Annotated in this window: 103 protein-coding genes, 1 tRNA gene and 2 riboswitches (2 of these 106 running past the window's edge); of the genes, 66 read left to right on the top strand and 38 right to left on the bottom strand. The window is 71.8% G+C overall.

Features of this window, described 5'->3' with window-relative positions; all coding sequences use genetic code 11:
* From folE to folK, 4 genes are all read left to right on the top strand, one after another.
* Positions 1–516 carry the 3' portion of a GTP cyclohydrolase I FolE gene (gene folE, locus V1457_RS06025; protein ID WP_295142362.1) on the top strand. It extends 126 nt beyond the left edge of the window, so only the last 516 of its 642 coding nucleotides appear in the window; its start codon lies beyond the left edge, outside the window; its stop codon occupies positions 514–516.
* Positions 516–1,361 carry a dihydropteroate synthase gene (gene folP / locus V1457_RS06020; protein WP_200068276.1) on the top strand — a complete coding sequence of 282 codons (846 nt, stop codon included), beginning with the start codon at positions 516–518 and terminating at the stop codon, positions 1,359–1,361. Before folE ends, folP begins: the two co-directional genes overlap by 1 nt.
* Positions 1,354–1,740: a dihydroneopterin aldolase gene (gene folB, locus V1457_RS06015; protein WP_338601216.1), complete on the top strand. Its 387-nt coding sequence runs from the start codon at positions 1,354–1,356 to the stop codon at positions 1,738–1,740. Before folP ends, folB begins: the two co-directional genes overlap by 8 nt.
* Before the next feature lie 124 nt (positions 1,741–1,864).
* Positions 1,865–2,368 carry a 2-amino-4-hydroxy-6-hydroxymethyldihydropteridine diphosphokinase gene (folK, locus tag V1457_RS06010; protein WP_295142368.1) on the top strand — a complete coding sequence of 168 codons (504 nt, stop codon included), beginning with the start codon at positions 1,865–1,867 and terminating at the stop codon, positions 2,366–2,368.
* 224 nt (positions 2,369–2,592) lie between these two features.
* Here folK and V1457_RS06005 read toward each other — a convergent pair whose 3' ends face one another.
* The gene (locus V1457_RS06005; RefSeq protein WP_338601211.1) at positions 2,593–3,540 is read right to left on the bottom strand and encodes a MerR family transcriptional regulator; all 948 of its coding nucleotides are present in this window, start codon (positions 3,538–3,540) and stop codon (positions 2,593–2,595) included.
* A gap of 121 nt (positions 3,541–3,661) precedes the next feature.
* Between V1457_RS06005 and V1457_RS06000 the strand changes: the two genes are divergently transcribed.
* The 15 genes from V1457_RS06000 to V1457_RS05930 all read left to right on the top strand — a co-directional run bounded on the left by V1457_RS06000 (position 3,662) and on the right by V1457_RS05930 (position 19,566).
* Positions 3,662–4,123 (top strand): DUF3180 domain-containing protein, encoded by a 462-nt coding sequence (locus V1457_RS06000; RefSeq protein ID WP_200068280.1) that lies wholly within the window; start codon positions 3,662–3,664, stop codon positions 4,121–4,123.
* Positions 4,124–4,258: 135 nt separating this feature from the next.
* Positions 4,259–5,479: a DUF6779 domain-containing protein gene (locus tag V1457_RS05995; protein WP_338601206.1), complete on the top strand. Its 1,221-nt coding sequence runs from the start codon at positions 4,259–4,261 to the stop codon at positions 5,477–5,479.
* A 134-nt stretch (positions 5,480–5,613) separates the two neighbouring features.
* Entirely contained in the window at positions 5,614–7,149 is a 1,536-nt protein-coding gene (locus tag V1457_RS05990) for a PrsW family glutamic-type intramembrane protease (protein WP_338601201.1), read from the top strand.
* A 210-nt stretch (positions 7,150–7,359) separates the two neighbouring features.
* Entirely contained in the window at positions 7,360–8,274 is a 915-nt protein-coding gene (locus tag V1457_RS05985; protein ID WP_338604844.1) for a DUF2520 domain-containing protein, read from the top strand.
* On the top strand, positions 8,271–9,164 hold the full coding sequence (panC, locus tag V1457_RS05980) for a pantoate--beta-alanine ligase (RefSeq protein WP_338601198.1): 894 nt from the start codon (positions 8,271–8,273) through the stop codon (positions 9,162–9,164). The genes V1457_RS05985 and panC overlap by 4 nt, the downstream gene beginning before the upstream one ends.
* Before the next feature lie 53 nt (positions 9,165–9,217).
* Positions 9,218–9,703, top strand: coding sequence for an aspartate 1-decarboxylase (gene panD, locus V1457_RS05975; RefSeq protein WP_200068282.1), 486 nt, complete (start codon positions 9,218–9,220; stop codon positions 9,701–9,703).
* A gap of 57 nt (positions 9,704–9,760) precedes the next feature.
* On the top strand, positions 9,761–10,558 hold the full coding sequence (locus tag V1457_RS05970; protein ID WP_200068283.1) for a type III pantothenate kinase: 798 nt from the start codon (positions 9,761–9,763) through the stop codon (positions 10,556–10,558).
* Between the two features lie 716 nt (positions 10,559–11,274).
* Entirely contained in the window at positions 11,275–11,628 is a 354-nt protein-coding gene (locus V1457_RS05965) for an Lsr2 family protein (protein WP_200068690.1), read from the top strand.
* Positions 11,629–12,637: 1,009 nt separating this feature from the next.
* The gene (locus tag V1457_RS05960) at positions 12,638–13,618 is read left to right on the top strand and encodes an iron ABC transporter permease (RefSeq protein WP_338604840.1); all 981 of its coding nucleotides are present in this window, start codon (positions 12,638–12,640) and stop codon (positions 13,616–13,618) included.
* The gene (locus V1457_RS05955) at positions 13,615–14,691 is read left to right on the top strand and encodes an iron chelate uptake ABC transporter family permease subunit (RefSeq protein WP_200068284.1); all 1,077 of its coding nucleotides are present in this window, start codon (positions 13,615–13,617) and stop codon (positions 14,689–14,691) included. Before V1457_RS05960 ends, V1457_RS05955 begins: the two co-directional genes overlap by 4 nt.
* A complete protein-coding gene (locus V1457_RS05950) occupies positions 14,688–15,554 on the top strand; it encodes an ABC transporter ATP-binding protein (protein ID WP_200068285.1) in 867 nt (288 codons plus the stop codon). Before V1457_RS05955 ends, V1457_RS05950 begins: the two co-directional genes overlap by 4 nt.
* A 277-nt stretch (positions 15,555–15,831) precedes the next feature.
* A complete protein-coding gene (locus V1457_RS05945) occupies positions 15,832–18,396 on the top strand; it encodes an ATP-dependent Clp protease ATP-binding subunit (RefSeq protein WP_200068286.1) in 2,565 nt (854 codons plus the stop codon).
* Positions 18,397–18,491: 95 nt separating this feature from the next.
* Positions 18,492–19,154 carry a DUF5753 domain-containing protein gene (locus V1457_RS05940; protein WP_338601191.1) on the top strand — a complete coding sequence of 221 codons (663 nt, stop codon included), beginning with the start codon at positions 18,492–18,494 and terminating at the stop codon, positions 19,152–19,154.
* Entirely contained in the window at positions 19,154–19,342 is a 189-nt protein-coding gene (locus V1457_RS05935) for a DUF397 domain-containing protein (RefSeq protein WP_338604837.1), read from the top strand. The genes V1457_RS05940 and V1457_RS05935 overlap by 1 nt, the downstream gene beginning before the upstream one ends.
* A 29-nt stretch (positions 19,343–19,371) precedes the next feature.
* A complete protein-coding gene (locus V1457_RS05930; RefSeq protein WP_338601188.1) occupies positions 19,372–19,566 on the top strand; it encodes a DUF397 domain-containing protein in 195 nt (64 codons plus the stop codon).
* Between the two features lie 160 nt (positions 19,567–19,726).
* Here the strand turns inward: V1457_RS05930 and V1457_RS05925 are convergent, their stop codons facing one another.
* The gene (locus V1457_RS05925; protein ID WP_200068287.1) at positions 19,727–20,464 is read right to left on the bottom strand and encodes a DedA family protein; all 738 of its coding nucleotides are present in this window, start codon (positions 20,462–20,464) and stop codon (positions 19,727–19,729) included.
* A 330-nt stretch (positions 20,465–20,794) separates the two neighbouring features.
* Here V1457_RS05925 and V1457_RS05920 point away from each other — a divergent pair, with 330 nt between their 5' ends.
* Entirely contained in the window at positions 20,795–21,289 is a 495-nt protein-coding gene (locus V1457_RS05920) for a hypothetical protein (protein WP_338601184.1), read from the top strand.
* Between the two features lie 168 nt (positions 21,290–21,457).
* On the opposite strand, the gene V1457_RS05915 is transcribed toward V1457_RS05920, so the two are convergent.
* Positions 21,458–22,282 (bottom strand): ABC transporter permease, encoded by an 825-nt coding sequence (locus tag V1457_RS05915; protein WP_338601181.1) that lies wholly within the window; start codon positions 22,280–22,282, stop codon positions 21,458–21,460.
* Entirely contained in the window at positions 22,279–23,256 is a 978-nt protein-coding gene (locus V1457_RS05910; RefSeq protein ID WP_338601178.1) for an ATP-binding cassette domain-containing protein, read from the bottom strand. Before V1457_RS05910 ends, V1457_RS05915 begins: the two co-directional genes overlap by 4 nt.
* A 104-nt stretch (positions 23,257–23,360) precedes the next feature.
* Between V1457_RS05910 and V1457_RS05905 the strand changes: the two genes are divergently transcribed.
* Positions 23,361–24,359 (top strand): endonuclease/exonuclease/phosphatase family protein, encoded by a 999-nt coding sequence (locus V1457_RS05905; RefSeq protein ID WP_200068291.1) that lies wholly within the window; start codon positions 23,361–23,363, stop codon positions 24,357–24,359.
* Between the two features lies 1 nt (position 24,360).
* Here the strand turns inward: V1457_RS05905 and V1457_RS05900 are convergent, their stop codons facing one another.
* The 6 genes from V1457_RS05900 to V1457_RS05875 form a co-directional block, all read right to left on the bottom strand.
* The gene (locus V1457_RS05900) at positions 24,361–25,182 is read right to left on the bottom strand and encodes a Sir2 family NAD-dependent protein deacetylase (RefSeq protein ID WP_338601173.1); all 822 of its coding nucleotides are present in this window, start codon (positions 25,180–25,182) and stop codon (positions 24,361–24,363) included.
* Between the two features lie 73 nt (positions 25,183–25,255).
* Positions 25,256–25,558, bottom strand: coding sequence for an antibiotic biosynthesis monooxygenase (locus tag V1457_RS05895; protein ID WP_200068293.1), 303 nt, complete (start codon positions 25,556–25,558; stop codon positions 25,256–25,258).
* Between the two features lie 39 nt (positions 25,559–25,597).
* Entirely contained in the window at positions 25,598–27,538 is a 1,941-nt protein-coding gene (locus V1457_RS05890) for a YhgE/Pip domain-containing protein (RefSeq protein WP_338601169.1), read from the bottom strand.
* On the bottom strand, positions 27,535–28,230 hold the full coding sequence (locus V1457_RS05885; RefSeq protein WP_338601166.1) for an ATP-binding cassette domain-containing protein: 696 nt from the start codon (positions 28,228–28,230) through the stop codon (positions 27,535–27,537). Before V1457_RS05885 ends, V1457_RS05890 begins: the two co-directional genes overlap by 4 nt.
* Positions 28,231–28,412: 182 nt before the next feature.
* Positions 28,413–28,910, bottom strand: coding sequence for a 2'-5' RNA ligase family protein (locus V1457_RS05880; RefSeq protein ID WP_200068296.1), 498 nt, complete (start codon positions 28,908–28,910; stop codon positions 28,413–28,415).
* A 124-nt stretch (positions 28,911–29,034) separates the two neighbouring features.
* Positions 29,035–29,925, bottom strand: coding sequence for an A/G-specific adenine glycosylase (locus V1457_RS05875; RefSeq protein ID WP_200068297.1), 891 nt, complete (start codon positions 29,923–29,925; stop codon positions 29,035–29,037).
* Between the two features lie 180 nt (positions 29,926–30,105).
* Here V1457_RS05875 and V1457_RS05870 point away from each other — a divergent pair, with 180 nt between their 5' ends.
* Positions 30,106–30,714 (top strand): hypothetical protein, encoded by a 609-nt coding sequence (locus V1457_RS05870; protein WP_338601161.1) that lies wholly within the window; start codon positions 30,106–30,108, stop codon positions 30,712–30,714.
* Positions 30,715–30,805: 91 nt separating this feature from the next.
* Here V1457_RS05870 and radA read toward each other — a convergent pair whose 3' ends face one another.
* On the bottom strand, positions 30,806–32,182 hold the full coding sequence (gene radA, locus V1457_RS05865; protein ID WP_200068299.1) for a DNA repair protein RadA: 1,377 nt from the start codon (positions 32,180–32,182) through the stop codon (positions 30,806–30,808).
* A gap of 116 nt (positions 32,183–32,298) precedes the next feature.
* Complete coding sequence (locus V1457_RS05860; RefSeq protein WP_338601158.1) at positions 32,299–32,937, bottom strand: hypothetical protein; 639 nt, start codon at positions 32,935–32,937, stop codon at positions 32,299–32,301.
* Between the two features lie 276 nt (positions 32,938–33,213).
* Here V1457_RS05860 and V1457_RS05855 point away from each other — a divergent pair, with 276 nt between their 5' ends.
* The 4 genes from V1457_RS05855 to V1457_RS05840 all read left to right on the top strand — a co-directional run bounded on the left by V1457_RS05855 (position 33,214) and on the right by V1457_RS05840 (position 35,289).
* Positions 33,214–33,702, top strand: a complete 489-nt coding sequence (locus V1457_RS05855) for a CarD family transcriptional regulator (RefSeq protein WP_200068300.1) — start codon at positions 33,214–33,216, stop codon at positions 33,700–33,702.
* Positions 33,703–33,721: 19 nt separating this feature from the next.
* Positions 33,722–34,498 carry a 2-C-methyl-D-erythritol 4-phosphate cytidylyltransferase gene (gene ispD, locus V1457_RS05850; RefSeq protein ID WP_200068301.1) on the top strand — a complete coding sequence of 259 codons (777 nt, stop codon included), beginning with the start codon at positions 33,722–33,724 and terminating at the stop codon, positions 34,496–34,498.
* Complete coding sequence (ispF, locus tag V1457_RS05845) at positions 34,495–34,986, top strand: 2-C-methyl-D-erythritol 2,4-cyclodiphosphate synthase (RefSeq protein WP_295150762.1); 492 nt, start codon at positions 34,495–34,497, stop codon at positions 34,984–34,986. The genes ispD and ispF overlap by 4 nt, the downstream gene beginning before the upstream one ends.
* 102 nt (positions 34,987–35,088) lie before the next feature.
* Positions 35,089–35,289, top strand: coding sequence for a hypothetical protein (locus V1457_RS05840; protein WP_200068302.1), 201 nt, complete (start codon positions 35,089–35,091; stop codon positions 35,287–35,289).
* Positions 35,290–35,292: 3 nt separating this feature from the next.
* Here V1457_RS05840 and V1457_RS05835 read toward each other — a convergent pair whose 3' ends face one another.
* The gene (locus V1457_RS05835; protein ID WP_338601151.1) at positions 35,293–35,829 is read right to left on the bottom strand and encodes a hypothetical protein; all 537 of its coding nucleotides are present in this window, start codon (positions 35,827–35,829) and stop codon (positions 35,293–35,295) included.
* Entirely contained in the window at positions 35,787–37,214 is a 1,428-nt protein-coding gene (locus V1457_RS05830; protein WP_338601148.1) for an NACHT domain-containing protein, read from the bottom strand. Before V1457_RS05830 ends, V1457_RS05835 begins: the two co-directional genes overlap by 43 nt.
* A gap of 134 nt (positions 37,215–37,348) precedes the next feature.
* On the opposite strand from V1457_RS05830, the gene V1457_RS05825 reads away from it, so the two are divergent.
* The 6 genes from V1457_RS05825 (at position 37,349) to V1457_RS05800 (ending at position 44,073) form a co-directional block, all read left to right on the top strand.
* Positions 37,349–38,056: an HAD family hydrolase gene (locus tag V1457_RS05825; protein WP_200068304.1), complete on the top strand. Its 708-nt coding sequence runs from the start codon at positions 37,349–37,351 to the stop codon at positions 38,054–38,056.
* An 86-nt stretch (positions 38,057–38,142) separates the two neighbouring features.
* On the top strand, positions 38,143–39,537 hold the full coding sequence (gene cysS / locus V1457_RS05820) for a cysteine--tRNA ligase (RefSeq protein ID WP_200068305.1): 1,395 nt from the start codon (positions 38,143–38,145) through the stop codon (positions 39,535–39,537).
* 7 nt (positions 39,538–39,544) lie between these two features.
* Positions 39,545–40,501, top strand: a complete 957-nt coding sequence (gene rlmB, locus V1457_RS05815; protein ID WP_295150771.1) for a 23S rRNA (guanosine(2251)-2'-O)-methyltransferase RlmB — start codon at positions 39,545–39,547, stop codon at positions 40,499–40,501.
* 291 nt (positions 40,502–40,792) lie between these two features.
* Positions 40,793–42,226, top strand: coding sequence for an MBOAT family protein (locus V1457_RS05810; protein ID WP_200068307.1), 1,434 nt, complete (start codon positions 40,793–40,795; stop codon positions 42,224–42,226).
* Between the two features lie 44 nt (positions 42,227–42,270).
* Positions 42,271–42,738 (top strand): GNAT family N-acetyltransferase, encoded by a 468-nt coding sequence (locus V1457_RS05805; protein ID WP_200068308.1) that lies wholly within the window; start codon positions 42,271–42,273, stop codon positions 42,736–42,738.
* A gap of 87 nt (positions 42,739–42,825) precedes the next feature.
* Positions 42,826–44,073: an alginate O-acetyltransferase AlgX-related protein gene (locus tag V1457_RS05800; RefSeq protein ID WP_338601135.1), complete on the top strand. Its 1,248-nt coding sequence runs from the start codon at positions 42,826–42,828 to the stop codon at positions 44,071–44,073.
* Positions 44,074–44,078: 5 nt separating this feature from the next.
* Here V1457_RS05800 and V1457_RS05795 read toward each other — a convergent pair whose 3' ends face one another.
* The 5 genes from V1457_RS05795 to V1457_RS05775 form a co-directional block, all read right to left on the bottom strand.
* Entirely contained in the window at positions 44,079–44,567 is a 489-nt protein-coding gene (locus V1457_RS05795; RefSeq protein ID WP_200068310.1) for a two pore domain potassium channel family protein, read from the bottom strand.
* A gap of 52 nt (positions 44,568–44,619) precedes the next feature.
* Positions 44,620–45,498 (bottom strand): metal ABC transporter permease, encoded by an 879-nt coding sequence (locus V1457_RS05790; protein ID WP_200068311.1) that lies wholly within the window; start codon positions 45,496–45,498, stop codon positions 44,620–44,622.
* A complete protein-coding gene (locus V1457_RS05785; RefSeq protein WP_233626601.1) occupies positions 45,498–46,343 on the bottom strand; it encodes a metal ABC transporter ATP-binding protein in 846 nt (281 codons plus the stop codon). The genes V1457_RS05790 and V1457_RS05785 overlap by 1 nt, the downstream gene beginning before the upstream one ends.
* Positions 46,344–46,386: 43 nt before the next feature.
* Complete coding sequence (locus tag V1457_RS05780) at positions 46,387–47,400, bottom strand: metal ABC transporter solute-binding protein, Zn/Mn family (protein WP_200068312.1); 1,014 nt, start codon at positions 47,398–47,400, stop codon at positions 46,387–46,389.
* 470 nt (positions 47,401–47,870) lie between these two features.
* Positions 47,871–48,968 carry an ABC transporter ATP-binding protein gene (locus V1457_RS05775; protein WP_200068313.1) on the bottom strand — a complete coding sequence of 366 codons (1,098 nt, stop codon included), beginning with the start codon at positions 48,966–48,968 and terminating at the stop codon, positions 47,871–47,873.
* A gap of 187 nt (positions 48,969–49,155) precedes the next feature.
* On the opposite strand from V1457_RS05775, the gene V1457_RS05770 reads away from it, so the two are divergent.
* On the top strand, positions 49,156–50,256 hold the full coding sequence (locus V1457_RS05770; protein ID WP_200068314.1) for a LacI family DNA-binding transcriptional regulator: 1,101 nt from the start codon (positions 49,156–49,158) through the stop codon (positions 50,254–50,256).
* A 121-nt stretch (positions 50,257–50,377) separates the two neighbouring features.
* Here V1457_RS05770 and otsB read toward each other — a convergent pair whose 3' ends face one another.
* The 3 genes from otsB to V1457_RS05755 form a co-directional block, all read right to left on the bottom strand.
* Positions 50,378–52,927: a trehalose-phosphatase gene (gene otsB / locus V1457_RS05765; RefSeq protein ID WP_200068315.1), complete on the bottom strand. Its 2,550-nt coding sequence runs from the start codon at positions 52,925–52,927 to the stop codon at positions 50,378–50,380.
* Between the two features lie 157 nt (positions 52,928–53,084).
* Entirely contained in the window at positions 53,085–54,524 is a 1,440-nt protein-coding gene (locus V1457_RS05760; protein ID WP_200068316.1) for a trehalose-6-phosphate synthase, read from the bottom strand.
* A gap of 222 nt (positions 54,525–54,746) precedes the next feature.
* Positions 54,747–56,180: a threonine/serine exporter family protein gene (locus V1457_RS05755; RefSeq protein WP_338601121.1), complete on the bottom strand. Its 1,434-nt coding sequence runs from the start codon at positions 56,178–56,180 to the stop codon at positions 54,747–54,749.
* 231 nt (positions 56,181–56,411) lie between these two features.
* On the opposite strand from V1457_RS05755, the gene V1457_RS05750 reads away from it, so the two are divergent.
* Positions 56,412–56,484: transfer RNA gene (locus V1457_RS05750), tRNA-Thr, on the top strand.
* A gap of 87 nt (positions 56,485–56,571) precedes the next feature.
* On the opposite strand, the gene V1457_RS05745 is transcribed toward V1457_RS05750, so the two are convergent.
* Complete coding sequence (locus tag V1457_RS05745) at positions 56,572–57,354, bottom strand: VOC family protein (RefSeq protein ID WP_200068318.1); 783 nt, start codon at positions 57,352–57,354, stop codon at positions 56,572–56,574.
* Between the two features lie 244 nt (positions 57,355–57,598).
* On the opposite strand from V1457_RS05745, the gene V1457_RS05740 reads away from it, so the two are divergent.
* From V1457_RS05740 to thpD, 5 genes are all read left to right on the top strand, one after another.
* The gene (locus V1457_RS05740) at positions 57,599–58,339 is read left to right on the top strand and encodes a trypsin-like serine protease (RefSeq protein WP_307849861.1); all 741 of its coding nucleotides are present in this window, start codon (positions 57,599–57,601) and stop codon (positions 58,337–58,339) included.
* Between the two features lie 458 nt (positions 58,340–58,797).
* Positions 58,798–59,316, top strand: a complete 519-nt coding sequence (gene ectA / locus V1457_RS05735) for a diaminobutyrate acetyltransferase (RefSeq protein WP_295145769.1) — start codon at positions 58,798–58,800, stop codon at positions 59,314–59,316.
* Positions 59,317–59,556: 240 nt separating this feature from the next.
* A complete protein-coding gene (gene ectB, locus V1457_RS05730) occupies positions 59,557–60,804 on the top strand; it encodes a diaminobutyrate--2-oxoglutarate transaminase (protein WP_200068321.1) in 1,248 nt (415 codons plus the stop codon).
* A gap of 104 nt (positions 60,805–60,908) precedes the next feature.
* The gene (locus tag V1457_RS05725) at positions 60,909–61,298 is read left to right on the top strand and encodes an ectoine synthase (RefSeq protein WP_295145765.1); all 390 of its coding nucleotides are present in this window, start codon (positions 60,909–60,911) and stop codon (positions 61,296–61,298) included.
* A 301-nt stretch (positions 61,299–61,599) separates the two neighbouring features.
* Entirely contained in the window at positions 61,600–62,502 is a 903-nt protein-coding gene (thpD, locus tag V1457_RS05720; RefSeq protein ID WP_295145763.1) for an ectoine hydroxylase, read from the top strand.
* A gap of 51 nt (positions 62,503–62,553) precedes the next feature.
* Here thpD and V1457_RS05715 read toward each other — a convergent pair whose 3' ends face one another.
* Positions 62,554–63,591: an ADP-ribosylglycohydrolase family protein gene (locus V1457_RS05715; protein WP_200068324.1), complete on the bottom strand. Its 1,038-nt coding sequence runs from the start codon at positions 63,589–63,591 to the stop codon at positions 62,554–62,556.
* 359 nt (positions 63,592–63,950) lie between these two features.
* Here V1457_RS05715 and V1457_RS05710 point away from each other — a divergent pair, with 359 nt between their 5' ends.
* On the top strand, positions 63,951–66,797 hold the full coding sequence (locus V1457_RS05710; RefSeq protein ID WP_338601112.1) for a BTAD domain-containing putative transcriptional regulator: 2,847 nt from the start codon (positions 63,951–63,953) through the stop codon (positions 66,795–66,797).
* Between the two features lie 348 nt (positions 66,798–67,145).
* Here the strand turns inward: V1457_RS05710 and V1457_RS05705 are convergent, their stop codons facing one another.
* Entirely contained in the window at positions 67,146–67,991 is an 846-nt protein-coding gene (locus V1457_RS05705) for an SGNH/GDSL hydrolase family protein (RefSeq protein WP_338601109.1), read from the bottom strand.
* Positions 67,992–70,786: 2,795 nt separating this feature from the next.
* Between V1457_RS05705 and V1457_RS05700 the strand changes: the two genes are divergently transcribed.
* The 3 genes from V1457_RS05700 (at position 70,787) to V1457_RS05690 (ending at position 72,573) form a co-directional block, all read left to right on the top strand.
* Entirely contained in the window at positions 70,787–71,044 is a 258-nt protein-coding gene (locus V1457_RS05700) for a hypothetical protein (RefSeq protein WP_200068327.1), read from the top strand.
* 45 nt (positions 71,045–71,089) lie between these two features.
* Positions 71,090–71,770: an ESX secretion-associated protein EspG gene (locus V1457_RS05695; protein WP_338601104.1), complete on the top strand. Its 681-nt coding sequence runs from the start codon at positions 71,090–71,092 to the stop codon at positions 71,768–71,770.
* Between the two features lie 122 nt (positions 71,771–71,892).
* Positions 71,893–72,573 carry a DUF3159 domain-containing protein gene (locus V1457_RS05690; protein ID WP_295142230.1) on the top strand — a complete coding sequence of 227 codons (681 nt, stop codon included), beginning with the start codon at positions 71,893–71,895 and terminating at the stop codon, positions 72,571–72,573.
* Between the two features lie 230 nt (positions 72,574–72,803).
* Here the strand turns inward: V1457_RS05690 and V1457_RS05685 are convergent, their stop codons facing one another.
* Entirely contained in the window at positions 72,804–73,766 is a 963-nt protein-coding gene (locus V1457_RS05685) for a BadF/BadG/BcrA/BcrD ATPase family protein (protein ID WP_338601100.1), read from the bottom strand.
* A 112-nt stretch (positions 73,767–73,878) separates the two neighbouring features.
* Here V1457_RS05685 and V1457_RS05680 point away from each other — a divergent pair, with 112 nt between their 5' ends.
* Positions 73,879–74,721, top strand: coding sequence for an amidohydrolase (locus V1457_RS05680; RefSeq protein ID WP_200068330.1), 843 nt, complete (start codon positions 73,879–73,881; stop codon positions 74,719–74,721).
* A 112-nt stretch (positions 74,722–74,833) separates the two neighbouring features.
* Here the strand turns inward: V1457_RS05680 and V1457_RS05675 are convergent, their stop codons facing one another.
* Positions 74,834–75,868 (bottom strand): SIS domain-containing protein, encoded by a 1,035-nt coding sequence (locus tag V1457_RS05675; RefSeq protein WP_338601093.1) that lies wholly within the window; start codon positions 75,866–75,868, stop codon positions 74,834–74,836.
* A 271-nt stretch (positions 75,869–76,139) separates the two neighbouring features.
* Here V1457_RS05675 and V1457_RS05670 point away from each other — a divergent pair, with 271 nt between their 5' ends.
* Together V1457_RS05670 and V1457_RS05665 are read left to right on the top strand one after the other, a co-directional pair.
* Positions 76,140–76,898, top strand: a complete 759-nt coding sequence (locus tag V1457_RS05670) for a GntR family transcriptional regulator (protein WP_200068332.1) — start codon at positions 76,140–76,142, stop codon at positions 76,896–76,898.
* The gene (locus V1457_RS05665) at positions 76,829–77,650 is read left to right on the top strand and encodes an rRNA methyltransferase (RefSeq protein ID WP_338601089.1); all 822 of its coding nucleotides are present in this window, start codon (positions 76,829–76,831) and stop codon (positions 77,648–77,650) included. Before V1457_RS05670 ends, V1457_RS05665 begins: the two co-directional genes overlap by 70 nt.
* A gap of 1 nt (position 77,651) precedes the next feature.
* On the opposite strand, the gene V1457_RS05660 is transcribed toward V1457_RS05665, so the two are convergent.
* A complete protein-coding gene (locus V1457_RS05660) occupies positions 77,652–78,635 on the bottom strand; it encodes a threonine/serine dehydratase (protein ID WP_338601086.1) in 984 nt (327 codons plus the stop codon).
* Positions 78,636–78,789: 154 nt separating this feature from the next.
* On the opposite strand from V1457_RS05660, the gene V1457_RS05655 reads away from it, so the two are divergent.
* Both V1457_RS05655 and V1457_RS05650 read left to right on the top strand, forming a co-directional pair.
* The gene (locus V1457_RS05655; RefSeq protein ID WP_338601083.1) at positions 78,790–79,812 is read left to right on the top strand and encodes a hypothetical protein; all 1,023 of its coding nucleotides are present in this window, start codon (positions 78,790–78,792) and stop codon (positions 79,810–79,812) included.
* A 175-nt stretch (positions 79,813–79,987) separates the two neighbouring features.
* Positions 79,988–81,106 (top strand): S1 family peptidase, encoded by a 1,119-nt coding sequence (locus V1457_RS05650; RefSeq protein WP_200068335.1) that lies wholly within the window; start codon positions 79,988–79,990, stop codon positions 81,104–81,106.
* Between the two features lie 81 nt (positions 81,107–81,187).
* On the opposite strand, the gene thiE is transcribed toward V1457_RS05650, so the two are convergent.
* Positions 81,188–81,862, bottom strand: a complete 675-nt coding sequence (thiE, locus tag V1457_RS05645) for a thiamine phosphate synthase (RefSeq protein ID WP_338601080.1) — start codon at positions 81,860–81,862, stop codon at positions 81,188–81,190.
* A gap of 61 nt (positions 81,863–81,923) precedes the next feature.
* A riboswitch (TPP riboswitch) is annotated at positions 81,924–82,033 on the top strand.
* On the opposite strand from thiE, the gene thiO reads away from it, so the two are divergent.
* From thiO to V1457_RS05625, 4 genes are all read left to right on the top strand, one after another.
* A complete protein-coding gene (gene thiO / locus V1457_RS05640; protein ID WP_338601077.1) occupies positions 82,024–83,190 on the top strand; it encodes a glycine oxidase ThiO in 1,167 nt (388 codons plus the stop codon). It overlaps the preceding riboswitch by 10 nt.
* Positions 83,187–83,378: a sulfur carrier protein ThiS gene (gene thiS / locus V1457_RS05635; RefSeq protein ID WP_407074775.1), complete on the top strand. Its 192-nt coding sequence runs from the start codon at positions 83,187–83,189 to the stop codon at positions 83,376–83,378. The genes thiO and thiS overlap by 4 nt, the downstream gene beginning before the upstream one ends.
* A 1-nt stretch (position 83,379) precedes the next feature.
* Complete coding sequence (locus tag V1457_RS05630) at positions 83,380–84,138, top strand: thiazole synthase (protein WP_200068338.1); 759 nt, start codon at positions 83,380–83,382, stop codon at positions 84,136–84,138.
* 205 nt (positions 84,139–84,343) lie between these two features.
* Positions 84,344–86,557 (top strand): AAA family ATPase, encoded by a 2,214-nt coding sequence (locus V1457_RS05625; protein WP_200068339.1) that lies wholly within the window; start codon positions 84,344–84,346, stop codon positions 86,555–86,557.
* Positions 86,558–86,726: 169 nt separating this feature from the next.
* On the opposite strand, the gene V1457_RS05620 is transcribed toward V1457_RS05625, so the two are convergent.
* Both V1457_RS05620 and V1457_RS05615 read right to left on the bottom strand, forming a co-directional pair.
* The gene (locus tag V1457_RS05620; RefSeq protein WP_338601069.1) at positions 86,727–87,377 is read right to left on the bottom strand and encodes a LytR C-terminal domain-containing protein; all 651 of its coding nucleotides are present in this window, start codon (positions 87,375–87,377) and stop codon (positions 86,727–86,729) included.
* The gene (locus V1457_RS05615) at positions 87,377–87,625 is read right to left on the bottom strand and encodes a DUF3263 domain-containing protein (protein ID WP_233626759.1); all 249 of its coding nucleotides are present in this window, start codon (positions 87,623–87,625) and stop codon (positions 87,377–87,379) included. The genes V1457_RS05620 and V1457_RS05615 overlap by 1 nt, the downstream gene beginning before the upstream one ends.
* 585 nt (positions 87,626–88,210) lie before the next feature.
* Here V1457_RS05615 and V1457_RS05610 point away from each other — a divergent pair.
* Positions 88,211–88,786: a peptide deformylase gene (locus V1457_RS05610; protein ID WP_338601066.1), complete on the top strand. Its 576-nt coding sequence runs from the start codon at positions 88,211–88,213 to the stop codon at positions 88,784–88,786.
* Positions 88,787–88,795: 9 nt separating this feature from the next.
* On the opposite strand, the gene V1457_RS05605 is transcribed toward V1457_RS05610, so the two are convergent.
* A complete protein-coding gene (locus tag V1457_RS05605) occupies positions 88,796–89,407 on the bottom strand; it encodes a Uma2 family endonuclease (RefSeq protein WP_338601063.1) in 612 nt (203 codons plus the stop codon).
* A 126-nt stretch (positions 89,408–89,533) separates the two neighbouring features.
* Positions 89,534–89,657: riboswitch (TPP riboswitch) on the top strand.
* Between V1457_RS05605 and thiC the strand changes: the two genes are divergently transcribed.
* From thiC to V1457_RS05590, 3 genes are all read left to right on the top strand, one after another.
* Positions 89,653–91,350, top strand: a complete 1,698-nt coding sequence (gene thiC, locus V1457_RS05600) for a phosphomethylpyrimidine synthase ThiC (RefSeq protein ID WP_200068343.1) — start codon at positions 89,653–89,655, stop codon at positions 91,348–91,350. Its footprint overlaps the riboswitch before it by 5 nt.
* 235 nt (positions 91,351–91,585) lie before the next feature.
* Positions 91,586–92,446, top strand: a complete 861-nt coding sequence (thiD, locus tag V1457_RS05595) for a bifunctional hydroxymethylpyrimidine kinase/phosphomethylpyrimidine kinase (protein WP_200068344.1) — start codon at positions 91,586–91,588, stop codon at positions 92,444–92,446.
* 395 nt (positions 92,447–92,841) lie between these two features.
* Positions 92,842–94,800 (top strand): FUSC family protein, encoded by a 1,959-nt coding sequence (locus tag V1457_RS05590; protein WP_233626603.1) that lies wholly within the window; start codon positions 92,842–92,844, stop codon positions 94,798–94,800.
* 152 nt (positions 94,801–94,952) lie between these two features.
* Here the strand turns inward: V1457_RS05590 and pssA are convergent, their stop codons facing one another.
* The 4 genes from pssA to glp all read right to left on the bottom strand — a co-directional run bounded on the left by pssA (position 94,953) and on the right by glp (position 100,480).
* On the bottom strand, positions 94,953–95,891 hold the full coding sequence (pssA, locus tag V1457_RS05585; RefSeq protein WP_200068346.1) for a CDP-diacylglycerol--serine O-phosphatidyltransferase: 939 nt from the start codon (positions 95,889–95,891) through the stop codon (positions 94,953–94,955).
* Positions 95,888–96,637 (bottom strand): phosphatidylserine decarboxylase, encoded by a 750-nt coding sequence (locus V1457_RS05580; protein ID WP_338601053.1) that lies wholly within the window; start codon positions 96,635–96,637, stop codon positions 95,888–95,890. The genes pssA and V1457_RS05580 overlap by 4 nt, the downstream gene beginning before the upstream one ends.
* A 562-nt stretch (positions 96,638–97,199) precedes the next feature.
* On the bottom strand, positions 97,200–99,161 hold the full coding sequence (locus V1457_RS05575; RefSeq protein WP_338601050.1) for a M48 family metallopeptidase: 1,962 nt from the start codon (positions 99,159–99,161) through the stop codon (positions 97,200–97,202).
* A gap of 71 nt (positions 99,162–99,232) precedes the next feature.
* Positions 99,233–100,480: a gephyrin-like molybdotransferase Glp gene (glp, locus tag V1457_RS05570; protein WP_338601047.1), complete on the bottom strand. Its 1,248-nt coding sequence runs from the start codon at positions 100,478–100,480 to the stop codon at positions 99,233–99,235.
* A gap of 318 nt (positions 100,481–100,798) precedes the next feature.
* Between glp and V1457_RS05565 the strand changes: the two genes are divergently transcribed.
* The 5 genes from V1457_RS05565 (at position 100,799) to V1457_RS05545 (ending at position 107,871) form a co-directional block, all read left to right on the top strand.
* Positions 100,799–101,476, top strand: coding sequence for a TIGR00266 family protein (locus tag V1457_RS05565; protein ID WP_200068350.1), 678 nt, complete (start codon positions 100,799–100,801; stop codon positions 101,474–101,476).
* Positions 101,477–101,783: 307 nt separating this feature from the next.
* Positions 101,784–101,987: a cold-shock protein gene (locus V1457_RS05560; RefSeq protein ID WP_200068351.1), complete on the top strand. Its 204-nt coding sequence runs from the start codon at positions 101,784–101,786 to the stop codon at positions 101,985–101,987.
* A 231-nt stretch (positions 101,988–102,218) separates the two neighbouring features.
* Positions 102,219–103,607, top strand: coding sequence for a serine/threonine-protein kinase (locus tag V1457_RS05555; RefSeq protein ID WP_200068352.1), 1,389 nt, complete (start codon positions 102,219–102,221; stop codon positions 103,605–103,607).
* Between the two features lie 298 nt (positions 103,608–103,905).
* Positions 103,906–105,543 carry a chaperonin GroEL gene (gene groL, locus V1457_RS05550; RefSeq protein ID WP_200068698.1) on the top strand — a complete coding sequence of 546 codons (1,638 nt, stop codon included), beginning with the start codon at positions 103,906–103,908 and terminating at the stop codon, positions 105,541–105,543.
* A gap of 309 nt (positions 105,544–105,852) precedes the next feature.
* On the top strand, positions 105,853–107,871 hold the full coding sequence (locus tag V1457_RS05545) for a beta-N-acetylglucosaminidase domain-containing protein (RefSeq protein WP_338601042.1): 2,019 nt from the start codon (positions 105,853–105,855) through the stop codon (positions 107,869–107,871).
* A 7-nt stretch (positions 107,872–107,878) separates the two neighbouring features.
* Here the strand turns inward: V1457_RS05545 and V1457_RS05540 are convergent, their stop codons facing one another.
* Both V1457_RS05540 and V1457_RS05535 read right to left on the bottom strand, forming a co-directional pair.
* A complete protein-coding gene (locus V1457_RS05540) occupies positions 107,879–108,121 on the bottom strand; it encodes a PspC domain-containing protein (RefSeq protein WP_200068353.1) in 243 nt (80 codons plus the stop codon).
* Between the two features lie 121 nt (positions 108,122–108,242).
* Positions 108,243–108,800, bottom strand: coding sequence for a suppressor of fused domain protein (locus tag V1457_RS05535; protein WP_200068354.1), 558 nt, complete (start codon positions 108,798–108,800; stop codon positions 108,243–108,245).
* Between the two features lie 78 nt (positions 108,801–108,878).
* Here V1457_RS05535 and V1457_RS05530 point away from each other — a divergent pair, with 78 nt between their 5' ends.
* From V1457_RS05530 to V1457_RS05510, 5 genes are all read left to right on the top strand, one after another.
* The gene (locus tag V1457_RS05530) at positions 108,879–109,775 is read left to right on the top strand and encodes a MoxR family ATPase (RefSeq protein ID WP_338601037.1); all 897 of its coding nucleotides are present in this window, start codon (positions 108,879–108,881) and stop codon (positions 109,773–109,775) included.
* Between the two features lie 108 nt (positions 109,776–109,883).
* The gene (locus tag V1457_RS05525; protein WP_338601034.1) at positions 109,884–111,059 is read left to right on the top strand and encodes a VWA domain-containing protein; all 1,176 of its coding nucleotides are present in this window, start codon (positions 109,884–109,886) and stop codon (positions 111,057–111,059) included.
* Positions 111,052–112,164 carry an XdhC/CoxI family protein gene (locus V1457_RS05520; RefSeq protein WP_200068357.1) on the top strand — a complete coding sequence of 371 codons (1,113 nt, stop codon included), beginning with the start codon at positions 111,052–111,054 and terminating at the stop codon, positions 112,162–112,164. The genes V1457_RS05525 and V1457_RS05520 overlap by 8 nt, the downstream gene beginning before the upstream one ends.
* A gap of 273 nt (positions 112,165–112,437) precedes the next feature.
* Entirely contained in the window at positions 112,438–112,986 is a 549-nt protein-coding gene (locus tag V1457_RS05515; protein ID WP_200068358.1) for a (2Fe-2S)-binding protein, read from the top strand.
* Positions 112,983–113,960 carry the 5' portion of a xanthine dehydrogenase family protein molybdopterin-binding subunit gene (locus V1457_RS05510; protein ID WP_338601029.1) on the top strand. It continues 1,464 nt past the right edge of the window, so the window shows 978 of its 2,442 coding nt (coding positions 1–978); its start codon is at positions 112,983–112,985; its stop codon lies beyond the right edge, outside the window. The genes V1457_RS05515 and V1457_RS05510 overlap by 4 nt, the downstream gene beginning before the upstream one ends.

Here is a 113,960-nt window from a genome sequence, read left to right as displayed (position 1 = left end):
GCCGGTGAGGACCCGGACCGGGAGGGCCTGCGGGAAACCCCGTCCCGGGTGGCGCGGGCGTACCAGGAACTGTTCGCGGGCCTCTACACCGACCCGGACGAGGTGCTCGACCGCACCTTCGACGAAGCGCACGAGGAACTCGTGCTGGTGCGCGACATCCCGATGTACTCGCAGTGCGAGCACCACCTGCTGCCGTTCCACGGGGTCGCGCACATCGGCTACATCCCGAACGAGAAGGGCCGGGTGACCGGGCTGTCCAAGCTGGCCCGGCTGGTGGATCTGTACGCGAAGCGCCCGCAGGTGCAGGAGCGGCTGACTTCGCAGGTCGCCGACGCCCTGGTGCGCAAACTCGAACCGCGCGGCGTGATCGTGGTGGTCGACGCCGAGCACCTGTGCATGGGGATGCGCGGCGTGCGCAAGGCCGGGTCGACCACGACCACTTCGGCGGTGCGCGGCGTGTTCCGCACGTCGGCTTCGTCGCGGTCCGAGGCCCTGGCGTTGATCAGGGGGAACTGATGGTCGTCGAGCTGCCCCGCCCCGGCCGGTGCGCCGTGCTGGGCGTGTTGAACGTGACGCCGGATTCGTTCTCGGACGGCGGGCGCTACCTGGACCGCGCGGCCGCGATCGAGCACGGCATCGAGATGCACCGGGCGGGCGCGGACATCATCGACGTCGGTGGCGAGTCCACCCGGCCGGGATCGGCGCGGGTCGATCCCGGCACCGAGGCCGATCGGGTGCTTCCGGTGGTGACCGAGCTGGTCGCGGCCGGTGTGCCGGTGAGCGTGGACACCACGCGTGCGCAGGTCGCGGAGGCCACCGCGAAGGCCGGTGCCGCGATGATCAACGACGTTTCCGGCGGGCTGGCGGACCCGGACATGGCGCGGGTGGCCGCGGAGACCGGGTTGCCGTGGGTGCTGATGCACTGGCGCGGGCACAGCCGGGACATGAATTCGCTGGCGAACTACACCGACGTGGTCGCCGAGGTGCGTTCCGAACTGCTGCGGCAGGTGGACGCGGCGGTGCGGGCCGGTGTCCGGGAGGAGGCGATCGTGCTCGACCCGGGGCTCGGCTTCGCCAAGACCGGGGAGCACGACTGGGCGCTGCTGCACGACCTCGGCGAGTTCGTGCAGCTCGGGTTCCCGGTGCTGGTGGGCGCTGCCCGCAAGCGGTTCCTCGGCAAGCTGCTGGCCGATCCGGACGGCACGCCGCGCCCGCCCACCGGGCGGGAGACCGCGACGGCGGCGGTTTCGGCGCTGGCCGCGGACCGCGGCGCGTGGGCGGTCCGGGTGCACGACGTGGTGAGTTCGTTGGACGCGGTCGCGGTGGCCGCGGCGTGGCGAGCGGGGAGGACCGTTGGCTGACCGGATCACGTTGACCGGGCTGCGGGTGCACGGCAGGCACGGGGTCTACGACCAGGAGAAGCGCGACGGGCACGAGTTCTCCGTCGACATCACCGTGTGGGCCGACTTGGCGGGTGCCGCGGCGGACGACGACCTGGCGCAGACGCTGAACTACGGCGAGCTGGCGCAGCGCGCGGCGGACGTGGTGGGCGGTCCCTCGCGGGATCTGATCGAGACCGTGGCCGCGGAGATCGCCGACGGCATCATGGCTGCGCACGCCGCGCACGCCGCGGAGGTGACGATCCACAAGCCGTCCGCCCCGATCCCGTTGACGTTCGCGGACGTGGCGGTGACGATCCGCCGTTCGCGGCGCGGTGGCCGGGGCGGCAACTCGCCCTGAGCTGGTTCGCGGCGAGATGGTCTGCTTCGTGGGAGCGACCGCGGCTCTCTGCGATCGATCGAGCTGCACGACATCGGGGCGGCGTGACAGCGATCGGCGAGCTTGATCTGGCGGGAGGGTGCGGATGAGCAGGGCGGTGCTCTCGCTCGGGTCGAATCTGGGGGACCGGCTGGGTTTCCTGCAGCTGGCCGTGGACGGGTTCGCCGACGTCCTGGTGGCGGCCTCACCGGTGTTCGAGACCGAACCGTGGGGCGTGACCGATCAGCCGGACTTCCTCAACGCGGTGCTCGTGGTGCAGTCGTCCGATGTGGACGAATGGGGTTGGCTGCGGCGCGCTCAAGAGCTGGAACGGGCTGCGGAACGGATCCGTGAGCAGCGCTGGGGTCCGCGCACGCTGGACGTCGACGTCGTCGCCGTGGACGGGGTGCGCAGCGAGCACCCGGACCTGCTGCTGCCGCATCCCGGAACGCCGAGCCGGGCGACGGTGCTGATCCCGTGGCTCGCGGTCGAGCCGGAGGCGGTGCTGCCCGGGCGCGGTCCGGTCGCGGCGCTGCGCGATGCCTTGCCCGCTGCCGACCTCGAAGCAGTGCGTGCCCGCCCGGACCTCGCGCTGCGCATTCCGCGCTGAAGAACCGCCTGTTCGCTCCGATCCGAGCTCCGCGCTGCGCCGACACGCCCGGAAACCGGCGCTCTGCTGCGATTTCCGCAATGAGTGAACGGACCGTTCGCCCAGTCTTGTAGGGCGAAGAGGTCGTTCACTCCGGGTGGAAGTGCACCGTTCGGCGGGTGGGCGGGCGTGTCGGCGGGAGGGCGAGCGCGGATCAGGCTCAGCAGGGATCAGTCCAGAGTGGATCAATCCAGCGTGCCGCGCACCGCGGCGGCGAGCCAGTGCATCCCGGCCTGCCTGGTCGGGTGCGCGGGCCAGTCGTTGATGATCGCCAGCAGCTCCCAGTAGCGCGACATCCGCTCGTCGACCGGCTGCGCCAGGAACTCCGCCAGCTCGCCGCGGACCTGCGGCGAGTCGGCGGTGCCGAGCTGCTCGGCGTAGGTCCGGGCGGCCCGCTCGGCTAGCTCCCGGCCACGAGCCGAGTCCGGCGCCGTGCCCGCCTGCTCGGCCGCGTTGACGTCGTCGTGCAGCGACCACCACTGCGCCGCCTGGTCCGGGGTCTGCACGGGAACCTCGTCGCCCGCCGCCATCCGCTCGGCCTGCCGGCGCCACATCTCCCGCACCGCGGCGCGGAAGCTCTGGTCGTTGATCAGCTCGGCCAGTTCCACCCACGCTTCGACCTGCGCGGGATTCGGGTCGTCCGGCAACCGGGGTTTCGCCGAACGCATCCACTCGGCGAATTCCTCGTCGATGTCCAGCCCGCTGATCGTGTAGTCCCAGAACTCGTCGATCAGCCGGTCGCGCTCGCCGTCCGACATCTGCGCGAGCTTGTGCATGAGCCTCACCTCTTCGGTCGTCTTCTGCTCCCGGACGACCGCGCGCAGCACGGCCCGCCGCGTCCGCAGCCGCCGCAACTGCTCCTCCACCAGCTGAAGCTGCCGCTGCGCCAGCGACGGCAGATCCGTCTCGGCGGCCAGCACGCGGCGTACCTCGCCGAGACCGGCACCGAGGTCGCGCAACGTGCGCACCAGCTCGAGCCGGGCCATCGCGGTCACGTCGTAGCGGCGGTGGCCCGCGGAGGTGCGGTCGATGGGCGGGACCAGGCCCTCGTCGGAGTAGAACCGGATCGTCTTGGCGCTCAGGCCCGTGCGGCGGCTGAGCTCTCCGATGCTGTAGCGCTGGTCGTCGTCCACGCCGGTCACCTTCCGCCTTCCAGCCGCTGGAAGTGCAAGCCCGATTTCCGCTGCGGGGCGTGGCGGGCACGGGGCCGCGCGGTGGGATGCTGGTCCGGTGGCACCTCGGCAGCAAGAGCGGATGAGCTTCACCCAGATCCGGCACCTCGTCATCGCCGCCGTCGTGGCGGGTGCGCTGGCGTACCTGGGCTGCCGCGCAGCCTATGGCGGACTGCCGCGGCTGCCCGCGCTCGCGGGCGCGACGTTGCTGCTGGTCGCGATCGTCGACGTGATCCTGGCCAGCACCATGCGGCCGCGGATCCTGCGCAAGTCCGGTACCGAGCCGGTGGATTCGCTGACCGCGGCGCGCGCGGTCGCGCTGGCGAAGGCTTCCTCGATGGCCGGCGCGATCATGGGCGGGGTGTGGCTCGGCCTGCTCGGCTTCCTGCTGCCGATGCGCGGCGAAGTGCAGGCCGCGGCCTCGGACACCCCGGCGGCCGTCATCGGGCTGGTGAGCGCGGCGCTGCTGGTGGCGGCCGGGTTGTGGCTGGAGCACTGCCTGCGCAATCCGGACGACCCCGAAGAGCACGACGACGAGGAGTGACTCCGCGGGTTTCTCTCACGCGGAAAACAACGGCTCGGCCGTCCGGAGGTATGGCACTGGTGCGCGCCGCGGAACATGCCGAGCGGTCGGTTCCCTGCGGATCTCGAACAGGTAACCGCCGGGTACCGTGCGGACATGACCAGCTCCGGCCGCCCCGAACACGCGCCTCGACATACCTCGGCGCTGTGGATCGGCACGGTCGTGCTCGCCGCCGCGGCGGCCGCGGTGATGGTGCTCAGCGACGACTCGCGGGTGCTCAAACTGGGCTTGGTGGCGGCGCTGTGGGCGGCGCTGCTCGGCGCGTTCGCGGTGGCCAAGCTGCGCGCCAAGGTCGCGGCCGAGGCGGAGCGCTCCGACGAGCGGCAGCGGATCTACGAGCTGGAGCTGGAGCGCGAGATCGCCGCTCGCCGTGAGTTCGAGGCCGAGGCCGAAGCCGACGCCCGGCGCAAGGCCGCCGAGCAGTCCGACACCGAGATCCAGGCGTTGAAGGCGGAGCTGCAGTCGCTGCGGGAGAACCTGGAGAAGGTGCTCGGCGGCGACGTGCTGTTCGAGCGGGTCGCGCTGCGCGCGGAGTCCACCCGGCTGCGCTCGCTGGCCGAGCACGGCGGCACCGGGAACCAGCCGCGGGTGATCCAGCACGGCGACGGCCGCGGCAAGCTCTCCACCGGTGTGCAGGGCCAGGTGGATCCGCACGTGGGCGAGCAGCAACCGCCGCGCCAGCCGCGTCCGCGCAAGTCCCGTCCGCAGCAGGGCAGACCCGCTCCCCGGCAGCCGGAACCGCGGAAACCGCGCAACGTCGCGCAGGGCGCGTGGCCCGCGCAGCAGCCGCAACCGCCGATCCAGCGGCCGCGGGAGCACCCGGCGAGCCGGACCGGGGAGATCCCGGTGAACGGCGGCACCGATGTGCAGGAGGCTCTCGCGGGCAACCCCGCCGCGACCGGGCGCGCCGCCGCGCACCAGCCGGCGCCGGCCGCTGGTGCGCAGGGAACCGGCGGGCATCCCCAGCAGGCCGGGGTGGGCAATCCGGCCATGACGGCCGAACAACCTGCCGTGCAACCGAAAAGCGCTGCGGCACCAGAAAGTTCCCCGGCGTCGACGCAGGACCGCGCGGCGGCGCCGCAAAACTCCGCCCCGCCTGCGCAACACCACTCAGGGCCACCGGAAACCTCCGCAGCAGCACCGGGGAATCCCGCTGGAGCACCGGCGAAGCCGCAGCAACCGGCCGAGCCGCAAGCAGCGGAACCGTCGAACGCGGCCGGAGCGCACACCGAGGGCACTTCGGTCACCGACCTGCTCGCCGCCTACGGCGATTCGCGCGGCTCCGCGTCGAAGCGCCGCCGTCGCCGCAGCGACTGAGCCGCGCGGCCTGCCCACCCGCATCGCCCTGAACGCTTCGCCGAGGCGTTGCGACGATTTTGCCGGACCGGTCAGCGTGCAGATCGCCGCCCGGGCGGTCCCGGGCGGCCCGGCCGCGTTCTAAGGTTTCGGGCGTGTCCCATCCTGATCTTCCCGGTCCCGACCTCTCCGGTGCGCGCAGGCTGCAGACCCGCAAGCATTCCGCGGTCGGTCTGCCGGTGGCCGGTCTGCTGGTGCTCGGCGTGGTCGGTCTGGTGATGGTCGGCGTGGCCACCTCCCGGGTCGGTGCGCTGCCCGCGCTGGTCGGCGCGTTGGCGGCGTTGATCCCGGTGGGCGTCGTGTTCGCCGCCATCGTGTGGATCGACCGCTGGGAACCGGAGCCGCCGCTGCTCATGCTCGGCGCGTTCCTGTGGGGCGCGGGTGGTGCCACGGCGTGCTCGTTGCTGCTCAACGACTCGGTGGTCGGGCTCGGTGAGCTGCTGTTCGGCCCCAGCAGGCACGTCTTCTTCGAGCGCGCGCTGATGGCCCCGCTGGTGGAGGAGGGCGCCAAGGCGCTGTTCGTGGTGGCGCTGTGGTTCCGGCGGCGCTCGGAGTTCAACGGCCTGGTCGACGGCATCGTCTACGCGAGCCTGACCGCGGCGGGCTTCGCGTTCACCGAGAACATCCTGTACTTCGGCAAGGCGTTCGCGGAGGGCGGCCTGGGCAACGCCACGGGCGGGGTGGTCGCGGTGTTCATCCTGCGCGGCGTGCTCGCGCCGTTCTCGCACCCGCTGTTCAGCGCGATGGTCGGCATCGGCATCGGGCTGGCCTCGCGCACCGCCGACAACCGGCGGCGCGTGCTGTGGCCGTTGCTGGGCTACCTCGGCGCGGTGGTGCTGCACGCGGCTTGGAACGCTTCGACGCTGCTCAGCGGTACGGGCTTCCTGAACATGTACTTCCTGATCATGGTGCCGATCTTCGCGGGCACCGGCTGGCTGATCGTCTGGCAGCGCAAGCGGGAGCAGCGGATCGTCGTGGACCAGCTGCCGGTGCTGCAGCGGGCCGGGCTGATCGTGCGCAGCGAGGTGGAGATGCTGGCTTCGCTGGCGGGCCGACAGGGCTGGTTGCGCAAAGTGCGCCGCAGCGCGGGCGCGGATGCCGCGAAGGCGGTGCGGGACTACCAGATCGCGGTGACCGAGTTGGCGTTCCTGCAGCACCGCGCGGCCGAGGGGCGCACCACCAGTGCGGTGCGCCGCGCGCGGCGGGAGCAGCTGATCGAGGAGCTCAAGGCCGCCCGGCGGGAGGCCGTCGGGTCGCGGGAGGGGTTCCAGACCGCTCGGGTCAAGATCCACGAGTTGACGCAGAGCGTGCGGCGCCCGGCGGTGTGGCCGACGGTTCCGGACGACGCGCAGGAGGACGCGAATCAGGCGGGCCGGGCGGCCCGGCCGAATCAGCAGGGGCCGAATCAGCAAGCCCCGCACCAGCAAGCCCCGCACCAGCAGCCCCCGCCCCAGCCGGGCCCGCCCCCGGGCGCGCGGCCCGCACCCGGCCAGCCGGTGCGCAACCCGCACGATCCGCCGAACGCGCAGCCCCACGGTCCGCAGCACAGGCCTCCGCAATCCCCGCCGGGTCAGCACCCGCCGAACCGGCCGCACCCGAACCCGCCGCCGGATCAGCACCGCCCGGGCTAGTCCGTCCGGCAGCTCGGAGCGACCGCACCACCGGCACGACGCGGACGCGGCAACGCTCCCGCCCCGGCGGCCTGATCGCCCCGGCCCGGCCGAACCGCCCGCGTAATCCTGCCCACCCGCCTGTCCGCGCACCGCATCGCGCGGGCTACTCTCGCGCTGCTGTCCGGTACCCGGTTCGGGACTGGAACAGGTAGGGAGGACGACGTGGCGATGTCTGCCGGGCGTCCGGCCCGCCGGGGCGACGGCCCGCGGCTACGGGTCGGCGTGATCTCCGCGGGCCGAGTGGGCGCCGTGCTGGGAGCAGCGTTCCAGCGCGCCGGGCACGAGGTCGTCGCGGTCTCCGGTGTTTCCGCCGCGTCGCTGCGCCGCGCCGAGGAGCTGCTGCCGCAAGTTCCGGTGCGCCCGCCCGACGAGGTCGCGAACTCCGCCGATCTGGTGCTGCTCGCGGTGCCCGACGACGTGCTCGCCGGTCTGGTGCGCGGCCTGGTCGCCACCGGCTCGCTGCGCTCCGGGCAGATCTTGGTGCACACCTGCGGCGCGCACGGCGTCGCCGTGCTCGAACCCGCAGCGGAGGTCGGCGTGCTGCCGCTGGCGCTGCACCCGGCGATGACGTTCACCGGCCGACCCGAGGACGTCGAGCGGTTGGCGAGCGCCTGCGCGGCCGTCACCGCCGCCGGGGCGGACGAAGCCTCCTGGAACGTCGGCGAAGTGCTCGCGCTCGAACTCGGCGCGGAACCGGTGCGGGTGCCCGAGCAGGCCCGGCGGCTGTACCACACCGCGCTCTCGCACGGCGCGAACCACCTGATCACCCTGATCAACGAGTGCTCGGACCTGCTGCGCGGCGCGGGTGTCGAGATCCCGGAACGGGTGCTGGCGCCGATCCTGTCGGCCTCGCTGGACAACGCGCTGCGCTTCGGCGACAAGGGGCTGACCGGCCCGGTTTCGCGGGGCGACACCGGCACGGTCCGGGCGCACCTCGCCGAACTGCGCGAGTCCGCGCCGGAGGTCTCCGCCGGCTACGCGGAGCTGGCCCGCCGCACCGCGGCGCGCGCCGAGCAGGCCGGGTTGCTGGACCGGCACTCGGCTTCCGAAGTGACCGACGCGCTGGACGAGGAGCAGCGATGACCACAGCGAACAGCGTTGGTGCAGGCCCCGGTTTCACGCCGCGAGAGCTCACGGTGCACCGCATGCCCGCCGAGCTGGCGAAGGTCACGCGGGCGCTGCGCGCGACGGGGCGGCAGGTCGTGCTGGTGCCGACGATGGGCGCGCTGCACGCCGGGCACGTCGAGCTGATCCGCGCGGCGCGCAAGGTGCCGAACTCGGTGACCGTCGTGTCGATCTTCGTGAACCCGCTGCAGTTCGGGCCGGGCGAGGACTTCGACCGCTACCCGCGTTCGCAGGAAGCCGATCTGGAGGTCTGCCGCGCGGAAGGCGCCGAGCTCGTGCTGGCACCGGAACCGGCGCAGATGTACGGCCCGGACCCGCAGATCGGCGTCACCGCGGGATCCATCGGCGAACAGCTCGAAGGCGCCAGCAGGCCCGGGCACTTCGACGGGGTGCTGACCGTGGTCGCGAAGCTGCTCGGCATCGTGCGCCCGGACTACGCGCTGTTCGGCGAGAAGGACTACCAGCAGTTGGTGCTGATCCGCCGGATGGCCAGGGAGCTGAACTTCGACACCGGCGTCCAGGGCGTGCCGACCGTGCGCAACGCCGACGGGCTGGCCCTGTCCTCGCGCAACGGCTACTTGGACGAGCAGCAGCGCCGCGCCGCGCTCGCGCTGTCCGCGGCGATGGCCGCCGGTGCGCACGCGGGTCGTTCCGGGCCGTCGGCGGTGGTCGCCGCCGCGCGCGAGGTGCTCGACGCGGAACCGCTCGTGCAGCCGGACTACCTGGAGCTGCGGGACACCGAACTCGGGCCCGCACCGGAGTCCGGAGAAGCCCGGCTGCTGGTGGCGGCGAAGGTCGGCACCACCAGGTTGATCGACAACGCGCTCGTGGTGCTGGGCTCCCAGTGACGCCGCGGCCGGTGCCGGACCGCTGCGGCGGTGGATGAAGGGGAGCTGTCCCGATGTTCCGCACGATGCTCAAGTCGAAGATCCACCGGGCCACGGTGACCCGGTCGGACCTGCACTACGTCGGATCCGTCACGGTGGACGCGGACCTGATGGACGCCGCCGACCTGCTGGCGGGCGAGCAGGTCACGATCGTCGACGTGACCAACGGGGCGCGGCTGGAGACCTACGTGATCACCGGTGCGCGCGGGTCCGGAGTGCTCGGCATCAACGGCGCGGCCGCGCACCTGGTCGAGCCCGGTGACCTGGTCATCCTGATCGCCTACGGGGTGATGGACGAGGCGGAGGCGCGCAGCCGCGAGGCCAACGTGGTTTTCGTCGACGCGGACAACGCGGTGGTCGAACGCGGCGCCGATCCGGGTTCCGCCCCGGCAGGTTCCGGGCTCGCCACCAGCGCCGTCGAACCGGCGGATTCCGCGGCGCCCGCCGAGACCGACGACGCCACGCGCCTCGACGCGCTGCTGGCCCGTCCCGAAGCCTGACCGGCCGGACCCGCCCCGAAGCCCGCCCCGCGGCGAAATCTGGAAGGAAGGAAGCCGGTGCTGCTCGCCCTGGACGTCGGCAACACCAACATCACCCTCGGCCTCTACGACGAAGCGGACGGGGCGGATCGCGCGGACGGCGGGCTGGTGCGGGACTGGCGGATGCGGACCGAACCGCGGATGACGGCTGACGAGCTCGCGCTGACCGTGCGCGGTCTGCTCGGCTCGCACGCCGACGGGATAACCGGCATCTCCGCGTTGTCCACGGTTCCCGCGTTGCTGCGCGAACTGCGCGTGATGCTCGGCCGCTATTGGGACGAGGTGCCGCGAGTCGTGGTGGAACCGGGTGTGCGCACCGGGGTTCCGCTGCTGGTGGACAACCCGAAGGAGGTCGGCGCGGACCGGGTCATCAACACCTTGGCCGCGCACCACCTGCATTCCACGAACTGCGTGGTGGTGGATTTCGGTACGTCCACGAACGTCGATGTGATCTCGTCGAAAGGGGAGTTCCTCGGCGGCGCGTTCGCGCCCGGTGTGGAGATCTCGTTGGACGCGCTGGCCTCCCGCGCCGCGCAGCTGCGCAAGGTCGAACTCACCCGGCCCCGCTCGGTGATCGGCAAGAACACCGTGGAGTGCCTGCAATCCGGGATCCTGTTCGGTTTCGCGGGTCAGGTCGACGGGCTGGTGGAGCAGATCGTGGCGGAACTGGAATCCACCCACGGCGGCCCGACGACGGTGCTGGCCACCGGTGGTCTCGCGCCACTGGTCGTCGCCGAATCGCGAACGATCACCCAGCACGTGCCGGATCTGACGCTGCTCGGGCTGCGGTTGGTCTACGACCGCAACTTCCGCTGATCCGGCGCCGCTGCGAAATCGGTATCCCGCACCGCGCTCGTTACTCGTGAGGGATAGTCCGACGCTTGCCACGCGGAACCGGTGCGGTCATCGGGAAGTTCGGCTGCGGGCGAGGTCGCGGCCCGGTGAGTGCGTGCTTTCTGCTTGCCGCGGAGTGCGGAATGCCGTCGGCGGTGCAGGAATGGCAGTACCGGAGACCATGCGGTGCGACGAGTGGGTATCGGCTCGATCCGCTTCGGAGAGCTCGCCCGGAATGACCCGATCCGGGGAGTCCCCTAGGATTTTCCTCGGCGGGGTGAGTGCGTTTGCCGAGTCGCTGCGCTAACCTGACCGTGACAATGTTCGGTGACGGCTCCTATGACAGCTGCGACGGCAGCTTCGATACGGCCGATGACGGCTTCGGCGAACGCTCCAACCGGAAGGCGATTGTTCAACTCGGTTGTGCGCTGTCGAACTTCATCGCCGGCTCGGTGGCACCGCCCGAAGAAGGACCGCTTGCGAGTCACTTCCGGGCAACCGCCGCCGGAGTCCGGTGGCCCGGTCGGCGCACCCCGAGTGCGCCGGAACGGGAAGGTCGGGTGGAGCAGTTCGGCAATAGCGCCCAGCCAGCGGCTCGGTGGGAGAGTCCCGGTGCGGAGTCCGGGCCGCCTGTCCAGGTCACGGCGCCAGGTGTCGTCATCAGGTTTATCGCACAAACTCCGGGGAGGATTGCCACCATGGCGCAGAAGGTCACGGTCACGCTTGTCGACGATCTGGACGGCGGACAGGCCGATGAAACAGTCGAGTTCGCGCTGGACGGCGTCTCGTACCAGATCGACCTTTCCAACGACAATGCGAGCGAGTTGCGCGACGCGCTGTCCGGCTACGTCTCCAGCGCCCGGCGGGCCGGTGGGCGCAAGAAGCCCGGCCCGCGGCCGTCCTCGAGCGGGCGCTCCTCGAGCGGTTCCACCAGCGCGGACCGGGAGCAGAACCAGGCGATTCGGGAATGGGCGCGCAAGCGCGGCCTGAAGGTCTCGGACCGGGGCCGCATCCCCGCCGACATCGTCGACCAATACCACAAGGCGAACTGAAGCAGTCGCGATCAGGGGGCGCCGGGTGATCCCGGCGCCCCCTGATCGTTGTGCGCCGGTTGTTCGCGGATCGGGCGGATACCGATCACGACTCCGGCGCGTTGTTTCGCGGGCGCGCGGGATCGAGAAGTGACCGGGAGTGCTCGGCCGGTTCGCGCGAGCACCGCGGGATTGCCGGTCGGTGTCGAATCCGCGGGCGCCGCGCAGGCATCGGCCGTTGATCGGATTGTCACTTTCGGTGTTCGGGTGTGCGGTGCCGAGTGCTGTTCGGCTATCCGGATGTTCGGCGTTCCGCCGCTCGTTTGGTGCCTGCCGATGCGGGCGTGCGCCGAATGTTCTCGGCTCGCAACTTCTCACCGCGCGTCGCCGCGGCGTCGGTGGTCGTTTCGCATCCGAACTCGCCGGTTTCTTTCCGCGTCCGCCCGCGGGTCGCCCGCGGGTCGCGAAACGAGCGGTTCGGATGTTCACGCGCTGCGTTCCGGCTCGCGGGCGGCGGATTTTTTGCACCGCGCTGAGCTGTTCGCCGCAAGATTGCCGCAGCGGTCGCGCCTCGTTCTGCCGGACAGAGCAAACCGATATGCGGCAGCGAGCGCAGTGCGCGCGGTTCGCCGAACGGCGTCGCGCGCGGCGCATGAAACGGCACCGTGCGTGCTGAGTGGAAAAACAGCGCACCGCGCGGCGCGCGGAAACCGCGCCCGCTCCCCGCCGAGTGGCACGGTCGGTGCCGGGACCAGCGCCCGGTGTGACGTGTCCGGATGATCCGGCTCGAAGGAAAACGGTCGGCTTCGCCGGACCGGTCGGCTAGTCTTAGGACGGCCTAACCTAACTTGGGTGCCGGAACGAGCCGGACGAGCTGGGAGTGGACGCTTTGAGACCAAGCGGGAGCGGCGCGACCGCCGCGGGCACCGCCGACGGCCCACCCGACGGCCCGGACAACTCGGCAGGCGGCTCCGCCGAGCCGGGGTCCGCACCCGCGGCCGCGCGGCTCGGTTCCCGGCGCAGGAGGCGGCTGCTCGGGTTGGCGGTGCTGCTCGGCGTGCTCGTGGTGAGCTGCCTGCTCAGCGTCGCGGCCGGGGCGAAGTCCATCCCGCTCGGCGACGTGTGGCAGGCGCTGATCGCGCCCGCGGGCGCGGAGAACGATCTGATCGTGCAGCAGCTCCGGCTGCCCCGGACGCTGGTCGGCGTGCTGGCCGGTGCCGCGCTCGGCCTGGCCGGCGCGTTGATGCAGGGCCACACCCGCAATCCGATCGCCGACCCAGGCATCCTCGGCATCACCCAGGGCGCCGCGCTCGCGGTGGTGCTCGCGGTGTACTCGTTCGGCATCAGCAGCCTCTACGGCTACATCTGGTTCGCGTTCGTCGGCGCGCTGCTCGGTGCGATCGCCGTGTTCGCCATCGGCTCGATGGGCCGCGGCGGGTCGACACCCGTGACGCTCGCGCTGGCGGGCATGGCGATCAGCGCGCTGCTGCAGGCGTTGACCTCGGCGCTGGTGCTGACCGATCAGGAGAGCCTGGACACCTACCGGTTCTGGAAGGTCGGCTCGATCGCGATCACCGACCCCGGCGTGCTCTGGCAGGTGGCGCCGTTCCTGGTGGCCGGGATGGTGCTGGCGTTGGCGAACGCTTCCGGGCTCAACGCGCTGTCGCTGGGCGACGACGTGGCCCGCGGGCTGGGCCACCGCGTCGAGTGGACCCGCCGGCTCGGGCTGCTCGCGATCGCAGTGCTGGTCGGCGGTGCGGCGGCGGTGTGCGGGCCGATCAGCTTCGTCGGGCTCGTCGTGCCGCACATCGCGCGGTTCTTCACCGGTTCCGATCACCGCTGGCTGCTGCCGTTCTCCGCGTTGCTGGGCGCTTCCCTGGTGCTGCTCGCGGACGTGGTGGGCCGGCTGGTCGCGCGGCCCGCCGAGGTGCAGGTCGGAGTGATGCTCGCGATGGTCGGCGCCCCGTTCTTCATCGCGCTGGTGCGGCGCAGGAGGCTGGTGCGGCTGTGACTCAGCTACTCGAGAGCCCCAAGCGGGTACCCGGCCGCTCGCCGGTGCGGGTCGGTCCGCTGTCCGGAGTGCTGCGCGCCCGGCCGCTGCTGGTGCTGTTCGGCGGGCTCGTGGTGCTGCTCGCCGGGCTGGTGCTCGACGTCGCCATCGGGACGTACCCGATCAGCCCGGGTCAGGTGCTGGCGACGTTGTTCGGCGGCGGTGACCGCGCGGATCAGCTCATCGTGTTCACGCTGCGGATGCCGCGGGCGCTGACCGGCCTGCTGGTCGGCGCAGCGCTCGGGCTGGCGGGTGCGATCACCCAGGCGGTCGCGCGCAACCCGCTGGCCAGTCCGGACATGCTGGGCATCACCTCGGGCGCGGGGCTGGCGGCGACCACGATGATCGTGCTCGGCAGCGGGCTCGGCGCGGCTTCGGCGATCGGCCTGCCGGTGGTCGCGCTGATCGGCGGACTGCTCGCCGGGCTGGCGATCTACCTGCTGGCCTATCGCCAGGGCGTCGACTCCTACCGGATCGTGCTGGTCGGCGTGGGCGTCTCCGCGCTGGCCGGGAACGCCACGTACTGGCTGCTGACCGTCGGCGACGTCAACGACGCGGGGCGCGCGATGGTGTGGCTGACCGGCAGCCTCAACGCGCGCGGCTGGGAGCACGTGGTGCCGACGGCGATCGCGCTGGCGGTGCTGCTGCCGCTGGCGCTGCTCGGCGCGCACGTGCTCGGGGCGTTGCAGTTCGACGACGACACCGTCCGCGGGCTGGGCGTGCGGACCGACCTGGCGCGGGGCGCGCTGCTGCTGGCTTCGGTCGTGCTGGCCTCGGTCGCGACCGCAGCCGCGGGACCGGTGCAGTTCGTGGCGCTCGCAGCGCCGCAGATCGCGATGCGGATGGCGCGGGCGGCACGACCACCCCTGGTCGCATCGCTGGTGTTCGGCGCGGTGCTGGTGGTCGTGGCCGACCTGCTGTCCCGGACCGCCTTCGGCGCCATGGAACTCCCGGTCGGCATCGTGACCGCGATCCTGGGCGCCCCATACCTGATCTACCTGCTCGTCCGTCGGTACCGGGAGGACCACGCATGACCTCACCCGTGTCCACACCCACCCAGCCGCTCACCGGCTCCGCAGCCGACCAGCGGTTGCGCGGCCGCGGGCTGCGGCTGGCCTACGGCGAACGGGTCGTCGTGGACGGCCTCGACATCGACGTGCCGGACGGCACGATCTCGGCCGTGATCGGGCCGAACGGCTGCGGCAAGTCGACCCTGCTGCGCGCGCTGGCGCGGCTGCTGCCGCCGAAGAGCGGGCAGGTGCTGCTGGACGGCAAGCAGATCCACAAGATGCCGACCAAGGAGGTCGCCCGCGTGCTCGGCCTGCTGCCGCAGTCGCCGCAGGCGCCGGAGGGGCTGACGGTGGCCGATCTGGTCGCGCGCGGCAGGCACCCGCACCAGTCCTGGTACCGGCAGTGGTCCTCGGACGACGAGCGGGCGGTGGCCGAGTCGCTGGCGTTGACCGGCATCGGCGACCTGGCGGAGCGCGCGGTCGACGAGCTCTCCGGCGGCCAGCGGCAGCGCGCCTGGCTGTCCATGGCGCTGGCGCAGGGCACCGATCTGCTGCTGCTCGACGAGCCCACGACGTACCTGGACCTCTCGCATCAGGTGGAGGTGCTGGACCTGATCGGCAGGCTGCACGACGACAGCGGGCGGACCGTGGTCATGGTGCTGCACGACCTGAACCTGGCCGCCCGCTACGCGGACCGGCTGGTCGCGATGCGCGACGGGGCGATCGTGGCCGAGGGGGCGCCGGGCGAGGTGCTCACCGAGGAATTGCTGGCGGATGTCTTCGGGTTGAACGCCAAGGTGATTCCGGACCCGGTCGCGGGTACTCCGATGGTGGTGCCCGTAGGCGGCCGGCAAACGCCCAGCGTGCCGAACGAGACCGGTCGGTGACACCCGAACGAGTGCAATCGACCTGCGGAAAGCGGCCGTGTTCGCGGTGAGCGGACACCGCCCCCATTGCCCTGCCCCGGCGGAATGTCGCAGCACAGCGGCTCGTTGAACCGCACGGTAGAGGACGAAAGTGAACAGCGGGCTGCCAGCGGGCGCGGACCGTGGCGGGGTGGGGCTACTACAGTGGACCCCAGCGTGCTGAACCCATCGTGGGCATCGGCGAGGCAGGAGCCGTGTCCCGGTACAACACCGCCGGCGCAGCAGTCAGGGAGTGCGAATGTTCGAGAGGTTCACCGACCGCGCGAGGCGGGTGGTCGTCCTGGCCCAAGAAGAGGCCCGGATGCTCAACCACAACTACATCGGCACCGAGCACATTCTCCTGGGCTTGATCCACGAGGGTGAGGGTGTCGCCGCCAAGGCGCTGGAGTCGCTGGGCATCGCCCTGGAAGGCGTGCGCCAGCAGGTCGAGGAGATCATCGGCCAGGGCCAGCAGGCCCCGAGCGGTCACATCCCGTTCACCCCACGGGCGAAGAAGGTGCTGGAGCTGTCGCTGCGCGAGGCGCTGCAGCTCGGCCACAACTACATCGGCACCGAGCACATCCTGCTCGGGCTGATCCGCGAAGGCGAGGGCGTCGCCGCGCAGGTGCTGGTCAAGCTTGGCGCGGACCTGAACCGGGTGCGCCAGCAGGTGCTGCAGCTGCTGTCCGGCTACCAGGGCAAGGAACCGGCCGAGGCCGGTGGCCGCGGGGAGGGCACGCCGTCCTCGTCGCTGGTGCTCGACCAGTTCGGCCGCAACCTCACGCAGAGCGCGCGCGAGTCGAAGCTCGACCCGGTGATCGGCCGGGACAAGGAGATCGAGCGCATCATGCAGGTGCTCTCGCGCCGCACCAAGAACAACCCGGTGATGATCGGCGAGGCCGGTGTCGGCAAGACCGCCGTCGTCGAGGGCCTGGCGCAGAAGGTCGTCAAGGGCGAGGTGCCCGAGACGCTCAAGGAGAAGCAGCTCTACACCCTCGACCTGGGTTCGCTGGTCGCCGGCTCCCGCTACCGCGGTGACTTCGAGGAGCGCCTGAAGAAGGTGCTCAAGGAGATCAAGACCCGCGGCGACATCATCCTGTTCATCGACGAGATCCACACCCTCGTCGGCGCCGGAGCGGCAGAAGGCGCCATAGACGCCGCGAGCATCCTCAAGCCGATGCTGGCCCGCGGCGAGCTGCAGACGATCGGCGCCACCACGCTCGAGGAGTACCGCAAGTACGTCGAGAAGGACCCGGCGCTGGAGCGCCGCTTCCAGCCGATCCAGGTGGGCGAGCCCTCGCTGGAGCACACCGTGGAGATCCTCAAGGGCCTCCGCGACCGCTACGAGGCGCACCACCGGGTGTCCATCACCGACGGCGCGCTGGCCTCGGCGGCCAGCCTGGCGGACCGCTACATCAACGACCGCTACCTGCCGGACAAGGCGATCGACCTGATCGACGAGGCGGGCGCCCGGATGCGCATCCGGCGCATGACCGCGCCGCCGGACCTGCGCGAGTTCGACGAGAAGATCGCCGACGTGCGCCGCGACAAGGAGTCCGCGATCGACGCGCAGGACTTCGAGCGGGCCGCCCGCCTGCGGGACGAGGAGAAGCAGCTCCTCGGCCAGAAGGAGGAGCGGGAGAAGCAGTGGAAGGCCGGTGACCTGGACGTCGTCGCGGAGGTCGACGACGAGCAGATCGCCGAGGTGCTGGCGAACTGGACCGGCATCCCGGTGTTCAAGCTCACCGAGGAGGAGACCACGCGGCTGCTCCGCATGGAGGACGAGCTGCACAAGCGGATCATCGGCCAGGAGGACGCGGTCAAGGCCGTGTCGCAGGCGATCCGCCGCACTCGTGCCGGGCTGAAGGACCCCAAGCGCCCGTCCGGTTCGTTCATCTTCGCCGGCCCGTCCGGTGTGGGTAAGACCGAGCTGTCCAAGGCGCTGGCGGAGTTCCTGTTCGGCGACGACGACGCGCTCGTGCAGATCGACATGGGCGAGTTCCACGACCGCTACACGGCCTCCCGGCTGTTCGGCGCCCCTCCGGGCTACGTCGGTTACGAGGAAGGCGGGCAGCTGACCGAGAAGGTGCGGCGCAAGCCGTTCTCGGTGGTGCTGTTCGACGAGATCGAGAAGGCGCACCAGGAGATCTACAACACGCTGCTGCAGGTGTTGGAGGACGGCCGCCTGACCGACGGTCAGGGCCGCACGGTGGACTTCAAGAACACCGTGCTGATCTTCACCTCGAACTTGGGCACGGGCGACATCTCCAAGGCCGTGGGCCTGGGCTTCTCCGCGGGGAACTCGGCGGAGTCCAACTACGAGCGGATGAAGTCCAAGGTCAACGAGGAGATGAAGAAGCACTTCCGGCCGGAGTTCCTGAACCGCATCGACGACGTGATCGTGTTCCACCAGCTGACCGAGAACGAGATCGTGCAGATGGTGGACCTGCTCACCGGCCGGGTGGAGAAGGCGCTCAAGGGCAAGGACATGTCCTTGGAGCTGACCTCGACCGCGAAGAAGCTGCTGGCCAAGCGCGGGTTCGACCCGGTGTTGGGTGCGCGGCCGCTGCGCCGCACGATCCAGCGCGAGGTGGAGGACCGGCTGTCCGAGAAGATCCTGTTCGGCGAGGTCGAGGCCGGGCAGATCGTGATCGTGGACGTCGAGGGCTGGGACGGCGAAGGCTCCGACGACCAGGCGCAGTTCACCTTCCGCGGCGAGACGAAGCCGGGCCTGGTCCCGGACTCCCCGCCGGTGGACCTGGCCTCCTCGACCGGCCCGTCGGGCTCGTCGGAGGAGTCCGGCGAGAACCGCGAGTCGGAGTGACCTGACGAGCTCCGCTGACGAACGCGGCCCCCGCACCCTTCTCTGGGTGCGGGGGCCGCTTCGCGTTCGCTCCGTGCTTCGCCGTTGAGGGTGCCGTGCGGTCACTCCGCGGCTGTGTTGCTCGTTCAGCTACGGGCGTCGTCGACGGTCCGGCGCGCCGCGTTGACCAGTTGTGCCAGCGCTCGTTCGAGCGGCTCGCCGACCTGCAGGCCGATGCCACGGCGATCGGTTTCTACGACACCGGAATCGTGCCCGGCCTCGCGCAATCCGCTGAATACGCGCGAGCGGTGTTCGCTGCGTGCGACGGAGTCTGGTGGCCCTCCTCGGAAGAGGAGATCCGGCGGAGGTTGGACTTCCGGCTCGAGCAGCAGCGCCGTGTGCTGGAGGCGTCGGAGCCGAAGGACATCACGTTGGTGCTGACCGAAACGGCGCTTGACCAGGTCGTCGGCAGCCCGTCCGTGCTGGGCGGCCAACTTGAGCACTTGCTACGGCTCGCTGATCGTGACGACGTCACGGTCCAGATCATCCCGCGTAGTGTTCCGGACAATCCGGTGCTGGGTGAAGGGCTGATCACCCTGGACTTCGGTGCGTCGGCGCCGAGAATCGCTTTCAAAGGTAGTCACGCGCCCGCCACCTACTACGATCATGAGCAGGACACGACGCCGATGTTCCGGGCGATGGAACGACTTCGTGAACTGGCGTCGTCTCCCGAGGCGTCGGGCGAGCTCCTATCCGCGAAGTTGAGGGGCGTGCAGTGATGGGTTACGACACGGGCTGGTTAAAGAGCACCCGGAGCTCCGGAACCAGCAACATGTGCGTTGAGGTCAGGTTGACCCACCGCGGTGTGTTCGTGCGGGATTCGAAGGAGCCTGCGGGTGGGCATCTGGGTGTGAGCCATGCGGCTTGGCGCCGGTTCCTGGGTGAGATTGCGGACGACCGACCCTGACCCGCGGCCCGGCGGGTGGCGGGCGTGCAATGATCAACCACGACACCGGCTGGTTCAAGAGCAGTCGGAGCGCGGCGAACAGCGACGCTTGTGTCGAGGTGCGGTTAACCGAGCGCGGTGTGTCGGTGCGCGACTCGAAGGACCCTGCGGGCGGCCAGGTGCGTGTGGAGCACGCTTCGTGGGCGCGTTCCCTCGGCGAGGTGGCGGGGCGGGCACAGCACTGAGCAGCACCGACCCCGGTTCTACTGAGATTCCGGCCCTCGCATCTTCCGCGGTGCGGGGTCCGCTTCGCGTTCGCGGTTTTCGACCACCGACGGGGAGCGAACGGACCGCTGGCCCTGCTGGATGGGGCGAACAGGTCGTTCACTCCGGGAAAACGGGGCGTCAGCGGATGCGGGGGAGGCGTTCGGTGGGGCTTTCGGGGTGGGTGACGCGGGGGAACTGGTCGGTGGGGGCATCCGCATCGTCCGCCTCGTCGCGCTCGCGGCGGGTTTGCCGGACGCGGGAGATCACGAAGTAGGCGATGGCCAGTGCGACCACGGCCAGGACGACCTTGGAGAGGATGCCCGCGTACTGCTCGACGAGGTACCAGTTCTGCCCGAGCAGGTAGCCCGCCACCACGAACACGGTGTTCCAGATCAGGCTGCCGAGGCTGGTGAACAGCACGAACGTGGGCAGCGGCATCTTCTCCACCCCTGCGGGCAGCGAGATGAAGCTGCGGAACAGCGGGATCATCCGGCCGAAGAACACCGCCTTCACGCCGTGCTTGCCGAACCACGCCTCGGTGCGGTCCACGTCGGAGAGCTTGACCAGCGGCATCTTCGCCGCGATCCGGTGCATCCGCTCCCTGCCGAGCGCGTGGCCGAGCCAGTACAGCGCGAGCGCGCCGAGCAGCGATCCGGCCGTCGTCCACAGCACCGCCGCGAAGATGTTCATGTTGCCCTGGCTGGCGGTGAACCCGGCCAGCGGCAGGATGAGTTCGCTGGGGATCGGCGGGAACAGGTTCTCGATCGCGATGATCAGGCCGGCGCCGGGGCCGCCGAGAGTTTCCATCACGCCGATGACCCAGGCGGTGAACCCGGTCGGCTCGGCGGGCGCGGCGGCCAGTGCGGTCGAGTGCATCGGGAACTCCGGTGGCGTCGGCAGCAGAGGGGCTGTGCTGGTCGGTGCGGCTTCGCCCGGTCGCGGCGTCCCGTGGGGGCGGGCGCGGCCAGGTCCGCGGATCATCCGGAGATCGACCGGGTAGGGGCGAATGTCCGTTATTCCATGATTCCAGCGCGCTCGGGCGCTTCGCCGTGTGATCCTAATCGCGCCCGACTCGGCGCATTGATCCACAGAGCTGTGGATAACAAGCCTTCCTGTGGACCCCTCTTGTGGACAACTACGTGATCAATCCACAGGGCGCTGAAAAATCCCGCGCACCCGGCTCAAGCCCGCTGCGAAGCTGGAAGGGTGCGCGTGGCGATGCTGGGGCCGTTCCGCCTGCACTCGGCCGACGGAAAGCAGGGGGCGCAGGCGCACCGGCACCTGGCCGAGGCGGAAGAAGCGGCTTCGGACATGTCGCGCACCGGTCCCGCGCAGGTGGTGACGGCAATGGCCGCCGCACCGGTGCTGCTCGACGAGAACGAGCACGAGGCGGCGCGGGAACGGCTGGTCTTGGCGCTGGACAGCGGCATGGGCGTGCGGGAGATGCCCGCGGTGGCCGCGATCGCCGAGATCGCGGCGCGCTGGCGGCTGCGCATCGGTGATCCGCTGGGTGCCGAGCGGATGCTCGGGCTGGCGGTGCGGCTGCGCGGCGTGCCGGACGAGGGCGATCCGGACGTGCGCGGCGTGCTCGCGGAGCTCGCCGCGCACCCGGACCCGGAGACCCGGCGCAAGGCGTTCGACGCCGGCGCCGCGCTCAGCCGCGAAGAGGCTTTCGACGAGCTGCGCGCGACGCTGGCCTGACCCGGCCTGGTCAGCCCTGTTCTGATCGGCCCTGTTCTGATCGGACCTGGCCTGATCCGCACCGGCCTGATCGGCACCGGCCCGATCGACGCCGATCTGAGCGGCACCGGTCTGAACGGCTCGATCCGGTGCCGACCCGACCCGGCGGCGTGCTCCGGCGCAACCCGCTCACACCCGCCTGCTGTACGCCCACATCGCGAGCGGGAAGAACACCGCCACGATCACCGCCATCCAGATCACCGTCGCGGTCAGCGGACCGGCCACCGGCCCGCCGATCATCAGCCCGCGCGCGGTGTCCGCGAGCTGCGTGACCGGGTTGACCTTCACCCACGCCTGCAGCCACCCGGGCATCGTGTCGGTCGGCGCGAACACGTTGCTGCCCATGGTCAGCGGGAACATGACCGACATCGCCACCCCGGGCACCGCCTGCTCGCTGCGCACCAGCATCCCGATGAACACCGTGATCCAGCACATCGCCAGCGCGAACGCCAGCACCACCACGATCGCGGCCGCCAGCTGCACCGGCCCGGTCTGGATGCGGAAGCCCATCAGCGTCGCCACCACCAGCAGCACCGCCAGCGACACCATGTAGCGGACGATGTCGCCGAGCACGGCTCCGACCAGCGGCGCCGAGCGGGCGATCGGCAGGCTGCGGAACCGGTCGAACACGCCCTTGTTGATGTCGGTGTTGAGCTGCATGCCGGTGCCGAGGCTGCCGAAGACCATGTTCATCGCCATCACGCCGGGCAGCGTGATCTGCAGGTACGCGCCGGTGTCCGCGGCGATCGCGCCGCCGAGCAGGTAGACGAACATGACCAGGAACAGGACCGGCTGCAAGGTCACGTCCAGCAGCGCCGCCGGAGTCTTGCGGATCTTCAGGACGCTGCGTCCGGCCAGCACCAGGCCGTGCCGGGCCGCCCGCAGCGGACCGATGCGACCGTGCGCCACCGGCTGCGCCGCGGTGTCGGCGGAACGTTCGACGGTGGTGGTCATGCCACGTCCTCCTGTCCGGTCTCGGCGCTGCCGGGTTCCTCGGCCGGTTTGCCGGTCAGCGCCAGGAAAACCTCGTCCAGGCTGGGCAGCCGCAACGCCAGCTCGTCGGCGGTGATCCCGGCGTCGTCGAGCCTGCGCACCAGGGCGGACAGCAGCACGGGATCGTCCACCGGCGCGGTGATCAAGGCGCCTTCGTCGGCGGTCGCGGGCTGGGCCGCGGTGAGTTCGGCGACGATCCGCCGCACCTCGGCGGCGTCGGCGGGATCGCTCGGCCGCACCAGCAGGGTCTGGCTGCCGGTGCGGCGCTTGAGCTCGTCGGCGCGGCCCTCGGCGACGACCCGACCGTGGTCGATCACGCTGATGCGGTCCGCGAGGTGGTCGGCCTCCTCCAGGTATTGGGTGGTCAGCAGCACGGTGACGCCTTCTTCGGTGAGCGTGCGGACCATGTCCCACACCTGGTTGCGGCTGCGCGGGTCCAGCCCGGTGGTGGGTTCGTCGAGGTAGAGCAGTTCGGGCCTGCCGACCAGGCTGGCGGCCAGGTCGAGCCGCCTGCGCATCCCGCCGGAGTAGGTCTTCAGCGACCGGTGCGCCGCGTCGGACAGGCCGAAGCGCTCCAGCAGCTCGGCGGAGCGGGCGCGCGCCTCGCGGCGGGGCAGCTCGAGCAACCTGCCGATCAGCACCAGGTTCTCGGTGCCGGTCAGTTCCTCGTCCACCGAGGCGTACTGCCCGGTGAGCCCGATCTTGCTGCGCACCGCCACCGCTTCGCGGCGCAGGTCGTGCCCTGCGATGCGCGCTTCGCCCGCGTCCGGCCGCAGCAGCGTGGCCAGGATCCGCACGGCGGTGGTCTTGCCCGCGCCGTTCGGTCCGAGCACGCCGAGGATCGAGCCGGTGGGCGCGGCCAGGTCGATTCCGTCCAGCGCCGTGGTGCCGCCGAACCGTTTCACCAGACCTTCGGCCTGGATCGCGTGGGACATTCCCCCTCCTCGTTTCGCTATCCTCGCCATCATCGGGGGCACGGCTGACAGTCGGCGCACAGGTCGCTGGCAGCCGGTGCGGGAACGGGTGTCGGGGGGAGTGCATGGATCTGGCCGTGGCCGAACCGCAGGAGATCGAACCACCTCCCCGCAAGCGCAAGAGCGGCACCGTGACCGCGCTGGTCGCGCTCGCCGTGCTCGGCCTGCTGGCGTGGACGGCGCCGGTGCTGCTCGGTTTCGACACGCAGAACCGGTACACGATCGCACTGGTCGCGATCCTGCAGTACGCACTTCCGGTCGGCGTGGTGCTGGTCGTGCTCGGGCTGGCGTTGCGGCGGTGGATCAGCACGCTGGTCGCCGCGCTGCTGACGGTGCTGCTGGCGGTGCTGGTGCTACCCCGCGGAATCCCGGACTCGCCGACTCCCGTGCAGGGCACGCCGCTGCGGGTGCTGTCGGTCAACCTGTACTTCGGCCAAGCGCAGCCGGAGCGGGTGGTCGAGTTGGTGCGCAGCCGCCGGGTCGACGTGCTGAGCCTGCAGGAGGTCACGCCGGAGGCAGTCGCCGCGCTGGACCGCGCGGGCCTGCGCGAGCTGCTGCCGCACCGCGTCGTGCACGCCCGTCCCGGCGCGGACGGGACCGGGATCGCCTCCCGCTTCCCGATGCGCGAGTTGTCGCTGGTGCCGCCGACCTCGCTGGCGCAGCCCTCCGCGCGCATCGACCTGCCCGGCGGGCGGGACGTCGAGTTCGTCGGGGTGCACCCGCTGTACCCGATGGGCGCGGACACCGCCGGATCATGGCTGCGCGAGATCACCGCGCTGCCCGGACCGCCCGCGGAGGGCGGCCCGGCCCGGGTTCTCGCGGGTGACTTCAACGGGACGCTGGACCACACGCCGCTGCGCACGATGCTCGGGCGCGGCTATTCGGACGCGGCCGAGGTCACCGGCGGCGGGTTCACCCCGACCTGGGGCAGCGGCTGGGTGCCGCGGGTGACCATCGATCACGTGCTGACCAGCGCGGGCGTGGTTGCGCAGGCGTACTCGGTGCTGGACGTGCCGGGCAGCGATCACCGCGCGGTGTTCGCGCACCTGGTGGTCCCGAGCTGAGTCAGAGCCGCTCGTCGATCGCCCCGAGCGCCTCCAGCGCGCCCGCGGGAAGCGAGATGCCCCGCCCGTGCCGGACCTCCGGCTCGCGCGGGTTGATCCGGATGAGTGCGCCGGACCCGGCGCTGGCCAGCTCGGCGTGCCGCCGCACCGTCGGCACCGCGGTTCCCGCGCCCAGCTCGACCACGGCCAGGCGGGCCGAGCGCAACGACCGCCGCCACGCCTGCAACGAGTCCAGCGCTGGCTGCGCGTGCTCCGGGATCCAGCTGAAATCCCCGAACATCAGGATGTTCGGCCGCGCGGTGCCGCCGCAGTTGCGGCAGGCGGGCAGCGGCGGAACCGCCCGCATGGTCGCGGTGTCGACCTCGACGGAGACGTCGTCGGCGGACCACACGTCGTCCGTGCAGGGTTCCAGGCACTGCAGGTGGTGGATGCTGCCGTGGCATTCGGCGACCTGCTCGAACCCGGCCGCTTGGAAATGTCCGTCCACGTTGGACGTGAACACGCCGGAGCCGGACGGCATCGACGCACCCCAGCGGCGCAGGATCCGGAAACCCTCGTGCGGCGTGGTGCGCCGGTACATCGCCAGCCGGTGGCCGTAGAAGCCCCACGCCAGCTCGGGATCTTCGGCGAAGTGGACCGGATCGGCGACCTCGGCGAAGCTCAGGCCCAGCCGCTCGTACGGCGGATAGGCCCGCCAGAAACCGGTGTCGCCGCGGAAGTCGGGGAGGCCGGAGTCCACCCCGATCCCCGCGCCCGCGCACACCAGCAGCGCTTCGGCGTCGCGGATCAGCTCCGCGGCCGCGGACAGCGCATCGTCGCTCATGCCCGCGTGCCCGAGCGGCCGCGCGCCCGGCGGACGGGCGGCGCGGCGGCCGGGGCCGTTTCCGCGGCCGGGCTCACTTCTGCGTCTGCTGGACGATCTCGAACTCCAGCAGGCTCGCGCCGGTGGCGACCGGGTTCTCGTTCGCGTTCGCGTGCGCGGCCTTCGCCGGTCCCTGCGCCCAGTTCTGGAAGTCCTCTTCGGTCTCCCACTTGGTGTAGACGAAGTACCGCGACTCGCCGTTGACCGGGCGCAGCAGCTCGAAACCGAGGAAGCCCGGGGCGTCCTCGACCGACCCGTGCCTGCTGGCGAACCGCTTCTCCAACTCGGGCCCCTGGCCTTCCGGGACCTCGATCGCATTGATCTTCACAACCGCCATGTGCCCAGGCTACTGATGCGCGCGGGCCGCTGACGAGCGCTACACCTCGAACTGCGGGTGCAGCCGCGCGACCGTCCACATCCGGTGCCGCACCACCACCAGCGAGGTCAGCAGCAGGAAGCCGAGCAGCACGCTGCCCAGCACGACCGCGTCGTGCACCAGGTGCGTCACCTCGCCGCCGCTGATCGTCACCCGCAGCCCGTCCACGAGGTAGGTCATCGGCAGCAGGGCGTGCACCGCCTGGAACGGCTCCGGCGAGACCTCCAGCGGGTACAGCCCGCCGGAGCCCGCTATTTGCAGCACCAGCAGCGCCGCCGACACCAGGCCGCCGGTCGCCCCGAAAGCCGCGCGCAGGAAGTGATCGATCGCCACGAACGCGCCCGCGCCCAAGGTGATCAACCCGACCGTGCCCACCGGGTCCACCGGTGCCAGCCCCAGCGCCAGATCGAGCGCGCCCATCAGCACCAGCCCGCCGATCACACCGAGCGCTGCCGCGGGCAGCCAGCCGCCGATGGCGATCGAGAACGGGTTGGTGCGCCCGCCCAGCGCCCGCGGGTTCAGCGGCTTGAACAGCAGGTAAGCGAACAGCCCGAAGCTCCACAACGCGATGCCGAACAGCAGCGGAGCCATCCCTCGTCCGTAGGTGTCGGCCGAGTTCAGCGTCGTCGCCCGCACCACCGAGGGGGTGCCCAGCTCCGAGGACGCCTTCGCGACCTCGGTCGGCCCGGCGGGCGGCATCCGGTCCAGGCCGCCGCGCACGTTGTCCGCGAGCTTGCGCGCCCCGTCGTTGAGCTGCCCCGCGCTGGTCTCGGCGACGCCGATGTTCGCGACCAGCGCGTTGATCCCCTGCGTGAGCCCGGAGGAGGCGGCGCTGAGTTCGGCGGACGCCACCCGCAGCCGCTCGGCGGGCTCGTTGACGTCCTTGATCTCCTCCTGCAACGGCACCATGTCGTCGCGCAGCGCCAATGCCCGGTCGTGCGCATCCGCGGCGGATGTTCGCGCGTCCTGCGCGGCGCCGTCGATGGCCGCGGTGGTCGCGGCTACCTGGCGGGCGTCGCCCAGCGCGGATCGGTACGCCGGGTCCGCGGACAGCTCCGGGTGCCGGTTCGCGAGTCGCTGCAAGGCGCCCGCGCTCCGGGCCGCCTGACCGTTCGCCGCCGCGGTGCCGGAAGCGACGCCGTTGAGGTCGCTGACCGCTCGTCCGCCCGCGTCGACCAGCGCGTCCGCGGTGGCGGGCAGCCGCTGGGAGGAGAAGTCGTTGATCGAGGACAACCGCTGGTCCAGCTGCGCGGTGGCGTCCGAGATGTCCTGCGAGCCGCCGGAGACGCGGCCGGTCCCGTCCTGCACTCCGCCGAGCCCGCGCGCCAGCGCCCCGGTGCTCTGCCTGCTCAGCTGGGTGCCCTGCACCAGCTGCTCGGAGCCCTCGGCCGCGGAGGTGAGCTTGCCGCGCACCTCGCCGAGGTCGCCGTACAGCGCCCGCGCGTAGGCCGAGTAGGCGGCGGCGTTGATCTGGTTCTGCAGCTCGCCGCGCATCGTGTCGGCCATGATCCCTGCCAGGTGCCCGTTGGCGTCGTTCCTGGTCAGCATCAGCGCCGGGCGTTGCGGCGCGCTGCGGGTGGAACTCGCCAGCCGGCTGCTGAAGTCCTCCGGCACCTGGATGGTGAAGTAGTAGCGCCCGTCCTCGAGCCCGGCGCGCGCTTCCTGCGCGTCGACGAAGTTCCACTGGAACGTGTCCGTCGTGCGCAGCTGCTGCACGAACTGCTCACCGGCGTTGACCCGCTCCCCGTTGCGGTCGGCCGGGCGGTCGGAGTTGACCACCGCGACCGGCACCGCCGACATCCGCCCGTAGGGGTCCCAGTTCGACCACAGGAACACCGCCCCGTACAGCAGCGGGATCAGGATCAGCACCGCGGGCGCGAACCGGCGCCACGGCCCGCGGAACCGGCGCAGTTCCAGCCAAGCCAGGTACAGCGCCTTCATCGGGTGTCCTCGCGGGCCAAGGGCGTGCTGAACAGCGGGAGCCCGGTGGTGTCGTCGCCGAAGTCGACGATGTTGTACGGCAGCTTGATCTGCACGTCGGCTTCCGAAGGGTGTTCGGTGGCGCTGGCCAGCACGGTCATGCCGGTGTCGGCGAGCGTGCGCAACGCCGACCACACCCGGCTGCGCCCGGACGGCAGCAGTCCGAGGTCGACGTCGTCGACCAGCATCCCCGGCGGCTCACCGGCTGCGGCCAGCGCGATGGCCAGCAGCAGCTTGTCGTCCGGGTAGAGCTCGTCGATCAGCGCGTCCCGGTCCACGTCGGCGCCTACCAGGGCCAGCGCTTCCTCCACGGCCCGGGCGGAAACGCGGGTGGTGAGCCTGCGCTCCCGGATGGTCTCGGCGACCCGCAGCCGGCCTTCCAGCTCGAAACCGGGCCGCAGCCGGGCGGGCACCACGCTCCGCCGCACGTGCCGCGCGCGGCGGGGTGCTTCGTCGAACTCGATCCGCCCGGCGAGCACCCGCAGCCTGCCGGACAGCGCCAGCAGCAGCGAGGTGCGGCCGGTGCCGCCCTCACCGACGACCACCGCCAGTTCGCCCGGGTAGATCCGCGCGTCGACGTTCTCGAAGACGATGCCTTCCGGGCCGGTTGCGGTGATCCCGCGGGCGACGATGCTCACGCCTTCGACATCCATGTCGCTCCTCACGCCGCGTGGCAGGATGCCGATCCAAAGTGGGCCTGCAGGTGGGCGTGGGCAACTCGGGCGGGCACCCGGAGTAGTCCACTGTGGAGAGCTCGGGATCGCAGGTCGCAGGCTTGCGGGAGCTGTTTCGCGGTGCCGGTCGGAGCGGTGCGGAGATCACCCGACCGAGCGCGTCAGGCGAGCGTTTCGGCCCCGTTCGCGTCCTTGATCGCGATCTCGGAGACCGAGCCGCGGATCGAGCCCGCGGGTTGCAGCGCGGCGAACCCGGCCGCCAGCTGCTCGCGGTCCAATGCCGGAGTCAGCGGGCAGTGCGGGATCCAGGCGCCGGGGAAGTAGTACGCCGACGGGTGCGCGACCTTTCCCGCCAGCACGTCGTGCACGGCCGAATGCACCGCCAGCAGCTCGGTGTCCACCACCGCCGTCAGCAGCAGAACCGCGTCCTCGCCGGGGAAAGTGCCCAGCGTGTAGAACCACAGGTCCGGAATGGACAGCACGCGCAGCTCCGCGCGCAGCGCTTTGCGCGTCGCCGCCGGGATGTTGCCCGCGGCGGCCAGCGTCACGCCGGGACGTCCCGCGGTGACCGGAACTCCGGCCGCGGTGAGCCGGTCGCGCAGCGCGCGCAGCTCGCCGTCGGTGGAGTCGTCGAAGAAGACGGTCAGTTCCTGCGCCATCGGTCCAGCTCCCTCGATTTCCAATCGGCCGGATCGCTCGGCGCTCCGTTGGTGCTTGGGTCGGTGCTGCTGCGGGCCAGTGCTCTTCCGGCTCGCGGAGGAAGACGTCCGCGGCAAGCGTTGCCTAGGCCCCGTGCTCCCCGGGCAATGCGAACCTCCCGTCCTCGGTCTGCTCCATGAGCCCGTCCACCAGCAGCGAATCCAGGCAACGGTCCCGCTGACCGGCGTCCGACCAGACCGCGTCGAGCTGTTCCCGCCGCACCGGACCTTCCGCGCCGCGCAGCACGTCCAGCAGTTTGCCGCGCACCTGCCGGTCGGTTCCCGCGAAGCGCTGCACCTTCTTCGGCGGTCCCGCGTAGGCCGGGCGCCCGGCGTGCTGCCACGCGCAGTCGTGCGCGATCGGGCAGCGCTCGCAGGCGGGGGAGCGGACCGTGCACACCACCTGCCCGAGTTCCATCAACGCCGCCGACAGGCTCGCCGCGCTCGCGTCGTCGCCGGGCAGCAGCACCTCGACATCGGCGAGGTCGCGCTTCGGCGACGGCGGCCCGGCATCGCCCGCGCCGTGCACGGCCCGTGCCACGACCCTGCGGACGTTCGTGTCCACCACGGGAGCCCGCTTGCCGTAGGCGAACGCGGCGACCGCGCGGGCGGTGTAGGTCCCGATCCCCGGCAGCGCCAACAGGGTGTCCACATCGGACGGAACGAGGTCGTCGTGGTCGGCGGCGATCGCCCCGGCGGCCTGGTGCAGGCGCAGCGCGCGGCGCGGGTAGCCGAGCTTGCCCCAGGCCCGCAGCACTTCGGCCTGCGGGGCCGCGGCCAGGTCGGACGGGCGCGGCCAGCGCGCCATCCACTCCTGCCAGATCGGCAGCACGCGGTTCACCGGCGTCTGCTGCAGCATGGTTTCGCTGACCAGCACGCCCCAGCCGGTCGTGCCGGGCGCGCGCCACGGCAGCGGGCGGGCCTCGGCGGCGAACCAGTCGATCAGCTCGGTGGGGTCCCAGGCGGTCGTCGTCATCTCGGCACCGATCCTGCCAGGCGCGCGCCGGAGCTCCCGGGGCGCCCCGGAACCGGCCGCGTACCGGGGCAAGACCACACGAACGGACTGATCTTGCTGCCTGAACGGCGGTACAAATACGCCTGATCGGGTGATCATCGATTGGTCGGCTCAGCGGGATCACCGGGTTACTGTCGGACCGTGCTGGATCCCATCGGACCGCTTCGCCCCGAGGTGTACTGGCGCCGCCGAGCGGTGGCGTTCGGTGCGGTCCTGCTGGCGATCGCTCTCGCGGTGTGGGGCGTGATCGCGCTGGCCGGAGCGCTCGTCCCGGCAGCATCGCAGCAAGCCGGAACGCACGGGGGTGCCCCGCCGCCGCAGGCCGCCGCGCCACCCGCGGCTCCACCGGCGTGCGGCGACCGGGACCTGCGGATCACCGCGGAGCCGGTGCGCCCGGAGATCCCGGCAGGCGAACCGGTCGGGCTGCGCATGGTCATCACCAACACCGGCCCGGTGGACTGCGTCCGGGACACCGGCCGGATGCTGCGCGAGGTCGTGGTGTCCACTGCGGACGGCAAGCGCTTCTGGTCGAGCAACGACTGCCAGACCGAATCCAGCAACGAGATGCCGGTGCTGGCCCCCGGTGAATCCGTCCGCAACGAACTCGAATGGACCGGCGTCGCCTCCACCCCGGAAGCATCGCCCGAGCAGTGCGCCGCCAAGCGCGAGACCGCTCCCGCGGGCGACTACGTAGTCGGCGCCCGCCTGGGCGGCCTCATCAGCCAGCCAACCCCGTTCCGCCTCACCTGACCCCGTTCATCGTGGGTGAACGGACCGTTGGTCCGAATAGATTGGTCGAACGGTCCGTTCACCCGCTGAGGCTGGCGCGTGCGGGAGAGGCTCAGTTCGAGCGCAGCGACTTGAGGGCGGTTTGCAGGTCGGGCACGACGGTGGCCTTGATCCCGGAGGGGAGCCTGCCGGAATCCGGCGGCACCAGCGCGCGGTCGAAACCCAGCCGCTGCGCCTCCGCGAGCCGCCTGCCCACCGCGTTCACCCGGCGGATCTCCCCGGCCAGCCCGACCTCGCCGACCACCACCATGTTCGGCGGCAGCGGAACGTCCATGGCCGACGATGCGATGGCCAGCGCCACCGCCAGGTCCGCGGCGGGCTCGGTGACCTTCATGCCGCCGACGGTGGCCGCGAACACCTCCTTCTCGCCGGTGCGGACCCGGCCGCGCTTTTCCAGCACCGCCAGCGCCATCGACACCCGCGCCGAGTCCAGCCCGCTCACCGCCCGGCGCGGGATCTGCATCTGGGTCGGCGCGACCAGCGCCTGCACCTCCGCCAGCAGCGGGCGCTTGCCCTCGACCATGACCGTCACCGCGGTTCCCGGGACCGCAGCCTCCTGGCGGTTCAGGAACAACCCGGAGGGATCGGCCACCTCGGCGATCCCGTCGTCGCGCTGCTCGAAGCAGCCGACCTCGTCGGCCGGGCCAAAACGGTTCTTGATTCCGCGCAGCATCCGCAGCGACGAATGCCGGTCGCCCTCGAAGTTGAGCACCACGTCCACCAGGTGTTCCAGCGCGCGCGGTCCCGCCACCGCGCCGTCCTTGGTCACGTGCCCGACCAGCACCACCGGCAGCCCGCGTTCCTTGGCCAGCGCGACCAGGCCGGAGGTGACCGCGCGGACCTGGGTGACCCCGCCCGGCGTGCCGTCCACGTCCGGCGACTGCACGGTCTGCACCGAGTCGATGATCAGCAGTCCGGGGCGGATGGCGTCCACGTGCCCGAGCACGGCTCCGAGGTCGGCCTCCGAACCGAGGTAGAGCTCGGGGTGCAGCGAGTCGGTGCGCTCCGCGCGCAACCGCACCTGGCCCGCCGATTCCTCACCCGTGACGTACAGCGAAGGGCCGCCCGAACCGGCCGCCGCCCAGCGGTGCGCGACCTCCAGCAGCAGCGTCGACTTGCCCACTCCCGGCTCCCCGGCCAGCAGCATCACCGCGCCAGGCACGATCCCGCCGCCGAGCACCCGGTCCAGCTCGGCGATGCCGGTCGGCACCTGCCGGGCCGAGTCCAGGTCCACTTCGGCGATCGGGCGCGCGGAGGTCGCCGGTGCGGCGGCGGTGACCTTCGCGGCGGCGGGCCGGGCCGCGGCGGTCTCCTCGATGGTGTTCCAGGCGTGGCAGGAGGGGCAGCGGCCGAGCCACTTGGTGACCTCGTGGCCGCAGTCGGCGCAGCGGTAGGCGGGGCGGGCCGCGCGGGCGTTCTTGGCAGGCACGGCGGGAGGCTATCCGCCGGGCCCGACGACTCCACCGGCCGCAGTGCTCCGGCGAGTCGGCCCCGGACATGCCGAAGGGCCGCCCGCTGGCGGCCCTCCCGAAGCGAAACCGCTGGTCAGTGGTGGCTCGCCCCGCCGGAACCGTGTTCCGGGCGCGGGCTGGAGTCCTCGCCGATCGGCACCTGCACGGTGACCGGTCCGGCCTTGGCGAACACGAAGGTCACCGGAACCGTGACGCCCGGTGTGATCTGCTGCGTGAGGCCGTTCAGCGTGATCGACACCTGCCGCTCGTCGGTGGCGCTGCCCTGCGAGGGCGCCTGCTGCTGCGAAGGCTGGCCGCCCTGCGAAGGCTGGGCACCCTGCGAGGTCTGGCCGCTCTGCGCCGGCGCACCGTCGGCGTGCAGCGAGCTGTTCGACGGCAGCTCCGTCGTCTGCCCGACCTGCACCGAATTGGCGAAGCTGCTGGTGACCTGGACCAGCTTGTCGTCCTGCGCGCCGCTGTTGATCAAGACGGCCTGCAGCGGCGCCGAGGAGCCCGGGCCGTACCGGCCCTGGCCGGTCGGGAAGACCAGCGTCGCGTTGCGCACGCCGATGCCGTTGACATCGCCGCTGCCGCCGGGGACGGCGGCGACCTGGGTGTCGGTCTCGGTCACCTGGCCCGCGCTGCAGCCGGCGAGTGCGACGACGGCGCCCAGGCCCAGTGCGGCCGAGGTCAACCGCACGCGGAAAGCAGTGTGGTGCTGGGGGCGGCTCACGGTGGCAGTGTCCTTCCTGATAGCCGGACGACCGCGTGGCAGCTTAATCGCCCTTCCCGCAGGACCCGAGGCAGACCCCCGTCCGGCGGCGTGCGGCCCGCCCACCGGATGTCCACAATGGATCAATCGAGCCATCCGCGCGGACCTGGCGAAGCACGGCCAGTGGCTGTTTGTCAACCCCCGATCGCGTCCTGACCTGCGATGACGATGGTAGGGCGGTCGAGGCTCGGTTGTCGCTCGTGCTAGGCTGAGCTGAGCGAAAGGGGCAGAGGACACATGGTTTTCAAGGTCGGAGAGACCGTCGTCTACCCGCACCACGGTGCTGCGCTCATCGAAGCAATCGAGACCCGCGTGATCAAGGGCGAGGAAAAGCAGTACCTCGTCCTGCGAGTCGCCCAAGGCGACTTGACCGTGCGCGTTCCTGCGGACAACGCCGAGATCGTCGGTGTTCGGGACGTGGTCGGTCAAGAGGGTCTGGACCATGTCTTCGACGTGCTGCGCGCCCCGCACACCGAGGAACCGACGAACTGGTCCCGGCGGTACAAGGCCAACGTGGAGAAACTCGCCTCCGGCGATGTGAACAAGGTGGCCGAAGTGGTGCGCGACCTCTGGCGGCGCGAAAAGGACCGCGGATTGTCCGCGGGTGAGAAGCGAATGCTCGCGAAGGCCCGGCAAATACTGGTCAGCGAGCTCGCGCTGGCAGAGGGCACCGACGAGGGCAAGGCCGAGTCCCTGTTGGACGAAGTGCTCGCAACGGCCGTCTGATCGGCGGGTCCGGCGAAGCGTGAAAGTGGTGGCCCTGGTTCCGGCCGCCGGGCGCGGGGTGCGCCTGGGGGCCGGGACGCCGAAAGCACTGGTCCCGGTTTCGGGTGAGTCCTTGCTGGTCCGCGCCGTTCGCGGGCTGTTGGAGTCCGGCAGCGTGCACCACGTGGTGGTCGCTGCCCCGCCCGACCAGGTCGATGTCGTGCAGCGGGAGCTGGCGGTGCTCGGTGCCGTCGCGTCGTGGCGGCCGGATTCCGGTTTCGGCGCGAACGTTCCCGAATCACCTGCCGAGGTGTCCGATCCGGCTTCGCCGGTCGGCGTCGTTGCCGGTGGTGCGGACCGGACCGAGTCAGTGCGGCTGGCACTGGCGGCGGCCGAGCGGGCCGTGCCGGATGTCCGGGCGGTGCTGGTGCACGACGCCGCGCGGGCGTTCACCCCGGTGCCGGTGATCCGCGAGGTGGCCGACGCCGTTCGCGGCGGTGCCTCCGCGGTCGTTCCGGTGCTGCCGGTCAGTGACACGATCAAGCAGGTCGACGCCGACGAGGTGGTCAGCGCGACCGTGGACCGTTCCCGGCTGCGCAGCGTGCAGACCCCGCAGGGCTTCGAGATCGACGTGCTGCGCGCCGCGTACGCCGCGGCCGATGACTCCGCCACCGACGACGCCGGGCTGGTCGAGCGGATCGGTGGTGTGGTGCGCACCGTTGCGGGCCACCCGCACGCCTTGAAGATCACCACCGCGTTCGACCTGGCGATCGCCGAGTCGGTGCTCGCGGCCGAACCGATCGGAGATCCCCGGTGAACGCACCGTCCGGCCCGGTTCCCCGGATCGGGCAGGGCGTCGACGTGCATCCGGTGGAAGCGGGACGCGAGTGCTGGGTGGCCGGGCTGCACTGGCCCGGCGTCGACGGGTGCAGCGGACATTCGGACGGTGATGTCGCAGCGCACGCGCTGTGCGACGCGCTGCTTTCCGCGGCCGGGCTCGGAGATCTCGGTGCCGTGTTCGGCACCGGCGACCAGCGGTGGTCCGGCGCGCACGGTTCGGAGCTGCTGACCGAAGCGCGCTCGCGGATCACCGCGGCCGGTTTCCAGGTCGGCAACGCCGTGGTCCAGGTGATCGGCAACGCGCCGCGGATCGGCAAGCGCCGCGAGGAGGCGCAGCGGGTGCTTTCCGAGGTGCTCGGCGCGCCGGTGTCGGTTTCCGGAACCACCAGTGACGGGCTCGGGCTGACCGGCCGCGGGGAAGGCATCGCCGCGATCGCCACCGCGTTGCTCTTCCCGGCCGCTTGACCTGCGCGCCCGGTTAACGCCGGGGGATCGCGGGGACAAGTCCGGGAAAGCTCGGGGTGCGCACCCTGGCCGCGCCGCCCGCATCCGGTTCATGCTCGACGCATGGTGATCGGACAGAACCGCTGGGTGCGCCGGGCAGTGGTCGGACAGCCGCTGATCGCCTGGCCGTGCGCATTGCTGCTGTGGGCGGGCGGCGGGCCCGCCGCGCTCGCCTTGGCCGCGCTGGTCCTGTGGATCAGCACCGCGTGCTGCGTGTTCGGAATCCTCGCGCCCATGCACCGCGACCGGGCGAGCCGATGCTGAGCATCACCACTTCTGCTTGATGTGCTCCTTCAGCTGCGCGTGCCGGAACTGGTACACGGCTCCGGATTGCCGGAGCAGTTCGCGCTCCCGCGCGTCGTCGAGGAACCGCATCAGCCGCAGCGGGATCTTGCCGCGCATCGCCAGCCAGCCGCGGGCGATCACGAAGTACCACCATGCTGATTCCGTCAGCGTTCCGATGCACAGCACCGTCCCGATGAGGTCGGTCAGCCCTGCGGTGGTGACCGGCCACGCTTCGTCCGGGGGCATCGGCCCCAGCGCCAAGAGCGCGAGCGTCGGCAGTTTCCCGAGCACGAGGAAGGTCAACGCCGGGATCAGGGTGGCGGTCCGGTCGTCGCGCAACGAAGTAGTGGGAGTGGTCGCCTCCCACGAGGTGCCGGAGATGCCGCCGCCGCGGGTCAGCCAGTGCCAGGTCGCCCGGGATCGGCCGTTCCGGGAGTTGCTCGCGCCGAGCAGGAACTGGATCGCCGCGCCTCCCGTCAGCAGCATCGCCGCGGAGACCGCGACCATCGCCGCGCACACTCGCGCGATTCTCCGGGCGAGGTCGGTGACAGGTCGGCGTCCGGTCCGCCGCAGCGTCGACTTCGGGGCTTTGCCTTCCACAGCGGCGATGCTGAAGCGGCCGTGAAGATCAGGAAGGTCACTACGAGCGAGCCGACGGCGAGGACCGGGTCGAACAGCTCCACCGGGTTGCCCGCGCCCGCCCAGCACGCACCCAGTGCCACGGCGAAGACGATTCCGCCGGAAACCGGGTAGAGCCAACGCGGCACCGCGAATTGCAGCTCCCACCACGCCAGGTCGGGATTGCCGACACCGTGCTTGTTGCCGGTGTGCGGAGTGCCGGCCAGGAACCGAAGCCACTGCGGGGCCTTTCGGGGATCGTGCGCCTGCGCCGATGGCTCCTCGTAGGCGTGCCGCACCAGGTCGTCCAGCAGGTGCTCGTCCACCTCGCTACGGGTCGCCAGCTCGGTCAGGTGCACCGGTGCGTACCGCCGCGGCGCATGAACGTTGCGCAGCAGCGAGGCCATGAACGGCGATCCGAGGGCTTGGGCCAGCGGTCCGTCCGGGTGCTCCCGCAAATGCGTGAACACCCGCTGCCACGAGTTCGTCCGCTGCGGCGAGACGGCCGCGGACAGGTAGTCGATGACCACGTCGACGCCGACCGGCTCGACCTGCACCACCGCCGCGGACCGCAGCACATCGGCCTTGCGGACCGCTGCCTCGTACTCCGCGGTGCGACTGGTCAGCACGAGCGGGGCGTCGGCGTTCAGCGAGCGGTTCAACGTCGTGATCGCCAGCTCCCGCCGAGGGCCGGGCAACTCGTCCAAGCCGTCCAGGATCGGCAGCACGCGACCGGTGCCGAGCAGGCGCTGCACGGTGTCCGGCCCTTGATCACCGAGGTCCGGGTAGTCCTCCGCCAGCCGCCGGGCCAGCCAGGTGTGCACGTGCTCACCGGCGGAGTTCCACGAGCTGATCGACTGCAGCACCGGCACCGGATCACCCGGCGCGCGCTCCTTCAGTAGCCCGAGCAGCAACAGCAGCGCGAGCGTGGTCTTGCCGGAGCCGCCGTCGCCGAGCAGGACCAGGCGGCGTTCCGGCGTCTCCCGGAAGGCCCGCACCAGGGTGCTGATCCGGTCGCTGCTGCCGGAGATCGGTGCGCCGGTGTTGCGCGCGTGGTCGGCCAGGTCTCCGTCGACCGCGTGCCAGGACACCGCCAGCGGTGCCGGGTCGAACAGCCTGCGCTTGGCCGCTTCTTCGCGCCATTGCAGTTCGACGGCGTGCGCGAGGGCTTCCTGGGGCTCGCTCAGCGGATCATCGGGGACCTGCGTGATGTGCACGTTGTCGATGCGTTCCGCCTGGACAACGTGCTTGGCATTGCCGTGGAACTCGTTGTGCGAGTGCGCCATGGTCGCCTTCGGCAGCCGGTGCTGTGATCGAAGGGTAGCGGAGAGTGCGGTCACCTCGTGTCCGGTCGTCGTTGCGCAGTGAGATCGGCCGCAGGTTCCGGCGGTGCGCTCCGGCCCGCACGTACGCTGGGCCGGTGACCTTGCGCGCGGTGTTCTTCGACTTCTCCGGCACGTTGTTCCGGTTGGAGCAGGACGAGTCCTGGCTGGCCGATCTCACCGACGGCAGCGGTACCCCGCTGGACCTGGAGGCGCAGACCGAGGTGCTGCGCAAGCTCACCGCCCCGTCCGGCAACGTGGCGGTGATGGAGCCCGAGTACCAGCACGCCTGGTACCACCGGGACCTCGACCCGGAGATGCACCGCAAGTCGAACCTCGAGGTGCTGCGGCTGTCCGGGATCAGCACGCCGGAGCAGGCCGAGGGGCTGTACTCGCGGCTGGTCGACCCGCTGTCCTGGACGCCGTATCCGGACACCGCCCAGGTGCTGCGCAACCTGCGGGACCAGGGCGTGCGGATCGCGGTGATCAGCAACATCGCCTTCGACATCCGGCCGGCGTTCGCCGAGCTGGGCGTGCTCGACCTCGTCGACGAGTACCTGATGTCCTACGTCGAAGGCGTGATCAAGCCGGACGCCGAGCTGTTCCGGCTCGCCTGCGCGCGGCTGGACGTGGCGCCGGAGGAGGCGCTGATGATCGGCGACAGCGAGGAGGCCGACGGCGGCGCCGCGCAGATCGGCTGCGCCGTCGAGATCGTGCCCCCGCTGCCGACCGAGGACCGGCCGGATGCGCTGCTCAAGGCGGTCGCCGCGCACGGTGCGCAGGCCGAACCGGTCCGCGAGGGTTGAGGCCGGGCGGAAATTCCGCTGGCCGGTCTTGACGCGCCGACCCCTGTCGTGGTTCGCGATCAGGCTGGCCCCGTACCATCGGGATCGTGAGCCTGCACCTGCATGACACCGCGACCCGGACGACGCGCGAATTCCACCCGCGCTGCGGCGGAGTGGCGTCGATCTACGTCTGTGGGGCGACCGTGCAGGGCGTGCCGCACGTCGGCCACGTGCGCAGCGGGCTCAACTTCGACGTGCTGCGCCGCTGGCTGCGGCACACCGGTTACGACGTGCGGCTGATCCGCAACGTCACGGACATCGACGACAAGATCATCAACAAGGCGGCCGAGGCCGGACGTCCGTGGTGGGAGTGGGCGGCCACCCACGAGCGGGCCTTCGAGCACGCCTACGACCAGCTCGGCTGCCTGCCCCCGTCGGCGTTGCCGCGCGCCACCGGGCACATCGGGCAGATGTCCGAGCTCATCGAGCGGTTGATCGACAAGGGGCACGCGTACGCCACCGGCGGCGACGTGTACTTCTCGGTGTCCTCCTGGAGCGAGGAGTACGGCAGGTTGTCCGGGCAGCGCCTCGACGAGGTGCAGCAGGGCGAGGTCGCGGCCGCAGGCAAGCGGGATCCGCGCGACTTCACGCTCTGGAAGGCCGCCAAGCCCGGCGAACCGAGCTGGCCCACGCCGTGGGGCGAGGGGCGGCCGGGCTGGCACCTGGAGTGCTCCGCGATGGCGACCAGCTACCTGGGCAGCGAGTTCGACATCCACGGCGGCGGGCTGGACCTGGTGTTCCCGCACCACGAGAACGAACTCGCCCAGTCCAACGCGGCCGGCGACCCCTTCGCCCGGTACTGGATGCACAACGCCTGGGTGACGATGAGCGGCGAGAAGATGTCGAAGTCGCTCGGCAACATGCTGACCATCCCGGCGGTGCTGGAACGCGCCAGGGCCAGCGAGCTGCGGTACTACCTGGTCGGCCCGCACTACCGCTCGACCGTCGAGTTCTCCGAGGAAGGGCTGACCGAGGCGAGCACCACCTACCGCCGGATCGAGTCGTTCCTGCACCGCGTCGTGCAGCGCACCGGCAGCGTCGAGCACGGCGAGGTCCGGCCGGAGTTCGCCGCGGCGATGGACGACGACCTGTCCACGCCGCAGGCGATCGCCGCGGTGCACACCACGATCCGCGACGGCAACGCGGCGCTGGACGCCGGTGACGACGCCGCGGCGCGCACGGCGGCGGCCTCGGTGCGCACGATGACCGATGTGCTCGGCCTGGACCCGCTCTCGCCGCAGTGGGCCGAGGATTCCGGCGCCGACGACGCGGCGCGGCGAGCACTGACCGAGCTGGTGGACGGCCTGCTGGAGCAGCGGCAGAAAGCGCGGGCGGAACGCGACTTCGCCACCGCCGACCTGTTGCGGGACCGGCTGCTGGCTTCCGGCGTCGCCGTCGAGGACACCCCCGACGGTCCGCTGTGGACACTCAAGGACGGGTGAGACAACGTTGGCAGGCAACGACAAGCGCCGCGGGGCGACCCGCAAGCCCGGCACCAAGAAGGGCATGGTGAAGGGCTCCGGCGGCCAGCGTCGCAAGGGGCTGGAAGGCAAGGGCCCCACGCCCAAGGCGAAGAACCGGGTCAGCCACCCCGCCAAGCAGCGGGTCGACTCGGCCAAGGCGAAGTCCGAGTTCCAGCAGCGCAAGCAGCGGGAACAGCGGGAGCAGCCGGAGCTGATCGCGGGCCGCAACCCGGTCGCGGAATGCCTGCGCGCGGAGGTTCCCTCCACCGGGCTGTACGTGGCGTACGGCATCGACGCGGACGACCGCGTGAAAGAAGCGGTGCAGCGTGCAGGCGACCGCGGCATCTCGGTCGTCGAGGTGCCGCGCACCGAGCTGGACCGGATGACCGGTGGCGCGTTGCACCAGGGCATGGCGCTGCAGGTGCCGCCGTACAAGTACGCGCACACCGACGACGTGCTCCGCACCGCCGTGGATTCCGGCCGGCCGCCGCTGCTGGTCGCGCTGGACGGGGTGACCGATCCGCGCAACCTGGGCGCGGTGATCCGTTCCGCGGCCGCGTTCGGCGCGCACGGGGTGATCCTGCCGCAGCGGCGCAGCGCCGGGATCACCGCGGTCGCCTGGCGCACCAGCGCCGGGGCGGCGGCGAAGCTGCCGGTGGCGATGGCGGTGAACCTCACCCGCACGCTCAAGGACCTCAAGTCCGAGGGCCTGATGGTGGTCGGGCTGGACGCGGACTCCGACATCAGCTCCGACGAGCTGGAGCTGGCGACCCGGCCGCTGGTCGTGGTGGTCGGCTCGGAGGGCCGCGGGCTTTCCCGGCTGGTGCGGGACACCTGCGATCAGACGGTGTCCATCCCGATGTTCAGCGAGGTCGAGTCGTTGAACGCCTCGGTCGCGGCCGGGGTCGTGCTCTCCGAGGTGGCTCGCCGCCGGAGGCGCTGAGCAGCGTGCCGAGCCGCTGGCGCTGATCGGGGTGCGCCCCGCCGGATCCGCTCGTTCACGAGCACCCGGAGTTTCCGAGCGAACGGACTGTTGGTCCGAATAGATTGGTCGAACGGTCCGTTCACTCCTGGCGAAGCGGGGTGGGCGGGCCGCTGGGGCGGGTGCCGGTAGCTGCGCCGCGCGCGAATCGGATCGCGCCGTTCCGCAGAATCCGGGGACTCGCCTGCACTAGAGTCCGGCGGAGACGAACGGGGAGGCCAGGCCTCCCGGCAACGCGAGGCCGGCGCACCGATGTACTTCTCCACTCCGCTGTTCCTGTGGTTGTTCCTGCCGGTCGTGCTGGCGGCCGTGCTGCTCGCCCCGCGCACCGCGCGCAACGGGATCGTCGCCGCCGCGAGCCTGGTGTTCTACGCCAGCGGCGCGGGCGGCACGACGTTGCTGCTGCTGGCGTGCGTGGTGGTCAACTACTTCGCCGGGCGCGGCCTGGAACCGGACGAATGGCGGTTGGACGCGCAGCGCCGCAGGTGGCTGCTGATCGGCGCGGTCTCGTTCAACCTGCTGGTCCTGGTGCTGTGGAAGTACGCGGGCTTCGCCACGCAGCAGATCGCGACGCTGGGCGGCTGGTTCGGCGCGGACCTGCCGGTGCTGCAGCTGGCACTGCCGATCGGGATCTCGTTCTACACGTTCCACCACATCTCCTACGTCGTGGACGTGTACCGCGGTGAGCGGCCCGCGCTGCGCAACCCGGTCGCGTTCGTCACCTACATCGCGATGTTCCCGCAGCTGGTGGCCGGTCCGATCGTGCGCTACCGGGAGATCGCCGATCAGCTGCCGCAGCCGCGCACGCACCGGCTGGACGACATCGCCGCCGGTTTCCCCCGGTTCGCGTGGGGGCTGACGAAGAAGGTCGTGGTCGCCGACACGCTGGCGCCGATGGTCGACGCCTGCTTCGCCACGCCGGGCTCGGAGATGACCTTCGCGGTGGCGTGGCTCGGGGCGATCGGCTACGCGGTGCAGCTGTACTTCGACTTCTCCGGATACTCGGACATGGCGATCGGGCTCGGCCGGATGCTGGGGTTCAAGCTCCCGGAGAACTTCGCGCGCCCGTACTCCTCGGTGACCATCACCGAGTTCTGGCGGCGCTGGCACATGTCGCTGTCCCGCTGGTTCCGCGACTACGTGTACATCCCGCTGGGCGGCAACCGGCGCGGTGTGGGCCGCACCTACCGGAACCTGACGATCGTCTTCGTGCTCACCGGGTTCTGGCACGGGGCGGCGTGGACCTACCTGGTGTGGGGCCTGTTCCACGGGCTGCTGCTGGTCGTCGAGCGCGCCACAGGTTACGACCGCGCGCCGGAGGAGTGGGCGGCGCAGCTGGGCCGCCGCGCCTTGACGCTGCTGCTGATCGTCGTCGGGTGGGTGTTCTTCCGGGCACCTGATCTGGGCACCGCGGGAACGATGCTCGGGCACATGCTGGTGCCCGACCTGTCCGGGCTGACCGACATCGTCGCCGCTTCGGTCACGCACCAGCGGATGTTCTTCCTGCTGGTCGCGTTGGTCGTGGTGGCGCTGCCCGCGACGACCGGGACCGGGCCGTTCCTCGAATCCGTCCGCACCAGGCAGGCGAACGCGCTGCGCATCGGGGTCATGACGGTGGGGCTGGCGTACTCCGGGCTGCTGGTGGCCACCGGTGCGTTCAGCCCGTTCTTGTACTACCAGTTCTGACGAATGCTCCGGAACGCCCGGACTTCGCCCAGTACCGTGCCCGCATGCTCGATCTGCGCCCCACCGCCGAGCACGAGCTGGCCGCTGTCGCGGAGATGGAACTCGACGACGGCACGTCCCGGTGGCTCGGCGACACCAGCCGGGAATGGCACGCGAAGGCGTTGGCGGACTCCGATCAGGAACATCTGCTCGCCGAAACCCGCGACGGCCCCGCCGGTTTCGCGGTGCTGGCCGGGTTGAGCAGGCAGGACCGCGTGATCGAGCTGCGCAGGATCGTGGTCGCCGAGCACGCCCGCGGTTCCGGGACCGGGCGGCGGTTGCTGCGGCTGCTGGTGGACCGGGCCCACCAGCGCTATCAGGCGAGCAGGGTGTGGCTCGACGTGAAACCGAGCAATGCGCGGGCGCTGGCGCTCTACGAGTCGGAGGGCTTCGTGGTGGAACGGACCCTGCCCGCCGCCATTGCTGAACCCGACGGGAGCCGTTCCGACCTGCTCCTGCTCGTGCACCCCTGACGAGCGCGGTGAAGTGCCCGCGGCGGGACGCGGCCGCCCGCTAGCGTGAGCACCGTGTCGAGGACGGACCCCACGGAATTACCTGCGGTGCACGAGTCGTGGCTGCCGCGGGAGCACCCGCTGCACCGGCCGCGGCACGGGCGGCGGCAGCTCACGGCCCTGCTGTGCGCGCTGCTGTTCCTGACCGCACCGGTGACGACCTGGGTGTTCGGGGCACGCGCGGAGCAGTTGGAGAACCGGCCGCCCGCGGAGTTCCCGAGCATCACCGAGGGCTGGGGCTTCCTCACCGGCCTCGGGCCGTGGGCGGCGGAGAACCTGCCGTTCCGCGGTGCGGCGGTGCGTTCGGTGCACGGCATCAGCCAGGGCGTGTTCGGTGAACCCGCCCGGTTGGACAACGGCTCGCACAGCTCGCCGATCGGCACCGGAAGCGACCAGCAGCCGCGCCCGCCGCTGGACGAGAACGTGTTCCCCAAGGTCATCGAGGGTGACGCGGGCTGGCTGTACCTCGGGCACGACGTGTCGTACCCGTGCACCGCGCGGCGCGACCTGGAGCAGGTGATCAGCGGCCTGCAGCGGTGGCGGCAGGTGGTGGAGGCGTCCGGGCGGCGGTTCCAACTGGTGATCGCGCCGGACAAATCCACGATGTACCCGGGGAACCTGCCGGAGAACTACGCGGGCGAGGACTGCGCCACGCGCGCGCGGCAGGAGTTCTGGCGGCGCGTGCCGCAGGCCACCGGCGCAGTGGACATGCGCGAACCGCTGCGGGAAGCCGCCGAGCGCAACGGGCGGCCGATCTACCACGACATCGACACGCACTGGACCCACGAGGGCGGCATCACGATGGCCTACCAGCTCGGCGAGCGCCTGCAGCCCGGCGTGACCGACGGTTGGAAGGTCGCGCCCAGCAGGCAGTACCCGCACACCGCGGACATCCCCGACCTGCTCGGGCAGCAGCGCACCGTGCCGATCCAGGCATATTCGCTGGCCCCGGACGGCGGCGCGGACAACACCCGATTCCGGCCCAGTGATTTCCACCGGCCGCTGCAGCTGCACTCGCCGCCCAAGCCGGGCATGATCCGGCAGCCGACGCGGATGATCGGGGACTCGTTCAGCCAGTTCGCCAGCCCGTACCTGGCCGCGACGTTCACCGACATCGGCATCGCGCACGCCGAAGACGTGCCTGCCCGGCCGCGGGAGATGGGCGAGTTCCTGGCCGAAGGCGAGGTGGTGACGTTCGAGCTGTCCGAGCGGTTCGTCTCCGGCGGCCGCTACGACCTGCTCGATCCGGCCGTCGCCGACCGGATCGGCGCGGTCCTCGCCGCGCATCCTCGTTGACCCGGTCAGGCGCGGACGGACCGGACGGCGTGCACCGCGACCCCGAGGAAGCCGAGGTTGAACACGAGATGCACGCCGACCACCGCGCGCGCCTGCTGCCCGGCCGCGTGCACGTCGCCGAACCCGACCGTGCTGGTGATCGACAGCGCGAAGTACAGCGCGTCGACCTTCGTGCGCAGCTGCACCACCGACCCCGGCCAGTGCGCGGACAGTCCGAAGTAGACAGCCGCGAAGAACAGCACCGCCAGGTACAGCGAAGTGAGCACCCCGGTCAACCTGGCCGCGCCGGAGCGGAAGCGCCGCACCTGCCGCACGATCGCCGCCGACACCAGCGCCAGCCCCAGCGCGAACAGCGCGACGAACGCCCACGTGCCGGACTTGCCGAACACGCCAAGCGGCAGCGCGAAGTACACCGCCGTGCCTGCGGCGATCGCGCCAACGTTCGTCAGCGCACCGACCAGCAGGGTCCGTCCGCTCGGCTCCGGTGAGAACACCGGTCCAGCGTGGGCGCGGCAGCGGGAGACCGCCAGCGACGTCCCGGGCGGCTCAGGCCGCGGCCGGTGCGTGCGCCACCCGGCGCAGCCGAGCGCCGCCGACCAGCCTGCACACCAGGTAGATCACGAACGACAAGATCGTCACGAACGCGCTCACCGGCGCCCCCGGAGCCAGCGACAGCACGATGCCGCCGAGCACCGCGAACTCCGCGAACACCACCGCCAGCACCGTCGCCAGCAGCGGGCTCGCCGTCACCCGCGCCGCCGCGGCACCCGGCGTGACCATCAGCGCGAGCACCAGCAGCGCGCCCACCGTGTAGACCCCGAGCGCCGTGGCCACCCCGACCAGCACCGCGAACAGCGGGGTGAGCATCCGGGCGGGAACTCCGCGCGCAGCCGCCACGTCCGGGTCGACGCTGGCGAACAGCAGCGGCCGGTACACCACCGCGAGCGCCACCAGCACCACCGCGGCGCTGCCGGTCAGCAGCGCGACGTCGGCTGAGTCCACGCCCACGATCTGGCCCACCAGCAGGCTGAACTTGTTCGCGGTGCGCTCCGGGTTCATCCACAGCAGCAGCACGCCCAGACCCAGCCCGAACGAGAGGATCGCGCCGATCACCGAGTCCCGCTCACCGCCGCGCTGCCCGAGCAGGCCGAGCAGCAGCGCAGCGACCACGGCGCCCGCTAGCGCGCCGACGCCGACGCTCGCCCCGATCAGCAAGGCCGCCGCGGCGCCGGTGAACGCCAGCTCGGCGGTGCCGTGCACCGCGAACGACATCTTCCGGGCCACCACCAGCGGCGCCAGCGCGCCCGAGACCAGCCCGAGCGCGGCCGCGGCCAGCAGCGCCTGCTGCACGAACGGGTAGCCGAGCAGCTCCCCGGTCAGCTCGAAGTCGAACATCCGGCCCAGCGATTCGATCAGCTCGTCCATCACCGCTGCCCTTCGACGTGGTGGTCGGGCCCGTCGGCGCCCGCGACGACCAGGCGGCCGCCGACGCGGGCCACTTCCACGTCGGCGCGGTAGAGCTCGGACAGCGTCTCCGAGGTCATCACCTCGTCCGGAGTGCCGATCCGGAACCGGCCGTCGACCAGGTACAGCACCCGGTCCACCAGCGGCAGCACCGGGTTGATCTCGTGCGTCACGAACAGCACCGCCGCGTCGGCGTCCCGCGCCTGCCGGGCGATCAAGCTGCTCACGTTGCGCTGGTGCGCCAGGTCCAGCGACAGCAGCGGTTCGTCGCACAGCAGCACGTCCGGCTCGCCGACCAGGGCCTGCGCGACGCGGAGCCGCTGCTGCTCACCACCGGAGAGCAGGCCCAGCGGCGCCCGCGCGTACTCGGTGGCCTCCACCGCGCGCAGCGCCCGCTCGACCCGCTGCTTGCGCGCGCGGCGGTGCCGCAAGCCCACGCCCCAGTGGTGCCCGTCCAGCCCGAGCCCGACGAGGTCGGTGCCGCGCACCGTCAGCGTCGGGTCGATGGAGCGCTGCTGCGGGATGTAGCCGATGCGGTCGCTGCCGCGCCGGGCCGGTTCGCCCGCGACGCGCACGGTTCCGGCCGACAGCGGCTGCAGTCCGAGCAGCACGCGCAGCAGGCTCGTCTTGCCCGAGCCGTTCGGGCCGAGCACGGCCAGGAACTCCCCGGGGCGCACGTCCAGGTCGAGCCCCTCCCACAGCACTCGGGTGCCGTAGGCCAGGCGGGCGTCGCGCAGCTCGACCGCGGGGTCGCGGTCCGGTGCGGAGGGCGCGGAGGTGTCCGCGGTGTCGGTGATGGGTTCCAACGGTGGCTTTCGGTTCGGAGGTGGCGCGGTCCGGGCGGGCCGCTCAGGGGCGGGCGGTCAGCGCCTGCCGCAGGTCGTTGATCTGCCCGTCCATCCAACGCAGGTAGTCCTGATCCTGCGGCAGCGTCTCGGTCATCTCGACGACGGGGGTGCCACCGCGCTGCGCGGCCTCCCGGACCGACTTGGTGACCGGGGATTCGGTCTGCGGGTTGTAGATCACCGCGGCGGCCTGCTTGGAGTTCACCGCGTTCTGGATCTCCGCGACCGCCGCGGCGGGCGGGTCGTTGCCCTCCTCCGCGGAACGCACGAACGACTGCGGGGTGATGTCCGTGAGCCCCGCTCGTTCGACCAGGTAGTGCGCGACCGGCTCGGTGACGATCACCTTCTTGCCGCGGTCCGCGGCGGCGAGCTGGTCCACCCGGGAGCCGAGGTCCTCGATCTGCGCGCCGAACCTGGCGGCGTTGTCCCGGAATTCCTGGGCCTGCTGCGGCTGCTGCTTGCCGAGCTGCTCGGCGACCTTGTCGGCGGTCTCGCGCACGACGTGCAGGTCGTACCAGACGTGTTCGTTGGTGGAGTGGTCGTGGCCCCCGTGCTCATGTTCCCCGTGCTCATGTCCGCCGTGCTCATGTCCGGCGTGCTCGTTTTCCCCCTGCGCGGGTTCGCCGTGGTCGTGGCTGTGCTCGTTCTCGCCCTCGACGGCTTGCACGGTCGGCTTGTCCTGCCCGGAGCCTGCCAGGATCTGTTCGGCGAACTCGTCGTAGCCGCCGCCGTTGACCAGCACCAGGTCGGCATCGGAGACCTTGGCCGCGTCCCGCGGGCTGCTCTCGTAGGAGTGCGGGTCCGCGGCCGGGTCGTCGATGATCGAGTCGACCTGGACGCCGGGGCCGCCGACCGCGCGGGCCACGCTCGCCCACACGTTGGTGGTGGCCACGACGTTGAGCCCGTCGTCGGCGGACCCGCCGCCCGCGCCGCCGCAGCCGCTCACGGTCAGCGCTGTCGCCGCCAGTCCTGCCACTGCGGCGCTGGTGCGGCGGGCACGTCGGATCAACGCGGTCATGTGCGACTCCTCGGGCAGGCGGCAGGCAAACGGAAACCGTTGTCATGTGCAGCTTACGCCGCCGCACCAGCGAAAACCATCGGCTGGGCGAAGTGAACATGACAACTATTTGTGTTCACTCGCGGTGCCCGACCGGACCCGCGGAGTGCGCGAATGCTTGTGAGCCGTTCCGCCGGTGCACTGATTTGCGCAGGTCATACCGCGTGATCGTGCTGCGGGGAGTGTCGTGACCGGTTGGTCGGATCTGGAAGCGACGTTCACGTGGCGCAAGCCGCAGCGCCACCTGCTGCAGCAGTGCTCCCGCGCGCCCGAGCCCGGTGGGCATCGAGTTGGCCCGGCGCGTCGGCAGGCAGGCTCTCGTCCTGTCGCCGACGACGGCCATTCGCAACCAGTGGCGCGACTCCGTCGCGCCGTTTCGGTGCACCTTGCGCGGAGCAGCGCGGCAGCGGATCGCTGCCGCTCCGGGCGCGTCAGGCCTCGAGGCGGGCGCCGGTTTCCGGGTGGAACAGGTGCAGTTCGCTCGCGTCGCGCAGCGCCACCTGCACCTGCTGCCCGAGCGCCGGAGGCGTGCGGCCGTCGGTGCGCACCACGAACCGCTCCGGCGAGCCGTCGACCTGGATGGTGCCGTGCACGAGCGCGTCCGCGCCCAGCTCCTCGACCAGCTGCACGGTCATCTGCAGGCTCTTCTCGTCCGCGCCGGAGACCAGGCGCAGCGATTCCGGGCGGATGCCGAAGGTCACCTGCTCCAGCCCCTCGGCGGCGGCCAGCGCCGAGCGGGTCAGCGGCACCGTCTGCCCGTCCAGCTCCGCGCCGCTTTCGTTCAGCCGCACGGTCTTGAGGTTCATCGCGGGCGAGCCGATGAACCCGGCCACGAAGGCGTTGCGCGGGTTCTCGTACAGCTCGCGCGGGGTGGCCGCCTGTTGCAGCACGCCGTCCTTGAGCACCGCCACCCGGTGTCCCATCGTCATCGCCTCGACCTGGTCGTGCGTGACGTAGATCGTCGTGGTGCCCAGCCGCTGCTGCAGCGCGGCGATGTTCGCGCGGGTCTCCACCCGCAGCTTCGCGTCCAAATTGGACAGCGGCTCGTCCATCAGGAACACGCTGGGTTCGCGCACGATCGCGCGGCCCATCGCGACGCGCTGGCGCTGCCCGCCGGACAGCGCCTTCGGCTTGCGGTCCAGGTACTGCTCCAGGTCGAGCATCTTGGCGGCCTCGGTGACCTTGGCCCGGATCCGGTCCTTCGGCGTCTTGCGCAGCTTGAGCGCGAAGCCCATGTTCTCCGCGACGGTCATGTGCGGGTACAGCGCGTAGGACTGGAAGACCATCGCGATGTCGCGGGCCTTCGGCGCGGTGTTGGTGACGTCCTGGCCGCCGATGGTGATCGAGCCTTCGTCGATGTCCTCCAGGCCCGCCAGCATCCGCAGCGCCGTGGACTTGCCCGAGCCGGAAGGTCCGACCAGCACCAGGAACTCGCCGTCGGAGACCTGCAGGTCGAGGGCGTCGACCGCGCGAACCGGCGGGTTGCCGGGGTAGAGGCGTGCTGCCTGGACGTATGCGACCTCTGACATGTGTGACGCACCTTTCACTGGCTCGAGTGAAAGCAAACTTAGCGCTTAACTAAGTTAAGTTCACGGGTTCCGGCGCACCCGTTCACTGCGTGATCACGTGATGACCAGGAGTGATCGTTTCCGATCAGCGGTGGGATCTGCATCATGGCGGCTTCACCCCCGAGTACTGAACCGTTACCGTTCCTCCATGGCTCGGTCAACGAATGCCCGACGGCCCGCGACGCTGGCTTCGCTCGCCGCGGAGCTGGGCGTTTCCAGGACCACGGTGTCGAATGCCTACAACCGCCCCGACCAGCTCTCGCCGGAGCTGCGCAAGCGGGTGCTGGACACCGCGCGCAGGCTGGGCTACCCCGGGCCGGACCCGGTGGCGCGTTCGCTGCGCACCCGCAAGGCGGGTGCGGTCGGACTGCTGCTCACCGAGAACCTCTCCTACGCCTTCCGCGACCCCGCGGCGATCCGCTTCCTGGAAGGCCTCGCGCTGGCCTGCGAGGACGCCGGGCAGGGGCTGCTGCTGATCCCGGCCAACCCGGAACACGAAGACGTCGCGTCGGTGCACCGCGCCGGGGTGGACGGCTTCGTCGTGTACTCGGTGCCGGAGGACGACCCGCACCTGGCCGCCGTGCTGGAACGGCCGGTGCCGGTGGTGGTCGCTGACCAGCCGCGCGTCGAGCAGGTCGACTGGGTCGGGCCGGACGACGAACGCGCCGTCAAAGTCCTCACCGAGCACCTGATCGGCCTCGGGCACCGGCGCATCGGGGTCTGCTGCATGCGGCTCGCGCGCGGGCGCAACGACGGGATCGCCTCGGTGCACCGGCAGGCCAACGCCAGCTTCCACGTGCAGCGCTCCCGGCTCACCGCGCTCGCCGAAGGGTTCAGCGAAGCGGGCGTGGACTGGTCGAAGGTGCCGGTGGTGGAGCGCTTCGACCACTCCACCGAATCCGGTGCCTCCGCGGCGGCGCAACTGCTGGAGCTGGACCCGGAGATCACCGCGGTGGTGTGCACCTCGGACATCCTCGCGCTGGGCGCGATGCAGGAGGCCGAGCGCCGCGGCCTGCGCGTGCCGGAAGACCTCACGGTCACCGGCTTCGACGGCATCGAGGACGCCGAGCGGGTCGGGCTGACCACGATTCGCCAGCCGGTGATGGAGAAGGGCCGCGCGGCCGGGCGGTTGCTGCTGGACACCAGCGAACCGGGCCGCCCGCGCGAGGTCGTGCTGGAGACGCAGATGCTCACCGGCAGCACCGCCGCGCCGCCGCGATCCGCCGAGGAGCGCTGGTTCGGGCCGTGACGAGCCGCTGAGCCGGCACCGGCCGACGCAGGAAAAAGCGGGCCGGCTCGCCCAGTGCACCGGACGAACGGCCCGCTCGTTCGCGCGGGTCAGGCTCGGCCGCCCGACCCGCGGCACAGCGCTACGACAGCAACTGGGCGCAGCGGATCAAGCCCAGGTGCGAGTAGGCCTGCGGGTGGTTGCCCAGCGAACGCTCCGCGATCGGGTCGTACTCCTCGGCCAGCAGCCCGGTCGGCCCTGCGGTGTCCACGATCTGCTGGAACAGCTCCTCGGCCTCGGTGCGCCGCCCGATCAGCAGGTACGCCTCGATCAGCCACGCCGCGCAGAGGTGGAAACCGCCCTCGTCGCCGGGCAGTCCGTCGTCGCGGCGGTACCGGTAGACGGTGGAGCCGCTGCGCAGCTCCGACTCGATCGCGGTGACCGTGGCGCTGAACCGCTCGTCCGCCGGGTCGATCAGCCCGGACAAGCCGACGTGCAGCGAAGCCGCGTCCAGGTCCGAGCCCTCGTAGGCGGTGGTGAACGCCTGCACGTCCGCCTGCCAGCCGTTCTTGAGCACGTCCTGGGAGATCTGGTCGCGCAGCGGGCCCCACGTCGATTCCGGAGTGCGGTCGTAGCGCTCGCCCAGCTTGATCGCGCGGTCCAGCGTGACCCAGCACATCACCTTCGAGTACACGTGGTGCCGCGGCTGGTCGCGTTCCTCCCAGATGCCGTGGTCCGGCTCGAACCAGCGGTGCGAGACGGCCTCGGCCATCGCCTTGACCAGTTCCCAGTCCTGATCGCGCAGCGCGCCGGTGGCCGCCGCCAGGTTCGTCACCAGCTCCACGACCGGCCCGAACACGTCCAGCTGCACCTGCTGGTCGGCGAGGTTGCCGACGCGGACCGGGCGGGATCCGGCGTAGCCGGGCAGGCTGTCGATCACGGCCTCCGGGCCGAGGCTGGTGCCCTGCAAGCTGTAGAGCGGGTGCAGCCGCTCCGGGCCCGGCAGCGATGCCAGCACGTTGTGCAGCCAGTTCAGGAAACCTTCCGCTTCCGCGGTGGAGCCGAGCGTGACCAGCGCCTGCGCGGTCATCGAGCCGTCCCGCAGCCAGCAGTAGCGGTAGTCCCAGTTGCGCACCCCGCCGATCTCCTCGGGCAGCGAGGTCGTGGCGGCCGCCATGATGCCGCCGGTGTCGGTGTTGCACAGCCCGCGCAGCGTCAGCGCGGAACGGCCCACCAGGTCGCGCTCGACCGCGGGCAGCGTGAGCGTCTCCAGCCAGTCCGACCAGTAGGCGTCCGCCGCGGCGCGGCGCTGCGGCTGGGTCAGCTGCGCGGGGGAGAGGTCCTCGGTGCCGCAGCGCATCTCCAGCACCACCGGCTCGGCGTCGGAGGCTTCCACCACGGCGTGCGCCGATTCGTGCATCCCGTCCGAGGTGATCTCCCACTGCACGTCGGGCGAGTGCAGCACGATCGGCTCGGAGGTGCCCATCACCCGCAGGCCGCCCGCCTCCTGCACCAGCCGCACCGGCACCTGGCCGAACTCGGGGCGCGGGGCGAACTCGATGCTCGCGGTGCTGCCGCCGCTGATCACCCGGATCAGGTCGGTGCGGTGCCCGTCGACCCCGTGCTCCAGGTAGTCCGTGACCAGCAGCCGCGACCAGCGGGTCTCGACGGTCATGGTGCCCGGCACGTAGCGCTGGCCCAGCGGCAGCGGGCTGCGCGGTGCGCCGTCGCCGCCGTGCGGGCGGATCGAGAAGTGCCCGGCGCCGGGGCCGCCGAGCAGGTCGGCGAACACCGCCGCCGAATCCGGCCCGGGGTGGCACATCCAGGTCACCCGGGCGTCCGGGGTCAGCAGCGCCACGGTGCGCTCGTTGGACAGCATGGTCAGCCGCTCGATCGGCGGGGCCTGCTCGCCGTAGAGCCAGGTGCGCCGCTCCTCCATCAGGAACGCCAGCGCGGTGGCGACCTGCGTGGTGTCGGCCACCCGGAAACCGGCCAGCGTTTCGCCGTCGCCGACCTTGAGCCCGATGTCCGGGCCGTGCAGCCGGGCGAACGCCTTCTCGTCGGTGACGTCGTCGCCGAGGAAGATCGCGGCGGTCGCGCCGACCTGGTGGCGCAGCGCGTCCAGCGCGTTGCCCTTGTCGGTCTGCACCACGGCCAGCTCGATCACCGATTTGCCCTCGGTGACCTGCACGCCGTCCCAGGTGGCCGGGCCGGAGCGGATGGCGTCGAGCACCCGCTCGGCCACGTCTTCCGCGGCGCGGCGCACGTGCACGGCCACGCTGGCCGGCTTGGCCTCCAGCGTGACGCCTTCCTCGCCGACCACGACCTCCTGCGCGGCCCGCTGCAGCGCGGTGCGCAGCTCGGTGGCCTGCGGGTCCAGCTGGTGCACGAAGCCGACGTCGAATTCGGAGCCGTGGCTGCCGACCAGGTGCACCTCGGCGGGCAGCCGGGACAGGGTGGCGAGGTCGCGCAGGGCGCGTCCGGAGATCACCGCGGTGGTGGTCGCGGGAAGAGCGGCCAGCGAACGCATGGCGTGCACCGATTCGGGCAGCGGTTTGGCCGCGTTCGGGTCGGCCACGATCGGTGCGAGCGTGCCGTCGTAGTCGCAGGCGACCAGCAGTCGAGGGGTGCGCGCGAGCTGCACGAGAGTGCGTCGGAGCTCGGCGGGGAGAGCTTCGGCGGTCAACGCCATACTCCTCTGGGGCTTCTCGGATGGGTCTTCGTGATCGATCCGGTGCCGCGGCGCGCGAGTCGGGTCCGCTGCCGGTTCCCGCAGCACGCCTGCCGGTGGTCGATCGGTCGTGCCGTCGCCCGCTTCCCGGTCGTGCCGGCGAATGCGGGACCGCGCACTAATCCGTAAGGGTCGTACCCAGCGCTTCGAGGAACGATCGCGCCCAGCGATCGACATCGTGCGTGAGCACCTGCCTACGCAATGCTCGCATCCTACGGCGGCCCTCGGCCTGCTCGATGTCGAGGGCGGCCAGCAGCGCTTCCTTGACTCCGTCCAGGTTGTGCGGGTTGACCAGGTAGGCGCTGGTCAGTTCCGCGGACGCGCCGGCGAACTCGCTGAGCACGAGCGCACCGCCGAGATCGTTGCGGCACGCCACGTACTCCTTGCACACCAGGTTCATGCCGTCCCGCACCGGCGTCACGACCATGACGTCGGCCGCGCAGTAGAACGCCACCAGGTCCCGCTTGTCCACCGAGGTGTGCAGGTAGTGCACCGCGGGGTGGCCGACCCGGCCGAACTCGCCGTTGATCCGGCCGACCTCGCGCTCGATGCCTTCGCGCATCTGCTTGTAGTGCTCGACGCGCTCCCGGCTGGGCGTGGCGATCTGGATCATGGCCACGTCCTCGGCGCGGACCCGGCCTTCCTGCAGCATCTCGTGCATCGCGTGCAGCCGGACGTCGATGCCCTTGGTGTAGTCCAGCCGGTCCACCCCGAGCATGATCTTGCGCGGGTTGCCCAGCTCGGCCCGGATCTCCTTGGCGCGCTGCTGCACGTCCTTGCTGCGGGCCATGTGGTCCAGCTCGGAGGAGGCGATCGAGATCGGGAACGCCCCGACCCGCACCGTGCGGTCGCCGACCTGCACCACGCCCGGCCGCGAGCGCACCCCGACCTGGCCGCGGCTGGGCTCGAAACCGGCCAGCCGCCGGGCCAGCCACAGGAAGTTCTGCGCGCCGCCGGGCCGGTGGAACCCGACGAGGTCGGCGCCCAGCAGCCCGCGCACGATCTCGGTGCGCCACGGCAGCTGCATGAACAGCTCCACCGGCGGGAACGGGATGTGCAGGAAGAACCCGATCCGCAGGTCCGGGCGCAGCTCCCGCAGCATCGCGGGCACCAGCTGCAGCTGGTAGTCCTGCACCCAGACGGTCGCGCCCTCGGCGCTGACCGCGGCCGCCGCCTCGGCGAACCGCCTGTTCACCCGCCGGTACGCCTCCCACCAGGAGCGGTCGAACACCGGCGGCACCACGACGTCGTGGTAGAGCGGCCACAGCGTCGCGTTCGAGAAACCCTCGTAGTAGTCGCGGAACTCGTCCGAGGACAGCCGCACCGGGTGCAGGTGCAGGTCCCCGTCGTCGAACGGCTCCACGTCGATGTCGGCGACACCGGGCCAGCCGACCCACGCGCCGCGCCGGGCGCGCAGGAACGGCTCCAGCGCCGTCACCAGGCCTCCCGGGCTGTGCTTCCAGCGTTCCGTGCCGTCTTCCAGCCGCTCCAGGTCCACGGTCAGCCGGTTGGCCACGACGACGAAATCCGCTCGGGCGGGGTTGCTGCCCCTAGTCACCGGTGTGCCTCCTCGGGAGACTTCTGCTGTCTCGGGCGGGATGGGCTGCGCCGACGGCGTTGGTGCTCTCCAGCGGCTCGGGGCTGGGCGTCACCCGCTGCCCGGTTGGCATCGCGGGACCGATCCCGGATCACCCACTACCCGCTCGCGAGGCTAACCAATCAGCCCCATGGGCGCGTCGGACGTGTGGTGCAACCGAGAGCGAGTGTTCGGTCACGCAACTCATTCCAGCCTGCGGCGGGTGGGCCGCAGCGGTCCGGACAGCCGCGGCCCGACCAGCTTGCGCTCCAGCCTGCCCAGCCGCGTCCGCACCGGCTGCGCCAGGTATTCGCCGAGCACCACGCCGGCGCCGAGCGCGAGCCCGGTGGCCGCCGCCAGCATCAGCGTGGACATGCCGTTCGGGTCGCCGAACACCACGACCTCGTACAGCCCGCGGTAGGTGGCCAGCCCTGGCAGCAGCGGTGCCACACCGGAGACCGCGATCACCAGCGCCGGGATCTCCAGCCTGCGGGCGATGACCCCGCCGATCACGCCGACCACCGTGGTGGCCACGGCACCGGCCAGCACCGGGTCCAGCGACAGCAGCGTGGTGAACGTCGCCGAGACCCCCGCCGCGACCGCGCCGCCGAGCCCGGCCACGACCAGCGGCCGCGGCGGTGCGTAGCTGGCCAGCGCGAAGCACGCCGAGGTCGACGCGCCCGCCAGGGTCTGCACCGGGATCATCAGCGCCTTGGACTCGATCTGCGCCCCGCCCACGAGCCTGGGGTCCCCGGCGAGCTGGCCGAACAGCTGGGAACCGGTGTAGAGGGCCAGCACCACGCCGGCGATCAATCCCGCGGACATCAGCGCGATCTCCGCGATGCGGCCTGCGGCGGTCACGTTGTACCCGGTGATCGCGTCCTGCATGGAGCCGACGACGGTCATCCCGGACAGCAGCACGATGATGCTCGCCGCGACCGCCAGCGCACCGGACTCCGCAGGCAGGAAGCTCTCCCGGTACGAGCACAGCAACGCGATGGTGGTGGCGATGGCGCCGCCCACCGCCTGCTGGAAGAAGAACGGCAGCGCGCGTTTGTTCAGCACCCGCCCGATCCGGTCCACCAGCGCGGTCGCCACGGCGGCCACGATGGCCAGCCGCGGGCCACCGCCGAGCAGCACCGACAGCGAAGCCGCCATCCCGGCCCACGCCAAGGTCGCCACCCAGCGCGGGAACGGGTGTGGCGCGGAGGTGATCTGATCCAGCTCCGAGTACGCCTCCGCGGCGGACATCTCGCCCGCGGTGATCCGCCGGACCAGCTTCTCCACGTCGTCGAGGCGGGTGTAGTCGATCGAGCGGTTGCGCACCACGCGCAGCGAGGTGATCGGCACCGACTCGGTGCCGCGGTAGCAGGAAACCGTGATCGACGTGTAGATCACGTCGACCTCGCAGTGCGGCAGACCGTAGGCGCTGACCACGCCGATGATCGTGGCCGTCACGTCGGAGGCGCCCGCACCGCTGGCCATCTGGACCTCGCCGATGCGCAGTCCTAGGTCCATGACCAAGTGGACGGTCGATTCGTCGGGCAGTGCCGGCCCGTAAACGGCGTTGCGGGTCCCGACCGTCTCGGCCGGTTCGCGCCGCCGCAGCACACCACGGGCGCGCTGCGTGATTCCCACCGCTGAAACCACCTTCCTGCTCACCGCTCCCGGCGGCTCGCCTTGATCGTCACCTCGCCCATCGGCGCCGTTGCCGTTGCTGTTGCACGGACCTCGGGTGTCCTCGGTCACGAGCCTGACACTTCGCCTCGCGCGCCCGCGTGCGAGGGTCCTGCGCGACCGCCTGCTCGCGGCGGGCGTGCGGTGATTACGATGTGTCCGCGTGGTCGCCGGCATCGCCGGTTGCTGTGCGCCGCTGTAGCTCAGTAGGCAGAGCGCCCGCCTTGTAAGCGGATGGTCAGGGGTTCGAATCCCCTCAGCGGCTCCCGGTTCGAGCAGCCTAAGCGCGTCCTGCCCTTCGGCGACAGGACCCGATCGAGGCATTGATCGCCCCCGGCCGCGAGCCGCGGCGTCAACCCGGCGCGGCCGCGGGGTTGATCGCGATGATGCCGAACAGCCCACCCGCCGGGTCGTGCACCACGGCGAACCGGCCCGGCTCGATGTCGGTGGGGCCCGCGAGCACGGTTCCGCCGAGCCGGTCGAGGTGCTCGATCGCGGCGTCGGTGTCGGCGACGGTGAAGTAGACCGTCCAGTGCGCGGGCAGCTCGGTGGGCCAGCTCGCGGTCATCTGGATCATGCCCGCGATCGTGCGCCCCTCCAGCCGCCAGGCGGTGTAGTCCTCCGCGCCGATCTGCTCGTTGGCCGCCTCCCAGCCGAACACGGCGGAGTAGAACTCCACCGCGGATTCCGGGTCGCGGGTGGCGAGTTCGTGCCAGCAGGGGGCGCCGGGTTCGTCCAGCACCGCCGAGCCGATGTGCTCGTTGGGCTGCCACGCCGCGATGGCCGCTCCCGAGGGGTCGGTGAACACCGCCATGCGGCCAGCGTCCAGCACGTCCATCGGCTCCAGCTGCACCTGCCCCGCCGCCCTGCGCACCGCTTCCGCTGCGGCGTCGGCGTCGCGGACGCAGATGTAGGTGGTCCACGACCGCGGGCCGCTGCTGCCGCCGGAGTGCGGGCCGATGCCCGCGACGGGTTTGCCGTGGCGCAGGCACATCCGGTAGCCGCCGCCTTCGTCGCCGGTGTCGTGCACGGTCCAGCCGAACAGCTCGGCGTAGAACTCGGATGTCGTGCTGGGGTCGGGCACGCCGAGGTCCACCCAGCACGGGGTGCCCGGGCGGTATTCGGTGATCTCCATGGGTGTCCCCGCTGCTCATCGAGGTGCGGCCGCCGAGGTGCGGGAGACGTCCGACCGGCGCCATAGTGGGCACCCGATTGTTGGTTGAGTCCGTCGATCGGCGCATCTCGATCAGAACTCAGCTCGCAGTCGCGGTGGCGAATAGTGACCAATTGGTTGACCCATTACCCGTTCGGGTGAGGGTATGGAGCGTGTTCGAAGCCGCTCCGTACAGCGTTGCCGCTGCTACCCAGAGGAGATCAGCGTGTCTCTGGTCCGAGTTCTGACCGGCGCTGCGGGCTTGGCCCTGGCCGCCGCCGCGTTCGCCGTCCCAGCCCAAGCCGCGGCTCCCGCGGCGCCCGCTCCGCCGTCCGACCTGCAGCCGATGATCATCGACGGGGAGGACGCCACGAACGCTCCCTGGGCGGCCCGCCTGCTCAACAACGGCCAGGAGGCGTGCACCGCCACGGCCATCTCGCCGGAATGGGTGCTGACCGCCCAGCACTGCGTGGAAGGCGCCGAGGACGGAGCCATCAGCTTCCGCGTCGGCAGCCTCAACCAGCACGAGGGCGAGGAGTTCAAGGCCAAGTCCGGCGGCGTGCACATCCACGACAGCGTGGACCTCGCGCTGGTCAACGTGGACCGCCCGATGAACGTCGAGTTCGCGCCGCTCGGCGAAACCGGCGACGTCGCCAACGGCGACACCGTGCAGACCTACGGCTGGGGCGCGACCTGCACCGACAAGCCCGAATCCGAGTGCCAGGCGACCAACCTGAAGGTCGCCGACGTCAAGGTCACCGACATCGCCTGCACGGACTACCGCGGCGGCACCGCGGTCTGCGCCGAGCGCGGCACCGGCATCCCGGCGGGCGGCGACTCCGGCGGGCCGATGTTCTCCAACGGCAAGCAGGTCGGGGTGGCCTCGACCAGTGACCGGGCCACCTCCACGGCCTACAACAACATCACCGAATACCGGGACTGGATCAAGGAGGTCGCCGGCGTCTGATCGACGCCGGATGCCGTGCGTCCGGGGCCGCCGCACTCGCGGCCCCGGACGCACGTGTTCGGTCGCGGCCGCCTGCCGTGCGCGGCCGCTCGCGCGGCGCCGCTGAAGATCGCAATTCCGCGCGTTATCCGAAATATCGGCGGATGCAATCCGCGGGCTGCGGGCGAACAGCTTGTGAAGCGGGCGTTTTCGCTGGTCACGCCCGCACTGGGGAATTTCGATCACTAGTTCCGACACATCGTTAACACTGCGGAGATGCGCAGCGCAACGATCATGTCGTGCTCATCACGTGTAGAATCGGGTATCGCCTGGTAGTGCCGCCAGGAAACGTTCATGTACCTGACGGCTTAGGCGATGTTCTGTTAAGTTGGCAAAGCATGACCGGCGACAAACCCAGCCATAACGGCTACGGACCGAATGGCGGACGGAATGGCGGAAGCGACTCTCCCGATGCGGAGATCGGCATTCCGGTCGTCGCGGACGGACCCGCACTCTACCGGATCACGAGCGATTCGGGAGTGCTCGATGTGAACTCGTCCTACGCCTACCTGATGTGGTGCCGCGACTTCGCGGGCACCAGCGTGGTGGCGCGGGAGGACGGCGAAGCGGTCGGCTTCATCACCGGATACCTGCGGCCGGACGCGCCGGACGTGCTGATGGTCTGGCAGGTCGCGGTCGACGCATCCCAGCGCGGGCGCGGCCTCGCGGGCAAACTGCTCACGCACCTCGTCGACCGCCTGGTGCCGCGGGGGGTGCGCTATCTGGAAACGACGATCACCGCGGACAACACCGCTTCGATCAAGTTGTTCTCGGCGCTGGCGCGGGACCGCGGCACCGAACTCGCCCGCAGCGAGCTGTTCACCGCGGACCTTTTCCCCGATGCGCACGAGGACGAGGACCTTTACCGAATCGGGCCGTTCCCGGCTCCGGGCGTCGTGCCCGCGGACTCGGCGGCGGCGCCCAGGCCGGCCGATTAGCCGAGGCGTACCGATCAGCACAGGCAGACCGATCAGCCCGGCCCGGCCCCCGTGGTCCAGCGGGCCGATCGGCGCACGCGGTGAGCGCGGGCCGGGGCGATCGCGAAGCAGCCCGGCGGCCGTGCCGGATCGCACAACCGCAGGTTCCCGGCGCACCAACGGCGGTCTCCCCGCCGGGAGACGAGAAGACCTACTGCACAGCCGGTGGCCGCCAACGGTCGCCGCGCCGAACGGAGGATCGTGAACGACATCTTCGCAAGCCTCGAATCCGAGGTGCGCAGCTACAGCAGGAACTGGCCGACCACGTTCGACGTGGCCCGCGGCAGCTGGCTCTACGGCGAGGACGGCACCCCCTACCTGGACTTCTTCGCCGGTGCGGGGGCGCTCAACTACGGGCACAACAACCCCGCGCTGAAACGCAAGATGCTGGAGTACCTGGAGCGCGACGGGGTCACGCACGGCCTGGACCAGGCCACCGTGGCCAAGCGGGAGTTCCTGGAGACGCTCGACGAGAAGCTGCTCAAGCCGCGCGGGCTGGACTACAAGGTCCAGTTCCCGGGGCCGACGGGCACGAACTCGGTGGAGTCCGCGCTCAAGCTGGCCCGCAAGATCACCGGCCGCGAGTCGATCATCAGCTTCACCAACGCGTTCCACGGCATGACGCTGGGTTCGTTGTCGGTGACCGGCAACTCGATGAAGCGCGGCAGCGCGGGCATCCCGCTGGTGCACGCCACGCCGATGCCCTACGACAACTACTTCGAGGGCCAGGTCCCGGACTTCCTGTACTTCGAGCGGCTGCTGGAGGACAGCGGCTCCGGCCTGAACGAGCCCGCCGCGGTCATCGTCGAGACGCTGCAGGGCGAGGGCGGCATCAACAACTCCCGCCCGGAGTGGCTGCGCGGCCTGCGCGAACTGTGCGACAAGCACGGGATGCTGCTGATCATCGACGACGTGCAGATGGGCTGCGGGCGCACCGGCCCGTTCTTCAGCTTCGAGGAAGCGGGCATCGTGCCGGACATCGTGTGCCTATCGAAGTCCATCGGCGGCTACGGGATGCCGCTGGCGCTGACCCTGATCAAGTCCGACCTGGACGTGTGGGAGCCGGGTGAGCACAACGGCACCTTCCGCGGCAACAACCCCGCGTTCGTGACGGGGTCCGAGGCGCTGCGGCTGTACTGGAGCGACGACGCGCTGCAGCGCGGCACGATCGCCAAGGGCGAGCGGATCGGCCAGGTGATCGGCGAGATCGCGGACAAGTACGAGGGCGCGCAGGCCAAGGGCCGCGGCCTGGCTCGCGGGCTCGGCTTCGACGACCCGGAGACCGCGGGCAAGATCTCGAAGGCCGCGTTCGACCGGAAGATGATCCTGGAGACCTCCGGGCCGCAGAGCGAGGTCATCAAGATCATGCCGCCGCTGACCGTCTCCGACGATGAACTCGAACAGGGGCTTCAAATCATCGTGGATTCGGTGCAGGCTGTGCTTGCCTGAATCCAGCGCACACCGGCCGGCCCGGCTGTCTCCGGGCCGGCCGCTCGCGTCCGCACTACCGAAGCTGGCAAACCCGAAGCCGGCCCACCGAAGGAGGGAAAGCAGTGTTCGTCCGCAGTCTCGAAGACGTCGAGGACACCGACGACGACATCAAGACCGAGAACTGGCGCAGCAAGCGCATCGTGCTGGCCAAGCAGAAAGTCGGCTTCTCCGTGCACGAGACCACGCTGTACGCCGGCACGGTGAACGACTTCTGGTACGCCAACCACATCGAGGCGGTCTTCGTCTTCGAGGGCGAAGGCGAGGTCGAGGACAAGGCCACCGGTGAGGTGCACCAGCTCAAGCCGGGCACCGTCTACATGCTGAACGACCACGACAAGCACCAGGTGCGGCCGAAGACGGACATGCGCACGGTGTGCGTGTTCAACCCGCCGGTGACCGGGCGCGAAGTGCACGACGAGAACGGCGTTTACCCGCTGGTCGTCGAAGACTGACCGACCCCCGGGCGAATCTTGCAGCCCACGGGCCGCTGCGGCGGCTCGTGGGCTGTTTCGCGTTCGGGCGCTGATCGCATTTCGCCCTTCGTGATCGATCCCACCGGCCGCCGGGCTCGAAGACTCCGCTGCGCGGATGCGTAATGCCGAGTGCCGAGGGGTATCCGGCGAGTGTCAGGTTGCCTGCCGCGGTGTGCGGCCCCGCATTCGGGGAAACGCCACCGAACGAGGAACCGAGAAATGGCGGCGGTGCGTGCGGCACCGGCCGCTCCGGCGGGAATTCGCGAAGGAGGCGCAACTGATGACCGTCGCAGACGTGCGGACGCAGGACCGCTATCCGACCCGGCGCGGAGCCGAGTCCGCGCTGCTGGAACGCACCGATCCGGTGGTCTGGCCCGGCGTGGATTCCGGGCCTGCGGGCACCGGCGAACTGGCCGAGCACCAGGACAAGGGCTTCCACGTGCTGCCGGGCCTGCTCTCGCCGGCGGAGGTGCAGGAGCACTGGCAGGAGCTGGAGCGGCTCGTCCGCGACCCGGACGTCCGCGCCGACGAGCGCACCGTGGTGGAGAAGGAATCCAACGAGGTCCGCTCGCTGTTCGAAGTGCACCGCACCAGCGAAATGGTGGCGGAACTGATCCGCCAGCCGCGCATTCTCGATCGTGCGCGGCAGATCCTCGGATCCGATGTCTACGTGCACCAGAGCCGGATCAACTACATGCCGGGATTCCGCGGAAACGGTTTCTACTGGCATTCCGATTTCGAGACCTGGCACGCCGAGGACGGCATGCCCGCGCCGCGCGCGGTGAGCCTGTCGATCGCGCTGACCGACAATTTCCCGTTCAACGGCGGGTTGATGGTGATGCCGGGCGCGCACCGCACCTATGTTTCCTGCGCGGGAAAGACGCCGGACGACAACTACAAGTCGTCGCTGCAGGAGCAGAAGGTCGGCGTACCCGCCGAGGACGACATCCGGCGGCTCGGGTACGAGCACGGGATCGAGCAGTTCACCGGGGCCGCGGGCGCGGCGCTGTGGTTCGACTCGAACACGATGCACGGGTCGGGCAACAACATCACCCCGTACCCGCGCTCGAACATCTTCGTCGTGTTCAACAGCGTGCAGAACACGCTGGTCGATCCGTTCGCGGCGAAGCAGCGCAGGCCGGAGTTCGTCGCCGCCACGGACTTCACCCCGATGGGCAGGTGAGCGCCCTGCGGTCCGGCCTCCCGCGAGGGGGCCGGACCGATGGTGCGTCGCTCAGGTGTCCAGGCCCAGGTAGCGGCGTTCGTTGAACTTCTCGCCGGAGCACGACGCGCCGACGTCGTGCCCCACCCGCTCGACCACGTCGGCCAGTTCCAACCGGGACAGCCAGTTCCGCGGCAACGCGGCGGTGCCGTGCCGGGCGCCGAGGATCGCGCCGGTGATCGCGGCGGTGGTGTCGCTGTGCCCGGAGTGGTTCGCCGCCAGTCGCAGCGCCGCGGTGAACTGCTCCGCCTTGGGCAGCGCCAGCGCGCAGTACACCCCGATGGCCAGCGCCTCCGGGCCGATCCAGCCCTGACCGAGCCGCTCCACGTGGCCGACCGAGCCGCCGAGCCGGGCCAGCGTGGAAGCCTCCGCGAGCAGGCCCGCCGTCTCCGGGTCGTCGCGCAGCACGCGCCCGGAGGCCTGGTCGACGGCCTCGGTCAGCCGCCGGTCCTGGACCGCGATCAAGTGCACGACCAGCGACAACGCACCTGCGGACGCCCAGCCGCCCGCGCCGCCGTGGGTCAGCGCCGCGAACCGGCAGCCCAGTCCGTAGGCCAACGCGGAACTGGGCGCGAAACCGAGCGGGGCGGTGCGGTCCAGCCCGCCGCAGCCCTTCGAGCTGTTCCGCGGCCGGTCCGGGCTGCCCAGCTGCGGTTCGCCCAGCGCGCGCAGGCTGGTCAGGCCCGGGGAGCGGTTGGCGTAGAGCTCGCCTTCGGCGAGCAGTCCGGTCGCGCCCGTCGGCGGTTTGTCCTCCTGCTGCGTGGACAACCAGCGCCGGTAGGCCGCCGCGGCCGATTCGACCGGGTTCCACTGGCCGCCGTTGTTGCCGCGGGTCCACGCGCTCAGGTAGCCCTCGCCGGTGAACAGCGTCATCTGGGTCGCGTCGCCGAGCAGCGCGGGCATGGGCGGCTCGGCGACGCCCTGTTCGCCGAACTCCGCGCGGATGCCGTCGAGCTGCTGGAACTCGACCGGCACGCCGAGCGAGTCGCCGAGCGCGACGCCGAGCAGGCAGCCCACGGCGCGATCGACCACTGCGGACGGGGTGGGCACGCGGCGGGCTCCTTCGGGTGGTGCTCGACGATGATCGATCTGGTGCGAGGGTACTGGGCACCTCCGCGAACCGGGAGCCGATCGGAGCAGCGCCGGCGCCGTCCGGGGGTGAGTCCGGGCACGGTGCGCCACTGCTGCGACCCTTCGGCCGCGTGCTGAGCTGCACCGGAACCGGAGATCCACCGCGAGCGGCCGCGCCGCTCGCTGGGCCGATCGGGTGAGCTAGTCGGCGGTGCCGCAGGTGCTCGCCGCGCCGCTCGCTAGCGTGTGTCGGTTTCGCCGCTAGTGGACTCGCCGCCGCGCGGTGCCCGAAACTGACCAGGACCGGATCAAGCGCAGGAACGGCAGGTGTGCACGGGATGCCAGGGCAGGACGCCTCGCTCGGCGGAGGGGGCAGCGGATTCACCTTCCGCGTGCTCGGCCCGCTGGAGGTGCGCCTGGACGGCGTCCCGCTGCGGGTGGGGTCGGCCGCGGCGCGCGGCGCGCTCGCCTGCCTGCTGCTCGAGCCGAACCACGTCGTGCCGATGGACCGGTTGATCGACATCCTCTGGGGGGAAGCACCGCCCGCGACCGCGCGGACCATCGTGCACGGCTACATCGCGCGCATCCGCCGGATGCTGGAACAGCAGCACGAGGACGAGCCCGGCAGGCCCGCGGTGCTGACCCGGTCGCCCGGCTACCTGCTGCGGGTGGACAACGACCGGATCGACGCGCACCGGGCGCGCACGCTGGTCAACCAGGCGCACGGGCTGGAACCGGCGAACCGCGCCAAGCTGCTCAACGAGGCGCTCGACCTGTGGCGCGGACCGGTGCTGTCCGATGTGGGCGCCGAACGGCTGCACCAGATGGTCGGGCCGAACCTCGACGAGCTGCGGCTGCTGGCGCTGGAAGAACGCATCTCGGCGGACCTGGAGCTGGGCAAGCACCACCGGCTCGTGGTCGAACTGGCGAACCTGGTCGACGAGCACCCGCTGCGGGAACGGCTGACCTACCTGCTGATGCTCGCCGCGTACCGCGCCGGGAACCGCGCCGAGGCGCAAGCCTCCTACCACGCGCTGCGGCAACGGCTCTCCGGCGAACTCGGCATCGACCCCGGCCCGGAGGTGCGCACCCTCTACGAACGGCTGCTGCGCGATGACGAGACGCTGCTGGGCGGTGTGCGGCCGAGCACCGGCCGGGACTCGGCGCCGATCCGGCCGGTGCCCGCCGAGCTGCCGCCCGCGGTCGCCGGCTTCGTCGGCCGGGAGAGCGAACTCGGCGTGCTGGACCGGATGCTGGCCGAACGGGACCGGGGCGGCGCCACCATGCTCGGCGTGCTCACCGGCACCGCGGGGGTGGGCAAGAGCGCCGTGGCGATCACCTGGGCGCACCGGGTGGCCGGTTCGTTCCCGGAGGGACAGCTCTACGCCTCGTTGCGCGGTTTCGACTCCGAGCGGGCGCCGCTGTCCCCCGGCGAAGCGCTGACCAGCATGTTGAAGGCGCTCGGCGTGGCCGCCGACGCGATCCCGCTGGACGTCGACGACCGGGCCGCGCTGTACCGCTCGCTGCTGGCCGACCGGCGGGTGCTGGTGCTGCTGGACAACGCGCGGGACTCCGATCAGGTCCGGCCGCTGCTGCCCGGCAGCTCGACCGCGCTGGTGCTGGTCACCAGCAGGCGCAGGCTGGACGGGCTGGTCGTGCGCAGCGGGGCGCGAGTGCTGCCGCTGGAGACGCTGCCGACCGGATCCGCCGTCGCGCTGCTGGACCGGGCCGGCGGTATCGAGGGTTCCGCGGCCGAGCCGGACGCTGCCCGCGAACTCGCCGAGCTCTGCGGCGGGCTGCCGCTGGCGCTGCGCATCGCGGCCGCCCGGCTGGCCGCGAACCCGGCGCGCGGCGTGGCCGACCTGGTGCACGAGCTCACCGACGAGAGCAACCGGTTGCACGGGCTGGACATCGACGACGCCGACACCAGCGTGCGGCGGGCGTTCGACATCTCCTACCGGAACCTGCATCCGGTGCACGCCAGCACGTTCCGGCTGCTCGGGCTGGTGCCCGGGCAAACGTTCACCGCGCAAGCCGTGGCAGCGCTGTGCGAGACCGACTCGGCGGGCGCCTACCGCAGGTTGCGCGCGCTGGCGCTGGCGCACCTGGTCACCGAGACCGAGCCGGACCGGTTCGGGATGCACGACCTGCTGCGGCTGTACGCGCGGGAACTGCTCAACACTCCGGAGGAGCGGACGGGCGAGCGGGACGGCGGCGCGTTGCAGCGGTTGCTGCACTACTACCTGGTGGTCTCCGACCACGCCCGCAGGTTCCTGCGGCCCGCGCGGGACGACGTCGACTTCTCCGGCGACTCCACCTTCGAGCAGCCCGCCATCCGCAACCGCACCGAAGCGCTGGCCTGGTTCGACGCGGAATGGCCGAACCTGGTCGCCGCGGTGCGCACCGCGAAGGCCCAGGGCCTGCACCAGCACGCCTGGCAGCTGGTGCGCTGCCAGTTCAACTACCTGGTGGTGCGCTGCCCCTGGGAGGACTGGATCCAGGTCTACGGGGACGGGCTGGAATCCGCCCGGCTCGCCGCCGACCCGATCGGCCAGGTGCTGATGCCCGCCGGGCTCGGCGTCGCCTACGCCCGCAGCGGGCGGCACGAGGAGGCGCTGGTGCACTACGCGGAGTCCTACCGCTGCGCGGTCGCCACCGGCAGCCCCAGCTGGCTGGCGATGGCGCAGGTCAACATGGGTGCGGTGCTGTTCAGGATGCAGCGCTACGCGGAGGCGCAGGTGCACTGCCGGGACGCGCTGCGGGTGTACCGCACGCTGGGCGACCGCTACCGCGAAGCGGGCGCGCTGAACAACCTCGCCCAGGTCGAGCAGGCGGGCGGGCACCTCGCCGAAGCCCTGGAGCACCTGCTGGAAGCGGTCGTGATGTACCGCGAGGCCGACGACCTGGAGACGTTGTCGATGGTGCTGAACAACTGCGGCGAGGTCAGCATCGAACTCGGCAGGCTCGCCGACGGCGAGAACTACCACCACGAAGCGCTGGACGTGGCGCAGCGCTGCGGCTCTGCGATGCACCAGGCGTCGGCCTACCTGGGGCTCGGCGACGCGGCGCACGCGCGGGGCGATCGGTCGGTTGCGCAGACCCGCTGGGAGACCGCGCTGTCCATCTACGAGACCAGCGGCTCGCCGCGCGCCGAGCAGGCGCGGTCCAGGCTGGACAGTCTCTGAACCGGCGTTTTTGCTGCTCAGGGGAGCGTTTAGCGGACGTTTAGCCGACGTCTAGCCCGCGCTGGGAGCTTGTCTTGCGTGCGGGTCGGCGAGTTCGGATCCGCACCGGGCGGCTCCTGGGGGATCCGAGGGGGATGCCGCCCGGCCGTCCCGGCTCGTACCCGCTGCGGCGGGTGCCGGCCGGGGTGGCCGCTCCGGGGGGAGCGGAACATCCGGGACACCGGATGGACGTGGGGGTGGGTGCGGACCTTTGGCGTGAACGGGGTGGTCCAAAGGTCCGCACTTCGTCCGTGGCGGAGCCGTGCACGGCTGCCGCGGGATCACGGGGACTCAGCGGCCGCAGCGCGCTCACCGCTCCCGGGACGACTCGGTTTCGCGGGTGCGTCCGGGCGCCGCGGAGCAGAGCCGTTCGAGCTGCGGCCGCTTCGGGCCGCGCCCGTCACCGCTGGATTGCCCGCGCAGCCGCCGCACGATCCACGGCGCCAGGTGCTCCCGCGCCCACTGGATGTCCTGCGCCCGCTGCACCCGCCACGGCTGCTCCGGCAGTTCCGGCCACGGTGCGCGCCAATCCTGGGTGACTTCCACGCCGAGCGCTTCGCACGCCCGCAGCGAGACCCGGCGGTGCCCTTCCGGCGACAGGTGCAAGCGATCCTCGCTCCAGGCCCGCGGATCCTGCAGCACCCGCATCGACCACAGGTCGACCACGAAGCAGTCGTGCCGGTCGGCGATCGCGCGCAGGTGCGCGTTGTAGGTGCCGACCTTGCCGCGCACCCGGCGCAGCACCGGCGTCGAGAGGGTGTCGAAACCGGTGCCGATCAGCACGTCCGCGCCGGTCCCGCGCAGTTCCCGCACCGCGTCGTCGAACATCGCCGCGAGCGCGTCCGGGTCGCTGCCGGGGCGGATGATGTCGTTGCCGCCTCCCACCAGGGAGAACAGGGCGGGGCGCAGTCCGAGCGCGGACGGGACCTGGTCCTCGGTGATCTGCTTGAGCAGCTTGCCGCGCACCGCGAGGTTGGCGTAGCGCAGCTGCGGGTCGGTCGCGGCCAACGTCTCGGCCAGCCGGTCGGCCCAGCCGCGGTACCCGCCGCCGGGGGACGGGTCGGCGATCCCCTCCGTGAAGCTGTCGCCCAGCGCGACGTAGCTCGGCCACCCCGCCCGCTGCTCGGTACCGCCCGTTCCTTGCCGGCCGTTCATCGGCCCTCCTCCCGCTCCTGTCGCGCTGTGCGCCGCAGGCCCGCGGCGCACGTCGAACGCGCTGGTGGGCGCTGCGTCGGGCGATCCGCCGTTCGCGCGCCAATGAACACCCTGATCCTCGGGTGACGACCTACGCCACCGTCGGTTACCGGATCGGTGATCAACGGCACTCGCGGGTCCAGGTGCAATGTGCCGGTATGTCCGATGTGCCCGGGCGATGGGAGGTGCCGAGGTCCGGGCGTTGCCCGGAAACGCGCATCCGGGGCGATCGCTACTGCTAATGTCGCCGCGCGGTGGCGTCAAGCAGCAAGGGGGCTCGTGATGTCGCGTTCCACGCAGGTGGTCGATCTGCGCGCGGCCGGGGGAGGGGCCGCCGCGGCCCGCACGGCGGGCCGTGCGAGCCGCTGATCGGCGATGCCACCGCAAGCCGCGTGCCGCGTCGTGGCGGGCCGTCGAGCTCGCCGTTCGCGGGGACCGGATGTCGACGACCTGGGGGAGAAGTGACGTCACCGCAGAACTCTGCGGTCCAGCCTGGGGCGGTCCAGCCTGGGGCGGCCGGGCCTGGGGCGGCCGCACCGGGTCCGGTGGGGCACCCGTCGCCGGGTGCGGCCGGTGGCAGGCGGCGAGTTGCGATGCACGCGGTTCCCGGCGCGGGCGGGCCGGTCCCGATCCGCGAGAGCGCGCCGATGAACGGTTCCGCTCCCGGTGCGCCGCCCGGGCCGCCGGGTGCGCTCGACGGCTCCGGCGATGGCGGCCCCGAGGCGTCGGCCAGCGGTTTCGGTGCGTCGCGCGAGGGTGGATCTGCGGAACGCTCTTCCGGAAGGCCCCGTCCTGGTCCCGCACCGGGTGAGTCCGGTGTGCCCACGGGATTGCGTGGCTCGGGCGAACTCGGGCCGGTGGAACCGCAAGCGGCCCGTCCCGACGCGCCGCGGCACACCTCCGAGCAGTCCGCGCCCCGTTTCGACCTGCGGTCCGAGTTCGCCGCGCTGGCCGCCGAGCGGGATCCGTTCGAGCTGTGGCGGCGCAGCAGGCGATTCCCCGACCGTTTCCGGCATGAGCAGCACCGCCCGGGTCGGCGCGTGCGACCGGATCGGCCGGAGTCGTCCGGTGGGGTGTCCGCGTTGTCCGGCGACCTCGGCGGTACGGGCGCACCTGCGGAATCGCCTCGGGCGGAGTCCTTCGCGCCGCTGAGCTCCGGGTCGCTGGAGTCGGAACCGCTGCTGTCCGGGTCGTTGGAGATCGGGGCGTCGGGCATCGGCGCTTCGGCGGACGTGGAGTCGAGTTCCCCGCTCGGCGGGGATACGGCTCGCTCCGATTCGCCTGCACAAGGCCCGGATGACCAGCCTCCGCACGAGCGAACCCAGCACGAGGAGCACGGAGCCGCGCCGAGCGGTCCGCGCGGTGGCAGGGCGCCACTCCCGCCGCGTCCGGGCCCGCCTGGACCGGCGCACGGTGTCCCGCAGAACGTCCCGCAGGCACCGGTCGGCGGTGCGCCGATCCCTCCGGCGCCGAACATTCCGCCGCCACCGGGCAGGCCGAATCCCGCTCCGGCCGCGGGGGATCAGACCGTGGACCTCCCGGGTAGGCATGGTCGGTCCGGGGCGTCGGACGACGCGGTCGCGATGAACATCGGTCCGCCGCCACCCAATCCGGGTCCTGGGCGCACTACCCGACCGGGAGCGACCGGCCCGTCGAACGCGCAGGCCGACCCGCGCGGGGCACCGCCGAATTCGGGCACCGCGTCGGGTGGGTTCAACCAGGTCGCTCCGCCGAGTGGGCCGAATCAGGTTGGTCCGCCGAGCGGACCGAATCAGGTCGGCCCGCCGAGTGGGCCGAATCAGGTCGGCCCGCCGAGTGGGCCGAATCAGGTCGGCCCGCCGAGTGGGCCGAATCAGGTCGGCCCGCCGAGTGGGCCGAACCAGGTCGCTCCGCCGAGCGGGCCGAATCAGGCCGGTCCGCCGAGTGGGCCGAACCAGGTTGGTCCGCCGAGCGGGCGGAACCGGGCGGTTCCGCCGGAGCTCGCGGGGCCTGCGCGGTCCGCGCGACCTGCGCCGCCCGGGGCCGCTCCGCCGGATCCGGGACGCTCGACCGGTCCGCACCCGGCTCATCCCGGCCCGCTGCCCGCAGCCCGGCCGCCGATGCCGCCGGACGGCCCCGAGCAGTCGGCGCTGGAGATCACGACCGAGACACCGCGCGTCCCCGGAGCGGCAGCGCACCGGCCGCCGGAGCCGAACCCGCCGGCTCAGCCCGCTGCACCCGTCCAGCCCGCTGCGCCTGTCCAGCCCGCCGGGCCGGCTGCACCGGCCCAACCCGCGCAGCCTGCTCCGCACGGTCAGCCCGCCGCACCCGCCCAACCACCCGCGCCGACTCCGCAACCGCACGCACCGGTCGCCCCGCCGCACGTTGCGGCTCCTCAGCCGGTTCCGCCCGCTCCCGCCGGGTCCGCGGACTCGCCCGGTCCGGAGTTCTTCGACGCTCCGCAAGCCCCGGGCGGTCTGATGGCGCCACCCGGCGACGACGGCCGCAGACCGGGGCCTCCCGCGCCGCACGGCGCACCAGCGCATCCGCCCGCACCGCCGTCACCTCCCCGCGGTGTGCCTGCGCGTCCCCCGAACCGCCCGGAGCCGCAGAACCGACCGGAACACCCGAACCGCCCGGAGCCGCAGAACCGCCCTGCGCCTCCCAACCGCCCGGAGCCGGGACCGCTGCCTCCCGCCGATCGGTCCGCGCCGAGCGCTCCACCCGCACCGGCGTCGCCGCGCTACCAGCCGCGACCGGACGGCGGGTTCGGCCCGATGGGTTCCGGGGCTGCGCGCGGCGCCAATTCCGCCGGACGGTCGCGCGGTTCCTGGAACCACGCGGCGGACGAGCCGGTGGAGCGCCGCGAACGCGAGTACAGCGTGGGCGGCGGCTACCGCCCCGGCGAGTCCGGCGGGAACGAGCGCGGCCCGCAGTTCCTCGTCGAGGCCGACGACGGCGACGGCTACGGCGGCGGCAGGTTGGTCGCGCCTCCGGTGCTGGGCGAATCCCCCGCCGGCTTCCGCGACTTCTGACCCGCCCCCGCCGCCCGGCGCACCGAAGGTGAGACACGACGCCCGATGGTCGACACGATCGCGCTATCCCTACCGGCCGTGGACGTGCTGGCCGAGCAGCTCAACCTGGACATCCGGCAGTACCCGTTCGAGCTGCCGCGCGCCCGCGAGCACGGGCGCGCACCGGACCAGGTGCTCGGCGAGCTGGAAGCGGCCGGTCTGGCCGCGGACGGCAGGCCGGAGCCGGAGGTGGCGGACGCGCTGTACCTGCTGTGCGGCTCGGAGGTCTCGGTCGCGGCGGCCGGGCTGCTGGACGTGCGGGCCGGGCAGCGGTTGGCCGCGCGAGTGGTGGCCACCGGAGAGGTCGGAGTCGTCGGCGTGCTCGACGGGCGCGGGCTGCGGATGGACTTCCTCGACCCGCAGGACGTGCCTGCGGTGTGCGCGGACCTGCTGCCACCCGCCGCGGCGGGGACCGGTGAGCCGTTGCGGGCCGAAGGCGCCGACGCGCCTGCCGCGCGGGAGCTGGCGGAGATCACCGGGCGGCCGAAGTCCCGGCTCGGGCACTTCCTGGTCTCCGGTGCCGGGCGCCGCGGCCGGGCCGGGAAGCCCGGGCTGACCTGGTTCGACAACGATCTCGGCCGGTTCACGTTGCTCGGCGAGACCGCGCCGGACGGTCGGGAATCGCTGACCTGCGCCCCGGCGGACCGCGCAGCGCTGGTCGAGCGGCTCGCGGCGCTGCTGCGGTGAGCCGGTCGAGCCCGCCAGCGATCCGCAGATCCGGCCGCGGCAGCGGGATGTGACGCGATAGCCCGCGGTTGCGCCTGGGCGGCGGGTGTGCATGCGACTTCGCGTCCGGCAGGCTGTGGGGCGTGACGCAGGAACGGCAGACCGGCAACCCGCGCACCGCCACGGAGACCGGTGACGAGCGGGATTCGTTGATGAACTTGCTCGGCGGCCGTACCAGCGCCGTCGACGCCAGCCTGCCGCCGGTGGCCTTCGGCCTCGGCTGGTACCTCGGTGGCGAGTCGATTCCCGCGGGCGGCGCCGCCGCCGTGCTGGTGGCCGCGGCGATCGGGGTGTGGCGGCTGCGCGCCGGTGCCCGTCCCACGGCGGTGCTGGTGAGCCTGCTCGCGGTGCTGGCCGGTGCGCTCGTCGCGTTGTACACCGGCAACGCCGCGGACTACTTCCTGATCCGGGTGGTCACCAACGCCGCGAGCGGGCTGGTGTGGATGATCAGCATCGCGGCCCGCTGGCCGCTGCTCGGCGTGATCCTCGGCGGCGTGCTCGGGCAGGGCCGCAAGTGGCGGCAGGACCCGGCACTGGTGCGCGCCTACAACCGGGCGAGCTGGGTGTGGGTGGGCCAGTACACCGCGCGGCTGCTGGTGTTCATCCCGCTGTGGGCGGCCGACGCCGTGTTCGCGCTGAGCATCGCGCAGGCGGCGCTGACCTGGCCGTTGGTGGCGTTGTGCATCACCGCGAGCTGGTGGGTGCTGCGCCGCGCGCTGCCCGCCGGGCACCCGGGCTTGCGTCATCCGCAGGTCGCGAGCTGACTCCGCGAGGTGCCGTCCCGTGGGCGCCTGCCGGTGTCCGTAGCGGCAGCACCGCCGTTCGCCGACATTCGAGCCCCGTCGTCCCGCCGGATTTGCGCAACGTAGGAGCGTCTACCGCTCCGTTCGCTCACGATCACCGGCGTGTGCGGATCGCGAGCCGAGCGCGGTGAACGGACCGTTGGTCCCGCTGGATTGGTCGAACGGTCCGTTCGCTCATCTACGGGATGCGCTCAGATGCCGGGGTAGCGGGCGGGTTCATCGCCGGTGAGATCGAGCGCCGCCAGCCAAGCCGCGCCCGCCGCGCCAGGTCCCGCGGCGTGCAGCTCGGGGGCGGGCGAACCGGCACGCCGCACCAGTTCGGCGCGCAGTGCAGCACCGACCGGGTTGCCATCCGCGGTGAGCCCGCCCGCGAGCACGATCGGTGCGCGCTCCTCGCCGGGCCGCCGCGCACCGGCGGCCGTGTCGGCCAGCACGGCCGCTGCGCGCGCGACGATGTCCCGCGCGTCCGCATCCGTCCCGCTCGCGGCCGTGACCAGCGGAGCCAGCTCGGCCAGCGCGATCGGCGCGCGCCCGTTCACCGCGGCGATGAGCTGCTTGCGCAGCGCGTCCGCGTCGTCCGGTCCGGTGCCGAGCAGTTCCGCGCGCACCGCCCGGCCGAGTTCCCCGACGGGCTCGCCGCGGTCCAGCGCTCGCAGCAGCGCCCGGACGGCCTCCCTTCCCAGCCAGAACGCCGATCCCTCATCGCCGAGCAGCCACCCGTGCCCGCCGATCGTGGCGACCTGCCGGTGCCGCTCGACGCGCGCGGCGATCGCTCCGGTCCCGGCGATCAGCACGGTGCCATCGGCGGCCGCTGTCCCGGCGGCGAACGCCACCTCGCAGTCGCTGACCACGCGCACCGGGCACCGCAGGTCCAGCGCGCGCCAGCCTTCGTCGAACAGCTCCGCCACCTGCGGATCGGTCATCTTGCTGATCCCGGCCATGCCCAGCACGACCCGGCGCACCGAGCCCGCTTCCAGCCCGTTCATCGCGGCCGCGGCGGCCGCGGTCACCTCCGCGACCGCCTGCCGCGGCGGGTGCGAGTTCGGATTCCCGCCACCTGCCGATCCGCTGCCCACGACCCGGCCGCGCAGATCGCCCACGAGCGCGCGGCTGGACGTGCCGCCGATGTCCAGGCCGAGTACCAGGTCGAGCATGGGCACCTTTGTACCGCGCCGGAGGGCCGCCGCGGACAATGCCGTGAGCCCGCATCGGCCGCCGCATCCGGCCGGACCGCGGGAGCAACGATGGAAGCCCTGAAAGGCGAGCATGACCGTCGACGCGCATCACCACCTGTGGGACATCGACGTCCGCGACCAGCCGTGCATCACCGGCCCGGAGATGGCGCCGCTGCGCCGCGATTTCCTGCCCGCCGACCTGCGGGCGGCCGCGCAGGGCACCTCGGTCGACACCACCGTGCTGGTGCAAACGGCAACCGATCCGCAGGAGACCCCGGAGATGCTGGTGCTGGCCGACTCGGTCGGCTGCATCGGCGCGGTGGTGGGCTGGGTCGACCTCACCGCGCGGGACGTGCGGGAACGGCTCGGCGCGTTGCAGCTGCACCCGTCCGGGAAGTGGTTGAAGGGCGTGCGGCACCCGGCCGAGCGGGAAGCCGACCCGGAGTGGCTCGCCCGCCCGGACGTGCTCGCCGGGCTCGCCGCGGTGGAGGACGCCGGCCTGGTCTACGAACTGCTGGTGCGCCCGCACCAGCTGCCCGCCGCGATCAAGGCTGCGGGCGAGTTCCCGCAGCTGACGTTCGTGCTGGACCACTGCGGCAAACCGCCGGTGGGCGGCGAGCTGCGGCCGTGGGCCGCGGCGGTGCGCAGGCTGGCTAGCCACCCGAACGTCGTGTGCAAGCTCTCCGGCCTGGTCACCGAGGCCGAGTGGGCCGGTGCTCCGGAGGTCGAGGCGATGCGGCCGTGCGCGGAGCTGGTGCTGGAGGCGTTCGGCCCGGGCCGGGTGATGTTCGGTTCGGACTGGCCGGTGTGCCTGCTGGCCGCTTCCTACGGGCAGGTGCTGGACGTGGCCGCCAGGCTCACCGAGGGACTGTCCGCGGCGGAGCGGACGGCGGTGTTCGACGGGACCGCGCGGCAGGTCTACGAATTGCGCTGACCGGGGACCGAGCCCTGTAGTCAATATGACCCGTTCGGCGTAATCTGACGCTGCCCGCCTCACCCCGCCCCCTCGGTGAGGCGGGCCTTCGCTTGCGCCCCGCCGCCGCGGATCAGCGCGTCCGGGTGATCTTGGACAGGCCGCGCGGCTGATCCGGGTCGACGCCGCGGGCCAGCGCGAGGTCCAGCGCGAGCCGCTGCACCGGAAGGATCTCCAGCACCGGCGCGATCTCTTCGGCGCAATCCGGCACCGGGATGCGGTGCGCGATCGAATCGTCGTCGCCCGAGCCGACGGCGCACACGTCGGCGCCGCGCTCGGCGACCGCGCTCAGCACTTCCCGCATCGCCTCGCCGCCTTCGCCGGGCCCGCGCACCGCGAGCACCGCGGTCTCGGAGTCGACCGCCGCCACCGGGCCGTGCAGCAGGTCAGCCCCGCTGTAGGAACGAGCGGGCAGGTAGCTGGTCTCGGCCAGTTTCAGCGCGGCTTCGGCGGCGGTGGCCAGCGAGTAGCCGCGCGCGGTGGTGACCAGCCGTTCGGCGAAGCGGTACCGGCGCACCGCCGCGGCGACCGCGGGTTCGCTGTCCCGCAGCGCATCCGAGGCCTGTTCGGGCAGCTCCGCGGCATCCCTGCCCGTGCCGCCGCGCACCGCGTCGACCAGCAGGTACAGCGTGAGCAGCGTGGCGCTGTAGGTCTTGGTGGCCGCGACCGCCCGCTCCTGGCCCGCGCGGATGTCCACCGACAGCTCCGCGGTGGAGTTCAGCGTCGAGTCGGCGGTGTTGGTGACCGCGACGGTGGTGGCCCCGCGCCGCCGCGCCGCTGCGGTGACCTCGATCAGGTCCGGTGAACCGCCGCTCTGGCTGACCGTCAGCAGCAGCACGTCGGTCAGGTCCGGCCGCGCACCGTAGAGCGTCGTGGTGGATGGCGAGACCAGCCCGGCAGGCAGTTCCAGCAGGACTTCGATCAGATATTTCGCGTACAGCGCCGCGTGGTCGCTGGAGCCGCGGGCGGCCAGCAGCGCGAACCGCGGCTTGCGCTCGGCGATGGTCGCGGCAACCGCCGCGATCTGCTCGCGGGCGGCGAGCAGCTCGGCGAAGATCCGCGGCTGCTGGTCGATCTCGGCGCGCATTCGCTCACCGGGGCTGGTCATGGGTACCTCTCCGCGATCGAAGTCCAGGTCTAGACCATTATTGCTGATCGGGCCCGCACGCCGGGGCGCGGCGTGCCTGCGCACACCGAGCTTGGCCCGGTGGACCGCGGGTGCGCCACCCGGTCGGCAGACCAAGATCACCCGATGCGAATACTGGTGAGAACGTGATGACGGCGCACGGCTTCAGGCATCCTGGACAGTCATGGCGCTGCTTCGCGCACGGCCGTGCGGGCGGTCCGTGCGCGGTGCCCAGGTACGGGTAGGAGGACAGATGCTGGAAACGTCGGTGTCCGGCGGGGCGGACACCCCGGTTCGCGTGCAGCGCGAACCCAAGTACTGGGGCCTGAAGCAGCACCTGCTGGACATGCTGCGATCCCTGCCGCCGGGCTCTCCGATCCCCACCGAACGCGCGCTCGCCGCCGAGTTCGACGTCTCGCGCACCACCGTGCGCCAGGCGCTGGCCGAGCTGACCGTCGAAGGCCGCCTGCTGCGGGTGCAGGGCAAGGGCACCTTCGCCGCCAAACCCAAGGTCGCGCAGCGGCTGCAGCTGTCCAGCTACACCGAGGACATGCGCGCGCAGGGCCGCCAGCCCACCTCGCGCCTGCTGGAAGTCGTGGAGGAACCGGCGGGCGAAGAACTCGCCACGCTGCTCGGCACCCGAACCGGCTCGACCGTGCTGCGGCTGCGGCGGCTGCGGCTGGCCGACGCGGAGCCGATGGCCATCGAGACCACGCACCTGGCGCTGTCCCGGTTCCGCGGGCTGACCTCGAAGCTGGCGGAGGACGGTTCGCTGTACCGGGTGCTGCGCGAGCAGTTCGGCGTCGCGCTCGGGCACGCCGACGAAACGATCGAGACCGCGCTGGCCAGCCCGGAGGAGGCCGAAGCGCTGGGCGCCGACGTGGGCCTGCCGATGCTGCTGCTGTCCAGGCACTCCTTCGACGCGGACGGCGAGCCGGTCGAGTGGGTGCGATCCATCTACCGCGGCGACCGCTACAAGTTCGTCGCCCGCCTGAACCCGCCGGCTTCCTGACTCGGGGAGCAACGATCAGCTACCGCTACGAGACCGGCCGTGCCGACTTCAGCGACCTCGCGGGCGGGTTCGTGCTCAAGGCCGTTCCCGGCTTCCCCGGGTTCCCGGTCCGGCTGGCCAGTGAAGTGTTCCAGCGGGCGGCGCAGCTGTGCGGTGCGGCGGAGCGGGTCACGCTGTGGGATCCGTGCTGCGGCAGCGGCTACCTGCTGAGCACGATCGGACTGCTGCACCGGCAGCGGCTCGCGGCGGTGTTCGGCACGGATGCGGACCCCGACGCGCTCGGGGTGGCGGCGAGCAACCTGCGGATGCTCTCGCGGGACGGTCTGCTCGAACGCCGCCGGGAGCTCGCCGGGATGGCCGAGCGCCACGGCAAGAACTCGCACCAGGCGGCCGTCGACGCCGCCGACCGCCTCATCGCGGGACTGCCATCGGAGCCCGGCCCGCGAACCGGCACCGCCGTGGCGAACGCCTTCGATCCGGAGCAGACCGCAGCAGCGCTCGGCGGGCGGGCGCCGGACATCGTCTGCACCGACGTGCCTTACGGCGATCAGGTCGGCTGGTCCGGCGCTCCCGACGATCCGATTCCGGCGCTGATCCGCTCGATCGCCGAGATCGTGCCGCCGTCCGCGGTGATCGCGGTGACCTGCCGGGCGCGGAAGGTCCCGCTCGGCGACGGCATCCGGGCCGCGGAGCGCTTGAAGGTGGGGCACCGCTCGGTAGCGCTGGTGCCCGCGAGCCGCATCGAGCGCTGACTCAGTCCGCGGCATCGAGGCAGGTCGCCAGGTCCGCCGCGTCGATGTTGCCGCCGGAGACGATCGCGGCGGTGCGTCCCGGTGGCAGCGTGCGGTGCAGGCAGGCCGCGACCGAAACGGCCCCGCTGCGCTCGGCCACGATCCGCGCCTCGCGCGCGAGCACGCCCACGGTGCTCGCGATCTCGGTCTCGCTGACGGTGACGATGTCGTCGACCAGCGCGGACAGGTGGGCGAAGGTGAGTTCGGAGGGCTCTGCGGTCAGCCCGTCCGCGCTGGTCCGGGTGCGCTCCTCGACCGGCCAGGGCACCCGGTGCCCGGCGAGCAGGCCCGCCCGCGCGTCGGCGGCCAGCTCGGGCTCCACGCCGATGATCTTCGCCGCCGGTCGGAGCGCCTTGACCGCGGCGGCGACCCCGGAGATCAGCCCGCCGCCGCTGATCGGCGCCACCACCACGTCGACGTCGAGGTCCTCGGCGATCTCCAGGCCCGCGGTGCCCTGCCCGGCGATGACCGCGCGGTCGTCGAACGGCGGGATCAGCGCGGCGCCGGAACCCTCCGCGATCTCCTGCGCGCGGACCTCCCGATCGGCGACCTGCACCGGCACGATCTCGGCGCCGAGGGCGCGGGCGGCGGCCACCTTCGCGGCGGGCGCGGTGCTCGGCACGACGACCGTGGCGGGCACGCCGAAGGTCCGGGCGGCGTGCGCGATGGCTCGGGCGTGGTTGCCGCTGGAGTAGGTGACGACGCCGCGCGCGCGGATGTCCGGTGGCAGCGCGGCCACCGCGTGCAACGCGCCGCGGATCTTGAATGCGCCGGTGGGTTGCAGATTCTCCGGTTTCACCCAGAGCTGCCTACTGGCATCGGAAAGTAGCTGCCGGGCATCCGAAAGCAGCGGCAGCAACGGCGTGCGCACCGCCGCCGATGGTCCGGTCGCGGTGCCGATCAACCGTTGTGCGGACCGGACGTCCGCGAGGCTCACCAATTCCATGCCGAAATCATCCTTGATCGGTTTCGGCGGAGCCGGATTGCACCGCCTTCGTTACCGGAAGTGGGAGTTGTCACGAAAGAGCAACGATTAGGAGAACGTCGGCGAGATCAGACGTTGGGAGTCCAGGAAACCTGTGTGAGTGCGTGGGAGCCACATGGCCGAGGAGAACGACAAGGGCAAGCGGGACGAATCCGATGACCGGACGTCCAAGAAGATCGAACTCTCCGGGGCGCAGGTCGCGGGAGGCGCGCTCGCCTCGGTGACCGCCGCCTTGCTCGGCTCGCAGCTCGGCGTGGCGGGCACCGTCTTCGGCGCCGGGATGACCAGCGTGATCATCACCGTCGGCGGGGCGCTCTACCAGCGGTCGCTGGAGAAGACCAAGACGAAGCTGGAGAACACCAAGGACAAGGCGAACGCGGCCGCCGCCCGCGCCGCGCTCAAGCGCGCCACCAGCATCGGTGCCCAAGGGCTGACAAAGCTGCAGCCGCCGCGGCCGCCTGCGCAGCGCGAATCGTCCGCGAGCAGCCCCGCGGACGAGGCCGCCACCCGCAAGATCCGCTGGTACGGCAGCGCCATGCACTGGCCCGGTGGTGAGGAGGTCGTCGACGACCCGAACGCGACCCGGCGGATCGATGCGCAGGCGGTCGCCGACGGCGCGACCGCGCGCAGCGAAGGTGTCGGCGCTGATCCCGCCGAGTCCACGCGCCACGAGCCCGCGCCCTCCGGCGAGACCGAAGTCGTCAGCCCGCCCGCGCCCCGCCGCGGCCTGCGCTGGGGCGTGCTGGCGGTGACCAGCGGGCTCGCGTTCGTGCTGGCCATGGTCGTGATCACCGGCTGGGAAGGGATCACCGGCAAGACGCTTTCCGGGGATCAGGGAACCAGCATCGGCCGGGTCGTGCGGCCCGGTCCACCGCCCGAACCGCAGGAGCCCGCTCCGGCGGAGACCGGGACCAGCGAGCCCAGCACTTCGAGCGCGCCGGAGCCCACCTCGGAAAGCGAACCCAGCTCGGAAAGCACCGTGCCGACGGCTCCGGAAACGACCGGCGGCAGCACCACGCAGCAGAGCCCCACTCGCGAAACCGGGCGGTCGACGGCTCCCCGGACCACCGGTCAACTGCCGCAGCCGTCCGAAACCGGGCGAATCGAGGTGCCGCAGCAGGAATCCAACCCGCAGTAACGAGTCGAACGCTTTTCGTGAGAATTCCCGGTGCCGGGCCCATCGCGGGCTCGGCGCCGGGAATTCTTCTTGTGGGATGCGTCGAAAGGTGGATGCGCGGTGCGCCTGGTCGCACCAATACTGCTCCCGTCGGGATCTTCGAGCCGAACCGCCGGATCTTCAGATAGGGAGCCCCATGAGACGCAGACTCGCGGCCAGAATGGCCGGCGCGGTCCTGCTGGCGGCGGCCACCGCCGCCGCGCTGACCGTGCCCGCCTCCGCCGCGCCGCAGCCCGCGCCGCTCGCCAAGGCGGCCACCCAGCTGGAGGCCATGCAGCGCGACCTCGGCCTCACCGCCGGGCAAGCGCTGGACCGGCTGCGCAGCGAAAGCACCGCGAACCGGGCCGACCGGACGGTGCGCGACCTGCTCGGGACGGCGTTCGGCGGTTCGCACTACGACGCGGGTCTGGGCAAGCTGGTCGTCGGCGTCACCGATGCGAACCTGCTCGACGAGGTGCGCGCGGCCGGTGCCGAGGCGAAGCTCGTGCGGTTCGGCGCCGACCGGCTCGGCGCGGTCGCCGACGGGCTGAACAGGAACGCGCCGCCGCAGGGCGTGACCGGGTGGTACGTCGACTCCGCCAGCAACTCGGTGGTGCTGACCACCGCGATCGGCTCGGCCGCGAAGGCGGCGGAGTTCGTGCGCTCCACCGGGGTGGACCAGCAGGCCGTGCGGGTCGTCGAGTCGCGCGAAGCGCCGCGCCCGCTGGCCGACGTGATCGGCGGCAACGCGTACTACAACGGCAGCACCCGCTGCTCGGTCGGCTTCCCGGTGCAGGGCGGCTTCGTCAGCGCCGGGCACTGCGGCAAGCAGGGCGAGGCGACCACCCAGCCGTCCGGCACCTTCGTCGGGTCGTCGTACCCGGACAACGACTACTCGTTCGTCCAGACCGGTCCCGGCGAGACGCCGCAGCCGCTGGTGAACGACTACGCGGGCGGCAGCGTCGGCGTCGCCGGGTCCGCCGAGGCCGCCGAGGGCGCGTCGGTCTGCCGGTCCGGTTCCACCTCCGGCTGGCACTGCGGCACGGTGCAGGCCAAGAACCAGTCGGTGCGCTACCCGCAGGGCGTCGTGTCCGGGCTGACCCGCACCGACGTGTGCGCCGAGCCGGGCGACTCCGGCGGTTCGTTCCTGGCCGGGGATCAGGCGCAGGGGGTGACCTCGGGCGGTTCCGGCAACTGCAGCCTCGGTGGCACGACCTACTTCCAGCCGGTCAACGAGATCCTCGGCGCGTACGGTCTCACGCTGCTCACCGGCTGATCCCGCTCTCCGGCCGAACGGATCGTTCGACCGACCGCCGCAGGCGAACGGTCCGTTCACTCCGGAAGAGCAGCGGGCGGCTCAGCCGGGGAGCCCGGCGCGGAGGGACTCGGCGGCGGCGCGCGGGTCTTCGGCCTCGGTGACCGCGCGGACCACCACGGCCCGCTCGGCACCGGCCGCGACCGCCTCGGCGAGGTTGTCGTGCCCGACGCCGCCGATCGCGAACCACGGCCTGCCGTGCCCGTGGTGCTCCGCGGCGTGCCGCACCAGCTCCAGCCCGGCCGCCGCACGACCCGGCTTCGTCGGCGTCGTCCACACCGGGCCGGTGCAGAAGTAGTCCACGCCCGGCTCGGTCGCCGCCGCGTCGGCCTGCACCACGTCGTGCGTGGAACGCCCCAGCACCACCTCGTCGCCGACGATGCGCCGCGCGAGCCCGACCGGGATGTCCTCCTGCCCGAGGTGCAGCACGTCGGCTTCGGCGGCCAGCGCCACGTCCGCGCGGTCGTTCACCGCGAGCAGCGCGCCGTGCCGCACGCACGCCTCGGCGAGCACTTCCAGCGCCGCCAGTTCTCGGCGGGCCTCCAACGGCGCGCCTTCGGCGCTCTTGTCGCGCAGCTGGATGATGTCGACCCCGCCGGACAACGCCGAGTCGGCGAAGTCCGCGAGATCACCCCGCTCGGTCCGCGCATCGGTGCACAAGTACAGGCGCGCGTCGGCGAGCCGAGCGCGGATGCCGTAACCGTCCAACCCTGGCATGTGACCGAGCTTAGCCCGCGGTCGGCGGCTGACTCCGCCTCGCGCGGTCGGTAACGTGGACATCGGTCCGCACGGGAGTCCGGGGGAGTACCGGACTGAGAGGGGGCGCCAGCCCCGACCGTCGAACCTGATCCGGGTCATGCCGGCGCAGGGAGCGCAAAATGTCGCACAGTTCCACCGGCCTCGCGGCCGCCCGTCACGTCTCCGCTCGACCGTCCGTAACCGTCGTGGGCGGCGGTGTCATCGGTCTCGCCATCGCGTGGTGCGCCGCGCGCGACGGAAGTCCGGTGCGCCTGGTGGACGCCGAGGAGCCCGCCGCGTCCTGGGTCGCAGGCGGGATGCTGGCCCCGATCGCGGAGGCATGGCCGGGCGAGGAAGAGCTGCTCGAGCTCGGCGCGGCTTCGCTGGCGCGGTGGCCCGATTTCGCCGCCGAACTCACCGCCGCCTCGGGCCTGCCGTCCGGCCTGCGCACCGAGGGCACGCTGGTGGCCGGAGCGGACGGCGCGGACCGCGCGGACCTGGACCGGCTAGCCGAGCATCTGGCGAGCGTGGGTCGCGAGGTCTCCCGCATCGACGGTCGCGCCGCGCGGAGGCTGGAGCCTTCGCTGGGCCCCGCGGTGCGCCGCGGCCTGGAAGTGCCCGGTGATCTCGCCGTGGACAACCGGATCGCGTTGGCCGCGCTCCGGGCGGCCGCGACGAACGTGGGCGTCGAGTTCGTCGCGGACCGGGCGCTGCGCGTGCGCCCCGGCGAGGTGGACTTCGCCGATTCCGCGCTGCGCAGCGACATCGTGGTGATCGCGGCCGGGGCGCACTCCGGCGCGCTGCATCCCGCGCTGGACGGCCGGATCCGCCCGGTGAAGGGCGAGGTGCTGCGACTGCGGGCGCGCGGCTCCGCGCTGCCGCCGCCGTCGCGCACGGTCCGCGGCCCGGTGCACGGCAGGCAGGTGTACTTGGTGCCGCGCGACGAGGGCGGACTGGTGGTCGGTGCGACGCAGTACGACGTCGGGTTCGACACCGACGTCACCGTCGGCGGGGTGCGCGACCTGATGAACGCCGCCGAACGACTCGTGCCCGGCATCGCCGAATACCAGCTGGTCGAGGCGGACGCGGGCCTGCGGCCGGGTACGCACGACAACTTGCCGCTGCTCGGCGAACTGGAGCCGGGCGTGCTGGTGGCCACCGGCCACCACCGCAACGGTTTCCTGCTCGCCCCGCTCACCGCCGAGGCGATCGTCGCGGCGCTGAGCGGCCGGGAACCGCCGCCGGTGGTGCGCGCGGCCGTGCCGGGCAGGGCCGTCGAGACAGGAGGTCGACCGTGCAGATCATGATCAACGGCGCGCCGCGTCCGCTCGGCGCGGACGAAACGCTGGCCACCGTGCTCGACGAGTTCGGCGTGCCGCACCGAGGTGTGGCCGTGGCCGTGGACGGGGCCGTGGTGCCCAGGGCTTCCTGGGCGGAGACCGAGCTGCGCGACGGCTCGGCGGTCGAAGTGCTCACCGCCGTGCAAGGAGGCTGACGTGGACGATCCGCTGCTGATCGCGGGCCGCGAGTTCGGCTCGCGGCTGATCACCGGAACCGGGGGTGCGACGAACCTGTCGGTGCTGGAGCGCGCGCTGCTGGCGTCCGGCACCGAGCTGACCACCGTCGCGATGCGGCGCGCGGACGCGGGCGGGCGCACCGGCGTGCTGGAGCTGCTGCAGCGGCTCGGCATCGAAGCCCTGCCGAACACCGCGGGCTGCCGCACCGCGGCGGAGGCGGTGCTCACCGCCCAGCTCGCGCGGGAGGCGCTGGAGACCAGCTGGGTGAAGCTGGAAGTGGTCGCCGACGAGGACACCCTGCTGCCGGACCCGGTCGAGCTGCCCGAGGCCGCCGAGCAGCTGGTGGACGACGGGTTCACCGTGCTCGCCTACACCAACGACGACCCGGTGCTCGCGCGCAAGCTGGAAGACCTCGGCTGCGCTGCGGTGATGCCGCTGGGCTCGCCGATCGGCACCGGGCTGGGCATCCGCAACCCGCACAACATCGAGATGATCGTGGCGCGGGCCGGGGTGCCGGTCGTGCTGGACGCCGGGATCGGCACCGCCTCCGACGCGGCGCTGGCGATGGAGCTGGGTTGCGACGCGGTGCTGCTGGCTACCGCGGTGACCCGCGCGAAGGACCCGGAGCGGATGGCCGCGGCGATGCGGGCGGCCGTCGACGGCGGCCGGCTGGCTTCCCAAGCGGGCCGCATCCCGCAACGCTTCTGGGCGCAGGCTTCCAGCCCCACGACCCCCTGAACCCCGTTCTCCAGGAGTGAACGGACCGTTCGTCCAATCTAGTCGGACCAACAGGCCGTTCACTCCGGAAAGATCAACCGGGGAGGGTGGCGTTCGGGCGTGTCGGGCAGGTGTGGCCGGAACCGGGTGGAAGGAGCGGTGCACGCCGGCGAAGGGTCTTCACTCGGATCGGTACCGCTCGCGGTGCGTCGCTTAGGCTCGTGGAGTGCCGTCGCTGACCTTGACCGCTCGCCTGTCCACCTCCGCGGCCCACACCCGGCGCGGCGTGGTCCGGCTGCACCCGGAAGTCCTCGATGCGCTCGGGCTGCGGCCGTGGGACGCCGTCGAGCTCACCGGCGGCCGGGTGACGGTCGCGCTGGCCGCGGCCGCCGACCGCGCGGGCCCGGCGGGAGTGCTGCTGCTCGATGACGTGGCGCTGATGAACCTCGGCATGACCGAGGGCGCGGAGCTCGGCGTCGCCCCGGCACGGGTGCAGCCCGCGCGGCAGGTGACCGTGGCCGGTTCTCGCCTGGCCACCGCCGCAGTCTCGGCGGAGACGGTGCGGCTGGCGCTGACCGGCAAGGTCTTCCGGCCAGGGGACACGGTTTCGCTGCTGCCGCAGGACCTGGCTCCGGCGACGGCGGCCAACGCGGGGCAGGTGCGCAGGCGGCTGTCCGCGGCGATCGGGATGACCTGGACCAACGAGCTGATCACCATCGCCGGTGCCGACCCGGACGGTCCCGTGGCGGTGACTCCGTCCACTGTGGTCGCTTGGCGCGGTGCTGCGGGGGAGCGCCCGGAAGCCGCCGCGGTGACCGCGCCGCCCGCGGCTCCCGCACCGGAGCCCGAACCGCACGCCGAACCACCGGTGCCGCTGCACGACCTGGCCGGTTCGCGGGATGCGGCGAACCGGCTCGCCGAATGGCTCCGGTTGTCCTTCGAGCAGCCCGAACTGCTGCGCCGCCTTGGCACGACCCCGCAGCTCGGGGTCCTGCTCAGCGGCCCGGCCGGGGTCGGCAAGGCGACCGCGGCCCGATCCGTGGCCCGCGAGGTCGGCGCGGAACTGGTGGAGATCACCGCTCCCAGCATCGCCGCGCTGGAGGCCAAAAGCGCGGCGCAGCGCTGGCAGGACGCGCTCGACCGGGCGGCGAGCAGCGCCGCCGAGCACACCTGCGTCCTGCTGATCACCGACGTGGACAGCCTGCTGCCCGCGTCCGAACCGCCGCCGCTGGCCACCGTCGCGCTGGACGCGCTTACCGCGGTGCTTAGCACGAGCAACCTCGCCGTCGTGGTCACCAGCGCCCAGCCGCAGGCCGTCGATCCGCGGCTGCGCGAGCCGGGGCGGGTGGACCGCGAACTCACCATCGGCCTGCCGGACGCACCGACCCGGACCGAGCTGCTGCGGGTCCTGCTGCGCAACGCACCGCTCGCGGAGGACGTGCGGCCCGGCGAGATCGCCGAGCGCACACCCGGATTCGTCGTCGCCGACCTGGTGGCGCTGTGCCGGGAGGCGGCGGTTCGCGCCGCACTGGGCCACGCGCAAGGCACCGAACCCGCCGTGGCCCAGCAGGACTTCCTCGACGCCCTCACCGCCGTGCGCCCCATCTCGATGTCCACATCGGACAACTTGCAGACCGGCGGCCTGACCCTGGACGACGTCGGCGACATGGCCGAGGTGAAGCAGTCGCTGACCGAGACGGTGCTGTGGCCGTTGCGCTACCCGGACTCGTTCACCCGCCTCGGCGTGGAACCACCGCGCGGGGTGCTGCTGTACGGCCCGCCCGGGTGCGGCAAGACGTTCCTGGTGCGTGCGCTGGCAGGCAGCGGGCGGCTCAACGTGCTGTCGGTCAAGGGCGCCGAGCTGATGGACAAGTTCGTGGGCGAGTCCGAACGCGCCGTGCGCGAACTGTTCCTGCGCGCCGCGAACGCCTCGCCGGCGCTGGTGTTCTTGGACGAGGTGGACGCGCTCGCTCCGCGACGCGGCCAGTCCGGCGATTCCGGCGTCAGCGACCGGGTGGTGGCCGCGCTGCTGACCGAATTGGACGGCGTGGAGCCGATGCGCGACGTCGTCGTGCTCGGCGCGACCAACCGGCCCGAACTGGTGGATCCGGCGCTGCTTCGCCCCGGCAGGCTGGAACGGCTGGTGTACGTGCCGCCGCCGGATGCGGCCGCGCGCGAGGAGATCCTGCGCTCCGCGTCCCGCAACACCCCGCTCGCGTCCGATGTGGACTTGGGCGAGCTGGCTGCCGAGCTGGACGGCTACTCGGCGGCGGACTGCGCTGCGCTGGTGCGCGAAGCGGCGTTGACCGCGATGCGCGAATCCCTCGCCGCTGCCGAGGTTTCCGCCGCGCACTTGCGCACCGCACGCGGCGCGGTGCGCCCGTCGCTGGACCCCGCGCAGCTGGCGGCGCTGGAGTCCTACGCCGACTCGCGTCGCTGAGTGCCCTGTCTTCGGGCTCGTTCCGCGAAGGTGGCGGAAGCGGCCGACGCCGGTCGCGAGGCAGGCGCTGAGGTCTTGCGCGGGATTCGGCGCAGTGCCGCCGACTCCGCGCGGGCCCGCCGCGCACCCGCCGAGCCGCACGACCGGCCACAGTGGACGGAAGCGGCCGTCAGCTGCCGCCCTTGCCCCCGGAAATGCCCTTGTAATCGTTGGTGATGATGGCGATGACCCCGGGGCTGGCGTCCTCCAGTCCCGGGAACCGGGGCTCGAGCTTGGCCCGGAACGCCGAGGCCACCGCCTGCGCCTGCTTCTCTTCCGGGGTTCCCGGCCGGTAGTACACGGTGGTCGTCGGGATCGTGCCGCGCGCGTAGTTGCCCACCTCGGGCACCTCGTAGCCGGCGCTGCGGAAGTCGTCCGCGGCCCGGTGCGCCAGTCCCTTGATGGTGCTGTTGTTGTAGACCCGCACGACGATCTTCGCCTGGCCCGGCTCGGCGCCCGGGGCGTCCGGGCGCGGCTGGTTCGCCGACGGTGGCTGCTCGGGCTGCGGCAGGCTGCTCGGGCTCGGCGGCGGCGCTGCGCCGTTGGTGGGCTCCGGGCTGCTGGTGGGCTCCGGGCTGCTGGTCGGCTCCGGCGGCAGCGGCGGCAACGGCGGTTGCGGCGCGGAGGTCTGCTCGCCCGCAGGCGGCGCTGCCTCGGTGTCCTCACCGCCGCCTGCCAGCGTGGCCAGGCCGACCACGGCGGCCACGGCTCCGACGCCGATGAGCGCGAACCCGCCGAGCTTCGCCGCGGACGGGCTGGACGGGGGTTGCCCGGAAGTCATCAGTGCCACTCGATTCCCAGTCGGCGGGCCTGCCGGGCACGTTGCCGACTCGCCCGCAGCTTGCGCAAACGTTTGATCAGCATGGGATCCGACCGCACCGCCGCCTGGTCGTCCAGCAGCCCGTTGAGCACCTGGTAGTAGCGGGTGCCGGACATGTCGAACAGCTCCCGGATCGCCCGCTCCTTGCCGCCGGAACGCTTCCACCACTGCCGTTCGAAGGCGAGGATGCCCGCTTCCTGCTCGGTCAGGTTCCGATCGGCCTGCTCCCGGTCCGCCTGCTCCCGGTCGGTGGGCTCCCGGTCGGCCGGGCCACGGTCCGCGGACCTGCGCCCGATGCATTCGCGGCCCTGCCGCTGCGGCTCGGCCCTGCTCGGCCCGGCGCCGTTCGGCTCGGTTCCGGCACGTTCGTCTCGACCCGGTTCGGCACCGCCCGGCCGGTCGGTTTCCGGTCGGGCGACTCGCAGCATCGGCTCGGTGACCGCCTCCACCGGGCGCAACCGTCCGTCCGGCAGCTGCCCGTCCGGAAGGTGCCCGTCCGGCAGCTGCCCATCCGGCGCCACTCCGCCGCCGCGCCGGCCCACGACCCGCGCCAGTTCCTCGCATTGCCGCGCGATCTCCTGCGCGGTCAACATCTGAGCGGCGTCCATCTGGCTCCTCGCGTCGCGATCCGGGGATCCCGCGTTCGCCGGAATCACAAGGGTGTGATTCCGCGACCATTACATCACGCGGCCCGGTGCCGGATGCGAGGACAACACACCGGCGACGACACCCGTGCTGGTGATCCACTCCGCGCCTGCGGCGACGGCCGCGGACCGACCGATACGCTCCGCCGCATGGCTGTTCACCCGATCCGCATCGTGGGCGACCCGGTGCTGCACCACCCCACCCGTCCCGTGGAGCAGTTCGACGCGGAACTGCGCACGCTGGTGGACGAGATGTTCGAGACGAACGCGGCCGCCAACGGTGCCGGGCTCGCGGCCAATCAGATCGGCGTCGACCTGCGGGTGTTCGTCTACGACTGCCCCGACGACGACGGCGTGCGGCACCGCGGCGTGCTGGTGAACCCGTCGCTGGAAACCGGCGAGATCCCGGAGACCATGCCGGACCCGGAAGACGACTGGGAGGGCTGCCTGTCGGTGCCCGGCGAGGCATTTCCCACCGGCCGCGCGAGCTGGGCGAAGGCCACCGGCCAGGACGTGGACGGGTCGCCGATCGAGGTGGAGGGCACCGGTTTCTTCGCCCGCTGCCTGCAGCACGAGACCGACCACCTGGACGGCTACCTCTACCTGAGCAGGTTGATCGGGCGGAACGCGCGGGCGGCGAAGAAGACCGTGAAGCGCAACGGCTGGGGAGTCCCCGGATTGTCCTGGGATCCGGCGATGGAAGGCGATCCGTTCGGCGCGGAATGAACCGCCGGATCAGCGCGGGAAATCCGCCGTCTCGATCGTCACGTCGAACGGCTCGGGCAGGACCAACGGTTTTCCGAACGGGACGGCGTGTGCAGCTCGGTAGACGTCTTCGGCCGGATCGGAATACAGGGTCACCGTTGGCCACCGATCCGCGAACCGGTCGATGAGCAGGTAGAGCGGGATTGCAGCACGGGCGTAAGCGTGCAGTTTCGTGGTGCGGCCGGTATCCGCGTAGCCCTTCGAGGTGATTTCCACCGCGAGCAAGGCGGCTTCCCCGGGAATGACCCCTGATTCGCCCTCGGTGGCGTCGCGTGGGAACGCGATCAGGTCGGGTACGTACTGGCCAGGGAAAGGCGGTGCGGAAACGCCCGCGGTCTGGAATAGCACGATGTCTCGCGGCAGCGCCGGGTAGATCGATCGTTGGACCGAGTCGGCGATCAGATTGTGCTTCGGCGCGGGCGGCGGGGACATCACGATCCTTCCGTCGATGATCTCCGCACGCCAGCCTTCGGGAGGATCGAGGTGCTCGAAGACCTCGACGAGTTCGTCCCAAGACGAATCCTGAAGTACCGGGGCTGCACTCACAGCGCGGTCACCTCCTGTGTTGGTGTCATCACGCACTGTATCCTCCCGGTCTGACAATCAAGTGTCGTCCCTGGTGGCGGGCTTAGCGGTGATCCGTCCCGGCGTCAGTGGCCCACTCGTGGTCTTGGCACGGGCCGTGTCCGCCGCTAGCCTCGATCGGGACAACACAACCGCGGGAGCCCGCACCGGAAGCGGGCTGAGAGGGCGGCTGGACCGATCGGTCCGGGGCCGCCGACCGCCTGAACCTGACCGGATAATGCCGGCGTAGGGAGTGAACGGCCATGGCCGACGTGCGTCCTGATCAGTCCACTGCGGACACCCGAGCCACCGCGGAAGCGCAGCGCCCGGTGCGCTCTCAGTCCACTGTGGAATCCGTCGTGCCCGGGGTGACCACCGGCCCGATCACCGGCTCGCGCAAGGTCTACCGCGAGACCGCCGGGCTGCGCGTGCCGCAGCGCCGCATCGACCTCAGCAACGGCGAGCACCTGGACGTCTACGACACCTCCGGCCCGTACACCGACACCGCGGCCGACATTGACGTCCACAGTGGACTTCCGCGTGCCAGGGAAGGCTGGAACGGCGAGCACCGGACCCAGCTGGCGTGGGCGAAGGCGGGCGTGCTCACCCGCGAGATGGAGTTCGTCGCCGCGCGCGAGGACCTGCCCGCCGAGCTGGTCCGCGACGAGATCGCCCGCGGCCGCGCGGTGCTGCCCGCCAACCGCTGCCACCCGGAGACCGAGCCGATGATCATCGGGAAGAACTTCCTGGTGAAGGTGAACGCCAACATCGGCAACTCGGCGGTGACCTCGTCGGTCGAGGAAGAGGTCGAGAAGATGGTGTGGGCCGCCCGCTGGGGCGCCGACACGATCATGGACCTGTCCACCGGCAAGCGGATCCACGAAACCCGCGAGCGGATCCTGCGCAATTCGCCCGTCCCGGTCGGCACCGTGCCGATCTACCAGGCGCTGGAGAAGGTCGACGGCGATCCGGCGCAGCTGACCTGGGAGCTGTACCGGGACACCGTGATCGAGCAGTGCGAGCAGGGCGTGGACTACATGACCGTGCACGCGGGCGTGCTGCTGCGCTACGTGCCGCTGACCGCGCAGCGCGTCACGGGGATCGTCTCGCGCGGGGGTTCGATCATGGCGGCGTGGTGCCTGGCGCACCACCGGGAGAGCTTCCTGTACACGCACTTCTCCGAGCTGTGCGAGATCCTGCGGGACTACGACGTCACGTTCTCCCTCGGCGACGGGTTGCGGCCCGGATCCATCGCGGACGCCAACGACCGCGCCCAGTTCGCCGAGCTGGAGACCCTCGGCGAGCTCACCCGGATCGCCCGCGAGCACGACGTGCAGGTGATGATCGAAGGCCCCGGCCACGTGCCGATGCACAAGATCGCGGAGAACGTGCGGCTGGAAGAGGAGCTGTGCGACGAGGCGCCGTTCTACACCCTCGGGCCGCTGACCACCGACATCGCGCCCGCCTACGACCACATCACCTCCGGCATCGGCGCGGCGGTGATCGCGCAGGCCGGTACCGCGATGCTCTGCTACGTCACGCCGAAGGAGCACCTCGGGCTGCCGGACCGGGACGACGTGAAGACCGGTGTGATCACCTACAAGATCGCCGCGCACGCCGGTGACCTCGCGAAGGGGCACCCGCGGGCGCAGGAGTGGGACGACGCGCTGTCGAAGGCGCGGTTCGAGTTCCGCTGGACCGACCAGTTCCACCTGTCGCTGGACCCGGACACCGCGAAGTCCTTCCACGACCAGACGCTGCCCGCGGAACCCGCGAAGACGGCGCACTTCTGCTCGATGTGCGGGCCGAAGTTCTGCTCCATGAAGATCACCCAGGACGTCCGCAGGTTCGCCGAGGAGCGCGGGTTGACCAGTGTGGAGGCGATCGAGGAAGGCATGCGGGAGAAGTCCGAGGAGTTCGCCGAGTCCGGCGGCGAGGTCTACCTGCCGATCGTGCGGTGAGTGCTTGCCTGTTGAGCTCGTTTTGCGTAGGTGGTCGGGTAGCGGAACCTCAGGCGCCGTCTCGCTGCGGGATCTCCTCCTGAAGTAGCGCCCTACTCGGCGTCGGAGCTGTCCTCGCGAGACGACGCCTGAGAACCCGCGGTGGTGCCGGTTGCGTAGGTGGCGAAAGCGGCTGACGCCGCTTGAAAAGACCAACACCAGAACCGTTCCGAGACAGGCGCCTAGGATGAGCAGGATGTACGACGAGCCTGGCCTGCGACGACCCGCCAACGACACGGCGCCGCCGACCGCGCTGACCATCGCCGGCTCGGACTCCGGTGGCAGTGCCGGGATGCACGCCGATCTGCGCGCGTTCTTCTCCTGCGGCGTGCACGGCATGACCGCGGTGACCGCGGTGACCGTGCAGAACACCGTGGGAGTCACGGGCCTGGTGGAAATCCCGGCGGAGACGGTGGGTGCGCAGATCGGCGCCGTCGCCTCGGACATCGGGGTGGATGCGGCGAAGACGGGGGTGCTGGCCTCGGCGGCGACCATAGAGGCGGTCGTGGCCGCCTGCGACGAGCACGGCATCGGCGGCTCCGGCCGCACCCCGTTCGTCGTCGACCCGGTCGCCGCATCCCGCAGCGGTGAGCCGCTGTTGCGCGCGGACGCCCTCGACGTGCTGCGCTACCAGGCGTTCCCCAGGGCGACGCTGGTGACGCCGAACCTGGACGAGGTGCGGCTGCTCACCGGCCGCGACGCGCGCACCCGGGACGACCTGCTGGACGCGGCGAAGGCGGTGCACGACTTCGGGCCGCAGTGGGTGCTGATCAAGAGCGGGCACCTGCGGGACGACCCGGAGTGCGTGGACCTGCTCTTCGACGGCAGCACGGCGATGCCGCTGCCGGGCCCGCGCTACTCCACGGTGCACACGCACGGCGCCGGTGACGTGTTCGCTTCGGCGATCACCGCCGCGCTCGCCAAGGGTGCTGCGGTGCCGGAGGCGGTGGCGGCGGGCAAGCGGTTCGTGACGCGCAGTGTCGAGCACGCCTACCCGCTCGGTTCCGGAGTGGGACCGGTGTCGACGTTCTGGCGGATCAGCCCGCGGTCGATCTGATGGGGACCGGCTTGAGTTACCTGATCGAGTGATTTTCGACGACGCCGTAACTCACGAGGCGGGTCGCACCGACATAGATCGTGAGTCATGCGGCAGCCTGCCGATCGGCCAGTGCCTCTCCGGCCCAGTGCTTGTCCGGCCAGTGTTTGTCCGGCCCAGTGCCTCTCCGGCCCAGTGCCTCGTCGGCGCTGTGCCTCTGCGGCGCTGGGCCCCTCCGGCGCTGTGCTTCCCCGACTCCGCGCCGCTCGGGCGAAGCCCGCTGCGGATGCCGGGGGAATGCCCGGCGTCCTGCGCAACGCTCGGCTACGGGGCGCATCGACCTCTCGCACGCGACGAAGAAGTAGGAGTAAGCGACCACCGTGGCTGCATCGGTGTTGACGAAGGTAAGAGAGCGGTTGGACACCGGCCTGAACACCGAGGCGGGGGCGCCGGATCTCCGGCGGCGCCAGTACGCGGTGGCCGTGCTCGTGACCGCGGTCGTGGCCACCGCGGGCGGCTGGTTGTTCGACCTGCGCACGCCCGCGCTGATCGGCGGGCTGACCGCGGTGTTCGCCCTGGTGGCGGCCGGTGGGCGGTCGCTGCGGTCGGATCTGCACCGGTTCTCCTGGTTCGGTCCGGCGCTGGTGCTGGTGATGGCGCTGGGACCGGTGCTCTACGGCATCCCGGTGCTGGCCGGGTCGCTGGTCGCGGTGGTCGTGTTCGGTTCCGGGATGCTGCCCGCGCTCGGCGAGCAGTACCGGGTCAGCGGGCAGACGTTCGCGGCGGCGACGTTGTTCTCCAGCACCACCGGCATCGGTAGCGACCAGCCCGCCTGGATGCTGTTCCTGTGCACCGTCGCAGGTGCGTTGTTCGCGCTGGTCCTGCGAGTGCTCATCGGCATCGGCGACTCGACCCGCGCGACCCGCGCGGCCGTCGCCCGCACGCTGCTCGAACCCGGGCCGGGGGTGTTGGAGTCGGCCGCGAGCGCTTGGCGCGCGGACGGCTCCACGACCTGGCTCGGGCAGGTGCTGGCCGGCGCGGCCCGGTTCCGCGCGGCCCGCGAGGCACTGCTGGCGCAGGCCGAGCAGGCCGACCGGATCGAAGCCGAGCGGCTGCACCGCATCGTCGCCGAGGCCGACCTCGTCGCCGCCGAACTCGCCCGCGCGGTGCGTTCCCGCGCCTGCAGCGGGCTGCCCGCGATGGCGCGCGTCGACCCCGCGCAGGCCGTGGTCTCCGCGGGCGGCAGGCAGGACCTGCCGGAAGCGGTCGCCGGGATGAACCAGGGGCTGGACCGGATCCGCGGCGCGGTCGTGCAGCGGGTCGAAGCGCCCGCCAGCCCGCCCGCGCCCGGCGGTGCCAAGCAGCGCGCGATCGGCGGCATCAAGGCTCACCTGTCGTTGCGGTCATCGCTGTTCCGGCACGCGTTGCGCTGCACGCTCGCGGTGGGGATCGGGCTGGTGATCGTGCTGCTGCTGCACGATCCGTCGGCGTCGACGCTGCTGCTCGCGCTGTACGTGGTGCTCGCGCCCGCGGCGCGGGACAGCATGAACGGGGCGCTGGAGCGGACCGGTGGCGCGGTGCTCGGCGTGGTCTTCCTCGCCGCGCTGATCACGCTGCTGCCGGGGGTGTACCTGCTGGTGCCCGCGGTGGTGGCGGCGATGCTGCTCGGGGTGGAGCGGCTGCGCACCGACTACCAGGTGCTGCTGAGCTCGTTGATCGTCATCACCGCGGTGGACCAGGCGATGCGGCTGGACCGGCCGCTGGCCAACGTCGCGATCAGCTTCGCGTCGAACACCGCGGTCGGCGCGGCCATCGCGCTCGGCGTCGGCTACGTCAGCTTCATCGTGCTGCCCAGCAGCATGGTGCCGGACGTGCGCGGTGCGGTCCGCTCCACCGTGTGGTCGGTCTCCGAGCTGCTGCGCAGCGTGCGCGCGGCCGGGCAGGGCCACCAGGTGCAGGCGGCGATGCAGGCCGCGCACGTGCTCGCGCTGCGGCGGACCCAGGACCTGCTCGGGATGCCCGCGCTGCTGGACGACCCGGAGTCGGACGAGGACCAGGAGGCCACCCGGGCCGCGGCGATCGCGCTGGACGCGCTGCGCCAGGACGTGTCGACGCTGGCGTTCCGGCCGGAGGACGAGCAGGCCGTCGCGGTGCCCGCGCTGCAGGCGGTGGACCAGCTGCTCAGCGGGCGGCCCACGGCGAAGGTGCCGGACATCCAGTCCGCCGGGGCTCCCGCGACCGAGCTGCTGGCGAGTTCGCTGGTGGAGAACGCGCTGCACGCGCGCTCGGCGATCGATCGGACGCTGGGCAATCAGCAGCCGTGGAAGCGCTACACGATCAACTTCGTGCGCACCGAACGCCTCCGCATCCGCTGAGCGCTCTGCGCCGACGAGTGAGCGGACCGCTCAAGACGGGTCGACGGTCCGCTCGCTCCGGCTCACCGCGCGCCTCGGCTCGTCGAGCCGAGTGAGCGGCCTGCTCGCCCCACTGGATCGGTCGAACAGCCCGTTCGCTCGGCCGGGATGGCTCAGCGGGGGCTGCCGTTGCGGCTGCGGCGCAGTCCGAGGCGGCGCCAGCTCAACCGGGGGCCTTCCGGCCCGCGGGTGCGGCGCATCCGCTGCCGCGCCCCGGCCAGCGCCCGGCGCGGGTGCGGCGGCCGCAGCCCGAGCCGCCGCTGGGTGCGCCTGCGGATGGCGCGGCGCTCGCGCGGCGGCGCCGCCCACGCCTCCGGGTGCCGCAGCAGCCAGCGGTACCGGTACACCGCGTACGGGATGTGCACGAGGTACACCACCAGCGCCACGGCCAGCGAGACCAGCGGGAACATGATGATCCCCGCGGCCAGCAGCGCCACCAGCACCAGCAGCGGAGCGACCGCCTTCGCAGGCACCTTCACGGTCTTCAGCGACAACGTCGGCACCCGGCTCACCGCGAGCGCGGCGACCGCGACCATCCAGACCATCACCACGGGCTGCTGCGCCCACCAGCCCGGATAGCCGAAGTGCGCGGTCAGCACCAGCGGCAGCAGCGCCAGCAACCCGGCCGCGGGCGCGGGCACGCCGACGAAGAACTCCTTGCTGAAGGCGGGCTGCTCGACGTCGTCCAGCAACGTGTTGAACCGAGCCAGCCGCAGGATCATGCACACCGCGAAGACCAGCGCGGCGATCCAGCCCGCCCGGTTGTCCTGCAACTGCCAGGCGTAGAGCGTCAGCGCGGGGGCGACGCCGAAGGACATCGCGTCGGACAGCGAGTCCAGCTCAGCGCCCATCCGCGTGGTGGCGTCCAGCAGCCGCGCGATCCGCCCGTCCAGCCCGTCCAGCACGGCGGCCACCGCGACCGCCGCGATGGCTCCGGTGAGCTGCGCGTTCAGCGCGAACTGCACGGCCGACAGCCCGGCGCACATCGCCAGCACGGTGACGGCGTTGGGCAGCAGCCGGATTCCGGGTGGTGCGCCGCGCAGCCCGTTCATGCCTGCCCGCCGCTGGCCGGGGATTCCGCCGCCGCGCCGGTCGGCAGCTCGGCAACCGCGGTTTCCGCGCCGACGGTGCGCTGGCCGGGTTCCACCAGCACCCGGCTGCCCGGCGGCAGGTACAGGTCCACGCGGGAGCCGAAGCGGATCAGCCCGTAGGTGTGCCCGGCCAGCACCCGGTCGCCGTCGCGCACCGAGCTGACGATGCGGCGCGCGACCAGCCCGGCGATCTGCACCACCACCAGTTCGTGCCCGTCGTCGGTGCGCAGCAGCAGCGAGTTGCGCTCGTTGTCCTCGCTGGCCTTGTCCAGGTCGGCGGACAGGAAGGCGCCGGGCCGGTAGGCGGTCTTGGCGATCTCCCCGGTGGCGGGCAGCCGTTGCACGTGCACGTCGAAGATCGTGAGGAACACGCTGACCCGGGTCAGCGGTCGATCGCCGAGCCCGAGTTCGGGTGGTGGCACGGCGGTCTCCACGTGCGCCACGGTGCCGTCGGCGGGCGCGACCGCGATGCCGTCGCGCTGCGGCGTGACCCGCGCGGGCTCGCGGAAGAACCAGGCGCACCAGGCCGTGGCGATGCCGCCGAGCACGCCCGCGGGCCGCCACTTGCGGCGCAGCAGCAGCGTCGCGGCCGCCGCGCCGAGCACGAACGGCTTGCCCGCCGGATGCATCGGCGGAACGGTGTCGCGGGCGAGCTGAGCCAGGTGCGCCAGCGGGTTCGTCGTGCCTGGTTCTGTCTGGGTGCTCATCGAGCTGCTACACCCCGTGCGTCGGAGGTCGGTGCTGCGGCGCGGTGACCGCGCTGCGGCCGTGTCGGTACAGCATCGCGGACGCGGCCGCGGCTTCGACGCCAGGGGGCGGTGTGGATCACGCGGGTCGCTGTGCGCAGGTGAAAGCGCGTTGCGTGCTGATTCGTGCCGGATGCGTGAGCGGCGGCTCGGCCAGGTGGCGGCCGCGGCCGGGCGAGTCGGCGGAGCCCGGTGGCAGAAACGGGCCGCAAATTAAGGATGCCGGAGCGGACCGGCGCCCCCGAAGCGCCGGTGCCGCTCCGGCACCGCACCGCAAGGCGCCTCCCCGTTGGCGCCGAGCGGTCCCCGAGGTGGGTCCGTGCACCCCCCGACGGCACACGGGACCCGGGGTTGCCCGCTGCCCGCGGCGAAGCGGGAGCGGACGTCTGTGAAGACGGAGTCGATCGACGGGTTGTTACGCGGTCACCAGTGTAATTGGGCTCACACGAACTACGTAGCCGCTATTGGAGGACATTGGTCTGCGATTTGCTCACGCAGAGTCACATCCCTGCCTGGGCGGGCTTCACTCGGCCGGTGCGCCCCGCCTGTCGTCGATCGACATCCGGGCGCCCATCAGCTCACCCAGCCCGCGGTACGGATCGCCGCGCTCCTCGGAATCCCCGCTGCTGCGCACGATCAACTCCGGGATGTCGTTCGGACCCTGCTGCACGGCGTCCTGCTGCACCGTCGACATCGACGCGTCGTCCAAGTACAGCTCCAGCGTCAGCGACCAGCCGGAACGTTCCTGCACCAGCGTCGCGACCGCCACGTCGCGGCTGTCGATCCATTGCGCGTCGGCCTGCTCCCGCAACCGCTGCACCGGGGTCTCCGAGAGCTCGCAGAGCTCCTCGTTCTCCGCCTTCCGCAGCCGCCCGACCGCGCCGGCCAGCAGCCGCTTCGCCGGGCTGGCCGCGCTCGGCACCAGCACCAGGCCCCGGTCGGTGACCACCATGTCGAACCGCCCGCCCGCGTACTGCACCGGGCTGACGACCCCGGAGATCGACGGGTCCGGGTCGTCGGCGGGCTCCCGGTAGTGCTGCAACGGCACGCCCAGATCCACCAGCGCCCGATGCAATCCGGGCACCAGCCGCGGGTCCTGCACCGCCGGGCGCACCAGCCGGTCCGGGTCCAGCGGGTGGCCGGTGGACAGCCGCACCACCGACTCGCCCGCCCAGTCCAGTTCGTGCTGCGCGCGCCCGGCGCACACCAGCGCGTCCACCACCGCGCCGCCGAGCAGCTCGGTGAGGGTGTCCACCACGGCCTCGTCCAGCTTCTCCGGGCTCAGGCCCGGATTGAGCACCGGGTTGATCAGGTCGGCGCGCTGGTCGCGGTGGATCGCGGCCAGCACTCCGCCGATCGCGGGCTGGCAGTCCAGGCCGCTCTGGCGCACCGCCGAAGCCAGCAGCCCGGCCTGCCGCGCGACCGCCGCGGCGCCCGCCTTGCGCGCCAGGTCCGGCCAGGGCAGCCGCGGGCCGAGACCGTCGACCAGCAACCGGTCCTCCAGCGCGGGAACCGTCTCGCGCGGTTCCCGCAGCAGCGCGAACGCGGGCCGGTCGTCGGGATCGCGGTCGCCGCCGCGCAGCCGCTTCATCGCCTCCACCCGTTCCCGGGTGGACGGGCGCACGCCGCGTTCTTCGGCGATCGCCTGCTTGACGCGCTCGGACAGCTCCGGTTTGCGCTCCGGGTGGTCCATGAAAGCCCGGAAGCCCAGCAGCAGGTCCGGGGTGTGCTCCACCTTGGCGGCCATCGTGAGGTACTCCTCGGCGTAGGCGCGCCACCCGAATTCGACGGCCTGCACCTTCCGCAACGAGGTCACCGCGGCCCGCTTGCCCGCCGCCTGCACGGCGATGGTGTCCGCGCCGAACCACAGGTTCGCTCCCGGATCGCCCGCCACCGCCGCGTACGCGCGGGCGTAGCCGGTGAACAGCCACTTCGCCGGGCCGCCGGTGAGCCCTTCAGCGGTGCGCAGCACGCTGGTCCGGACCCGGTCGGCCAGCACCACCAGCCGGCCGGCGCCGACGGTGCGGCCGAGCTCGCGCGCCGCGACGGCCCGCAGATCGCTCGCCGACAACCCGGCCAGCAGCGGCAACCCGATCTCCAGGTAGCGCGCCCGCACCCGCAGGCCCAGCAGCGCGGTGTCCTCGCGCAGCAGCGACCCCGGCTCCGAGGTGATCCGCACTTCGTCCGGGGGCTGCGCGCCGGAACCGGTGCAGACGGTGTCGATCACCTTCCAGACCTTCGGCTGCTCCGCGCGCTTGAGCGCGACTCCGCGCGGGATCTCTTGGCTGCGCAGCACCGTGCGCAGGCCGATGCCGACCACGGCGGCGACCACGAAAGCGGCCAGCCCGGCTCGCGCGCCGAGTCCGATGTCGGCGCGCACGGTGTAAGCGGTGATGCCCAGCAGGCCGAGCACCACGGCCAGTGGGAAGGCGAAGAAGCCGATGTGCAACGCCAGCGCCAGGGCGGCGCGCCAGGGGCCACGCACGGGAACTCCAGCTCGAAGTAGACGCGCACCCCGGGGTGCGCGGGCGGACTTGGCGGACTGCTGCTGCGAGGTCACTCCATCAAGATCACGTCCACGGTCGCGCCCGCGGGTAGCGAAGTCGTCTCCTCCGGCACCTCGAGCAGGCTGTTCGCCCCGGCCATCGCGGAGAGCAGGTGCGAGCCGGGTCCGCCGTGCGGGGTCACCGTCGCGGTCGCCGGGTCGAACACCGCTCTGCGGTACTGCCGCCTGCCCGCCGAGGTCTTCTCCAGCGGCTCGGTCAGCACGGCCTGCCTCGTCGGCCGCTGGTTGCGGTGGTGCCCGGCCGCCGAACGCAGCGCCGGGCGCACGAAGATCTCGAACGACACCATGGAGCTGACCGGGTTGCCGGGCAGCGTCACCACCGCGGGACCGTCCCGGTAGCGCCCGCAGCCCTGCGGCATCCCCGGCTGCATCGCGACCTTGGTGAACTCCACGCCGTTGCCCGCCAGCGCGTCCTTGACCACCTCGTACGCCCCGGCGCTGACCCCGCCGGAGGTGAGGATCAGGTCGGTGGTCTCCAGGTGCGGCTGCAGCGCGGCGTGGAACGACTCCACGTCGTCGGGCACGAACCGCAGCAGCTGCGCCTCGCCGCCGGCCTCGCGCACCGCAGCGGCCAGCATCAGCCCGTTGGACTCGTAGATCTGCCCGGCGCGCAGCGGCGAACCCGGTTCCACGAGTTCCGAACCGGTGGACAGCACCAGGACCCGCACCGGCCGCCGCACCGGCAGCCGCGCGGCGCCGACGGCCGCGGCGATGCCGAGCTGCGCCGGGCCCAGGGACACTCCGGCGTGGAGCACCGCCGTGCCGACCTGCACGTCCTCCCCGGCTCGGCGCAGGTGCGCACCGGGTTGCACGGAAGCGTGCAGGCGCACCTCGGAGGTCCCGGCGTCGGTGCGTTCCACCGGTACGACCGCGTCCGCTCCCGCGGGCATCTGCGCGCCGGTCATGATCCGGTGCGCGGTGCCGGGCTGCAGCGGCGGGCTGTCGATCCGGCCTGCCGGGACGTCCTCGCTGACCGGCAGCGTCACCGGGTCGTCCGGGCCCGCTTCGGCCACGTCCACCGAGCGGACCGCGTAACCGTCCATCGCGGAGTTGTCGAACGGTGGCAGCGGGATCGCCGCCACCAGGTCTTCGGCCAGCGCCAGGTCCAGGCAGTCCGCCAGCGGGCGGGACTCGGCGCGGGCCGGGGGCAGCAGGGTGGCGATCCGCGCCTGGTGTTCGGGCACCGGGGTCAACCCGGATGGTCCAGTTGCTTGGGGCACGCCCCGATCATCGGTCATGGGGTGCCGCGCTGTCGCCACCGGCGTGCCAAAAGCGACTTGCGCCGCTGGGCTCCGGGGCCGCGGTGGATCGCGCCGCTTCGGTGGGTGATGGTTCGTGCGCGTTTCGCTTCCGCTTCGGGCGATCGTCGGCTCGGTGCTGTGGCCGTTGCGTAGCAACGGCGCGTCCGCATCGGCGACCGGCGCCGGGTGTCCTCATTGGAAACCGGCGTTGGGCGTCCTCGTAGGCGACCGGCGCTTGGTGTCCTTATAGGCGACCGGCGCTGGGCGCCCTCATGGCAAACTGCCTCCGACCGCGCGGCGACCGGAGGAGGGCATGTGCAGGTACGAACCCGTCACACGCCGTCGTTCGGGGTCGCCAGGCTGCTGCTCGCGCCCGGCGAGCCGGTCCGGATCGCGGCCGGTTCGATGCTGGCCACCAGCTACGGCGTCGTGGTCGAAGCGCGCACCGGTGGCGGCCTGCTCAAGTCGCTGACCAGGGGAGCGTTCGGCGGCGACGCGGCGGTGACCACCTGCACGGCCGGGCAGCAGGGCGGTTGGGTCGACGTGGCGGGGCCGTTGCCCGGCGACCTCAACGTGCTCGAGCTGGACGGGCGCGGCTGGTGCGTCGCGCGCGGTGCCTGGCTCGCCTCCGGCGGGACGACGCACAGCGACGACCAGTGGCCCGGGTTCAACAACCTCTTCGGCGGTGAGCCCGGATTCCTCAGCCACGTCAGCGGGCCGGGTCCGGTGGTGCTGGCCTGCTACGGCGCGTTGGACGTGATGACCTTGCAGCCCGGTGAGTTCGTCACCGTCGATCCGGGGCACGTGGTGGCCTACGCGGATGCGGTGCAGACCCGGTTGCGCCAGGCCGGTCAGGGCGTGCCGCAGTCGATGCGCACCGGGGAGGGGCTGGTGTTCGATTTCGCCGGCCCGGGACAGGTGCTGGTGCAGACGCGGGATCCCCGCGGTCTGGCGTCCTGGTTGCAGGCGCAGGGTTCCGCGGGCCGTTCCTGACCGCTCGAATGCGGTGCTGCAAATGATCACCGTTTCGCGCATTGCGCGGTGCTGCACGGCCGGTGTTCGTCCGTCTCGAGAATCTCCGTTCGGCGGAATATGCCGCGGCGGTGGTCCGCGGGAAAGGTTTATCCGATGTATCCGATGACGGTGCGTGCTGCATAAATACACCCGTTCGGCCCAGCATTTCGCGGAAAAGTCGCAATGGTGAACGGCGGACGAATCGCGCCTTCTCGGGTAGCGTGACCCCTGCTCCAGCGGCGCTTTCGGGAGCGCCGTGCATCATTGTTTCCACTAGGAGGACGCCGTGGCGGTCGGCACGGTCAAATGGTTCAACTCGGAAAAGGGCTACGGCTTCATCGCCACCGACGGTGGTTCCGATGTGTTCGTGCACTACACCTCGATCAACATGTCCGGTTTCCGCACCCTTTCGGAAGGCGACCGGGTCGAATTCGAGGTGAAACCGGGGCGCGACGGCCGAACCCAGGCGGACGGCGTCCGCAAGGTCTGAGGCGCGCACTGCGGGCCCGGCTCCGGATCGGGGCCGGGCCGCGTGCTGTCCGGCGAATTCGCGCCGCCCGCGATTCGGTGCCCGCGCATCCGGTGCTCGATTCGCCGCCGGTCCCGTCCAGATCTGGTCCGCTGGGCCGGTTTGCTGCTGGGCCGGTTTGCTGGGCCGATCCGACGACGCGCTCCCGGAACCCGCAGACGTCGCTGATCGCCGACCGTTAGGCTCCCCCGCGTGTCGGAAGACCTCACCGGACGCCGCCTCGGCCACTTCAAGATCGACGGGGTGCTGGGCCGCGGCGGGATGAGCGTGCTCTACCGCGCCACCGATACCCGCCTGGGCCGCAAGGTCGCGCTCAAGGTCATGGGCGAGCACATCACCGGTGATGCCGAGTTCCGCGAGCGGTTCGTCGACGAGGCCCGCAACACCTCCGCCATCGACCACGCGAACGTCGTGCCGCTGTACGACTTCGGCGAGATCGACGGGATGCTCTACATCGCGATGCGGCTGGTCGACGGGTCCGACCTGGCCAGCCTGATCAAGGACGGCCCGATCTCGCCGTACCGCGCGGTGGAACTGCTCAGCCAGGTAGCCGAGGCGCTGGACATGCTGCACGAGCGCGGGCTGGTGCACCTGGACCTCAAACCGGCGAACGTGCTGGTGACCTCGCGGGAGTCCGCGGGCGAGCACGTGTACCTCGCGGATTTCGGGCTGACCCGCCGCGGCGCTACCGGGCACCGCACCAGCTCCGGCGACTTCCTCGGTTCGCCGACCTACGCCGCGCCGGAGCACCTGCGCGGCGAGCCGGTCGACGGACGCACCGATCTCTACGCGCTGTGCTGCATGCTGTTCGCCTGCCTGACCGGCCGCCCGCCCTTCCAGGGCGACGTGCAGGAGGTCATCCAGGGTCACTTGAACGCCGAGCCGCCGTCCGCGACGGCGCTGCTGTCGCTGCCGGCGGGGATCGACGCCGTGCTGCGCAACGGCATGTCGAAGAAGCCGGACCAGCGCTACGACGACTGCCGGAAGCTGATGGCGGCCGCGAAGGAAGTGCTGGCGCAGTCCGGGGATGCGCGCACGAAGCGCACCATGCCCGCGGTCGGGCCGCCTTCCGGTCCGCAGCCCGCGCAACCCGGCCCGGTGCCGAACCAGGGCGGACCGGGTTCGGCACCGCCGGTGGCTCCCGGGCCGTTCGGGCCGTCCTACCCGCAGCAGGGCGGTCGGCATCCGGGCGGGCAGCCTCCGGGCTCGCAGCCTCCGGTGAGCCCTCCGGGTGTGCAGCCGCCGGGTGCCCAGCATCCCGGTGCCCAGCCGCAGCCTCCGGGCGTCCGACCTCCCGGTGCCCGGCCGCCGGGAACCCAGCCGCCGGGCGGCGAACCGGTCCGGCTGCGGCCGCCGATGCCCGCGCAGGGCTCGCCGTTCGCGGCCAAGCGGACCGGCGGCACGGCGAAGTGGCTGGTGCCGCTGCTGATCGCGGTGGCTGTTGTCGTGCTCGCGGTCCTGTTCATCGCGATGGCGGTCTCGTCGGGCGGTTCCGGCGGCGGCCCGTCCGGCGGTTCACCGCCGTCCTCGTCGTACAACAGCACCGAACTGCCCACCGAGGTCCCCACGGTCGGCGGCTGAACGGCCTGATCACCTGGGCGAACCCGATGCGCCCGCTCGATCGGGCGAAAAGCGGTCTGCGCCGGAGCGGAGCGGGCGAGCGGCTTGCACTCGATGTGTGTGAGTGCTAAACCTGGATCTGGCACTCAGCGCAGTTGAGTGCCAGGTCGGGACGGTGAGGCCGTCGCGCCGGTGCCACACGACGGTGCCGCCGCGTCCGGTCGTCCGTCGCGGGCACCGAGCCTGGCCGAGCACAGAGTCCTGCCACGGGGTGAACATCCCCCGCGTGGCGTCCAGACAGGTGGAGGACCACACCGCAATGGCCAAGATGATCGCGTTCGACGAGGAAGCCCGCCGCGGCCTTGAGCGCGGCATGAACACCCTCGCCGACGCCGTCAAGGTGACGCTCGGGCCGAGGGGCCGCAACGTCGTGCTCGAAAAGAAGTGGGGCGCGCCGACCATCACCAACGACGGCGTCTCCATCGCCAAGGAGATCGAGCTCGAGGACGCCTGGGAGAAGATCGGCGCCGAGCTCGTCAAGGAAGTGGCGAAGAAGACCGACGACGTCGCCGGTGACGGCACGACGACCGCCACCGTGCTGGCCCAGGCGCTGGTGCGCGAGGGTCTGCGCAACGTGGCGGCAGGCGCCAGCCCGATCGCCCTCAAGCGGGGCATCGAGAAGGCCACCGAGGCGATCGCCGAGCAGCTGCTCAAGAACGCCAAGGAGATCGAGACCAAGGACCAGATCGCCGCCACCGCGGGGATCTCGGCCGGCGACCGCCAGATCGGCGAGCTCATCGCCGAGGCGATGGACAAGGTCGGCAAGGAAGGCGTCATCACCGTCGAGGAGAGCAACACCTTCGGGCTCGAGCTCGAGCTCACCGAGGGGATGCGCTTCGACAAGGGCTACATCTCCCCGTACTTCGTGACCGACACGGAGCGGATGGAGGCGTCCCTCGACGACCCGTACATCCTGCTGCTGAGCAGCAAGATCTCGAACATCAAGGACCTGCTCCCGCTGCTGGAGAAGGTCATGCAGTCGAACAAGCCGCTGCTGATCATCTCGGAGGACGTCGAGGGCGAGGCCCTGTCCACCCTGGTGGTCAACAAGATCCGCGGCACGTTCAAGTCGGTCGCGGTCAAGGCCCCCGGCTTCGGCGACCGCCGCAAGGCGATGCTGCAGGACATGGCGATCCTGACCGGCGGCCAGGTGATCTCCGAGGAGGTCGGCCTGAAGCTGGAGAGCGCCGACCTGCCGCTGCTGGGCCAGGCGCGCAAGGTCGTCGTCACCAAGGACGAGACCACCATCGTCGAGGGCGCCGGTGACGACGAGCAGATCGCCGGCCGGGTCAACGAGATCCGCGCCGAGATCGACCGCTCGGACTCCGACTACGACCGCGAGAAGCTGCAGGAGCGGCTGGCCAAGCTGGCCGGCGGCGTGGCCGTGATCAAGGCCGGTGCGGCGACCGAGGTCGAGCTCAAGGAGCGCAAGCACCGGATCGAGGACGCGGTCCGCAACGCCAAGGCCGCCGTCGAGGAGGGCGTCGTCGCCGGTGGCGGCGTTTCCCTGCTGCAGGCGACCGTGGCCGCGTTCGACGACCTCAAGCTGGAGGGCGACGAGGCGACCGGCGCGAACAGCGTCCGGCTGGCCGTCGAGGGCCCGCTCAAGCAGATCGCCATCAACGCCGGCCTCGAGGGCGGCGTCGTGGCGGAGAAGGTCAAGGGCCTCGCCCCCGGCCACGGCCTCAACGCCGCGACCGGCGAGTACGAGGACCTGCTGGCCGCGGGCGTCACCGACCCGGCCAAGGTCACCCGCTCGGCGCTGCAGAACGCCGCGTCGATCGCCGCGCTGTTCCTGACCACCGAGGCCGTGGTCGCGGACAAGCCGGAGAAGGAGGCGGCCGGTGCCGCCGCCGGTGGTGGCGACCCGATGGGTGGCATGGGCGGCATGATGTGACGACCGCCGTGCCCGGGCGGCAGCGTCCGCGCTGACGCCCGCACCGCACGCGAGGAGGGCCGTTCCCGTTCGGGGAGCGGCCCTTCGTCGTGTCCGGCCCCTTTCCGGCCGGTTCCGTAGGCCCGTGCGTGTCGCGTCGCGGGGCGCTGCGCTGGGTACGTTGTGCTGGGCGTTCGGTGCCGCCGCCCGGTGGTGGCGGGCAGCGGCCCGGCGATGATCGTGGCGGGACCGCGTCAGCCCGCGGCCGCCCGGACCGGGATGTGATCTCCTGGTATCCGCACGTGCCAGGTCGAAGGAGGTTCGGACGGCATGTCCTTTCCGTTGCGCCGGCTCGCCGGTCCGGTGGCCGCACTGATCAGCGCGGCGATGCTCGCCGCGGGCTGCACCGCCGGTGCCCCGCCGGAGCAGGCACCGCCCGGGAACGAAGAGGTCTCCGGGCCGGACTCCTTCCCGGCCGAAGGCGTTCCGCAGGTGGTGCCGCAGCCGCAGAAGATGGAACGGCTCGGTGACGACGTCGCGGTGCGCGGCAAGGTCGAGCTGGTGCTGGACCCGCTGGTCGACCGGCAGACCCGGGACTTGGCCGAGAACGTGCTGCGCTCGGCCGGGGCCTCCGAGGTCGTGGTGCGGCCGCCGGGGCCGCCGGTGCAGGACGCCACGCTGCGGGTGCGCATCGGCGACCGGAGCTCGCCCGGCGTGACGAAGGGCTTGCAGGACAATTACTGGGGTTCGCCGTCGCCGCTGCCCGCCGAGGGCTACGTGTTCGCCGCGTCCGGCGGCAAGGACTCGGTGATCCTCGGCGCGTCCGATCCCGCAGGCGCCTACTACGCGGTGCAGACGATGCGGCAACTCACCTCGCCGGGCCGGATCGCCGGGGTCGGCGTGGTGGACCAGCCGAACATGCCGCTGCGCGGTTCGATCGAGGGCTTCTACGGCACCCCGTGGACGCACGCCGAGCGGATGGACCAGCTGGCCTTCTACGGCGACGTCAAGTTCAACACCTACATCTACGCGCCGAAGGACGACCCGTTCCACCGGGAGCGCTGGCGCGAGCCGTACCCGCCGGACAAGCTCGCGCAGGTGCGGGAGCTGATCGGGCAGGCGGGCGCGCACCACGTGAACTTCACGTTCGCGCTCTCGCCGGGGAACTCGATCTGCTTCAGCGACCCGGCGGACTTCCAGGCGCTGCAGGACAAGCTGCAGACCATGTACGACTCCGGGGTGCGGGACTTCTCGGTGCCGTTCGACGACATCTCCTACACCCGCTGGAACTGCGGGCAGGACCAGGCGCGCTACGGCCCGCCGAACGAGGCCGCCGCCGGCCGGGCGCAGAAGGATCTGCTCAACCGGGTGCAGCGGGAGTTCATCGACACCCATCCCGGCGCGCGCCCGGTGCAGACCGTGCCGACGGAGTACTCCGACCTGGACGAGTCGCCTTACAAGACGGCGCTGAGCGAGGGGCTCGACCCGCGCGTGGTGCTGATGTGGACCGGCGACGGCGTGATCCCCAAGCAGATCACCGTCTCCGACGCCGAGCAGGCCGCGCAGCTCTGGGGCCGCAAGGTGTACCTGTGGGACAACTACCCGGTCAACGATTTCAAGAAGGCTCAGGGCAGGCTGCTGCTCGGGCCGTACGACCGGCGCGAGCCGGGGCTGAGCCAGCACCTCGTCGGCGATGCGGTGAACCCGATGAACCAGGCCGCGGCCAGCAAGGTCGTCGAGACCGGCGCTGCGGACTTCGCCTGGAACGACGACGACTTCGACCCGCAGCGGGCGCATCGCGCGGCGGCGCGCTACCTGGCGACGGATCCGGCCGCGGCGCTGCGGCCGGACTCGGCGGCGAACCCGGACCTGGTGCGGGCGCTGCTGGTGTTCTTCGACCTGAACAACATGTCGCCGCTGGCCAGCGGCAAGCCGTGGCAGCCACCGGCACCGGAGCTGGCCAGGCGCATCGACGAGTTCCGCGCCACGTGGGGCAGCGGGGACAACCAGGCGGCGCTGGCCGAGCTGCGCGACTACGCGCAGCAGGTCGCGCAGGCCCCGGAGCGGATCAGGTCCGGGGCGCCGCAGGACTTCGTGTCCGACTCGGAGCCGTGGTTGCAGGCCGCCGACCTGTGGGGCGACGCGTTCGTGACCACTGTGGACGGTTTGCAGGCGCGGGCGGACGGCAACGAGGCGGTGGCCGGTGAGCGGTTCGCCGCCGCCGGTGCGCAGGCCGACCGGGCCGAGCAGGTGCGGACGGTGCCGGGCGAGCCGCGCACGCCGGGGCCGGTGAAGCTCGCCGACGGGGTGCTGGACACCTTCGTCCGGCAGGCGCCGCGGCTGAAGTGACCGCGGATCACTCCTGCGGAGCCAGCAGCCAGGCGGCGAGGTAGAGCACGATCCCGGTGCCGAAGCCGAGGATCGTTGCGGCCAGCAGCAGCACGCGGATCAGCGTCGGGTCGATGCCGAAGTACTCGGCCGCCCCGGCGCACACTCCGGCGACCATGCCGTTGCGGCTGCGGGTGAACCGGCGGTAGCCGCCGGATCCGGTGCTGCTCTCCGGTGCGGTGGGCGCTGCGATGTGCACGTTTTCGGTCATGCCGCCGACTCTGCTCCGCGGGAGTCCGCGGAACCTCCGGGCGTGCCCCGGATCGCTCCCTGACCCTTCGGCCGCGGGGTGGGGGACACCCCGGGGTTCGAGCCGTGGCGAACTGCGGGAGTCAGCCGACGGAGCGGCGGCGCACGTCGGTGAGGTCGGTGCCGTTCTGCTCCCACCGGTCGTAGAGCACGTCCTTGCCGTAGCGGGACACCAGCTGCGCTTCGCCGCGCGTGATCGGCAGCAGCGTGATCAGCTGCAGCACCGGCCTGCCGTCCCCGTCGAGCAGCACGTCGAACTCGTCGGCGAAGTATGGGTGCGGAGCTGCCAGCGCCCCGGCGATCTCCGTTTCCGGCAGCAGCGCGCGATCGTTCATGATCAGCGCGCCGTAGCCGACGCGGCTGGCCGATTCGGTGAGCAGTTCCGCGATCACTCCGGTCAGGTGCTTGCCGTGCAGTTCCTGGGCGGCGTGCACGGTGCACAGCAACTCCTGCGGCAGCGGCGCGCCCGCGGTGTGCTCGCGCAGGCCGCTGGTCAGCACGGTCACGTGCGAGCCGTCGTGGCCGTCGCAGTAGACGAGGTGGTAGCCGCGGTCCCTGCCGCCGGTTTCCCTGCTGTCCGCGCCCCGGACCCTCCCGGCGTAGCGCTCGATGTGCCCCGGGAACCCGTCGAACCGGCTCATGCCCGCACCTCCGCGAAGGATCATCGCACGGCCCGGCGTGATCACCACGGGGCTGGTGCGCTCGCATACGCTCGCGGCATGGCGGACGACGATGAGGCGCTGGACGTGGGCTCGCCGGCCGAGGTGGCCGCGGCGTTGGACGGGACGGGCTACCTGCCCGATGAGGGCATCGCCACGGCCGCGTTCCTGGCGCTGAAGATGCGCCGCCCGCTGCTGTGCGAGGGCGAGCCCGGTACCGGCAAGACCGCGCTGGCGCAGGCGCTGGCGAGCGCGCTGGGCGTGGAGCTGATCCGGTTGCAGTGCCACGAGGGCATCGACGCCGCGCAGGCGCTCTACGACTGGGACTTCCCGCGCCAGCTGCTGCATCTGCGCACGCTGGAGGCGGCTTCCGGCGGCTCGCTGGATCCGGAGTCGGCGGAGTCCTCCCTCTACACCCAGCGCTTCCTGCTGTCCCGGCCGCTGCTGCGGGCGCTGCGGGAGTCGCCGTGCGTGCTGCTGGTCGACGAGATCGACCGCGCCGACGACGAGTTCGAGGCGTTCCTGCTGGAGGTGCTGTCCGAGTACGCGGTGAGCATCCCGGAGTACGGCGAGGTGCGGGCGACCGTGCCGCCGGTCGTGCTGCTCACCTCGAACCGCACCCGCGAGGTGCACGACGCGCTCAAGCGCCGCTGCCTCTACCACTGGCTCGACCACCCGGATGTGGAACGGGAGGTCGCGATCCTGCGCCGCCGGCTGCCCGGGCTGGACGAGCGGCTGGCCGAGCAGGTGGCCTCGGCGGTCCGGCGGATGCGGGAGCTGGAACTGCTCAAGCCACCGGGCGTGGCCGAGGCGCTGGACTGGGCGCAGGCGCTGCTGGCCCTGGGCAACGGCGAGCTCGGGCCGGAGGCCGCGGCGGTGACGCTCGGCGCGGTGCTGAAGTACCGCGAAGACGCCGAACGGGTGCGCGCGGCCGGACTCCTCGACAGCAGCGGCTGAAGCGGCGCCGCCGGACTACGCAGACCACTCCCTAGCACCCACCCGACCTCGGTGGGAGGGCACGTCCATCACTCGATCCACTACCCACCGGAACGGCAGAATGGGTGCATGGACACCGTTGCCGGTCTCGTCGGGTTCGCCCGTGCGCTGCGGTACTCGGGCATGTCGTGCGGCCCTGCGCGGGTCGAGGCGTTCCTGACCGCGACCGGGCACACCGGGCTGCACGACCGGTCCGGCGTGTACTGGGCGGGGCGGTTGACGCTGTGCGCCGACCCGGAGGACCTGGACCGCTACGACGCGGCTTTCGCCGCCTGGTTCGGCGAGTCCGAGATGCCCGGGCTCGGCGAAGCGCCGAGCATCCGGCAGCGCACCAAGATCGCCGCGCTGAGCTCCGGAGACGGCGACGAGGAGTCCGACTCCGACCCGATCAAGGCCGCGGCCAGCGAGGACGAGGTGCTCCGGCACCGGGACCTCGCCGATCTCAGCGAGGCCGAGCGCGAGCACCTGCGCCGGATGCTCGCCGTGCTGCGCCCCGAACCGCCGGCACGAGCGGCCGTGCGGCGCCACCGCTCCCGCCGCGGACCGCTGGATTCCCGCGCGACGATGCGGGAAATGCTGCGGGCCGGTGGTGAGCCGCTGCGCCTGGCGCGGCATCGCAAGGCGCGCAGGCCGCGCCGGGTGGTGCTGCTGATCGACGTTTCCGGCTCGATGGCCCCGTACGCCGACGCGCTGCTGCGGTTCGCGCACGTGGTGGTTCGCCGCACCCCGGCGAGCACCGAAGTCTTCACGCTGGGCACCAGGATGACCCGGGTGAGCAGGCAACTGCGCCAGCGCGACCCGGAGCACGCGCTGCACGCGGCGTCGAAGGCGGTGCCGGACTTCTCCGGCGGAACCAGGCTCGGCGAGACGCTGCGCGGGTTCCTGGACCGGTGGGGCCAGCGGGGCGTTGCCCGCGGTTCGGTCGTCGTGCTGTTCTCCGACGGCTGGGAACGCGGTGACGTGCAGCTGCTGGCCGAGCAGACGCACCGGTTGCGGCGGCTGGCGCGGGCGGTCATCTGGGCCAACCCGCACGCCGGTCATGCGGGGTACGAGCCGGTGCAGTCCGGGATCGTGGCCGCCGCGCCGCACGTGGACGCCTTGGTGGCCGGGCACAGCCTCGACTCGTTGCAGCGGGTGTGGTCGCGGGTGCGGCGGTTCGGGAATTCCGGTGCGACCGCGAACGCTGACAAGCAAATGCCGCCGGAAGTTCCCGGTCGGCCGACAGCGGAGGTGGGCCGTGCGTGACGTGCTCGATGAGGTGGCCAAGCGCTGGGATTCCGGCGAACCGGTGGGGCTCGGCACGGTGGTGGCCACGTTCCGCTCGGCGCCGCGCCCGCCCGGTGCGGCGATGCTGGTGACCCCCGAGGGGGAGGCGGTCGGCAGCGTCTCCGGCGGTTGCGTGGAAGGCGCGGTCTACGAGCGGGCGACCGCGGTGCTCGACGGCGACCCCGCGGGCCTGCAGCGCTACGGCGTCAGCGACGACGACGCGTTCGCGGTCGGGCTGACCTGCGGCGGCATCCTCGACGTGTTCGTCGAGCGGATCGACCGGGAATCGTTCCCCGAGTTCGACGCGGTCGCCGATTCGGTGCGCGCGGAGGAACCGGTCGCGGTGACGACCGTGGTCGAGCATCCGGACCCCGCCCGGGTCGGAGCGCGCCTGCTGGTGTGGCGCGACCGCACCGGCGGCAGCCTGGGCGAGCGGCGGATGGACGACGCGGTGGCCGACGACGCGCGGGGGATGCTCGCCAGCGGCCGCAGCGGCGTCCTGGAGTACGGACCGGAGGGCCAGCGGCGCGGCGAAGGGATGCGGGTGTTCGTGAACTCCTTCGAGCCGCCGCCGCGAATGCTGGTGTTCGGCGCGATCGACTTCGCCGCCGCGATGGCGCGGATCGGCTCGTTCCTCGGCTACCGCGTGACGGTGTGCGACGCGCGGCCGGTGTTCGCCACGCACAGCCGGTTCCCCGGCGTGGACGACGTGGTGGTGGATTGGCCGCACCGCTACCTGGCCGCGGAGGCCGAGGCGGGGAGGCTGGACGAGCGGACCGCGGTCATGGTGCTCACGCACGATCCGAAGTTCGACGTGCCCGTGCTGGAGCTCGCGCTGCGGCACGACCTCGGCTACGTGGGCGCGATGGGTTCGCGGCGCACGCACGACGACCGGATGCAGCGGCTGCGCGAACAGGGCCTCGCGGAGGCGGAGCTGGCCAAGCTGTCCTCGCCGATCGGGTTGGATCTGGGTGCGCGCACACCGGAGGAGACCGCGGTGTCCATCGCGGCGGAACTGATCTCGCTGCGCTGGGGCGGCGCGGGAACCCGCCTCACCGAAACCGCGGGCCCCATCCACCGCTGAAGCACCGGCCGTCCCGGCGGAATCGTGCCGAGCTGGGAGTTCGGCGCGGCGCACTGCTCCGAACGGGCCATCCGCGGGCCGTCCGGGAGCTGATCGGTTCACCAGTCATGCGCCCGCGTGCGCGGCACTCCGCGGCCGCCGCACCCCGCGCGAGGTGGGGTTGCTCTTGGCGCGAACGCGTAGCAGGCTCAGGAGCCGAGTGACCTCTGTCACCCATAGGGGTCAACGTTCCCGAACACCCGCGCTAACCGCGGCCCGTCCAATGGAGGCCCGATGCCGCGCATCACCGTCAACGTCGACGGCACCGAGTACACCGACGAAGTCGAACCCCGCACCCTGCTCGTGCAGCACCTGCGCGACCGGCTGGGCAAGGTCGGCACCGTCGTCGGCTGCGACACCAGCAACTGCGGCGCCTGCACCGTTCACCTGGACGGCCAGAGCGTCAAATCCTGTTCGGTGCTCGCGGTGCAGGCCGACGGGCACGACGTCACCACCATCGAAGGACTCGAACGGGACGGCGAGCTGCACCCGGTGCAGCAGGCGTTCCACGACAACCACGCGCTGCAGTGCGGGTTCTGCACGCCCGGCATGATCATGCAGTCGCTGGACCTGCTCGCGGAGAACTCCGCGCCCAGCGACGAGCAGATCCGCGAAGGGCTGGAGGGCAACCTCTGCCGCTGCACCGGCTACCAGAACATCGTCCGCGCGGTGCAGGACGCGGCCGGGAAGATGCGGCCGGGCGCCGGACCGCCGATCGAGCAGACCGCGGACACTCCGCAGCAGCGCACCGGCGAGCAGCAGGCGGAGGTGCGGCAGCCATGACTTCCACCGCGGAACCCGAACTCGGCCGCGCCCGCAAGCGCAAGGAGGACGCCCGGCTGATCACCGGGCGCACCCGCTGGACCGACAACATGGCGTTGCCCGGGATGCTGCACCTGGCGATCTTGCGCAGCCCGGTCGCGCACGCGCGCATCACCGCCGTCGACACCGAAAGCGCGCGCAAGATGCCGGGCGTGCGAGCGGTGCTCACCGGACAGGACGTCGCCGACGAGCAGGGCAGCCTGCCGTGCGCGTGGCCGATCACCGAGGACATGAAGTCGCCGGACGCGCCGTCGCTGGCGGTGGACACCGTCAACTTCGCCGGTGAGGCGGTCGCCGTGGTCGCCGCCCGCAGCGCGGCCGAGGCGCACGACGCGCTGGACGCGATCGAGGTGGACTACGAGGACCTGCCGGTGGTCCTGGACATCACCGCGGCGGCCACCGACGAATCCCCGCTGGTGCACGAGGACTTGGGCACCAACCGCAGCGCGACCTGGACGTTCGACTCGGCCGCTGCGGGTACCGGCGGCGACGTGCAGCAGGCGCTCGACGACGCCGAGGTGCGGGTGGACCGCACGTTCCGGCAGCAGCGGCTCATCCCGGCGTTCATGGAGCCCCGATCGGTCGTGGTGGACCCGACCGGCGAGCAGTTCACCATGTGGTCGGCCACCCAGGTGCCGCACATCCTGCGGCTGATGATCGCGATGAACCTGGGCGTGCCGGAGCACAAGGTGCGGGTGATCGCGCCGGACGTGGGCGGCGGCTTCGGCGGCAAGCTGCAGGTCACCCCGGAGGAGTTCATCGCGTTCCTGCTGGCCCGCAGGCTGGGCAAGCCGGTGAAGTGGACCGAGTCGCGCTCCGAGACGATGGTCTCCGCGCACCACGGCCGCGACCAGGTGCAGCGGTTGTCGATCTCGGCCCGCCGGGACGGCACGGTCACCGGGCTGAAGGTCGAGCTGCTCGCGGACATGGGCGCC

Source organism: Saccharopolyspora sp. SCSIO 74807, assembly GCF_037023755.1.
GTDB lineage: Bacteria > Actinomycetota > Actinomycetes > Mycobacteriales > Pseudonocardiaceae > Saccharopolyspora_C > Saccharopolyspora_C galaxeae.
The sequence above is the reverse complement of the archived record's forward strand: the minus strand, read 5'-3'. Positions and strand labels throughout refer to the sequence as shown.

Excerpts from the sequence above, each read along its gene's own strand:
- folP (WP_200068276.1), top strand. The coding sequence starts at position 516 with ATGGTCGTCGAGCTGCCCCGCCCCGGCCGGTGCGCCGTGCTGGGCGTG.
- folK (WP_295142368.1), top strand. The coding sequence starts at position 1,865 with ATGAGCAGGGCGGTGCTCTCGCTCGGGTCGAATCTGGGGGACCGGCTG.
- V1457_RS06000 (WP_200068280.1), top strand. The coding sequence starts at position 3,662 with ATGAGCTTCACCCAGATCCGGCACCTCGTCATCGCCGCCGTCGTGGCG.
- V1457_RS05995 (WP_338601206.1), top strand. The coding sequence starts at position 4,259 with ATGACCAGCTCCGGCCGCCCCGAACACGCGCCTCGACATACCTCGGCG.
- V1457_RS05985 (WP_338604844.1), top strand. The coding sequence starts at position 7,360 with ATGTCTGCCGGGCGTCCGGCCCGCCGGGGCGACGGCCCGCGGCTACGG.
- panC (WP_338601198.1), top strand. The coding sequence starts at position 8,271 with ATGACCACAGCGAACAGCGTTGGTGCAGGCCCCGGTTTCACGCCGCGA.
- panD (WP_200068282.1), top strand. The coding sequence starts at position 9,218 with ATGTTCCGCACGATGCTCAAGTCGAAGATCCACCGGGCCACGGTGACC.
- V1457_RS05965 (WP_200068690.1), top strand. The coding sequence starts at position 11,275 with ATGGCGCAGAAGGTCACGGTCACGCTTGTCGACGATCTGGACGGCGGA.
- V1457_RS05950 (WP_200068285.1), top strand. The coding sequence starts at position 14,688 with ATGACCTCACCCGTGTCCACACCCACCCAGCCGCTCACCGGCTCCGCA.
- V1457_RS05945 (WP_200068286.1), top strand. The coding sequence starts at position 15,832 with ATGTTCGAGAGGTTCACCGACCGCGCGAGGCGGGTGGTCGTCCTGGCC.
- V1457_RS05935 (WP_338604837.1), top strand. The coding sequence starts at position 19,154 with ATGGGTTACGACACGGGCTGGTTAAAGAGCACCCGGAGCTCCGGAACC.
- V1457_RS05930 (WP_338601188.1), top strand. The coding sequence starts at position 19,372 with ATGATCAACCACGACACCGGCTGGTTCAAGAGCAGTCGGAGCGCGGCG.
- V1457_RS05925 (WP_200068287.1), bottom strand. The coding sequence starts at position 20,464 with ATGCACTCGACCGCACTGGCCGCCGCGCCCGCCGAGCCGACCGGGTTC.
- V1457_RS05915 (WP_338601181.1), bottom strand. The coding sequence starts at position 22,282 with ATGACCACCACCGTCGAACGTTCCGCCGACACCGCGGCGCAGCCGGTG.
- V1457_RS05910 (WP_338601178.1), bottom strand. The coding sequence starts at position 23,256 with ATGTCCCACGCGATCCAGGCCGAAGGTCTGGTGAAACGGTTCGGCGGC.
- V1457_RS05905 (WP_200068291.1), top strand. The coding sequence starts at position 23,361 with ATGGATCTGGCCGTGGCCGAACCGCAGGAGATCGAACCACCTCCCCGC.
- V1457_RS05900 (WP_338601173.1), bottom strand. The coding sequence starts at position 25,182 with ATGAGCGACGATGCGCTGTCCGCGGCCGCGGAGCTGATCCGCGACGCC.
- V1457_RS05895 (WP_200068293.1), bottom strand. The coding sequence starts at position 25,558 with ATGGCGGTTGTGAAGATCAATGCGATCGAGGTCCCGGAAGGCCAGGGG.
- V1457_RS05890 (WP_338601169.1), bottom strand. The coding sequence starts at position 27,538 with ATGAAGGCGCTGTACCTGGCTTGGCTGGAACTGCGCCGGTTCCGCGGG.
- V1457_RS05885 (WP_338601166.1), bottom strand. The coding sequence starts at position 28,230 with ATGGATGTCGAAGGCGTGAGCATCGTCGCCCGCGGGATCACCGCAACC.
- V1457_RS05880 (WP_200068296.1), bottom strand. The coding sequence starts at position 28,910 with ATGGCGCAGGAACTGACCGTCTTCTTCGACGACTCCACCGACGGCGAG.
- V1457_RS05875 (WP_200068297.1), bottom strand. The coding sequence starts at position 29,925 with ATGACGACGACCGCCTGGGACCCCACCGAGCTGATCGACTGGTTCGCC.
- V1457_RS05855 (WP_200068300.1), top strand. The coding sequence starts at position 33,214 with ATGGTTTTCAAGGTCGGAGAGACCGTCGTCTACCCGCACCACGGTGCT.
- V1457_RS05840 (WP_200068302.1), top strand. The coding sequence starts at position 35,089 with ATGGTGATCGGACAGAACCGCTGGGTGCGCCGGGCAGTGGTCGGACAG.
- V1457_RS05830 (WP_338601148.1), bottom strand. The coding sequence starts at position 37,214 with ATGGCGCACTCGCACAACGAGTTCCACGGCAATGCCAAGCACGTTGTC.
- V1457_RS05810 (WP_200068307.1), top strand. The coding sequence starts at position 40,793 with ATGTACTTCTCCACTCCGCTGTTCCTGTGGTTGTTCCTGCCGGTCGTG.
- V1457_RS05805 (WP_200068308.1), top strand. The coding sequence starts at position 42,271 with ATGCTCGATCTGCGCCCCACCGCCGAGCACGAGCTGGCCGCTGTCGCG.
- V1457_RS05790 (WP_200068311.1), bottom strand. The coding sequence starts at position 45,498 with ATGGACGAGCTGATCGAATCGCTGGGCCGGATGTTCGACTTCGAGCTG.
- V1457_RS05780 (WP_200068312.1), bottom strand. The coding sequence starts at position 47,400 with ATGACCGCGTTGATCCGACGTGCCCGCCGCACCAGCGCCGCAGTGGCA.
- V1457_RS05775 (WP_200068313.1), bottom strand. The coding sequence starts at position 48,968 with ATGTCAGAGGTCGCATACGTCCAGGCAGCACGCCTCTACCCCGGCAAC.
- V1457_RS05770 (WP_200068314.1), top strand. The coding sequence starts at position 49,156 with ATGGCTCGGTCAACGAATGCCCGACGGCCCGCGACGCTGGCTTCGCTC.
- otsB (WP_200068315.1), bottom strand. The coding sequence starts at position 52,927 with ATGGCGTTGACCGCCGAAGCTCTCCCCGCCGAGCTCCGACGCACTCTC.
- V1457_RS05745 (WP_200068318.1), bottom strand. The coding sequence starts at position 57,354 with ATGGAGATCACCGAATACCGCCCGGGCACCCCGTGCTGGGTGGACCTC.
- thpD (WP_295145763.1), top strand. The coding sequence starts at position 61,600 with ATGACCGTCGCAGACGTGCGGACGCAGGACCGCTATCCGACCCGGCGC.
- V1457_RS05710 (WP_338601112.1), top strand. The coding sequence starts at position 63,951 with ATGCCAGGGCAGGACGCCTCGCTCGGCGGAGGGGGCAGCGGATTCACC.
- V1457_RS05705 (WP_338601109.1), bottom strand. The coding sequence starts at position 67,991 with ATGAACGGCCGGCAAGGAACGGGCGGTACCGAGCAGCGGGCGGGGTGG.
- V1457_RS05700 (WP_200068327.1), top strand. The coding sequence starts at position 70,787 with ATGGGTTCCGGGGCTGCGCGCGGCGCCAATTCCGCCGGACGGTCGCGC.
- V1457_RS05695 (WP_338601104.1), top strand. The coding sequence starts at position 71,090 with ATGGTCGACACGATCGCGCTATCCCTACCGGCCGTGGACGTGCTGGCC.
- V1457_RS05685 (WP_338601100.1), bottom strand. The coding sequence starts at position 73,766 with ATGCTCGACCTGGTACTCGGCCTGGACATCGGCGGCACGTCCAGCCGC.
- V1457_RS05680 (WP_200068330.1), top strand. The coding sequence starts at position 73,879 with ATGACCGTCGACGCGCATCACCACCTGTGGGACATCGACGTCCGCGAC.
- V1457_RS05675 (WP_338601093.1), bottom strand. The coding sequence starts at position 75,868 with ATGACCAGCCCCGGTGAGCGAATGCGCGCCGAGATCGACCAGCAGCCG.
- V1457_RS05670 (WP_200068332.1), top strand. The coding sequence starts at position 76,140 with ATGCTGGAAACGTCGGTGTCCGGCGGGGCGGACACCCCGGTTCGCGTG.
- V1457_RS05660 (WP_338601086.1), bottom strand. The coding sequence starts at position 78,635 with ATGGAATTGGTGAGCCTCGCGGACGTCCGGTCCGCACAACGGTTGATC.
- V1457_RS05655 (WP_338601083.1), top strand. The coding sequence starts at position 78,790 with ATGGCCGAGGAGAACGACAAGGGCAAGCGGGACGAATCCGATGACCGG.
- V1457_RS05650 (WP_200068335.1), top strand. The coding sequence starts at position 79,988 with ATGAGACGCAGACTCGCGGCCAGAATGGCCGGCGCGGTCCTGCTGGCG.
- thiE (WP_338601080.1), bottom strand. The coding sequence starts at position 81,862 with ATGCCAGGGTTGGACGGTTACGGCATCCGCGCTCGGCTCGCCGACGCG.
- thiO (WP_338601077.1), top strand. The coding sequence starts at position 82,024 with ATGTCGCACAGTTCCACCGGCCTCGCGGCCGCCCGTCACGTCTCCGCT.
- thiS (WP_407074775.1), top strand. The coding sequence starts at position 83,187 with ATGATCAACGGCGCGCCGCGTCCGCTCGGCGCGGACGAAACGCTGGCC.
- V1457_RS05620 (WP_338601069.1), bottom strand. The coding sequence starts at position 87,377 with ATGACTTCCGGGCAACCCCCGTCCAGCCCGTCCGCGGCGAAGCTCGGC.
- V1457_RS05610 (WP_338601066.1), top strand. The coding sequence starts at position 88,211 with ATGGCTGTTCACCCGATCCGCATCGTGGGCGACCCGGTGCTGCACCAC.
- thiC (WP_200068343.1), top strand. The coding sequence starts at position 89,653 with ATGGCCGACGTGCGTCCTGATCAGTCCACTGCGGACACCCGAGCCACC.
- thiD (WP_200068344.1), top strand. The coding sequence starts at position 91,586 with ATGTACGACGAGCCTGGCCTGCGACGACCCGCCAACGACACGGCGCCG.
- pssA (WP_200068346.1), bottom strand. The coding sequence starts at position 95,891 with ATGAACGGGCTGCGCGGCGCACCACCCGGAATCCGGCTGCTGCCCAAC.
- V1457_RS05580 (WP_338601053.1), bottom strand. The coding sequence starts at position 96,637 with ATGAGCACCCAGACAGAACCAGGCACGACGAACCCGCTGGCGCACCTG.
- glp (WP_338601047.1), bottom strand. The coding sequence starts at position 100,480 with ATGACCGATGATCGGGGCGTGCCCCAAGCAACTGGACCATCCGGGTTG.
- groL (WP_200068698.1), top strand. The coding sequence starts at position 103,906 with ATGGCCAAGATGATCGCGTTCGACGAGGAAGCCCGCCGCGGCCTTGAG.
- V1457_RS05545 (WP_338601042.1), top strand. The coding sequence starts at position 105,853 with ATGTCCTTTCCGTTGCGCCGGCTCGCCGGTCCGGTGGCCGCACTGATC.
- V1457_RS05540 (WP_200068353.1), bottom strand. The coding sequence starts at position 108,121 with ATGACCGAAAACGTGCACATCGCAGCGCCCACCGCACCGGAGAGCAGC.
- V1457_RS05535 (WP_200068354.1), bottom strand. The coding sequence starts at position 108,800 with ATGAGCCGGTTCGACGGGTTCCCGGGGCACATCGAGCGCTACGCCGGG.
- V1457_RS05530 (WP_338601037.1), top strand. The coding sequence starts at position 108,879 with ATGGCGGACGACGATGAGGCGCTGGACGTGGGCTCGCCGGCCGAGGTG.
- V1457_RS05525 (WP_338601034.1), top strand. The coding sequence starts at position 109,884 with ATGGACACCGTTGCCGGTCTCGTCGGGTTCGCCCGTGCGCTGCGGTAC.
- V1457_RS05515 (WP_200068358.1), top strand. The coding sequence starts at position 112,438 with ATGCCGCGCATCACCGTCAACGTCGACGGCACCGAGTACACCGACGAA.